We start from the raw sequence: 115,343 nt of genomic DNA, 5'->3' as shown, positions 1-115,343 counted from the left end.
CTCCAGACCATAGACGGCTCCACCCGCGACGGCCGGCAGGGCCACTTCGAAACGGCCGGAGGACAGGGCCAGCTGCCGCATCACTTCGCTGACCGCTTTGCCCATCTCGGCGGCAGCCTTCTTGCGCCCCGCCGACAGCTTGCCGGCCACCGACAGATAAGCCTGCTGCGCTGTCGCCACCTTGGCCTCCAGCGCCGCCAGATCAGCCGATTCGTCGAGTTCGGCCAGGCGCTGGCGCCAGCCAGCGAGCAGACCGGGCAGTTCCGGCGGCTGGACGCGGAATTTGCGGGCATTGGTCATCACCGCATCCATGCGGCGCTCGACTTCGGCCAGCCGGGACGGATCGAGATCGACGCGGTCGGCATAGCGGCGCAGGGTCGATACGGCTTCGGACAGCTCGGCCTGTACCGAACCGAGCAGTTCGGCCACTTCGGCCAGCGCCGGATCGTACTCGGCCAGACCGGCCAGGCGGTCGGCCACGCTGTCGATCTGCCGTTCGCACGCGGCATCGTCTTCAGCCAGCACGGCGAGCGCGTACTGCGCGCCCTCGATCAGGCTGGCGGCATGGCCCAGGCGACGGTGTTCGACATCGAGCGTCGCCCATTCGTCGTCGCCAAAGGCCAGTGCGTCGAGTTCGCCGATCTGCCATTGCAACTGCTCACGTTCGCGCTGCAGGGCCTCGACGCCCTCGCTGGCGCCGCGCAGGGCTTGTTCGGCATCGCGCCAGGTTTTCCACGCCACACCGACCTCACGCACCGTCGCCCCCAGCCCAGCGTGGGCATCGAGCAAGGCGCGCTGGGCATCGTTCCGCAGCAGCGACTGGTGGGCATGCTGGCCATGGATATCGACCAGCCATTCGCCGACTTCGCGCAACTGCTGGACGGTGGCCGGCGAACCGTTGATGTAGGCGCGCGAGCGGCCGCCGGCATCGACCACGCGGCGTAGCATCAGCTCATTGTCGGCATCGAGATCGTTGGCGGCCAGCCAGGCGGCGACCTCGGGCAAGGGGGCTACATCGAAGGTCGCCGCCACTTCGGCCCTGTCGCAGCCGGAACGGACCACGCCGGCGTCGGCCCGCTCGCCCAGAGCGAGGGCCAGTGCATCGATCAGGATCGATTTGCCGGCCCCGGTCTCCCCGGTCAATGCGCCGAAACCGTTGGAAAACTCGAGTTCCAGCCGGTCGACAATGACGAAATCCTTGATGGTCAGGTGCTGCAGCATCAGGGTCCTTTCGGCCGTTCGCTCCACTGCAGCTTCTGGCGCAGCATGGCGAAATAGCTGTAGCCCGGCGGGTGCAGGAAGCAGATGGTGTGTTCGGAGCGGCGCAGACGCACGCAATCGCCGGGCAACAGGTCGAGCGTGACCTGGCCGTCGAAGTGCACGCGCGGATCGTCGGCGGTGGCGATGCGCAGTTCGATATCGGTATTGTCGTTGACGATGATCGGCCGGTTGGTCAGCGCGTGCGGGCACAGCGGCACCAGCGCGATGCCGGTCAGCGTCGGATTGAGAATGGGGCCGCCGGCCGACATCGAATAGGCGGTCGACCCGGTCGGCGTCGACACGACCATGCCGTCCGCCCGCAGGTTGTAGATGAATTCGCCGTTGATGAACAACTCGAATTCGATCATCCGACCAATGGCGCCCTTGTCGATCACCACGTCGTTGAGCGCCATGTTGGAGGCGATTTCCTTGCCGTCGCGCGTCACCTCGGCCGCCAGCAGCATCCGGTTCTCCGGCGTGAAGCGGCCGTCGAGCAGGTCGTCCATGCAGGTCAGCATGTCATCGCGGGCAATGTCGGTCATGAAGCCGAGGCGCCCCTGGTTCACGCCGACCAGCGGCACGCAGTAGCGCGCCAGGCGGCGCGCCGCGTTGAGCATGGTGCCGTCGCCGCCAAGCACGATGGCAAGGTCGGCATGAGCGCCGATGTCGTTGAAGCCGCAGGTCACCCAGCGCGACAAATCGACTTTCTTGCCGATATTCTCGGAAGTTTCGCGTTCGATGAACACCGAGGCACCGCGCTCATAGAGGTATTCGGCCAGCCGGCGCAGCGACTCGGCAATCTCCTGGCTATGGTATTTGCCGACCAGCGCGATGGTCCGGGGAGAGCGATAGGATGTAAAGCCTCGGTTCATGGGGCTGAATTCTTGCATAAAAAACGGCTTGCAGCGCTGGCCCCGGTTTTTTGTACAATCCGGACATGCTTGATGAACGCGCCCGCACCCTGCTAAAGACACTGGTCGAACACTACATTGCCGACGGGCAACCGGTCGGTTCGCGTGCGCTGTCCAAGTTTTCCGGCCTCGATCTGTCGCCGGCCACTATCCGCAACGTGATGGCCGACCTCGAGGAGGCCGGCTTCGTGGCCAGCCCGCACACCTCGGCCGGCCGCGTGCCGACGGCCCGTGGTTACCGCTTGTTTGTCGACAGCCTGCTCACCGTGCAGCCGATGGAAGCCCGGCAGATGGGCCAGATGGAAGAGGCACTGCATGGCCGTCCGTCCAGCCAGATCATTGCCAGCGCCTCGCAACTGCTGTCCAGCCTGACGCATTTTGCCGGCGTCGTCATCGCACCGCGCCGGCCAAGCAGCCGCATCCGGCAGATCGAATTCCTCAGCCTGTCGGAAAAGCGCATTTTGCTCATCATCGTCACCGCCGACGGCGACGTGCAGAACCGCATCATTTCGACCGACAAGGCCTACACGCCGGCCGAACTGGTCAGCGCCGCCAACTACCTGACGCAGAATTTCGCCGGGCTCGATTTCGAACAGATGCGCCTGCGCCTATCGGCCGAAATCCGGCAGTTGCGCGACGACATCAAGCCGCTGATGACCCTCGCCCTCGAGGCGGGCGATGCGGCGATGACCGAAAGCGCCACGCCTTACGTCATTTCCGGCGAAAGGAACCTGCTCGATGTCGAGGAACTGTCGTCGAATATGAAACGGCTGCGCGAACTGTTCGACCTGTTCGAGCAGCGCTCCAGCCTGATGCGCCTGCTCGACGTCTCGAACAGCGCCGAAGGCGTGCAGATCTTCATCGGCGGCGAATCGGGCATCGCCCCGCTCGACGAATGCAGCGTCATCGCCGCACCCTACGCCGTCGACGGCCAGGTGGTCGGCTCGGTCGGCGTCATCGGCCCGACCCGCATGGCCTACGAGCGCGTCATCCCCATCGTCGATATCACCGCCCGCCTGCTGTCCAGCGCCCTTTCCACCAAATCGGATAACTGATGTCCCGTTTTCTTGCGGAACCGCCGCACCATCACGGCACCCCGGCGACTACCGCCGTCGTCCTCGTCAACCTCGGCACCCCGGATGCGCCGACCGCCCCGGCCCTCAAGCGCTACCTCAAGGAATTCCTATCCGATCCGCGCGTCGTCGAGATCCCCAAGCCGCTGTGGTGGCTGATCCTGAACGGCATCATCCTCAACCTGCGTCCGAAGAAATCGGCCGCCAAGTACGCCACAGTCTGGATGCCCGAAGGTTCGCCGCTGCGTGTGCATACCGAGCGCCAAGCCAAGCTGCTCAAGGGCCTGCTCGGCCAGCGCGGCCACCAACTGACCGTCACCTGGGCGATGCGCTACGGTTCGCCGTCCATTCCCGATGTCCTCGCCCACCTGAAGGCCCAGGGTGCCAGCCGCATCCTGATTGTGCCGATGTACCCGCAATACGCCGCCAGCACGACTGCAACCGTGGGCGACGCCTGTTCGGCCTGGCTGCTGCGGACCCGCAACCAGCCCGAGATGCGCTTCGTGCGTAATTTTCACGACCAGGATGGTTATCTGGCAGCGCTCGAGAAATCGGTCCGCCGGCACTGGCAGGTCATCGGCGCACTCGGCGACAACGATCGCCTGCTCATCAGTTTCCACGGCCTACCCAAGCGCAGCCTCGATCTCGGTGACCCCTACTTCTGCGAATGCCAGAAGACCGGGCGCCTGCTCGCCGAACGCCTGAACCTGAAGCCGGAACAATTCCAGATCTGCTTCCAGTCGCGGTTCGGGAAGGCTGAATGGCTGCAACCCTACACCGCGCCGACCCTGCACCAATGGGGAACGCAGGGAATTCGCCGCGTTGACGTGCTGTGCCCCGGCTTTGTTGCCGATTGCCTGGAAACGCTGGAGGAAATCGCCCAGGAAGGCCGTGACGATTTCCTGGAGGCGGGCGGCAAGGAATACCACTACATTCCGGCGCTCAACGAAGACGACGCCTGGATCAAGGCCCTGGCCGACCTGGCCGAACAGCACCTGGCCGGCTGGCCAACCCGGACGGCCGTCGATCCGCAGGCTTTGGAAACCAGCGCCGGCCAGGCCATCAAGCTCGGCGCCCGCGCTTAACCCGGCTTGAATTTCCAGGCATCGCCCATACATCAGAAAAACCTGATGCATGGAGTTTAAAATGCCTGAAAGCCTGCACGTCGTCTGCCCGCACTGTTCGGCGGTCAATCGCATTCCCTCGGCCAAGCTTGGCGATGCGCCGCAATGCGGACAATGCAAGCGGCCGCTATTCACCGGCGAACCGCTGGCACTGGGCAGCGCTCAATTCGACCGTCACATTGTGCGCAGCGACCTGCCGGTAGTCGTCGATTTCTGGGCACCGTGGTGCGGCCCGTGCCGGACGATGGCGCCGACCTTCCACCAGGCCGCCATCGACATCGAACCCTATGCCCGTCTGGTCAAGGTCGATACCGAAGCCGAACCGCAACTCGCCGCCCGTTTCAACATCCGCAGCATTCCAACCCTCGCCATATTTTTGCATGGTCGCGAAATCGCCCGCCAGAGCGGCGCAACAGACCTTGGCACGCTGAAACGCTGGCTGCAGCCGCATCTTTACAAGCCTTAACTTCCGCTCCCGGCCGCCGTTAACAATGTCTCATCAAGCATTGTGCGGAGGCCGCCATGAAAATCGTCAGTTCCTGCCTGCAAATGGCATCTTCGCATGCCAGCCTGCAGCAGCACGAAGTCCGGGAACAGCTGTCGATGTGGGCCGGGGATCGCCCCGGGCGCCGCGATCAAGCCGCGCCTCCGGCCCAGGACAGGGGGCACGACAGGGTTCACCTTTCGGACGCCGGGAAGGCTGCCGCGGCCAAAGATACCTCGGCGCCGCCCAGCGACGACGATACCGGCAAGGGCGATCCGCGGATGACACTGATCCGCTCCCTGATCGAACTGTTGACCGGGCGCCGGCTCCAGGTATTCAACGCCAGCGACATCAAAGCTGCCGACAGTGACGCACCGCCCCCCGAAGCGCCACCAGCGGCGCCAGCGCCAACGGCCACCCAAGCCCCACCGGCCGGTTGGGGAATAAGCTACGACCGCCACGAAAGCTACAGCGAAGCCGAGCAGACCACTTTCTCGGCCAGCGGCAAGGTGACCACCGCCGACGGGCGCGAGATCGATTTTTCGCTGCAACTAGCGATGTCGCGCTCCTACCACGCGGAGTCCGACGTCAGCCTGCGTCTGGGCGACGCGGCGAGGAAAACCGACCCACTGGTCCTGAATTTCTCCGGAACTGCCGCGCAACTCACCGACCAGCGCTTTTCCTTCGACCTAAATGCCGACGGGCAGGCCGAGCAGATCAATTTCGTCGCACCGGGCAGCGGCTTCTTGGTCTTCGATCGCAATGGCGATGGCAAGATCAACGACGGCAGCGAACTGTTCGGTCCGACCACCAATGATGGCTTCCAGGAACTCAGCGCGCTGGACAGCGACCGCAATGGCTGGATTGACGAAAACGACCCGGCCTTCAATCAGTTGCAGATCTGGACCCGCTCCGGGGACGGCAGCGATCAGTTGCAATCGCTTGCCGCATCCGGGGTAGGCGCCCTTTCGCTGAGCCGCGTTTCAACACCTTTTGACATAAAAAATAATGACAACCAGTTACTTGGACAAATTCGCAATTCTGGAATTTTTTTGCAGGAGAGCGGCGCGGCTGGCACAATCCAGCAAGTCGATTTAACCGCCTGATAAATAAAAGCGGTATTTGGGAGGAAATAAGGCAATGCCGCGCATCGCAGATTTGAAGATTTGGGTTCGTATCACCGCTGCCATCTGGGTCGTTCTGGCCATCATCTGGGCCGGTGCCATCGTCTGGACAACCCAGGTCAATCGGGAAACGGCCATCCGCCAGGCGAAGGATTTTTCGCAAAGCATCCATGAAATGACCATGGCCGGCCTGACCGGCATGATGATCACCGGCACCGTCGGCCAGCGCGAGGTTTTCCTCGACCAGATCAAGCAACTGTCGATCATCAAGGATCTGCACGTCGCCCGCAGCGACGCCGTCGTCAAGCTGTTCGGCCCGGACACCAAGCACAAGCGCGAACTCGATGCCGTCGAAAAGCAGGTCATGACTTCGGGCCAACCCTACGTTTCGGTGGAAAGCGCCAATGGCAGCTCCTACCTGCAGGTCATCAACCCAACCAAGGCGTCGAAGAACTATCTCGGCAAGGACTGCATCATGTGCCATCAGGTGCCCGACGGCACCGTGCTCGGCGTGGTCAGCATGAAGGTGTCGCTCGATTCCGTCGAATCCGAAGTGTCCGCCTTCCGCGTCAAGATCGCCGGGGTCGCCCTCGGCGCCCTGGGCGCCTTGCTGGTCATCATCTATCTGATCACCCACCATTTCGTGACCACCCCCCTCGACGAGTTGCGCAAGGGCCTCAGCGACATCGCCCGCGGCGAAGGCGACCTGACGCGTCGCCTGCCGGTCAAGGGGCGCGACGAAGTCGGCCAGTCGGCCATCGTTTTCAACGAAATGATGGAAAACTTCAACCAACTGGTCCGTCAGGTCCGCGACGCGGCCAGCCAGCTATCGACCCGGGTCGGCGCCCTGTCCGACAATGCCGACCGGGTGAGCCAGAGCTCGCACCAGCAGAACGAGAAATCGGGTCTGGCGGCCACGGCCGTCGAGGAACTGGTGGTGAGCATCGCCTCGATCGCCCAGAGCGCCGAGCATGTCCAGCATCAGTCGCAGGAAAGCCTGGCCCGCGCCACCGAAGGCGGCCGCAACCTGGACGTCCTGCTCGGCGAAATGACCGTCGTTGAACGGGCGGTCAAGGAAATGGCCGACTCGGTGAACAACTTCGTACACAACACCGAAGCGATCACGCAAATGACCCGCGAGGTGAAGGACATTGCCGAACAGACCAATCTGCTGGCGCTGAACGCCGCCATCGAAGCTGCCCGCGCCGGTGAACAGGGCCGCGGTTTCGCGGTGGTCGCCGACGAGGTACGCAAGCTGGCCGAGAAGTCCTCGCGCTCGGCGAGCGAAATCGACGCCATCACCGCCAAGCTGAGCGCCCAGTCGGTTTCTGTCCGGCGCAGTATCGAGGAAGGCCTGGAGCACCTCGAAAACAGCCAGTCGGCCGTCACCTCGGTGTCCAGCGTCCTGCAGGCAACCAACGGTTCGGTCGCCGAAGTCGGTCACGGCCTCGATGCCATCGCCTCGGCCACCGAACAGCAGCGCCGCCTGTCCGGCGACGTCGAAACCAGCATCGAGGCGATTGCCGGCATGGCCCGCGAAAACTCCGGTACGGTGGAGCAGACGGCAGGTGCCGCCCACGATCTCAAGCGCCTGGCCGACAGCCTGGCCGGCCTGGTCGGCCGCTTCAAGGTCTAAGCGGAACCGGCAACGAACAAACGGCCTCGCAAGAGGCCGTTTTCACATTGGCGACAGCTCGAGATCGAGCCCGCCCCCGGGCTTGGACGAGCCACCGATCTTCGATGCATTAACACTCTGCACGGCCGGCAAGCCCTGGGCGGCGGCGATCCGGTTCACTTCGCGCATCCGCTTGATCATCCGGCCGAGCAGGGCATTACGGATGCGTTCGAGCAATTCCTCGGACGACAGGGCCAGCGCGGCAGCGTTGATTTCGAGGAACAGCGTCGGCTCCAGCGTGACGGCGGTTGAACAGCGCAAATCGCTGGACGGATGCAGGAAAGCGACTTCGCCGACCGGCTCGCTGGTCCCCAGGCGACACAGCGCCTTGCCTTCGATCGATATTTCCACCGAGCCGGAAATGATCACGCCAAAGAATCTGTTGCGATCGCCCTCGCGCACCAGCGCCACGTTGGGCGACACTTCGCGCCATACGCCAACGCGCAGCACTTCCCAGATTTCGATGTTCTCGAATTCGGTGAAAAATTCCAGCTTGCGCAGGGTTTCGAAGTGCCGGGTGTCCTCGACCGTCAAATCTTCATCGACCAGCTGGTAGCGCACCGCCGACAGGTCCTTGGCCATTTCGGCCCCGTTCCGGTAGCGGTTGTAGAGATCCTTTTCCAGCGCCCGCTTCAGGATGGCATTCAGCCCTTCCGGCAGGTCGGGGCGCAGCGAGGTGACGGCCGGCGCATCGGTATTGACGATGCGGTAGATCAGCGTCGCCTGGTTGTTGGCGCGAAACGGCAGGCGGCCGGTCAGCAACTGGAAGAGCAGGACGCCGAGCGAATAGAGGTCGGTCTTCTGATTGAGCGGATAGCCCTTGACCTGCTCCGGCGACATGTAGGCCGGCGAACCGACCCCCATGATGAAGGTCGAATCCCGGTCAAGATCCTTGTTCATGTTCAGGGCCAGGCCGAAATCGGCGATCTTCGCCTCGTCGTCGGCGGCGACCATGATGTTGGCCGGCTTGATGTCGCGGTGGATAATGCCCTGCCGGTAGGCGGCATCGAGCGCCATGCAGCATTTGAAAATGATGCCGATGACCCGGTGCATCGGCAGCAGCTTGTCGATACGGGTGTGGTCCTCGAGCGAGAATCCCTTCACGTACTCCATCGCCAGATAGGCGAAATCCTGCTCGACCACCGCTTCATGGACACGGACGATATTGGGGTGATTGAGGCGCTGCGAAACCATGCCCTCGTTCTGGAACAACTTGCGCATGCGGCGCGACATTGCCCCGCCGTCCGACCCGAAACGAATCACTTTGACGGCAACCTGGCGATCCTGATCCGGGTCGTCGCAGAGATAGACCGTTGCGGTCGCCCCCTTGCCCAACTCGCGAACCACGCGGTACTTGCCGATTGTTTCCATTGTCGATAACTGAAAAACGCAGGGAATTATCCTAGCACGCCACCCGGCGGGCGACGGCAGTTTCCGGTGCAAAGAAATATCGAACAGGGGCTTGAAAACCGACGTAGCGCCCCCAGATACCGAACAGCTTTTTTGGAGAAATGCGCATGTCCAACCCCGAAAACGTCCAGGAACCCATGCTGGGCAACGAACCCGCCACCGAACAACCGGTCGCCGAACCGACTGTAGACAACGTCGACACCATCCCGAGCATCGAGGAGCAGTTCAAGGCACTCGAATTGAAGGCCGCCGAGCACTATGACGCCTGGCTGCGCGCCAAGGCCGAAGGAGAAAATATCCGCCGCCGTGCTCAGGAAGACATTTCCAAGGCCCACAAGTTCGCCGTCGAAAAATTTGCCGGCGAACTGCTGGCCGTCAAGGACAGCCTGGAAGCCGCCCTCGCCGTGCAGGAACAGACTGTCGAAAGCTTCAAGTCCGGCGTCGAGCTGACCCTCAAGCAACTGGTTTCCGCCTTCGAGAAGAATGCGCTGAACGAGGTCAATCCGGTCGGCGAGAAATTCGACCCGCACAAGCATCAGGCGATCGGCATGGTCGATTCCGAGCAGGAAGCCAATACCGTGGTCACCGTGCTGCAGAAGGGCTACACCATTGCCGAACGCACCTTGCGCCCGGCCCTGGTCATGGTCGCCAAGGGCAAATAAATCACTTGAAATCCGGGGCCCAGCCCCCAATTCACGAACATCGGCAATTCATTTTTTAGGAAATACATCATGGGCAAGATCATCGGTATCGACCTCGGCACCACCAACTCCTGCGTCGCCATCATGGAAGGCGGCCAGCCGAAGGTCATCGAAAACGCGGAAGGTGCACGCACCACCCCGTCCATCATCGGTTACACCGAAGACGGCGAAATCCTGTGCGGTGCCCCGGCCAAGCGCCAGGCCGTGACCAACCCGAAGAATACGCTGTACGCCGTCAAGCGCCTGATCGGCCGCCGTTTCGAAGAGAAGGAAGTGCAGAAGGACATCGCCCTGATGCCCTTCAAGATCGTCAAGGCCGACAACGGCGACGCCTGGGTTGAAGCCCGCGACAAGAAGATCGCGCCGCCGCAGGTTTCCGCCGAAGTGCTGCGCAAGATGAAGAAGACTGCTGAAGACTACCTCGGCGAAGAAGTCACCGAAGCCGTCATCACCGTGCCAGCCTACTTCAACGACAGCCAGCGCCAGGCCACCAAGGACGCCGGTCGCATCGCCGGCCTCGAAGTCAAGCGCATCATCAACGAGCCGACCGCCGCTGCTCTTGCTTTCGGCATGGACAAGGTCGCCGGCCACGACAAGAAGATCGCCGTTTATGACCTCGGCGGCGGTACCTTCGACATCTCCATCATCGAAATCGCCGACGTCGATGGCGAAAAGCAATTCGAAGTTCTGGCCACCAATGGTGACACCTTCCTCGGCGGTGAAGACTTCGACCAGCGCCTGATCGATTACATCATCGACGAATTCAAGAAGGAATCCGGCGTCGACCTGAAGAAGGACGTGCTGGCCCTGCAACGCCTGAAGGAAGCCGCCGAAAAGGCCAAGATCGAGCTGTCCTCCAGCCAGCAGACCGAAATCAACCTGCCCTACATCACCGCCGACGCCTCCGGCCCGAAGCACCTGGCCCTGAAGATCACCCGCGCCAAGTTCGAGTCGCTGGTCGACGAACTGATCGAGCGTACCGTCGCCCCGTGCGTCACCGCGCTGAAGGATGCCGGCTGCAAGATCAGCGACATCGACGACGTCATCCTGGTCGGCGGCCAGTCGCGCATGCCGAAGGTCCAGGAGAAGGTCAAGGAAGTGTTCGGCAAGGAGCCGCGCAAGGACGTGAACCCGGATGAAGCCGTCGCCGTCGGCGCTGCCATCCAGGGCGGCGTGCTGCAGGGCGAAGTCAAGGACGTGCTGCTGCTCGACGTCACCCCGCTGTCGCTCGGCATCGAAACCCTGGGCGGCATCATGACCAAGCTGATCCAGAAGAACACGACCATCCCGACCAAGGCCTCGCAAGTCTTTTCGACTGCCGATGACAACCAGTCGGCCGTGACCATCCATGTGCTGCAGGGCGAGCGCGAAGTCGCCACAGGCAACAAGAGCCTCGGCCAGTTCAACCTGGAAGGCATCCCGCCGGCCCCGCGCGGCACGCCGCAGATCGAGGTCATCTTCGACATCGACGCCAACGGCATCATGCACGTCACCGCCAAGGACAAGGCCACCGGCAAGGAAAACAAGATCACCATCAAGGCCAACTCCGGCCTGAGCGAAGAAGAAATCCAGCGCATGGTGAAGGACGCCGAGCTGCACGCCGAAGAGGACAAGAAGGCGCACGAGCTGGCCGATGCCCGCAACCAGGCCGACGGCATGGTGCACATGGTCAAGAAGTCGCTGACCGAGTACGGCGACAAGTTGGAAGCCTCTGAGAAGGAAGCCATCGAGAAGGCGATCAAGGATGTCGAGGAAGTCCTGCGCGACGGCGACAAGGAAGTCATCACCGCCAAGACCGAAGCCCTCTCCGCCGCTGCCCAGAAGCTGGGCGAAAAGATGTACGCCCAGCAGCAGGCTGAAGGCGCTGCCGCCGGTGCGGACGCTGCCGGTGCCCAGCCGCAGGGCGAGAAGACCGTCGAAGGCGATGTCGTCGATGCCGAATTCACGGAAGTGAACAAGGACAAGAAGTAATCCAGACGCAACGCCCCGGCGCCGAGCCTTCCGGAACCCTCCGGCGGCGCTCGGCGCCTTTGTCACATGACGGGTATAAGAAATGTCAAAACGCGATTTTTACGAAATCCTCGGCGTCAACCGCGACGCATCGGACGACGAGATCAAGAAGGCCTACCGCAAGCTGGCCATGAAGCACCATCCGGACCGCAATCCGGACAACCCGGCGGCCGAGGAGAAATTCAAGGAAGCCAAGGAAGCCTACGAAATCCTGTCGGATAGCCAGAAGCGCGCCGCCTACGACCAGTACGGCCACGCCGGCGTCGACCCGCAAGCCGGCATGGGCGGCGGTTTCGGCGGCGGTAGCGGCGGTTTCGCCGATGCCTTCGGCGGCATATTCGACGAAATTTTTGGTGGCCGCGCCGGCGGCAGTGGCGGCGGCGGCCGCTCCAACATCTATCGTGGCGCCGACCTGCGCTACAACCTGGAAATCACGCTGGAACAGGCGGCGCACGGCACGGAAACCAAGATCCGCATCCCGACCATGGAAGTCTGCGAGCCGTGCAACGGCTCCGGCGCCAAGCCGGGCACCCAGCCCAAGACCTGCCCGACCTGTAACGGTTCCGGCCAGGTCCGCCTGCAGCAGGGCTTCTTCTCGATCCAGCAGACCTGCCACAAGTGCCATGGCACCGGCCGCTTCATTGCCGATCCGTGCAAGTCCTGTGGTGGCGCCGGCCGCATCAAGCAGCACAAGACCCTGGCCGTCAAAATCCCGGCCGGCGTCGATGAAGGTGATCGTATCCGGCTCGCCGGCGAAGGCGAACATGGCGTCAATGGAGGCCCGCCGGGCGACCTGTACGTGCAGATCCACCTCAAGCAGCATGCCGTTTTCCAGCGCGACCACAACGACCTGCATTGCGAAATGCCGATCTCCTTCACCACCGCAGCGCTGGGTGGTGAAATCGAGATTCCGACCCTGGACGGTGCCGCGGCGATCAAGATTCCTTCGGAAACCCAGTCCGGCCGCGTCTTCCGCCTGCGCGGCAAGGGCATCAAGGGGGTACGCAGCCACGCGCACGGCGACCTGATGTGCCACGTCGTGGTCGAAACCCCGGTGAACCTGACCGACCGCCAGAAGGAACTGTTGCGCGAGCTTGAGGAATCGAGCAAGGACAACAGCGCCAAGCACAATCCGCGCTCCAAGTCGTGGATGGACAAGGTCAAGGAGTTTTTTGGGGATTGATCTCCTGACTATCTGATTCAATCGACAAGCGATCCGCGAGCAATCCCGGATCGCTTTATTTTTTCCGAAACGCTTGTCCGCAACATTCCAGGGCGGGAAATGTTGCATTTTTGGACTGAAATAGATCCTTCAAACACAAAACCCCCATAAAAACGTTTTTCCGAGACAACGACAGGCGTTTCCACCCCTATAATTAAAAGCTTATTCCGGCACTCGATAGCGAGAAACCCCATGAATGCGATACGCCGTATCCTGTCAGCCTGCCTGATCGGCATGACGATCTGCCACGCCGCCTTCGCCGAAACCGGCGTCACCGACACCACGATCACCCTCGGCATGTCGGTCCCGCTGACCGGACCGGCCAGCGCCCATGGGCAGGAATTGAAAAACGTCATCACCGCCTATTTCGACCAGGTGAACAAAAGCGGCGGCATCAACGGCCGCAAGCTGCAGCTGACGGTGCTCGACGATGGCTACGATCCGGAAAAGGCGGTCGCCAACACCAGGACGCTGATCGAGACCAACAAGGTCTTCGCCCTAGTCGGCTACTACGGCTCGACGGCGATGACCGAGGCCATGAACAAGGTCTTCGGCCCGGCCAAGGTGCCGCTGATTGGCGGCATCTCAGGCGCCATGCCGCTGCGCCAGCCGCCGGCCGGCAATCCGAACAATCGCTACCTGTTCATTCAGCGCGCCAGCTATGCCGACGAGGCCGAGGCCATCGGCACCCAACTGGCCACCCTGGGCCTGAAGAACATCGCCGTCTTCTACCAGAACGACGCTTTCGGCCAGGCCGGCCTCGACGGGCTGACCAATGCGCTGAAGAAGCACAACCTGACTCCATCCGCCACCGGCACTGTGGAGCGCAATTCAGACGACATCGGCAAGGCCCTGGAATCGATTGCCAAGGTCAATCCGCAGGCTGTGGTGATGGTCACCCTCCACAAACCGACGGCCGCCATGGTCAAGGCGCTGCGCAAGGCCAACCAGAGTCCGATGTTCATGACCCTGTCGCCAGTCGGCGCCGAGCAGCTGAACCAGGAACTGGCCGCCGACGCCCGCGGCATCGGCATTTCCCAGGTCATGCCCTTCCCGTGGAACGACACGCTGCCGGTCGCCCGGGAGTACCAGCACTTTGTCGGCAAGCAAGGCCCTTACTCCTACATGAGCATGGAAGGCTTCATCATTGCCAAACTGGCGGTCGAGGGCATCCGCCGCGCCGGCGGCAAGGATCTGTCGCGTGAAAAGCTGATTGCCTCGCTCGAAGGGCTGAATCAGGATTTCGGCGGCTACCGCGTCAACTTCGGCCCCAACAACCATGCCGGTTCGCAATATGTCCAGCTGACCGTGATCGGTGCCGGCGGCAAGCTGATCAAGTAAGCAACCCGGATACCTTGCAAGCAAAGGGCTGGCCCTGCGGTGCCGGCCCTTTTTTTGCCGCTCGTCGGGTCACCCACCATTCAGGCAAGCCAACCAAACCTTGTAAGCAAATTGTCAGGAAACAGGACCATTCTCCGCAAATCTAAAAAAATGCCATTACTACAAAATGCAACGGAGAAGACAATGAAATCACTACGCAAAGCGCTTTTCGCCGGAATGCTGGCACTGGGCTTGGCCCACGCCCACGCCGAGGATGGGGTGACCGACACCAGCATCACGCTCGGCATGTCGTCGCCCTTCACCGGGCCGAATGGCCTGTACGGCATGCAGATGCGCGAAGCGATGACGGCCTACTTCGATCAGATCAACAAAGGCGGCGGCATCAACGGCCGCAAGATCGAGCTGATCACCCTGGACGACGGCTACGAAACTGATCGCACGCTGGCCAATACCAAGACGCTGATCCAGGAGAAGAAGGTTTTCGCCCTGATGGGCTATTACGGCTCGTCGCCGACGACCGAAGCGATGAACAAGGTTTTCGGCCCGGCCAAGGTACCGCTGGTCGGCACCATTTCCGGCGCCGGCACGCTGCGCGAGCCCATCTCAGCCAATCCGAACAGCCGCTACATGTTCAACATCCGCGCCAGCTACGCCGACGAAGCCGACGCCATCGTCAGCCAGATTCTGTCGCTCGGCCTGAAAAACATCGCCGTTTTTTACCAGAACGACGGTTTCGGCAAATCGGGGCTGGACGGCGTCACCAACGCCCTGAAGCGGGCCAATCTGGCGCCGGTCGCCGTCGGCACCGTCGAACGCAACTCGCTCGATGTCGCCAAGGCGGTCGAGGCGATCAGCAAGGTCACGCCGCAGGCCGTGGTGATGGTCACCCTGTACAAGCCGACGGCCGCGTTTGTCAAAGCCATGAAGCAAAGCGGCCAGTTCCCGATGTTTCTGACCCTGTCGCCGGTCGGCGGCGAGGTGCTGGCCCAGGAATTGGGCAACGAAGCGCGCGGCATTGGCATTTCGCAGGTCGTTCCCTACCCGTGGAACGACACCATCGGCATCGTCCGCGACTACCAGAAGCTGCTCGGCAAGCAGAAGGAAAAGCTTTCCTACTACGGCCTGGAAGGCTACATCACTGCCCGCCTGGTCATCGAAGGGATACGTAAAATGGGCAAGGACGTCAGCCGTGAAAAGCTGGTCAGCGCCCTGGAAGGCCTGCAGAACTTCGACCTCGGCGGATTCAAGGTCAGCTATGGCCCGAACAATCGCCAGGCCTCGCATTTCGTCGAACTGACCGTAGTCGGCTCAGGCGGCAAGGTCATCAAGTAATCCGCTTTGTCCCAGCAAAAAGCCCGTCTCGCGACGGGCTTTTTTCGTTCAGGCGCGCCGCCAGGTCGTTCCCTGCGGACTGTCGTCGAGGACGATGCCGGCCGCCTTCAATTCGTCGCGAATGCGGTCGGCTTCGGCGAAGTTCCGCCCCTTCTTGGCGGCGGCACGGTCAGCGATCATCTGGTCGATGGCTGCCTCGTCCAGGCCACCGGCCCCGGCGCCGCCTTGCAGATAGGCCATCGGCTCGCGCTCGAGCAGGCCGATCACCGCGCCCAGCGCCTTGAGCAGTCCCGACAGTTCGGCGCTCTTCTGGCGATTGGCTTCGGCGGCCAGTTCGAACAGCACCGAAATGGCGCCGTGCGAATCGAAATCCTCGTTCAGGGCCGCCGCAAAGCGGGCAGCAAAATCGTTCTGCCAGTCGACGGCCACTGCGGCGGCCGGCACGTCGCGCAGCGTGAAATACAGGCTGTCCAGGCTGCGCTTGGCATCGTCGAGATGGGCGTCGGAGTAATTCAGCGGGCTGCGGTAATGGGCGCGCAGGATGAAGAAGCGGACCACCTCGGCATCGAACTGTTCGAGCACCGTCCGGATAGTGAAGAAGTTGCCGAGCGACTTCGACATCTTCTCATTGTCGACGCGGACGAAGCCGTTGTGCATCCAGTAATTGACGAAATTGCAGCAGTTGGCGCCTTCCGACTGGGCGATCTCGTTCTCGTGGTGCGGGAATTGCAAATCCTGGCCGCCGCCGTGGATGTCGAAATGTTGGCCGAGCAGCTTGGAACTCATCGCCGAGCACTCGATGTGCCAGCCCGGACGGCCCTCGCCCCACGGCGATTGCCAGGCCGGCTCGCCCGGCTTGGCGTGTTTCCACAGCACGAAGTCAAGCGGGTCCTGCTTGGCCGAATCGACCTCGACCCGCTCGCCGGCACGCAGGTCGTCGAGCGACTTGCCGGACAACTTGCCGTAGCCGGGGAACTTGCGCACCGCGTAATTCACGTCGCCGTCGGTCGCCTGGTAGGCCAGGCCGTTGGTTTGCAGCTTGCCGATCAGATCGAGCATTTCCGGCACGTAGTCGGTGGCCCGCGGCTCGTGGTCCGGACGCAGAACACCGAGCGCATCGGCATCCTCGTGCATGTAGGCGATGAAGCGGTCAGTCAGTTGCTGGATCGTCTCGCCGTTCTCGATGGCGCGCTTGATGATCTTGTCGTCGATGTCGGTAATGTTGCGGACGTAGGTCACGTCGTAACCTGAGGCCTTCAGCCAGCGGTAGACCATGTCGAAAACCACCATTACCCGGGCGTGGCCGAGGTGGCAGTAGTCGTAGACCGTCATGCCGCAGACGTACATGCGGATCTTGCCGGGTTCGATCGGAGTGAACGATTGTTTTTCGCGCTTCAGCGAGTTGTAAATCTTTAGCATGCCGGGATGTTTTCAAGGCCACGCCGGGATGCGCAAAACTATGGATTCACCGGCGTTTTTGATAGAATCGAAGGATCGTATAACCCTGAAAAGTATAGCATAGCGATGACCTCTAGCTCCCTGTCCCAGTCCCGTTTTCGGCAACTCAAGACGTTGCGTGCAGTGGCAATCGGGCTGGCCATAGGCTTTGCCGCCCCGGCCTTTGCCGACAACCTGCCGGAAGTGCAACGCCTGATCAAGCAGGGCCAGTATCCGCAGGCCATGGAAAAGGTCGATGCCTACCTGAGCAGCCGTCCCAAGGACGCCCAGGGCCGCTTCCTGAAGGGTCTGATCTACACCGAGATGAACAAGCCGGCCGACGCCATCGCCGTGTTCACCAAGCTGTCCGAGGACTATCCGGAACTGCCGGAGCCGTACAACAACCTGGCCGTGCTCTATGCCCAGCAGAAGCAGTACGACAAGGCCCGTACGGCGCTGGAAATGGCCATAAGGACTCACCCGTCCTACGCCATCGCCTATGAAAATCTCGGCGACGTCTATGCGAAGCTGGCCAGCCAGGCCTACGACAAGGCCCTGCAGCTGGACAACTCCAACTCGGCGACCCAGAACAAGCTGGCGCTGATCCGCGACCTGATCTCCACCTCCGGCAAGGGCAACGTCAAGCCGCCTCAGCCTGCTGCCATGGCTACTCCCGCTCCGGCTCCCCAGCCGGCTCCGGCTGCCCCGGTGGCCGCCAAGCCGACGCCCCCGGCTTCCGCCACCATCGTCACTGCTACGGCCGGCGCTGCCGCCACACCGGCCGCACAGACCGCCGCACCGGCTCCGGTCGCCGCCGCAGCCCCGGCACCAGCCCCTGCCAAGCCTGCTGCGGCAGCCGCCGGTAGCGACGACGTCATCAAAGCCGTCAACGCCTGGGCCGACGCCTGGTCGCGCAAGGACATGAAGGCCTACCTCGGCGCCTATGCCAGCGACTTCGACACCCCCAAGGGCATGAGCCGCAAGGCCTGGGAGCAGGAACGCGAACAGCGCATCGCCGGCAAGGGGGGCAAGATTTCCGTCTCCGTCGACGCACCGCAGGTCAGCATCAACGGCGACAAGGCCACCGCCAAGTTCCGCCAACATTACAAGGCCACCGGCCTGTCCAGCTCGACGACCAAGACCCTGGTCCTGGTTCGCTCGGGTAGCAAGTGGCTGATCAAGGAAGAAAACGCTCGGTGAGGATAAAGATCCGCTATCTCCTGCTGGCTCTGGCCGCCACCGTTACCGCGGGGGCCGTAGCCAAGCTGTCGGATAAACCAGGAGATGCCAAGCCGGCGGGCAACTCGCCGGCTGCCCATACCCCGTTGGCCCGCAGCGCAACCGACGCGCTGGCCAAGACCTCGCCCTTTTCGGCCATGGTTTCCGATTCCGGCCCGGAAGAAACGCTGGCTCGCATCTTTGCCGAAATCGAAGCCAATCGCCTGAGCAATGCCCTGCAGCTGACCGAAGCCCTGCTCCGCCAGCATCCGAATTACCGTCTGGCAAATCTGATCAAGGGCGACCTGCTGCTCGCCAAGGCCCAGCCGATCCAGACCTTCGGCGCCCTGAGCACAGCCCCGGCCGACAAGGTGGCCGACCTGCGCGCCGAGGCACTCGTTCGCCTCAAGGCCTACCGCGAGAAGCCGTCGACCGATTTCGTGCCGCGCTACCTGCTGCAGATGGAGCAGGACCAACGCTACGCCATCGTCGTCGACACCAAGCGCTCGCGCCTCTACCTGTATGAGAACGACCGCAAGAATGGCGGCCGGCCGCGTTTCGTCGCCGACTACTACGTCACGCACGGCAAGCTGGGCGCCGAAAAACTCGCCGAAGGCGACAAGAAGACGCCCATCGGCGTCTATCACGTCACCGCCAACCTGCCCAAGCAGAAGCTGGCCGATCTCTATGGCAGCGGCGCTTTCCCGCTCAACTACCCGAACGAGTGGGACAAGCGCCAAGGGCGCGGCGGCAGCGGCATTTGGCTTCACGGCACGCCGTCCGACACCTTCGCCCGTCCGCCGCGTGCGTCCGACGGCTGCGTCGTGCTGACCAACCAGGATCTCGACGTCGTCGCCAAGAACCTGCAGGTCGGCCTGACGCCGGTGATCATCAGCGATACGGTCGAATGGCTGTCGCTGGACGACTGGAACCACGAGCGCAACGAACTGACCAAGACCATCGAGGCCTGGCGCGCCGACTGGGAAAGCCGCGACACCGCGCGTTACCTGAGCCACTATTCGAAGCGCTTCAAGTCGGGCGACCAGAATTTCGACGACTTCGCCGCGCAGAAGAAACAGGTCAATGCCAGCAAGGAGTGGATCAAGGTCAAGGTCAACAACCTGTCCGTATTCCGCAATCCGGGCAAAGAAGAAGTCGTCGTCGTCGGTTTCGAGCAGGACTATCGCAGCAACAATCTGGATAACCAGATGCGCAAGCGCCAGTACTGGCTGCGCGAAGACGGCAAATGGAAAATCATTTACGAAGGAAGTGCCTGATGTTGAAGAAAGTTTCCCTGCTCGCCGCCGGCCTGCTGGCTACCGCCATCGCCTGGGCCGCACCGACCGTCGAGATGACGACCAATCTGGGCAAGTTCACGCTGGAACTGTTCCCGGACAAGGCCCCGAAAACGGTTGAAATGTTTCTCTACAACGCCAAGCACGGCTTTTACGAGGCCACCATCTTCCACCGCGTGATCGACGGCTTCATGATCCAGGGCGGCGGTTTCAATTCCTCGATGGAAGAAAAGAAGACCCTGACGCCTGCACTGCAGAACGAAGCCGCCACGGGCGGCCCGAATCTGCGCGGTACCGTCGCCATGGCGCGCACCCGCGATCCGCATTCGGCGCGCGTCCAGTTCTTCATTAATTTGAAAGACAACAGCTTCCTGAACTTCCGTGCTTCCAACGTCGACAATTTCGGCTACACCGTTTTCGGCAAGGTCACCCAGGGCATGGAAGTCGTCGACAAGATTGCCAAGGTGCCAACCGGCAACGCTGGCTATTACGAAAACGTTCCGACGACCCCGGTCGTCATCCAGGACGTCAAAATCATCTCTGAAAAGTAAGGTTTCCTCACCATGTCCCAAGTCAAACTGACCACCAACCAAGGTTCGATCACCCTCAAGCTGGACGCCGAAAAGGCCCCGAAGACGGTCGCCAACTTCATCTCCTACGTCGAAGCCGGCCACTACGACAACACCATCTTCCACCGCGTCATCAAGAACTTCATGATCCAGGGCGGCGGCATGGAGCCGGGCATGAACCAGAAGGCCTGCCAAGCTCCGATCGAGAACGAAGCGGCCAACGGCCTCAAGAACAAGCGTGGCAGCATCGCCATGGCCCGTACCAACGACCCGCACTCGGCCACCGCCCAGTTCTTCATCAACGTCGTCGATAACGACTTCCTCGACTTCAAGTCGCCGTCCGGCCAGGGCTGGGGCTACTGCGTGTTCGGGGAAGTGACCGAAGGCCTCGACGTGGTCGACAAGATCCGCGCTGTCGCCACCGGCAACAAGGGCTTCCACCAGGACGTGCCGAAGGAAGACGTGATCATCGAGAAGGCCGAGATCGTTTGATCTTCTTCGTCTCCGATTTGCACCTGTCGCCCCGGTCACCCGGGGCGACTGCTTTGTTCCTCCGCTTTTTGGCCGGCCGCGCCCGCCAGGCCGAGGCCTTGTACATCCTCGGCGACCTGTTCGAGGTCTGGGTCGGCGACGACATCGACGACCCGTATCACAACCGGATCACCGCCGCCCTGCGCGCCGCCGGCGATGCCGGACTGAAAATCTTCGTCATGCACGGCAACCGCGATTTTGCGCTGGGCGAGCAGTTCGCCGCCGCCGCCGGCATCACGCTATTGCCCGACCCCTACGACCTGACGCTGCCCGAATGGTCCTTCGTGCTGTCGCACGGCGACGCACTGTGCCTCGACGATCATGCCTACCAGGCCTATCGCGCCAAGGTGCGCGATCCGGAATGGCAGCGGAAGATGCGCGCCAAGCCGCGCGTCCTGCGCAGCCTGCTCGGCCGCTACATTCGCTGGCGCAGCGCCCGGCGCAAGCGCGACCACCGCACGGTCTATGCCGACCTGCAGCCCGCGGCCACCGACGACTTTCTGCGCGACCATGCCTACGCCACCTTCATCCACGGCCACACGCACCGCGCCGCCACCCACGACCATTTCGTGGACGGCATCCACGTCGAGCGCTGGGTGCTCGCTGACTGGCACGAAGATCGTGGCGAAGCGCTGCTCTGGGATGGCGAGACGCTGACCCGCGAAACCCTGCTGCCGGAAAGCTGACCCGTGCCGACTTATTCCAGCGCCCTGGACGTCCTGCGCGACGTCTTCGGCTACCCCGCCTTCCGCGGCGAGCAAGCCCAGATCATCGACCATGTCGCCGGCGGCGGCGACGCTCTGGTCCTGATGCCGACCGGCGGCGGCAAGAGCCTGTGCTACCAGATTCCCGCCCTGCTCCGCCCGGGCTGCGCCGTCGTCGTCTCGCCGCTGATCGCGCTGATGCAGGACCAGGTCGATGCGCTGACCCAGGCCGGCGTCAAGGCGGCCTGCCTGAACTCGACCCTCGACTGGCGCGAAGCGCAGGCCGTCGAACAGGCGATGTTCAGCGGCAACCTCGACCTCGTCTATATCGCGCCGGAACGCCTACTCCTCGACCGCACGCTGGCCATGCTCGATGCGCTGTACGAGGCCGGCAAGCTGGCGCTGTTCGCCATCGACGAAGCGCACTGCGTCTCGCAGTGGGGCCACGATTTCCGCCCGGAATATCTGCAGCTTTCCGCCTTGCACGAGCGCTACCCGGCAGTGCCGCGCATCGCGCTGACCGCCACTGCCGACCAGGCAACCCGCAACGAAATTCTCTCCCGACTCGGCCTGGGCGAAGCACGCGTCTTCCTGTCCAGCTTCGACCGCCCGAATATCCGCTACACGGTGATCGAGAAGGACAATGCCAAGAAGCAGTTGCTCGGTTTCCTGGCCGGACGCCAGGGCCAGGCCGGCATCGTCTATTGCCTGTCGCGCAAAAAGGTCGAAGAAACGGCTGAATGGCTGTCAGCCCAGGGCTATCCGGCGCTGCCTTATCATGCCGGCCTGCCGGCGCCGGAGCGCGCCGCCAACCAGCGGCGCTTCCTGCGCGAGGAAGGCCTAATCATGTGCGCCACCATCGCTTTCGGCATGGGTATCGACAAGCCGGATGTGCGTTTCGTCGCCCACCTCGACCTGCCGAAAAGCATCGAAGCCTACTATCAGGAAACCGGCCGCGCCGGTCGTGACGGCGAGCCGTCGGAAGCGTGGATGGCCTACGGCATGCAGGACGTCGCGCTGCAGCACGCGCGCATTGCCGAATCCGGTGCCGCCGAAGGCCAGAAGATACTCGAATCGCAACGCCTGACTGCCCTGCTCGCCTACTGCGAGGCGCCGCGCTGCCGGCGGCAGGTGCTGCTCAATTATTTCGGCGAGGAACGCGTACCCTGCGGCAATTGCGACGTCTGCGCCGAGCCGCCTGAATTATGGGATGGCACGCAGGCGGCGCAGAAGGCGCTGTCGGCCATTTTCCGTACCGGCATGCGTTTCGGCGTCACGCACCTGACCGACATCCTGCGCGGCAAGGCGACCGACAAGGTCAAGCAATGGAACCACGACCAGTTGCCGACCTTCGGCGTCGGCGGCGACCTCGACGACCACGCCTGGAAGAGCGTTTTCCGCCAACTGGCGGCGGCCGGACTGGTCCATGTCGACATGGCCGAACATGGCGCCCTGCAATTGACCGAAACCGCCCGCGAAGTGCTCAAGGGCCAGCGTACGGTGCAACTGCGCCGGCCGATGCGGCGCAAGGCAGCACCGGCCAAGAGCAGCCGCACCGTGGTCAGCGACCTGTCGGCTGCCGATGACGCGCTGTTCCAGCTGCTCCGTAAATGGCGCGCTGACACGGCCCGGGAACAGAGTGTTCCCGCCTACGTCATCCTGCACGACAAGACCCTGCGCGAACTGGCCGAAGTACGCCCGACCAGCCATGGCCTGCTGGCCGGCATCACCGGCATGGGCAGCGCCAAGATCGAGCACTATGGGGCGGAATTGCTCGAATTGATCCGCAACGAGGGCTGAATGGTGCGTACGTGCGCGGCCGACAGCCGGAAAGGCTGAATTCGCGCTACCGGCTACTGCCGTAAATGCTGCTCGGCCAGCGCCGCCAGGTCGGCATTGAGGCCTCCGGTGACCAGTGCCCGACGCAGCGCATCGCGGGCTTCCGGAACGCGGCTGTCGGCTTCCAGCGCCAGCCCGAGGCCCAACCACCAGCGCCCTTCGTTGGGCGCCAGCCGGGCCGCCCGCTGGTAGTGAGCAATGGCCGGCTTGTGCGCGCCGAGACGGGATTTGACATGCCCCTGGAAGCCGGCGTAATCGGCATTGCCCTCGGCATACGCCTGCGAGCGGCCCAGGGTGCGATCGGCCGCCGCCAGATCGCCTTGCTCCAGCTGCAGACGAGCCAGCGACATGGCCCAGCCGGTCTGCGCCGGCAGCAGATCTACGCCCTCGTGCAGCACGGCCATGGCCTCGTCCATCCGCCGCGTGTCGAGCAATTGGCGGAGCAGGGCCTGACGCACCGGGACATAGGACGGATCGATTTTCAGCGCCGCGCGCAGACCGTCGACCGCCTCGCCGCTGCGACCGGCAAGCAAAGCGCTTTCGGCCTTGCGGAATTCGGCATCGGCGCGGTCGCGCGCCGTGGCGGCAACCGGACTTTTCTCGATCTTGACCGGCCCGGGCGGCAACACAGGCGGAACCGGCGCCGTGGTGGCAGCTTGCGGCGCTGCCGCGGCGGGCTCGTTTTTCGGGGTGGCGGCAAGCGGAGGCGGCACGGGGTCCGGCACGCCGAGCACCGGGGCAGCCGGTGGCGGCGCGCTGGCCAGATTGGACGACAGGCGCAGATTGTCGGCCGCCTGGTCGGCGCCGGGATCACCCGCGGCCGGCGCCGGTGCGGCAACGAGCGGCGGCGGTACCGCCAAGTCAGGCGCGGCAGGTGGCGGGATCAGCTTGGCTGGCGCCTCACCCGGATAGTTGCCGAAATACCAGGCCATTGCCCCCAACGCAGTGAACACCCCGAGCGCCAGAACGATACGGATGGCCCGCCCCGCCCCGCGTTTTTCCGGCGGCAGGGAGCGGATTTCCCGCTGCAGGCTATGGCGCGCCAGATCGTCGGGGCGCTTGGCCTCGATGTTACGCAGCATGTCGTTGATCAGACTCATTTCACCACCACCCGGTCGACGCGGCGCCTTCGGTATCCGCAGCAGCCTGACGTACATGTTTGGCGCGCACCGCGTGCTTGCCTTCGCCATACACCGCCAGCAGCGCCTTATGGGCCAAGATGTTGAGCAGACGCGGCGTACCCCGGCTGGCGCGATGCAGACAGCGCACGGCGTGGCGCCCGAAGACATTCTCGCCGCGATAGCCGGCAACGCGCAGGCGATGGGCCAGGTAGTTGGCGATCTCCTCGCGGGCCAGGCCGCTCAGGCGATAGTGGAAGGCGATGCGTTGCAGCAACTGGCGTACCGACGGTTCGGCCAGCTTGCGATCCAGCTCGGGCTGACCGAACAGGACGATCTGCAGCAGTTTCCGCTTCTCGGTTTCCAGATTCGACAACAGGCGCAAGGATTCCAGCGTTTCCAGCGGCATGGCCTGCGCTTCGTCGATGCAGACGACGACCTGACGTTCGGCCGCCGCGTAGGACAGCAAGGCGTGATTGACGCTTTTCAGCAGGTGGTAATCGTCGCTGGCGGCATCGACCTCGACCGCCAGTTCTTCGGCCAAGGCCAGCAGCAAGGTGCGGGGCGCCAGAAAGGGGTTGGGCAGGTAGGCCGAAACGCTGCCCGCCGGCAGGGCCTGCAGCAGTCGACGGCAGAGCAGCGATTTTCCGGTGCCGACTTCGCCGGTGATCTTGATGAAGCCTTCTCCGCTGTTCAGGGCGACGAGCAGGGTATTCAGCGCCTCCTGATGGCTGCGCGTGACGACCGTGAAACTGGTGTCTGGCGTGATGCTGAAGGGCAGTTCGCTCAGCCCGAAATGATCGAGGTACAACGCTAACCGCCCCGGCTCACGTTACTGCCATTCGATGTGCCGCTGCTGGCGGGGATCCAGCCTCTGCAGGCGTTCCTGGGCTTCGCTGGCCGCCTCGCGCCAAGAATTCTCGCCCTTGATCACGGTGGAGCGCATCAGGATGACCAACTCGCGCTTGCGGTTCGAGATGCTCTTCTGGCCGAACAAGGCGCCCACCCCGGGCAGGCCGCTGATCCCCGGCAGGCCGTAGCGGCTGGTGTTCTGCTCCTGGCTCATCAGGCCGCCGATGGCGACGATGCTGCCGTCCTGGACGCGGACGATGCTGTCGGTTTCGTTGATCGTGCTCGACGCCAGCGGCAGCGTAAAGGTGCCGAGGTCGCCGAGATTCACGTTCTTGGTCTTCTCTTCGACCACGCTGACCTGCGGATGGACGTGCAGGATGATGTTGCCCTCGTCGTCGATCTGCGGCGTCACGTCGAGCGAGATACCGGAAAAGAAGGGCTGCAGCGTGATGTTCGGCGTCACCACGTTGCCGGCGGCGCTGGTCGTCGTATTGGTGCTGATGCCGGTGACGAAATAGTCGTCGGTGCCGACCTTGAGCACGGCCTTCTGGTTGTTGGTCGTCGCGATGCGCGGGCTGGACAGAACCTGCACGTCGCCCTGCCCTTCGAGGAAGGACAGCAGGGCAGCGAAATTGTTGGACTGGAAGGTCAGGCCGAAGAAACCGCGGCCGGTATTGCCGGTTAGCAGCGCGCCGTTGTTGCCCGGGTTGGCGGCGACCGTCGTCCCCGCCGTGACGCCGGTGGCCGAGGCTCCAATGGCGCCGGACCCGGCCAGCGTTGCGTTGGGCGCCGCGATGCCGAGCGAGAAGCGGTTGGCGATGCCGCCGAACTTGCTCCAGTTGATACCGGTCTGGTACGAGTCGCTCAGCGACACCTCGATGATCTTGGCTTCCAGCATGACCTGGCGTTCGACCACCAGTTGCGTCGCCGTGAGATACTCCTCGACCCCCCTCAGTTCGGCGGGAGAAGCCTTGACCAGCAACACGCCGGAGGTCGGGTTGATGATGACGTTGCGGCCATCCTGAGTGCCGACGATGGTATTCAGCGCCAGGCCGAGTTCCTTCCAGAAATCGTAGTCCGAGGTGGTCTGCACCCGGGCGCTGTCGGCGGCGCGCTGCTGCGATCCGCCGGTGGTGCCGCCGGGAAGAGTCGGCGCGTTACTGGTGCCGGTCGGATTATTCTGGGACGGATTCGAGGTCGTCGGCGAACTGCCGGTCACCCGCATTTCGCTGGCCCCTACCCGGCGATTGGCCAGGTAGTTGATCTTGAACATCCGGGTCTGGATGGTGTTGGGCTGCACGTAGATACGGTTGCCCTGCAGGCGATAGTCGTAGCCGTAGACATCCCGGAGGGTATCGAGCGCCTCGCGCACCGTGGTGTTCTTCAGGTTCAGGCTGACCGAACCGGTCAACTCCGGCGGAAAGAGCATGCTGTACTGGGTTCCGGAAACCAGGGCATTCAGCACCTGGCCAACGGGGGCATTATTGACGGCAAGATTGAAGCGCGGCTCAGGCTTGGCCGGCGCCGGCTGGTCGATCTGCAGCGGCGGCACCATGGCTTGCCCGATCACGTCGCCCTGCGGGCGCGTCGGCTTGTTGTTGGCCGTCGCCCCCACTTCCTGGCCGGCCCGATCGAAGACGTCGCCGCGCCGTGCGTGCTGGTTGCTGCACGCGGCAACGACCATTACCGACATGGCGGCAATCAATAACTTGCTCATGGGAGCCCCTTTACTTGCCCCGGCTTGCTGGCCTTGGGCATGACAATCATCTGTTTTTGGACATCGGGAGTCAGATAGAGATGGGTCACGCCATCCGCTCCCTGCAAAACTGCTTCGTGCTCATTCAGACGCACCAAGGTCGCCTCACCGACCTTGCCGCCCAGGACCACCGTCCTGCCGCCGATCACCGCGACCGGCTTGCTTCCCTGGCGCATCAGCACGGATTGCAGGCGCAGGCCGCCGCCATCGCCGGGCTGGGCGACGCTATCCACGGGCGACACCCAGTTGGACGGCGGGCGCGTCGGATCCGCCGACTGGGCGAATGCCGCAGAGGCCGAGAAAAGCAGGGCGAGAGCGATAAGTCTCATAGGGCCAGCCACGTCCGGTCGGGACTCAGGGTATAGACGGTCAGGGTCAGTTCGGCCCGCGGATAATCGATCACCTGGTACTTCAACGGCCCCCAGAGCAGTTTCTGCTGCAGTTTTTCCAGTTGCGACAGATAGGCCTGCAACTGCCCATAGCTGCCCTCCAGGCGGATCTCGACGCCATGGCGATACAGGTCGAAGCTGCGCTCGACCGGCTTGCCATCTCCCTCCTTGGCTTCACGTACCAGAACGCTCTGCGGTGCCACGGTCTTCAGGCCGAGCAGGCGCAGGCCGGCATGGCGCGCCAGTATGCTTTCGAGCAGGCCGTTCATTTCCTCGGGGCGAACCAGCACCGCGCTGAACTGCCTGAGCTGTTCGTCCAGACGGCCGCGCTCCGCGGTCAGCGCGGCGAGATCGGCCTTGCGCCCGGCATCGGGATCGACGGACAACTGTTGCTGCAGCGAGGCTTGTTCGGCCTGCAGGCGGGCTACGGTGCTCCCTTCGCCAGCCAGCGTATTTTCCATGGCCTTCAGGCGCGCGCTCTGTGGATCGACAAACAACGAATAGCCGATCAGCAGCGGCCCGAATACGGCGGCGAGGGCCACCAACAGCCGCTCGCGCCGGGACAAGGCCTGATAGCGATCGTTGAGGCGGGACCAGTCCTGGCGCAAACTCATTTCGCCTTCTCCGCTTCGGTGCGCAGCGCGAACTCGGTATAGCGCGGCAGCGGCGCCTTGGCCGGCGCCGGGGTGGCGCCTGCATCGTGCTTGGCGTCGGCTACCGGATCGACACCTTTCATATCGAGCGTCGCAAAGCGCCGTCCGGCAAAGGCAGGCTCCGCATTCAAACGGCCGATGTACACCGGCAGCAGGGCCGGATCGGTCAGCCGACCACGAATTTCGATGTTGTTCTGGGCAAAGCCGAAGCCGGTCAGCCATACGCCATCGACGATCTGCCGCGAAAAGCCCTGCAGCAGGCCGGAATAGGTCTGACCGGAAGACAGATTGCCTTGTGCCACGACATTCAACACTTCCTGGCGCTGCCCAACTGCCGTCCGCGCTGCCTCGATCTGTTGATCCAGTGTCGCATCCCCCTTGCGCGCGCCGAGGCGTTCGCTGAGCGATTGGATCTGCTGCTGCAGACCGGCCAATTGGGCGCGGATGGCGTTTTCGCGGGATTTCAGGCCATCGACCCGCCAGGCGTTCAGGCTGGCCAGTATGACCACCAGCAGCAAACCGGCCAGACCGGCACTGGCGACCACCGGCAGGGCCAGCCAGTCGAAGCGCGGCCGCAGTTCGGGCAACACAAGGTTGATCTGCTGGCTCACGTCCCGCTCCTCAGGGCGGCACCGATGGCGAGCAGGCTTTGCGCCTGGCGTTCGGCCGAGCGCAATTCCGGGATACTGCCGAATTCCGCCACCTGTGCCAGATCGGCCGCCTGCACCGGCAGATAGAGATTCTGCGCCAAGGCGGCCACGGTGCCGGCGCAATCGAACTCCGAGCACACCAACAGACGCGATACCGAAATGAAGCCGTACTGGCGATCGAAGTTGTCGAGCGTGCGTTGCAGTTCGAGTGCCAGGCGCTCGAGCATCTGCTGGCGGCGTTCCGCATCGGCATCGGCAAGTGCCTGCGAGGAGACTTCGATACGCCGCGACAGATACAACTCGCCCCGAAAAGTGATGGTCAGCAGGCTTTCGTCGGCATTGAGCGCCAGGAAAGCCAGTCCGCGATTCGCTTCCTCGAACAGGCTGGCCACGTTGCGCACCGCCATCTCCGGAATATCGATTGCCTCCAGCGGCACGCGGGCCTTGTGGAACACGCCCATGCGCTCGCCGACCACCGTCCGGGGTGCGACGATGGCAAATACGTTTGCCTGCCGGCTACCCTCGGTCGGAATATCGGCCACGGCAACAGCAGCCCCCTCGACGGGAAAATCGACCATATCCTTCAGGCGCCAGCGCAATGCTTGTGCACGCTCCTCCGGAGGAACCGCCGGCGATTCGAGCTGGACCATTTGATACTGGTTTTCGCCGAGCAGCGATGCGCAGCGATAACGCTTGAGGCCGACACTCTGCGCCAGCCGGGACAAGGCATCGCTTTCGCTGCCTTCAAGCCGGAACGACTCGCTGCGACGTATTTCCGGAGGCCTTCCGATAGCGTGTATGACGTGGGCAATATCGATGCGCTCACCGAGCCGGACGATAGACATCCACCCCTCCGCAAGCTTTACCCCGAAATTCGGCCACATGGTCCCAACACCTTAAGTTTTTTCAGAAGGATATCCAGCAACACATTATTTTTCAATGGTTTTTTAGTAACTTTCACGCAAATAAATCACTGGCGAACGCGGGCCACACGACCCAAAACAGGCGCGCGCAGTCGGTACCGGCAAGGCCAGCCAACTATTGCTGCCGCGCAGAATAGCTCCAGAAATATCGACGACCCCGGCATTGCCGGCTCCTGGAGCCGACAATCTGAGCGGCGCAGTGCCACTAGCGGTCGCGGTGACTGTTGCGTTCGTCTTGGTACGCAGTGTATTGGTCAAACCGGCATTGGCATTCGTGGGCACGGTGAGCGCTGTACAACTATCAAGCAAATTGGTTTCCCAGCCTGTCGCTTTCCAGTATTGGAGCCTTACCGGCACGGTGAGGGGGAGCAACTCGGAACCGTAGGCATTACTCAACCACAAACGCCCGGAGCGTACGCCAGCAGGCAAGGCGATCGTCCCATCAGTGCCGGCGACCAATGCTGCCACCGCAACGGTATCGGCATCCTCTGCGTGAACTGCAATCGCCGTCGGGGCGGACGGGAAAGTCGTGAAACCATAGGAAATCAGGGCACTCGTGGCGTTATACCGGACTTCGCCACTACCACCGACAAAACTGGCAGCAGGGATCGCGCCATTACCTCCCGCAGAGGCCCCCACATAAAGCCCCCCCACGCCGCTGCCAGCCGACAAGCTCAGGTTTATCGCGCGGGAAAAATTTTTCTGGGGATCAGCAACACCGACATAGCTGTAGTTGGTGGTAACCGCTACCGGCGAGCGGCCATTCATGGCCACCGTTTTAACCGTAAAGGGCTGGCCGGCGGCAGCATTGCCGCCATAGACGAAACCGCCGCATTGCGGCGTCACGGTGACGTCAAAATGATCCGGATAAAAGCGTCCAACCCGCGCCGAAGTCTGCACACTTTCCGCACCGCTACCGAGATAATCGCCGTCACGGATAGTCGGGGTTAGCGTAATGATGCCCACCTCATCCCAAGCCAAGGTGGTATTGCTGGCCGAGCCTGCGCTGAAGCTGCCAAATGCCGAGGCGTTGCTGATGCTCGGATTGGCCCCCAACCCTAGGCCAGCCACCAAAGCGCTACTGACAGCGACGCCTTCGGCCGTACTTTCCCGCCCATAGTTGGGTGCGATGCACGAGGTAGGTACCGAACTCAACAGCGCGTAGCTGGCAAGATTAGCCGAACAAGTCGAATTGACCGCCGTCACAGTCGCCGAGAAATTTTCCCCGGCCCGCACGAAAGCCCCGCCTGTCGCATCCGACGCCCCCGGATTGACAGTCTGGGGTGCAGCGGTGCGCTTGATATCGGTCAGCAACAGACTGTACGGCTTGACTACAAAATTCGAACCAGTCGCCCCTTTGGATACGCCATTCAGAGTGGTTCCACCTACGGCTGCAGAGGCAGTGATGGAAATCTTGCCGACATCGAGATAGGCTAACGAGCCTAGGCTGGCATTCCCGTTGGCATCAAAGGAAAGATTCACGCTGGTGCCGCCACTCGCCACAGAGTTGCCCCCAACCAAAAGTTTGCTGCCAGCCGAACAGTTCGAGGGATCAAGGCACTGATAACCCAAAGTCACCGCATGCGGGCTGGAAAATGCCGCCTCGCAGGCCTTGGTCGTCGTGTTGCTCTTGATTGCCCGCAGCCAGTAGGGACCAAAAGTATTGCCCGCCACTTGATTCCCGAAAGTTGCCTCGGTGCTATCCACCGCAGCGGAAAAAATGAAACCGGCCGTGCTGAAGGTAGTCGAGCAACTGTTTGCCGCGCTGCAACTGACGCCATCCGGACAACACTTGCGCGGGTTGTTGGCAGCCTGCATTTCACCTGACAAGTTAACTGCAGCCGTCGCACCATTCACTGCGGCAGGATACGTGAGTGATGCATTGGCTATCCCTTGCGAATCGAAGGTGATTGTCGTCGCCGACAGCGTACCGGCACTTGCCCCCAGTGTCGCCGTCTTGCCGGAAACGGCTGCTTGCCGATTGGTACACGGAGAAGTCGCATCGGCACAAGCAACCACTGTCACTGTGGTAGGCAGACAAGCCAGACTGGCTGTCGGCAAAGACATTTCGTAATGGTCCACCGTGGTTGCGCAGGCATGGGTCAGATCGGCCAGCGCCTCAATCTCAAGCGGTGCAAGCGCTCGATTGTAGATACGCACTTCGTCGATATAGCCGTTCGCACCGTTGCTCGTGTAATTGGAGAGGCTGGTTGCCACACCGCCGATTGATTTACCCAGGAACAGATCAGCCAAGGTCCCGAGCGTGGCGGCGACATTGACTGTTGACGATGCCACTGGCGAAGAATCGCCATCCAGATAGACGTATAGGCTGTCTTGCGACATGTCCCAGGTCACCGCGATGTGGTGCCACGAATTTGCCGCAAACGAATAACTCGGCGACAACGCAGTGGAATCGAGATCGCTACTGTCTTCCAAGGAAAACTGCAGTGCACCGGTACCCGTCTTGACCAGGAAAAAGCTTTTGGCCCCTGAATCACTCGACCCCGAGTTGGTTCTGGAGGCATCGAACAGCATGCGGGCCGAACCGTCGTTCCACGCTGCGCTACCGTTGTACCAGAAGGCGATGGTGCCGGCGTTGCCAATATTGTTGAGCGGTATATTCGAATCAACCCCCGCTCCTACAGCTGTGACGCGACCGGCACCGCAAGTACCTGGCGAGCCGGGAATCGCAGCCCCGGGCGGGCTTGCCGGTGGCACTCCGGTGGCGAGCGCACCGCCAACCACCGTTGCGTTGCGCGAGTTGCCACTACTGTCGGGGATCGAACCACCGACGCTCCACACCGCCTCATCCATGGCGTAGTAGGCATAAGGTGATGGCAGGATCACGAAATTATCGACGGCCGTGTTGTTGGCCGGGTTGCCGTCCCCCCCCGTACCGGAAACCGTCGCTGAATTGGTCAGCACCCCCGAAGCGCCGGCACCGACATTGACGTTGATTGTCAGGGTCGGTGCCGAAGCGCCGGCAGCTAATGCGCCTGTACGCGTGCAAGTTACCTGCCCAGCCTGCGGGCTATTGTTGATGCACGACCAGCCAGTGCCCGAAGCCGACGCGAACGTCACGTTGGACGGCAGTATATCGACGATGCTCAGGGGTCCGGGTTCCGATTTGATGCCGAGGTTAGTCACCGTCAGCGTGTAGCTGCCCGTGCCGCCTGCACTGAGCGGGCCGTTGCGCACCATGGCAAGCGACGGGTCGATTTCCGAGGGCTTGAGCGACAGGATGTTGGCGACACCGTTGTCGCTGTCGCTTGCCGCCACCGCCCGCACCGTTCCAGTCCCACCGGCTGTCGGCTGCGGAGCGGTAGACATCTGCAAGGTCGTTCCGACCGCATTGGCCGCCTGCGGCTGGCTCATGTCGAGACGTTCGGTAAAAGTCAGCGGCCCAGTCGTAGTCGGATTAGCAAAATTCGTTGCCGACAGGATGCTGATCGACGAGACAATCATCTGGCCATCGGGTCCGGGCTGGCTGCTGCCGAGGCAAGTCGTGGTCGTGATTCCTGGCGTGGTGTGCGTCACGCTGGCCGCCGTCGCAGTGGCTGCCCACTGACAGATTGGGCTGGCCGAAGTGTCGATACCCGAAAAAGCGAGAATACCGCCCACCGCGCTGCCGCCGTTACTGGGATAGGTGTTGCGGAAGCGCCAGGTATAGCTGGTCGGCTCCGAGGTGCCAACCACCTTGTAGTAGGTCAGCAACGTCATCCCCCCCGGCGAGGTCGAAGTGCCACCACTGGCCTGGTTGGTCGAGGTCATCTGTGTCCAACCGGCTGGGGGCGTCCACACCACACCGCGCGTTACCGTCCCGGAAACCTGCTGCGGCCGTGCCGCGATGGAAGCGATCAAGGCCATACCAGGTGCCACGCCGGCCGGCCGCGTAATAACCAGCGCGCCGTCGGTGCCGTCGGTCGGCAGATCTGCCCGGCCGCCGGCCGAACCGATATAGCTGATGGCAGCCTGCGCCATCCCTGCCAGGAAGAAGGCCGCCAGCAAGACACCAACGCGGGCGAGATTTTGTCGCATCATGTCCTCTTCCTCAACAATCGTAGGGCGCGGCGCTAATCGTCGCGTCCCGGCATTTCTCGACCGTCACCTCGATACGTCGCTCGATCCCCGGCGCCTTGGCACCCGTTGCGACTGCCACGGAGCCGATCCGGTAGATGCGGATCTGCTTCACCCCTTCGGTGGTATCCCAGCTTTGGCAGGTCACCGTTACCGTATGGCCGGGTATCGCTGGGGAACCGCCAACACAGTCGGGCAAGGCCGCAGCATGTGCGTTTGGGTCGAGCTGGTACATGCCCCATTCGACACCAGCCCGCGCAGCCTGATAGGCCCGCGAGCCGCCAATATCCGCCGCGAGATTGACGTGCGAGGTCGAAATGACGCTTACCATCGCTGCCGCCAGAGCAGCCATCAGCACCAACAGAAAAATGCCCGTAATGATCGACACACCCCGTTGATGAGTCCGATTTGGCTGTCGAGATGGATAGCAGCGAATCATGGCGTATTCAGGACATCGATCTGATGCAAAATTTCAACCGACTCGCCATTGCGAGTCAGCGTCAACCGCAGCACGACCAAACCGTTGCGCTGCAGGACAGCTGGCGTATAGGCGAAGGAACAGGCTGCCACATCACCTACCAGAATGGCCGAGGTGCCGCCTTGCGACCAAGGGGCAGTCGCCACCGCAGATTGAAAACCGTAGCCGGTACGGCGTATCACCGTTCCCAACTCCGGCGTTACCGCGTTCGCCGCACACTCATAGGTTACCGGCGCCCCGACGATCTGAAAGCGGTTTTGCGGTGAAGCCAGCGGAAACTGCGTACCGGCTGGCGCAAAGGTCACCGTAGACAGGCCACTGCCTGCCGTGGCCGCCCGCCTGCTGGTTCCCACCACGTACACATCCGAACCCGTTTGCCCCAAATTGAAAATAACGAGTTCATCGCCGACCGAAATGGTCACGGTAGGTCCCAGTACATCGAAACTATTGTCGGTATTGTTGGTGAAATCGAGTGGATTTCCCCCGCCGGTACTGGTGAACTCTGCACGATAGCGTCCACCATCACGAATGGGAACATATTCGAGAAAATTACCGGATTGCCGTACGCTGTTCGGCAAGGCGCCCTGTAGATCGCGGGCAATACGTCGCACCGCAGTATCCGCAGCATCAGCCAGTTCGGCGCGATTGCCGGTATCGATGTAAGCATCGATCTGGCGGCGGCCGAACATGCCAACAATACCCAGCAATATGCCACTGATGACGATGACCACGATCATCTCCAGCAGCGTAAAGCCGCGCTGGGCTTTATCGGATGGAACGTATTCAGTAGCGCGGGGCATAACGGAATCGGTAACCGGTAAGGGAAAAGCTGTCAGCACCGAACGAGACAGTCACCGTCACACTGAGGGCGGCGGTGTTGTCGGCCAAGCCAAGCGCGGTACCGGTCCGCACAATGGCGACCGAGGCCGTATAGCCCGTCATGGCATTGTTACCCGACGCATCGGTCACGTTGGCCATCGTGTAGGCCCCGTAATCATCCACATTATCGAAAGTCCCGGCCAGACGGCTTTCACCGGGCGTAAAGGTGCCTGTATTTTGGGGCAAGGCACACCCGGCATAAGATTGAGCTGTGGAGGCTGCGGGGTCATCTGGGTCGCACCAGGTAAACGGCTGGTGCATGACTTCATTGAGTAGCGCTTCGGCAATGGCCAGCATCTGCTTGGTACGCATCGGGTCGGCGCTAAAACGCACCAAAGTGTTCATTGCCGTTACCAAACCGGCCACCCCGACGCCGATGATCACAATAAATACGAGCACCTCGACCAAGGACACGCCGTGCTGCCTTCTTCGTACCCCGTCAGTGCACATAGCCGGTCTCGCTTTCGACGGTAATCGCCAGCCTAGCCGGCAGCCCGTTCACCACTACGCTGGTGCCAGCTCCGGGCCGGCCTGCGGCATCAAAGATCAACATCGGTTGCGCCGCAGAAAATGACGTCGAGCCGGTTGGTACGACACTCAAGACTGTGCCATCCGGACCGACAAGCGCGGTGCCGGCGGAACAATTCGCTGCGGGATAGGCGGCCGTCGAAATATTGAAATCGATCCTGCCCGGCGAGAAGGTAACGCACACCATCTGCCGCGCGGCGATAGCCGATTTCTGGGCATAGCGCAGGGCTGCGACGATCTGGTCACGAAGCCCACGCTCCTCGAAGCCTGAACGGCTGAGGCGCGGTAACGCAATCGCCGCCACTATGCCGACCATGACAATAACAACCACCAATTCGATCGTGGTAAAGCCGCGACAAGCAGTTCTCGATCGCAACTTGGCGGTTTCGGAAAAGACAAGAGGCCCGGCTGTAACACCAGGCCTCCAGCACACAAACATCGCTCTCAATCGACGAGGCGTTATCAGCAGCCAGTAATGGCAGTCGTATATGTCGGAGCCACACCAACACCAGACGACTGAACATAAGTCACGCTACAGTTCGTGGAGTAACCGGTGTAGTACAAGCCTCCGTTATTCCCGGCCGATGCGGCGGCGGTAGAAATTTTCGACGTATCGAGGTCCATGACCTTCTTTAGTTCGGTCACATCGGTTGCAAAGCCATTGGTAACCCCGACCGTACCGCTAATACCGGTGATAGTCAGAGACGCTGTACCGCTCAACGAACCAGCTGAGGCGGCTTTCGCATAAATCATGCTGTTCGCAGAACGCATGGAGCCTTCGACAGCCTGCACCACTGATTTTCGGGCATCGGAGCCAAGGTCAATAAATTTCGGCAATGCCGTTGCGGACAGGATGCCGAGAATGACGATCACAACGATCAGTTCGATCAGCGTAAAACCCTTTTGTACATTTTTCACTTTTGACTCCTCAAATTAAAAATCAGCATCCGGTGGTGGTCACGGCATTGACCGTTGCCGCCGTGTTGGCCGCAGTGGATTGGGTATAGGTGAAGTTGCAGGTCACCGGGGTTGTGGCCCCGACAATCCCGAACGTAGCAACACCACCGGCTACAGAATAGGTGTAGCCCTCGTCCTGCAAGTTGGCTGCCGTCGGGTTGAAAACACCGGTCAGGCCAGCCATGGACAGTATCCCGGGCGTACCGATGGCCGTTGCTTCCGGATAGCCAAAAGCCAGATTCACGAGGCCATTTTCGGTACACAGCGTACCGGTCGCTCCGGTAGCGTTCGAGGCAGTACCACCACCGGCACACGACCCGGCCACATCCGCCACGCCGTTACGCGCCAGAACCGTGGCATGAGCCAGCGCCGCAGCTGCGCCAACACTGCCTCGCGCTGCCTGCAGTTTGGCGATGCGCGCATCGCGCTGCAGATTGACGAAGCGCGGCAGGGCAATCGAAGCGAGCAGGCCGAGAATGATGATGACCACGATCAGTTCGATCAAGGTAAAACCACGCTGCGAAACCGGCCGAAGGTTCAATTTCATATCCATGCATTCATTAACGACTGTGAATTTTAGTACTTTAGACATATACGGCCCCCATCTCAAGATTTATTCATGCCGCTTATCCAGACGCTGCAAGGAAATACCAGAAATAACAATCCTTCCGTCAACATCCTTCCCTCCACGGCCCAGGCGAAACCGGGCGCGATTGCCACTGTGAAAGCAGTACACCAATTCGCCGGTCTGCCGGTCGAAATACCAGGCCGACCGGGCGTCCGGTACGGTATCGAATTCGCCCAGATAATTGGTCGGCTTGCTGGCCACCCAATCCACCGGGTTGTTGCTTTGCGGCAAATTGCCGCCAAACGCCGCACGATGCGTCAGCACCTCGACCAGACCAAGCCTCAGGTTGGCCGCTTCGGATTGCACAATGGCTTCTTCCATGTCGTCGCGAACCGAATCCAGCGCACCCAATAACAGGAGTGCCAGGGCGCCGATCAGGGTGACGACGATGGCGAATTCGTAATAGCGCCGCATCGTCGCTCATCGCTTGATCGCGACCTTGCCGAGATCCCACATCGGCAGGAAGATGCCCAACGCCAGAACCAGCACCAAAGCCCCCAGACAGACGATCAGGATGGGCTCGATCTGCTGGCCTAGCGTCTTCAGTTCGTATTCGACCTCGCGCTGGTACATCTGGCCGACCTCTTCCAGCATGTCGTCGAGCGCGCCTGACTCTTCGCCGACGGCGATCATCTGCAACACGACAGGAGAGAAGAAACCGGAGGCGATGGCCGCCCGAACCACGCTCTCACCGCGTTCCACCGTGTCGCGCATTCCCTCGATCTTGGCAGCGATGTAGCTGTTGTCCACCGTCTGCGACGAGTTGGTCAGCGCCTGCATGACCGGCACGCCGCTACGCATGCCGAGAGCAAAACTGCGCGCGAAGCGGGCCATGGCCGCCTTGCGCACGATCTTGCCGGCAATCGGAAAACGCAGGGCGATCGCTTCCCATTGCATGCGCCCGCCCGGCGTGCCGACCCAGGCGCGGAAGCCGACAATGGCGGTGATCAAACCCACCAACATGATCGGCCACCAGTTCACCATGAAATTGGAAAAGCCGAGCAGCACGCGAGTCATCAGCGGCAACTCGGCGCCGAACCCTTGGAACACCTTGGCGAAAGCTGGGATGACGAAAATATTGACGACCACGATGGCGACCGCCATGGCCAACACGACGAACATCGGATAACGCAGGGCCGATTTGACCTGTTCGCGCATGAAGCGCTCGAACTCCATGTGGTCGAACAGGCGCAGGAAGATTTCGTCGAGCAGGCCGGTTGCCTCGCCGACCCGTACCATCGAGATGTAGAAGGGGTTGAACACCTTGGGATGGCGGGCCAGCGACACCGACAGTTCGCGGCCGGCCTCCAGGCTCTCGCGCACGTCGCGGATGACTTCCTTCATCGACGGATTGGTTGCCGATTCCTGCAAGCCGGCCAAGGCGCGCATGATCGGCACGCCGGACTTGAGCAAGGTGTGAATCTGCCGCGAGAAGAGCAGGATGTCGACATGCTGGACCTTGGGCTTGAACAGGTTCAGCCCTCCCCCATCGCCCCCCGTCGCCGCCTTGGCGGAAGTCTCCTGAATGGAAACCGGCGTCACCCCCCGGCCGAGCAGCAGATCGGCGACATTGCCCGACGACGCGCCTTCCAGCACGCCTTCGACCAGCTTGCCGCCGGCATCCCGTCCCTTGTAGGCGAAATTGGCCACGCCGCCTTATTCCTCGAACTGGTTGCTGATGCGCATCGCTTCGGCCACCGACGTCCGCCCTTCCAGCACCAGGCGAACCGCGTCGCGGCGCAGCGTTTCGCCGGCCATCTGCTGGCGGGCAGCGCGCATGAACTCACCCGGATCGTCATGGTTGAGCGCTTCGACCACCTTGTCGCTCATGTCGAGAAACTCGTAGACCCCGGTCCGCCCCTGGTAGCCGGTATTGGCGCAATGCGCACAGCCACGGCCATGATGGAAGCTGTGGCTATCGACCTGGTCGGCCAGCTCGTAGCGCAGCCACTCATGTTCGTTCGGCGTCGGCGTGTAGGACTCGCGACAGTTGCTGCAAATGACGCGGACCAGGCGCTGGGCGATGACCATATGCACCGACAGCGCGACCATGTAGCGCGGCACGCCCATATCGAGCAGGCGGATCGGCGTCGACACGGCATCGTTGGTGTGCAGAGTGGACAGTACGAGGTGGCCGGTCATGGCGGCGCGCATGCCGATTTCGGCGGTTTCCTGATCGCGCATTTCGCCGATCAGCACGATATCCGGATCCTGGCGCAGCACGGTGCGCAGCACGCGCGAGAACGACAGGTCGATTTTTTCGTGCACCTGTACCTGGTTGAGGCCGCCGAGCCGGTATTCGACCGGATCCTCGACGGTGATGACCTTCTTTTCTGGGCTGTTCAGTTCGTTCAGCGCGGCGTAAAGCGTGGTCGTCTTGCCGGAGCCGGTCGGGCCGGTGACTAGGACCATGCCGCTCGGCCGTTTCAGCGCATGGCGCAGGCGGCCGAGCACGCGTTCCGGCATGCCGATTTTCTCGAGTTCGAGCAGGCCGGTGTTCTGGGCGAGCAGCCGCATCACCACCGATTCGCCGTACTGCGTCGGCAGGGTCGAGATACGCACATCGACCGGATTGGCCCGCACCTTGATGTGGAAACGGCCGTCCTGGGGCAGGCGCTTTTCGGAAATATCGAGGCCGGACATCAGTTTCAGGCGCAGCGCGACGGCCGATGACACCTTGGCGTCGGCTTCGGTCTGGATGTGCAGCACGCCGTCGATCCGGAAACGGATGCGCAGCGATTTTTCCTGCGGCTCGAAGTGGATGTCGGAGGCGCGCAGGCGCATCGCTTCCTCGAACACCGTCTGCAGCAGCTTGACGACCGGCGCGTCCTCAGCGCCCGGGTTGAGGCCAAGCAGGTCGCCGAATTCGATCGGCACGTCGCCCAGTTCGGCAGTCAGTTCCTTGGCCAGGCCGGTGATCTGCTCGCCGCGATGGTAGACGCGGTCGACCATGGCCAGCAATTCGCTCTCGGTGACCACAGCGAGGTCGATCTCGCGGCGGACCAGGCGGGTAATCTCGTCGTAGGCCTGGAGATCGGTCGGATCGGACATCCCGATCTGCAGCCGACCATCCGGCAGTTGTGCGAGAACCAGGGCGCGAAAACGGCGGGCCGGCGCCTCGGGCAGCAGCTTGATCAGCTCCGGCTTGGGCGTGAAGCTCTTGAGGTCGATGAAGGGAATCTGTAACTGCCGGGCCAGCGCCTGCGAGATGCCGGCCTCGGTGACGTAGCCGCTTTCGACAAAGACGCGCCCCAGCTTGCGCCCGGTACGCTTTTGCTCGTCGAGCGCGATTTTCAGTTGTTCATCAGTCAGCAGACCTTGCTGGATCAGCAGGTCGCCAAGCCGGATTTTTTGCGGGGGGGGCATCCCGACCTCCAAAACGCCTTAAGAATGTTCACTAACGATATGAAGTTAATGAAATACTTTCCACAGTAGACGTTTTTGGAGGTGGCGACAAGCCCGCCGCTCAAAGCGCCAGCGTAAACAACTGCAAATCAGCGGTGGCGGTTGCCGTTGTGATGCTGCGCCGGCCGGCCGGAACCCTTGCCGGCTTTCTGGGCCTGGGTTTTCGGCTGTGCCGTCCCGTGCTGCGGCTTGCGCTGACCGCGTGGCGGCTGCGGCGGGCGCGGCGTAGCGACGGCCGACTGCTCGAAGCCTTCGATTGCCACGCGCTCCAGGCTGCGCTTAATCAGCTTCTCGATATCCTTCAGCTGTGCCCGCTCATCGTGACAGACCAGCGAAATCGCCTCGCCTTCCATGCCGGCACGCCCGGTGCGGCCGATACGGTGCACGTAGTCTTCCGGCACGTTGGGCAGTTCGTAGTTGATGACATAGGGCAGCGCGTCGATGTCGATGCCGCGCGCCGCGATGTCGGTGGCGACCAGGGCCACCAGCTTGCCGTCCTTGAATTCGCTCAGGGCGCGGGTGCGGGCGCCCTGTGACTTGTCACCATGGATCGCCGCCGACTTGATGCCGGATTTTTCCAGCGTCCGGGCCAACGCGTCGGCACCGTGCTTGGTACGGGCGAAGACCAGCACCTGGTGCCAGCCACGCGTGGCAAACAGGTGGCAGAGCAGTTCCTTCTTCTTTTCGCGATCGGTTTCGATGACCTTCTGCGTCACCGTCTCTGCCGCCGTGTTGCGCGGCGCGACGTCGACCGACACCGGGTTGTGCAGCAGGCCGGCGGCCAGCTCGCGGATTTCCGGCGAGAAGGTGGCCGAGAACATCAGGTTCTGGCGTTCCTTGGGCAGCAGCGCGATGACCTTGCGGATATCGCGGATGAAGCCCATGTCGAGCATGCGGTCGGCTTCGTCGAGAACGAAAATCTCGATGCTGCCGAGATCGACGGTGCGCTGCTGGACGTGATCGAGCAGGCGGCCCGGCGTGGCGACCAGGATATCGACGCCGCGGCGCAGGTTAGCGATCTGCGGATTGATGCCGACGCCGCCGAAAACGGCCAGCGAGTTGATCGGCAGGTGCTTGCCATAGGTGCGCACGCTTTCCTCGACCTGGATGGCCAGCTCGCGCGTCGGCGTCAGGACCAATACGCGCGGCGTGCGGGCGACGCGGGTCAGGCGGTCGCTCGACCCGGAAGCCAGGCGGTGCAGGATAGGCAGCGTGAAGCCGGCCGTCTTGCCGGTGCCGGTCTGCGCCGTGGCCATCAGGTCGTGGCCGGCCAGCACGGCCGGTATCGCCTGTTGCTGGATGGGCGTCGGCGTGTCGTAGCCTTGTTCGGCGACGGCGCGCTGGATTTCGGCCTTCAGGCCGAGGTCGGAAAAATGCATGGGGAACTCCAAAGCGAAGCGCCCGGCCGGAGCCGGGCGCCGCGCATGAATCAGATCAGAGAGAAGCCGCGCTCGAGGTCGGCCTGCAGGTCTTCCACCGCTTCGAGGCCGACTGCGATGCGCAGCAGGCCTTCGTTGATGCCGGCAGCCGCCCGGGCTTCCGGGCTGATACGGCCATGCGTGGTGGAGGCGGGATGGGTGATGGTGGTCTTGGTATCGCCGAGGTTGGCGGTGATGGACAGCAGCTGGCAATGATCGACGACGGTCCACGCCTGGTCGCGCCCGCCCTTGACCTCGAAGGAGACGATGCCGCCTCCGTTCTTTTGCTGCGCCTTGGCCAGTTCGTGCTGCGGATGCGACGGCAGGCCGGGGTAGAAAACACGCGCCACTTTCGGATGCGCCTCCAGCCAGGCGGCCAGCTGCGCGGCGTTGGCAGCTTGCGCCTCGACGCGCAGCTTGAGGGTTTCCAGCCCCTTGAGCAGCACCCAGGCATTGAAGGCCGACAGGGTCGGACCAGCCGTACGCAGGTATTTGAAGACTTCCTCGGTCAGCTTCTTCGGACCGCACACGGCACCGCCGAGGACGCGACCCTGGCCGTCGATGTACTTGGTCGCCGAATGGATGACCAAGTCGGCACCCATTTCCAGCGGCTTTTGCAGGATGGGCGTGCAGAAGCAGTTATCCACCGCGACCAGGATGCCCTTGGCGTGCGCGATGGCGGCCAGGGTGCGGATGTCGGCGATTTCGGTCAGCGGGTTGGACGGCGTTTCCAGGAAGAACAGCTTTGTTTCCGGACGAATCGCCGCTTCCCAGGCGGCCGAATCGGTGTGCGACACGAAGGTCGTCGTGATGCCGGTGCGCGACAGGATGTTGTTGAACAACTGCACCGTGGCGCCGAACAGGCTGTTCGAGGCGACGATGTGATCGCCCTGCTTGAGGTGCGCCAGCACCGCCGCCATGATGGCGGCCATGCCGCTGGCCGTCGCCACGCAGTCTTCGGCACCTTCGAGGGCGGCCAGGCGCTCCTCGAACATGGTGACAGTCGGGTTGGAGAAGCGAGCGTAGACATTGCCCTCCTCCTCGCCGGAGAAGCGCTTGGCGGCCTGCGCGGCGCTCTGGAAGACGAAGCTGGAGGTCAGGTACAGCGCCTCGGCGTGCTCGCCGAACTGGCTACGCTCCTGGCCGGCCCGCACGGACAGCGTTTCCGGGCGATACCCCGAGGCAGCGTCAAACTTGGCCATTATTCCTGCCCGCCATTCGCCAGGCCGAGCACCATCTGCTCGGAAGAACGGCTGTCGCCGTCGTCGTCGCTCTTGGCCGGCTTGCCGCCGCGCTTGCCTTCGACGGCATCGAGGTAGTAGCTGTCGATGTCACCGGTGATGTAGCAGCCGTCGAAGCAGGAGGCGTCGAACACCGTCAGGTCGGAACGCAGGTTGGTGATCGACTGCTTCAGCGCCTCGATATCTTGATAGACCAGCGCGTCGGCGCCGATCTCGGCGGCGATCTGGGCATCGGTACGGCCGGTGGCGATCAGTTCGGAACGGGTCGGCATGTCGATGCCGTACACGTTCGGGAAACGCACCGGGGGAGCGGCCGAGGCGAAATAGACCTTGACCGCGCCGGCGGCCCGCGCCATCTCGACGATTTCGTGGCTGGTCGTGCCGCGCACGATGGAGTCATCGACCAGAAGCACGCGCTTGCCCTTGAACTCCTGGCCGACGGTGTTCAGCTTCTGGCGCACCGACTTCTTGCGCATGGCCTGGCCGGGCATGATGAAGGTACGGCCGACGTAGCGGTTCTTGACGAAGCCTTCGCGGAACGGGATACCAAGCGCCTGCGCTAGTTGCATGGCGGAGGGGCGGCTGGAGTCCGGAATCGGGATGACGACGTCGATTTCCTCGACCGGGATGTGCTTCTTGACCTTCTCGGCCAGCAGTTCGCCCATGGCCAGACGGGCTTCGTAAACGGACACGCCGTCGATCACGGTGTCCGGGCGGGCCAGATACACATATTCGAAGATGCACGGGGCGTACATCGGCTGCTGCGCGCACTGGCGGGCATGCAACTGGTGATTGAGATCGACGAAGATCGCTTCGCCCGGCTCGATGTCGCGCACCACCTGGAAGCCCAGGGTGTCGAGGGCGACCGATTCGGAGGACACCAGGTATTCCATGCCTTCCGGCGTTTCGTTCTGGCCATAGACCAGCGGGCGGATGCCATGCGGATCGCGGAAGGCGAGCAGGCCATAGCCGGCGATTAGCACGACCACGGCGTAGGCGCCGCGGCAGCGACGATGCACGCCGGCTACGGCCTGGAAGATACTGTCTACGTCGAGTTCATAGCCGTGCGCCGCCGACTGCAGCTCGTGCGCCAGCACGTTGAGCAGGACTTCCGAGTCGGAATTGGTATTGATGTGCCGGCGATCCATCCGGAACATCTCTTCCTTCAGCTGTTCGGCATTGGTCAGGTTGCCGTTGTGGCCGAGCACGATGCCGAACGGCGAATTGACGTAGAAGGGCTGCGCCTCGGCAAAGTTGTAGGCCGAACCGGCAGTCGGGTAGCGGACGTGGCCGATGCCCCAGTTACCCGGCAGGGCGCGCATGTTGCGGGTGCGGAAAACGTCGCGCACCAGGCCCGGCCCCTTGTGCAAGTGGAAGGTGTTCCCTTCCGCCGTTGCAATACCCGCCGCATCCTGGCCGCGGTGCTGGAGCACCATCAGACCATCGTAAAGCAGCTGGTTGACCGGCGTTGTCGCCATTACACCGAGAATCCCGCACATATTTTTTCCTGCCTAGGTAAATCGAATTCGTTTTGCCAAATCGTCCGGCAACCAGGACCTGGTCGCCAGTACGGCTGTTTCCAGAGGTGCCGACAGCGTTGCCTGCCGCCACCAGGGTTGAGTCGGCGCCGATGTCATGCCGCCGAGACCGACCAGCACCATGCACACCAGCACGCCACGCACCAGACCGAAGAGCATGCCGAGAATGCGATCGGAGATGGACAGCCCCAGGGCCTTGACCATGCTCCTGACCAGCATCCTGAACAGCGCCATCACGACCAGCACTCCCACAAAAATCGCCACACACCCCGCCACCGTCCGTAGCGCCGGATCAGACAAGCCGGCGAACACGGAGGTTCCAATCCGCGAACCGAACTCGACCGCTGCGAAGATGGCCAGAATCCAGGCCACTAGCGCGATGATCTCGCCAACCACGCCCCGCCACAAACCAAAGACCAAGGAGACGCCGACGATGCCGAGGGCAGCGTAGTCGAATCCGGTCATGACTTGGCCGCGACGACTCCGGAAACGCCGATGCGCTGCATCTTTTCCAGCGCCTTCTCGGCCGCTTCGCGATTCGGGAATGGACCGGCCCGCACCCGGGTCTTTTTGCCCTGCGGTGTATCCAGCGGCTCGCTGAAAGTCTTGATGCCCTGCTCGGACAGCTTGGCCTTCAGGGTTTTGACATTGGCTTCGTTGGAGAATGCACCGATCAGCACCAGGTATTCGCCCGCCTTGGCGGCCGGCTTGCTGTCGGTACTCTTGGCGTCGGCCGCCTGGCCGGCCAGGATGGCGGCGGCGCGCTTGGCATCGTCCTTGGGCTTGTCAGCCGGCTTTTCCGGCGCCTTGGCGGCCGGCTTCTCAGTTGTCTTTTCTGGCGCTTTTTCCGGTTTCGGGGCCGGTTTTTCGCTCGGCTTGTCGGCCGGTTTGTCTGCCGGTTTGTCTGCCGGCTTGCTGTCCTTCACCACCTCCAGCACGCGTGCGGTCGGCTTGGCTTCAGGCGCGGGGGTTGCGGCGGGCAACGGCTTGTCCGAAGGGACAGCGACCGGTTTCTCAATCGCCTTTTCGGGCGCCTTGTCGACCGGCGCAGCGGCGAACTTGGGCGCGAAGGGTTTCTCGTCCTGCCCGGGAATGCGAATCTCGACGTCCTGAACGGCCTGGCGCGGCTCGTGATCCATCACCATCGGCAAGACCACGGCGACCACCGAGACGAAGAAAATCGCCCCGACCAGACGGCGGCGGGCGCGTTTCTTGAGGGGCAACTGAGCGTCGTTGTCGTCCATGATCAGGCTTTTTTGCCGAGCGCCTCGAGTGCACCGGCTACCGTGTAGAAAGAACCAAAGGCCAAGATTCTATCACTTTCAGAGGCTTGCCCCTTGGCCGCCTGCATCGCCTCGCAGGGTGACGGGTGGCACACCACCTCGCCGCCCAGACCGGCCGCGGCGATGATCCCGGCCAGGGTTTCGGCCGGCGTACCGCGCATTCCGCCCAGCGTGGCGACATGCCAGACGTCGACCTTGCCCTTCAGCGGCGCCAGCGCCCCAGCGATATCCTTGTCGCTCAACATGCCGACCACGGCCAGCGTGCGGTCGAAGAAACCCATGCTCGACAGGTTGTCGGCCAGCACCTTGACCGCCTGCGGATTGTGTCCGACGTCCAGCACGATGGCCGGTTTGCCCGGAACGACCTGGAAGCGCCCCGCCAGTTCGGTTTCAATGAGGCCGGGACGGATGGCCTGCATGGTCACCGGCAGTTTGTCGGAAATGGCCTCCAGGGCGGCCAGCACGACTGCGGCGTTGAACAGCTGGGTGGGGCCGCGCAAGCCGGGATAAGCCAGTGCTCGTTTGATTAGTTGCTCGCCGGAACGACACCACCAGCGCCATTGCAACCGGTTCTCGTTACTATCCGCTGCCGGGCGCTCGAAGCCGAAGTCGCGTCCGATCAGGCGCAGGTCGGCGCCGATGGCCGCCGCATGATCGAGCAGGCGTTGCGGCGGATTGGGGTCGGCACAAAAAGCCGGTTTGCCGGCGCGATAAATGCCGGCCTTTTCGAAGCCGATCGACTCGCGGTCCGGACCCAGCCAGTCGGTGTGGTCGAGCGCCACCGTGGTGACGATGGAAACGTCCGGCTCGTAGGCATTCACCGCATCCAGGCGACCGCCCAGGCCGACCTCGAGAATCGCCGCTTCCACCTCGGCTTCTGCAAAGATTTCCCAGGCGGCCAGCGTGCCGAATTCGAAATAGGTCAGCGCGACCGCTTCGCCGTTGGCGCCGGCCGTCTGCCGCGCCGCCTCGACCCGGGCAAAGGCCGCACACAGGGCGTCGTCGCTCACCGGCCGGCCATTCAGACGCACCCGCTCGTTGTAGTCCAGCAGGTGCGGCGAGGTGTAGCAGCCCACCTTGTAGCCGGCCCGGTCGATGATGTTTTCCAGATAGGCGCAGGTCGAGCCCTTGCCGTTGGTGCCGCCGACGATGATCACCGGGCAGTGCTGCGTCTGCCCGAGGGCATTCTTGACGCGACGGATACGGTCCAAGCCCAGCTCGATGCCGGCCTGCCCCTTGGGGTGCAGGCTTTCGAGGTGGTGCAGCCAGTCGTTTTTAGTCATTAGTTGCCTAGTTGCCTAGGATCGAGCAAAACCGATCGCGTATCCGCCCAAGGCGGCCCACTCGATCCTCGGCAACTCGATCCTAACGGCTAGCTCAAGCTGCTGCCGGCAGTTTTTGCAGCAGGGCCAGGACGCGAGCCACCTGTTCGCGCATGTCGCGGCGGTCGACGATCATGTCGATGGCGCCCTTTTCGAGGATGAACTCGGAACGCTGGAAGCCTTCCGGCAGCTTCTCGCGCACCGTCTGCTCGATCACGCGCGGGCCGGCAAAGCCGATCAGGGCCTTGGGTTCGGCAATCACCACGTCGCCGACGAAGGCGAAGGAAGCCGAAACGCCGCCCATGGTCGGGTCGGTCAGGATGGAGATGAAGGGCAGACCGGCTTCCGACAGTTTGGTCAGAGCGGCCGTCGTCTTGGCCATCTGCATCAGGGAGAACAGGCCTTCCTGCATGCGGGCGCCGCCGGAAGCGGTGATGCAGATGAAGGGCATCTTCTGCTCGACGGCGTTCTGCACGCCACGCACGAAACGCTCACCGAGCACGGAGCCCATCGAACCGCCCATGAAATCGAACTCGAAGGCGGCGGCAACGACCGGGATGGTCTTGATGGCGCCCTGCAGGACGACCAGCGAATCGCTTTCGCCGGTCGCCACGTTGGCTTCCATCAGGCGATCCGGATATTTCTTGGAATCCTTGAATTTCAGGCTGTCCACCGGCACCACTTCGGCGCCGATTTCGAAACGGCCTTCCGTATCGAGCAGCATGTCGAGGCGCTGGCGGGAATTCAGGCGGTTGTGGTGGCCGCACTTGGGGCAGACCTGCATGTTGTTCTCGAGGTCGGTCGCATAGAGCACCGCCTCGCAGGACGGACACTTGCTCCACAGGCCTTCCGGCAGATTGCCGCGGCGCTGCGGGCCTTGCTCGCGCTTGATCTTCGGGGGCAGCAGTTTGGTCAGCCAGCTCATTTTTTCACCTCATCCACACCGCGACGGATATCCGCGACCAACGCCTTGACGTTGGCACAAGCCGTTTCTGCGGTCGATTTTTCAATTTCTTCGATAATCCGGCTGCCGACAACGACAGCATCGGCAAAGGCGGCGATCCGCGACGCCGTCGCGGCATCGCGAATGCCGAAACCGACGCCGACCGGCAAGCCGGTTTTCTCGCGAATGGCCGGCAATTTCTCGGCCACCGCATCGACGTTCAGGGCGCCGGAACCGGTCACCCCGGCCAGCGAGACGTAATAGACATAGCCGCTGGCGATCGTCGCCACGTGGGCAATGCGCTCCGGGCTGGAGGTTGGCGCGATCAGGAAGATCGGATCCAGGCCATGCGCCTTCATTGCAGCGCCAAAATTTTCGGCCTCTTCCGGCGGGTAGTCGACGACCAGCACGCCATCGACACCTGACTGGGCGGCCTTTTCAGCAAAACGTTCCAAGCCCATGGCCTCGATCGGGTTGGCGTAACCCATCAGCACCACCGGAGTCTTGTCGTCGACGGTGCGGAAGGTGGTGACCAGCTGCAGCACCTTCCGCAGCGTCATGCCACGGGCCAAAGCCCGCTCGGAAGCGCGCTGGATGGTCGGGCCGTCGGCCATCGGATCGGAGAACGGGACGCCCAACTCGATCACGTCGGCACCGGCTTCGACCAGGGCGTGCATCAGCGGCACGGTCAGGTCGGCATTGGGATCGCCGGCAGTGATGAAGGGAATCAGCGCCTTGCGGCCCTCGCCATTCAGGCGTTCGAAAGCTTTTTGAATGCGCGACATCAGAAGACGATCCCGGATTTCTCGGCCACGGTATGCATGTCCTTGTCACCCCGACCGGAGAGGTTGACCAGCAGAATCTTGTCCTTGCCCAGCGTCGGTGCCAGCTTGGCGGCATAGGCCAGGGCGTGGCTCGATTCGAGTGCCGGAATGATGCCTTCCAGGCGGCACAGGTTGTGGAAGGCAGCGAGCGCTTCGGCGTCGGTGATCGGCTGGTACTCGGCGCGGCCCATGTCCTTCAGCCAGGCGTGTTCCGGGCCGACGCCCGGGTAGTCGAGGCCGGCGGATACCGAATGCGTCTCGATGATCTGGCCGTCTTCGTCCTGCAACAGATAGGTCCGGTTGCCGTGCAGCACGCCCGGCACGCCGGCGGTCAGCGAAGCGGCGTGCAGACCGGTCTCGATACCGGAACCGGCGGCCTCGACGCCGATCAGGCGGACGCCCTCGACGTCGATGTAGGGGTAGAAGATGCCCATCGCGTTGGACCCGCCACCGACCGCGGCAATCACCGCATCCGGCTGGCGACCGGCCATTTCCGGCATCTGCTCGAGGCATTCCTCGCCGATGATTTTCTGGAAATCGCGCACCAGCATCGGATACGGGTGAGGACCGGCGACAGTACCGATGATGTAGAAGGTGTTGTGGATGTTGGTGACCCAGTCGCGCATCGCTTCGTTCAGCGCGTCCTTCAGCGTCTTCGAGCCGGACTCGACGGGTACGACGGTAGCGCCAAGCAGCTTCATGCGATAGACGTTGGCGGCCTGGCGCTTGACGTCCTCGCTGCCCATGTACACCACGCATTCCATGCCGTAGCGGGCGGCGACCGTGGCGGTGGCGACGCCGTGCTGGCCGGCGCCGGTTTCGGCGATGACGCGCGGCTTGCCCATGCGCTTGGCGAGCATGGCCTGGCCGATGCAGTTGTTCACCTTGTGGGCGCCGGTGTGGTTCAGGTCTTCCCGCTTCAGGTAGATCTGCGCGCCGCCGAGCAGGTCGGACCAGCGCTTGGCGTGATAGATCGGCGACGGACGGCCGACGAAATGCTTCAACTCGTATTCGTATTCGGCGCGGAAGGCCGGATCGGCCTGGGCGGCGACATAGGCGGCCTTCAGTTCATCGAGCGCGCCAAACAGCGTCTCGGCGACGAACACACCGCCATAGGGACCAAAATGGCCCTTGGCGTCGGGGAAGTTATATTGACTCATCGGCTTTCCGTACAGCCGCCACGAAGGCAGCGATTTTTGCGTGATCCTTGATGCCCTTGCCCATTTCCACCCCCGACGACACATCGACTGCCACCGGCCGCACGCGCCGGATGGCGTCGCCGACGTTGTCAGCGTTCAAGCCACCGGAGAGCACCAGATAACCGGGCAATCCAGACGGAATCAGCGTCCAGTCGAAGACGTGTCCGCCGCCGCCATAGCCTTCGACAAAGGCATCGAGCAGCAGACCCCGGGCATCGGGAAACGAGCGGGCGAATTCTACCAGATGGAGGCCCGGCCTCACCCGTGCTGCCCGCAGATAAGGCCTTGAAAAGCCGCGGCAATAAGCGGCATCCTCGTCACCGTGGAACTGCAGGAGGTTGATCGGCAGGGCCTCGCAGGCCGCCTGCACCACCGCCGGCGCCTCGTTGACAAAGAGGCCGATGACATCGACGAAGGGCGGAATCCGCCTGGCCAACTCGGCTGCCCGTTGCGGCGTCACATAGCGCGGACTGGGCGGATAGAGCACGAAGCCGATGGCATCGGCGCCCACCGCCACCGCCGCGTCGACATCCGCTTCGCGGGTCAGGCCGCAAATCTTGATACGGGTTCTCATGTCAGTATCCCATCGAGAAAATCGTCGGCCGGGTCCGGCAAGCCCCACTGCGGCTCATAGACCGGCCCCCGGAAATACAGCCCGTCGGGTGAAAAAGTCGGGGCCGCGAGTTTGCGGTCCTTCATGCCGAGCAATGCGTCGACCCAGCCGACGGGCTGGGCGCCTTTGCCGATATAGACCAGGGTGCCGACCAAGTTGCGCACCATGTGATGCAGGAAGGCGCTGGACTCGAAATCGAAAACCACCATGTTGCCATAGGCACGGACCGCCGCCTGCGTCATCAGCTTGACCGGCGACTTGGCTTGGCACTCGGCCGCCCGGAAAGCCGAAAAATCGTGCTCGCCGAGCAGACGGGCGGCTGCCTGCTGCATGGCGGCAACATCGAGCGGCAGATGGAACCAGCCTACCCGCCCCTGCCACAGGCCCGGCCGCTGTGTGCGATTGAGCAACAGATAGCGGTAACGCCGGCCGCGGGCACTGAACCGGGCATGGAATTCATCGCTCACCGGCATTGCCCAGCGCACGGCCACGCCGTCCGGCAAATGGGAATTGACGCCGCGCACCCAGGCAGAGAGGGGACGCTCGACATCGGTATCGAAATGAACGACCTGCTGCGTGGCGTGCACCCCAGAATCAGTACGCCCGGCGCAGAGCACCCCGACCGGCACGCCGGCAATCCGCCGCAGGGCGGACTCCAGCGCATCCTGCACCGTTCCGCCGCCAGCCTGGCTCTGCCAACCGCGAAAATCGGTGCCGTAGTATTCAACCCCCAAAGCCACTCTCACAGCACCCACACCCCCACTAATCCGACAATACAACCCAACGCCACCAAGCTGTCCCGAGGTGTCCACCGGACGACCAGCAAACTGAGGTTGGCCGGCCCCTCGGCGAAGTGCGCATGGGCCAGCAGCATATGGCGCCAGGCACCTTTTTCCTGCGGCATTTGCAAATTATCCAGCAGCAGCGACAGGCGAACGACCAGGCGATCGGCCTGGAGCCCGAAGAATCGACACGGGCGAAGCAGCCCCCACAAGCCGCTGACCAAGCCGTCCCGCCCCTGACCGGCGAACAGCCAGGCCAGCCAGAGCAGCATGACCAGCAGGCGGACCGCCTGCAAGCTGGCTTCGGCCATACCTTCGTAGGTCGGCGCCCAGGTGCTGTCCAGCCATGCTTCGCCAGGCGCGTTGTAGGCCAGGATCAGCCACAGGGTCAGCAACAGCCAACGCGCCCGGCGGACATAGCCCAGCCAGCGATGGACGCTGCGCGGCGCGAGCATCAGCGCTGCCCCTGCCAGCAGGGCCAGCCCGGCATAGCCGACAAACTGGGCACCGACGACGGCGGCCAGCCAGACGATCAAGGCGCAGGATGGATGCAAATTCTGGCTCCCAAAATGCAGAAGGCCCCTCGCGGGGCCATCTGCCATTCGCAAACCTGAATTCTACCCGCCGATACGGCCAAGTATCGTTTTGGCTTGTTCGACCAGATCGACCGGTCCTTCGCCGACCACTTCCTGCAGCAGTTCACGCGCCCCTTCCAGGTCGCCCATCTCCTCGTAGGCCTTGGCCAGATCCAGCTTGGTATTGACCTCTTCCCATTGCGCATCGCGGGCCGTGGCTTCCGCCGCCGGTTCGAACACCACTGCCGGCTCGGGTGCTGCAGCCAGTTCGGGGGCCACAGCCGGCGCAACCACCTCCCGTAGCTCTTCGACGGGTTCCGGCGGTTCGGCGGACAGGTCGAGATTGATCGAACTGATATCGAAATCCGGGGTAGCCATCGGCTCGCCGAGGAAAACCGAATCGGTCAGCTTGACATCGAATTCAAGCGAATCGGTATCGGTCACGCCGGGATTGACGACGGTACTGGTCAATCTCGCCTCATCCGGTTCGCCATCAAAATTGAGCAGATCGGCACCGCCGACGAAGGTGTCGGTGCCGGCCAGTGGATTGACCACCGTTTGCGTAAAGGGCGACGACGCATCCGCCGACGGCTCGGGACTGGCCGAGGTATCGACGGAGCCGCCCTGACCTTCGACCCCGACCCAGGTTCCCAGACCGACGTCGAAATCGTCATTGACCGAGGCCGACGGCATGACCAGCGTGCCTTCCGGCGAGAAATCCGGGGCCACGGCCGTCGCACTGTCCTGATCGAGCAAAGGTTCCTCAGCAACGTTCAAATCGAAATCGTTGGCCCCCGCCTCAGGTGCCGCGGCTTCGACCGCTTCGGAATCGATCGCCAGCGAAATTTCCGGCACAGCTGCTTCGGACTCGACCACTTCAGCAGCCAGATCGAAATCCAGGGCATCCGTTTCGATGTGTGCCACCGCCTCGTCGGCGGCCGGCTCCTGAGCTTGCGCCGCTTCCTTGAACTCGGGGGCGATGGCGCTCTCGCCAAGATCAAAATCCAGGGTCATGCCATCGTTCGCAGCATCGAGATTATCGGCCAGAGAGACCGGCTCGCTGTCGGCGACAGCCGAGAGTTCGGCCGGTTCCGCCAACAGAACCGCTGTATCCTGCTCGGTGCTGGCGAAGCCGACATCGGGCAACGGCGCCTCGGCTTGTTCAGGCGCCGCGTCGACCACGGCTTCCGGTTCGGCCGCAGCAGTCTCCGGCAGCAACAGCTGCTCGTCTGACGCTTCAGGCTCGACAACCGGGGCGGCTGAAACCGCATGCGCACCCGACGGGTTGTAGAGCGGATTGCTCGGGTCGAGGCTGGCGCCGAGAGCGGCGACTTTTTCCCAGTCCGCACCGACGCCCGCAGTCTGGGCGTACAACTCGCTGGCCAGCGTCTCAAACTGCTTCAGGCTGCGGCGGTTGGCGTAGATTTCCAGCAGCTTGGCGTGGATCGCGGTGCGCTGCGGATCCTTCTGCAGCGCTTCGAGCAGAATTTCTTCAGCCTGGGTGTCGCGGCCGTAGGCCATGTAAACATCGGCTTCGGCGACCGGATCGACCTCGTCTGTGTCGATCGTGCCGGGGCCGGTCTGGCTGAACTCGCCGGTCTGCGGCGGGGTGTTGCCGGTATCGACGCTCTGCCCGCCGGTCATGCGGAAAACGGAATTCGGTCCCAAGCTGGACGGCATAGGTGCCGCCGTGGTTTCCAGCGAAGCGCTTTGCGAACGGCGGCGCTTGAACAACAGATAGCCGGCCAGCAGGGCCAGCACACCACCACCGGCCAAGGGCAGCGGGTCTTCCATCAGCGAATCGACGATGCCTGGTTCCTCGACAGCGGGAGCTGGAGCCGGGGTCGGCGGGGTAACCGCTTTCGGCTTTTCCTCGGGTTTCGGTGCTTCGGCCTTGGGCGGTTCGGCGGGTTTCACTTCTGCAGGCTTCGGTGGCTCGACCGGCTTCGGCTCCTCGACAACCTTGGGTGCTTCGGCAACCTTAGGCGGCTCGACGGCCTTGGGTGCTTCGACGGCCTTCGGCGGCTCAACCGGCTTGGGTGCCGGTTTCGGCTCTTCCTTCTTGGGCGGCTGCTGCAATTCGGCCAACTTCTGGTTCTTCATTTCCAGAAGCTTCTGCAACTCGTTGACATTTTTCTCGAGGACCGCCATGCGCTCCTGGGCATCCTTGAGTGCCTTTTCCTTGGCCAGCTGTTCCGCCGTTTCAGCCGCCTTGGCTGCGGCGCCGCCCTTTGCGGCCGCATCGGTGCGGGCAACCTTGACCTGATCCTTGGCCTGCTCGGCCGGCGCAGCCTTTTCCTCGACTTTCGCGGTGATCTTGCCTGAACTGGACTGGGCACTGCCCTCGTCGGCCTTGGCCGGCGCCTTAGCCGTCGAGGCCGCCAGTTTCTGGCGATAGTTGTTCCAGTCGCCGGTCTGGGCGACATAAATTTTCTTGGCCTCGGCGGGAGACACCGATTCGACAGCCGACTTTTCCGGCACGTTCAGGATGGCGCCGGCCTTCAGGCGATTGACGTTTTCGCCGATGAAGGCATCGGGATTGCGCTGGAACAATCCGACCAGCATCTGTTCGAGGGAAACCCCATCATATTTCGTTTCATCGGCGATCTTGCGTAGCGTTTCGCCTTGGCGGACGACGCGGGCATTTCCCGCCTCGACCTCGGGTTTGGCCTTCGGCTCGGCCGCCACCTTCGGTTGCGGTGCCGGGCGCGGCGCAGCCTTGGCCGGAGCTGCCGGCCGCTCGTCGGCCGCACTGCCGCCGCGCACCGTTTCGACGATGCGCGCCTCAGCCACCGGCCGCGCGGTCTGTTTGGCGGCAATTTCTGGCGGATCGAGCAGGAAGGTGTATTCACGGACCAGGCGACCGGCCGGCCAGTTCAACTCGACCAGCATGTCGAGAAAGGGTTCGTTGATCGGCCTGGAGGAAGTCACCTTAACCACCGCCTGCCCACCCGGGCGTTTTTCGACCGAGAAGCGCAAATCCAGCAGCACGCTGGCGAAATCGACCCCAGCCTGCTTGAAGGCATCCTGCGGCGCGAGGCGCGCGGTCATGCCGGCCAATTCATCCTTCGCCGCGCCAATGTCGAGCTCCGCTCGCAAAGGCTGCCCCAGGCCGGACAAGACGGTCAGTTTGCCAAGTCCCGCCGCCTCCGCGAACCACGGGGCAAGCGACAGACACGAAGCGACGGCCAGCGCTACCGCCCGCTTCTTGAATTGGGTGTGTTTAGTTTCGGTCACAGCGAAACCCTGAGTGTGGAATTTGGGACTTTCAAATTAACATCATGGACTTAGCAATGCAAGCTAAACCTGCTTCTCATTCTTGCCCTTTTGGCATATCCCCAACAAATAAAAAACCGGGGTCGAAGCCCCGGTTTTTTCAGTTGGCCGACAGCCCGATCAGGCGTCGAGCAGGATGCGCAGCATGCGGCGCAGCGGCTCGGCAGCACCCCACAGCAACTGGTCGCCGCACGTGAAGGCAGCGAGGTACTCCGGACCCATCGCCATCTTGTGCAGACGGCCGACCGGCACGGTCAGCGTGCCGGTGACGGCAGCCGGAGTCAGCTCACGCTCGGAGATCTCGCGATCGTTCGGCACAACCTTGGCCCACGGGTTGGCCTTGGCCAGCATGTCGCTGATTTCGTCGAGCGGCACGTTCTTCTTCAGCTTGATGGTCAGCGCCTGGCTGTGGCAGCGCATGGCGCCGATACGCACGCACAGGCCGTCGATGGGGATCGAGCCGGCGGTCTTGAAGGCCGGACGGCCGAGGATCTTGTTGCATTCGGCGCCGCCCTTCCACTCTTCCTTGGACTGGCCGCCCTCGACCGGCACGTCGATCCACGGAATCAGCGAACCGGCGAGCGGGGTGTTGCGGAAGTTCTTCTTCGGGAAGGCATCCGAACGGATGGTCTCGGCAACCTTGCGGTCGATATCGAGAATCGCCGAAGCCGGATCGGCCAGCAGGTCGGCGACGGAGGCGTGGATAGTCCCCATCTGGGCGATCAGTTCGCGCATGTTCTGGGCACCGGCGCCGGAGGCGGCCTGGTAGGTCATCGAGGTGGCCCATTCGATCAGGTCATTCTGGAACAGGCCGCCGAGGCCCATCAGCATCAGGGAAACCGTACAGTTGCCGCCGATCCAGTTCTTGCCGCCCTTGGAGAGGGAGTCCTTGATCACGTTCATGTTGACCGGGTCGAGGATGATCACGGCGTCATCGGCCATGCGCAGTGCTGAGGCGGCATCGATCCAGTGACCGCTCCAGCCGGTGGCACGCAGCTTGGGGAAGACTTCCTTGGTGTAGTCGCCGCCCTGGCAGGTAATGATGATTTCGCATGCCTTCAGCGCATCGATGTTGGATGCGTCCTGCAGCGGCAACGAGGCTTCCTTGCCGCCGAATACCGGAGCCTTGCCACCGGCAGCCGAAGTGGAGAAATACACCGGATCGATGTGGGCGAAATCGCCCTCTTCGACCATACGTTGCATCAGCACGGAACCGACCATGCCACGCCAACCGACCAGACCAACCTTCTTCATGACTTACTCTCCGAATAGAACCTTTATTTAACGCACGAATGCGCGTTTCGGTTTACGCCAATGCAGCCAGCACAGCGTCGCCCATCTCCTTGGTGCCGACCTTGTTGGTACCGCGCTCGTAGATGTCGCCGGTACGATAGCCTTGGGCCAGAACCTTCTTGACGGCGTTTTCGACGCGCTGCGCCTGCTCTTCCAGGTTGAAGGTATAGCGCAGCATCATCGCGGCCGACAGGATGGTGGCCAGCGGATTGGCCACGCCCTTGCCGGCGATATCCGGCGCCGAACCGTGCGACGGTTCGTACATGCCCTTGTTATTGGCATCGAGCGAGGCCGACGGCAGCATGCCGATGGAGCCGGTCAGCATCGACGCCTCGTCGGACAGGATGTCGCCGAACATGTTGCCGGTCACCATCACGTCGAACTGCTTAGGTGCGCGCACCAGTTGCATGGCGGCGTTGTCGACCAGCATGTGGCTGAGTTCGACGTCCGGATAGTCCTTGCTCACTTCGATAATCACGTCGCGCCACAGTTGGGTGGTTTCCAGCACGTTCATCTTGTCCACCGAGCACAGTTTCTTGTTGCGCTTCTGCGCCGCCTGAAAGGCGACATGGCCGATGCGGCGGACTTCCGACTCGATGTACACCATGGTGTTGAAACCGACTCGCTCGCCGTTTTCTTCGCGAATGCCGCGCGGTTGGCCGAAATAGATGTCGCCGGTCAGTTCGCGGACGATCAGGATGTCCAGCCCGGCCACGACTTCCGGCTTCAGGGTCGAGGCATTGGCCAGTTCGGGATAGAGAATGGCCGGACGCAGGTTGGCGAACAGGGACAGATCCTTGCGGATGCCGAGCAGACCGCGCTCAGGGCGCAGTTCGCGGGCCAGGGTGTCCCACTTCGGGCCACCGACGGCGCCGAGCAGGATGGCGTCCGCTTCGGCCGTTAGCTTCTTGGTCGCTTCCGGATAAGGCGTACCGGTGGCGTCGACGGCACCGCCGCCGAGCAGGGCTTCTTCGAGTTCGAATTTGAGGTCCAGCGCCTTCAGAACGCGGACGGCTTCCGCCATGATCTCCGGACCGATGCCGTCACCCGGCAATACACAAATCTTCATTTTTCTTCCTTATATCAGGAGAACAGCCACGGCTGTTCGACGCGGCGCTTGGCCTCGAATTCGCGGATCTTTTCGGCATGGCGCAGGGTCAGGCCGATATCGTCCCAACCATTGAGCAGGCATTCCTTGCGGAAAGCGTCGATCTGGAACGGGATGCCATGGCCGTCGGGGCGAAGCACGGCTTGCGCGGCGAGATCGACCACCAGCTTGTAGCCGGGCGTCGCTTCGACCTGCTTGAACAGCGCTTCGATTTCGGCCGCCGGCAGCACGATGGGCAGGATGCCGTTCTTGAAGCAGTTGTTGAAGAAGATGTCGGCAAAGGACTCGGCGATGATGGCCTTGAAGCCGAAATCGAGCAGGGCCCACGGCGCGTGCTCGCGCGAACTGCCGCAACCGAAATTGGCCCGGGTGAGCAGCACCTCGGCGCCCTGGTAACGCGGCAGATTGAGCACGAAATTCGGATTCTTCGGCCGTTGCGAATTATCCTGCCCCGGCTGACCGACATCCATGTAACGCCACTCGTCGAAGGCATTCGGGCCGAAACCGGAACGCTTGATCGACTTCAGGAACTGCTTCGGAATGATCGCATCGGTATCGACGTTGCTACGGTCGAGCGGTGCCACCAGGCCTTCCAGACGAACGAATTTATCCATTACTCCACCACCTTCTGCACGGCATCGCCACCCTTCTTGATAGCACCGCCGACTGCTTCACCTGTCTTGTTCAGCGCCTCGCCAACCGCCTCGCCCCCTTTGTGCAGGGCTTCGCCGGCCTTTTCGGCACCAATCGCCACATCCTTCTTGACGCCCTGCGCGGTGTTGCAGGCGGCTGAGAGCGCCGCCAGCAGCACGACCAGGACAAAACGCGTACCGCTCATGACCTACAGGACTTCGCGCACGTCCGCAAAACGGCCGGCAATCGCCGCTGCCGCCGCCATCGCCGGGCTGAGCAGGTGCGTGCGCCCGCCGGGCCCCTGGCGACCTTCGAAATTGCGGTTCGACGTCGAGGCGCAGCGCTCACCCGGCTCCAGACGGTCGGCGTTCATGGCCAGACACATCGAGCAGCCCGGCTCGCGCCACTCGAAACCGGCGGCCACGAAGACCTTGTCCAGACCTTCGGCCTCGGCCTGGCGCTTGACCAGGCCGGAGCCCGGCACCGCCAGTGCCAGCTTGACGTTGGCCGCGACATGGCGCCCCTTGAGCACCGCAGCGGCTTCGCGCAGGTCCTCGATGCGGGAATTGGTGCACGACCCGATGAAAACCTTGTCGATGGCGATGTTCTGGATCGGCGTATTCGGATTCAGACCCATGTACTGCAGGGCGCGCTCCATACCTTCGCGCTTGACCGGATCGGCTTCCTTGGCCGGGTCCGGAACCACGGCATCGACCGGAACAACCATTTCGGGCGAGGTGCCCCAGGTCACCTGCGGACGAATATCCTCGGCCTTCAGGGTAACGACGCGGTCGAACTGGGCGCCGGCATCGGAATGCAGGGTGCGCCAGTAGGCGACCGCCTTGTCCCAGGTTTCGCCAGTCGGCGAGAAGGGGCGGCCCTTCAGGTAATTGATCGTGGTGTCATCGACGGCCACGAAGCCGAGACGGGCACCGCCCTCGATGGCCATATTGCACAGGGTCATGCGCCCTTCCATGCTCAGGCCGCGAATGGCGCTGCCGCCGAATTCGATGGCGTAGCCCGTGCCACCAGCCGTGCCGATGGTGCCGATGATGGCCAGCGCGACGTCCTTGGCGGTTACGCCCTTGCCGAGCTTGCCTTCGACGGCGACTAGCATGGTCTTCGACTTCTTCTGCAGCAGGCACTGGGTGGCCAGCACATGCTCGACTTCCGAGGTGCCGATGCCGTGCGCCATGCAGGCGAAGGCGCCGTGCGTCGAGGTATGCGAATCGCCGCAGACGACGGTCATGCCGGGCAGCGTCGCGCCGTTCTCCGGACCGACGACATGGAGGATACCCATGCGCGGATCCTTGAACGGGAAATAGGCCAGGGCACCGACTTCGCGGATGTTGGCATCCAGCGTCTCGACCTGCTGGCGCGAGATCGGGTCCTTGATGCCTTCGTCCCAGTGGTCGGTCGGCGTGTTGTGGTCCGGCGTCGACACGATGGACGAAACGCGCCACGGCTTGCGGCCGGCCAGCTTGAGGCCTTCGAATGCCTGCGGGCTGGTCACTTCGTGAACCAGGTGACGATCGATGTAGAGAAGTGCCGTACCGTCCGCTTCCTGATGGACGACATGGTTCTCCCAGAGCTTGTCGTAAAGGGTCTTCGACATGAAAGGAAAAGTGAGCCGTAAAACGTTGAATTATTGCACAGGATCGGGTTTTTTTACCCTTTCGGCAGCACGCGCCCCGGGCTCGTCGCGAACCCAGCCCCAAATCAGCAACCAACCGACCAGGGCAAACAGCGAACCCAGCGTAAAAGTCCAGCCTGAGCCCAGCCAGTCCCAGGTTCGTCCGCTGATCAGCGCCCCGAGCAGACCGCCGGCACCGAACGACAAACTCGAATAAAGCGCCTGGCCCCGCCCCTGTACCTTGCCCGGAAACCATTGATTGACCGCCGCGATGGCCGAGGCGTGGTAGGCCCCGAAGGTCAGCCCGTGCAGCAACTGGACGACGACCATGATGGCGACCGATTCGACACCCCAGCCCATCAACAGGAAACGCAGCACGGCCGCCGCGAAACAGGCGAGCAGGATGCCGCGCAGCGAGTAGCGTTTGGCCAACCGGGCCATGAACACGAAGACGACGATTTCGGCGACCACGCCGAGCGACCACAACAGACCGACCCCGGTCTTGCTATAGCCATGGGCGTCGAGATGGATGGAATAGAAGACGTAAAACGCGCCATGCGCTGCCGACATGGTAAAGCAGGCCGCCATCAGGGCCATGACCTTGGGCTGGCGCAGGATGTCGCCAATCGGCTGCCCGCCGCAGGCATGATCGACGGGCGGCGCTTCGGGCAAGGTCAGCGCATAGGCGAGGATGCCGAGCAGGATGGTCCAGCACACCCACAGTACGCCGACCGGAGGGGCGACATCGAGCAGAGAGCCGGTCGCCATGACCGCCACGATGAAGCCGACCGATCCCCACAGGCGGATGCGGCTATAGCGGCTCCCGTCGTCGCACAAGTGATCGAAGGTCAGGGTCTCGACCAGCGGCAGCGCGGCGCTCCAGAAGAAGGCCAGAACCGCCATGGCGGCCAGCATGCCGGGCAGCTTGTCGAGCCAGAAGAAGGCCGTAAAACCGGCTAGTCCGATGCAGCCAGCCAGGCGGATGATGGCCAGGCGGTGGCCGAAATGGTCAGCCAGCCAGCCCCACAGGTTGGGGCCGAACAGGCGCATCAACTGCATCTGCGACATCAGCAGGCCAATGTCCCATGCAGAAAAATTCAGCGATTTGAGATAGAGCCCGAAATAGGGCGAAAAGGCGCCAATGAAGGCGAAATAGAAAAAGTAATAGCCCGAGAGGCGCCAGTAAGGCAGAGGATGCATCCGGCAATTCTACCGGATGCGTAGCGGGCAACGGCCGGATCAGGCCTTGGCGTATTGCTGGCCGGCGCGGAAGGCGAGCAGCATGTGGTAAAGCTCGTCCTTCAATTTGACGCGCTGCTTCTTCATGTCTTCCATGGTGAAGTCGGCGACCGGCATGTCGTGCTCTTCCAGATCCTCGACCTTGCCGGTCAGGCGGCTGTAGGTGGCGAACAAGCGGGCGAAATGCGCATTGCCCACCTTCAGCACATGAATCGCCTCATTGAATTCCGGAAAGTCCTGATGGAGATCGTGGTGATCGACTTGCATATTTCCTCCCGTAACGACAACCCGCCCAACGAGCGGCCAAGTGCGACAAATATTACGCGATTTTCCCCGGAATGCGCGGCGTCTGGCAGACGACGTCGCCACACTGGGCGCGATGGCGCAAGGCATGATCGACCAGGACCAGGGCCAGCATCGCTTCGGCAATCGGCGTCGCGCGGATGCCCACGCACGGATCATGACGCCCATGCGTCGCCACCGTGATGGGATTGCCGTGCGTATCGACCGAGCGACGCTCCTGGGCGATCGACGAGGTCGGCTTGATCGCCATGCTCACGACGATTTCCTGGCCGGTGGAAATGCCGCCCAGGACGCCGCCCGCATGATTGCTGGCAAAGCCCTGCGGGGTCATTTCGTCGCCGTGCTCGCTGCCCTTTTGCGCCACCGAGGCGAACCCGGCGCCGATCTCGACGCCCTTGACCGCATTGATGCCCATCATGGCGTAGGCAATTTCGGCGTCGAGCCGGTCATACACCGGCTCGCCCCAGCCCGGCGGCACGCCGGTGGCGGTCACGGTGATCTTGGCACCGACGGAATCCAGCGACTTGCGCAGGTTGTCCATGTAGCTTTCCAGCTGCGGTACGATCGCGGCATTGGGAGCAAAGAAGGCATTGCCGTCGATGTCGTCGGCGGACACGAAGGGAATCTCGATCTCGCCGAGGGCCGACATCCAGCCGCGTATCGTCACGCCATAACGCTCGTTGAGCCACTTGCGGGCAATCGCCCCGGCCGCGACGCGGACTGCCGTCTCGCGGGCCGACGAACGGCCGCCACCGCGATAGTCGCGGAAGCCGTATTTTTGCGTATATGTGTAATCGGCGTGCCCCGGACGGAAAGTCGCGGCAATGTTGCCGTAGTCCTTGCTGCGCTGATCCTGGTTACGGATCAACAGGCCGATCGGCGTACCCGTCGTCTTGCCCTCGAAGACACCGGACAGGATCTCGACGGTATCCGGCTCGCGTCGCTGCGTCACATGGCGCGACGTTCCCGGTTTGCGCTTGTCCAGTTCGGCCTGGATATCCGCCTCGCACAAGGCCAGCCCCGGCGGACAGCCATCGACCACGCAGCCAATGGCCGGGCCATGCGACTCTCCGAACGAGGTAACGGTAAACGAGGTGCCAAAAGTATTGCCGGACATGGGGAGACTTGGATGCTTTGGAAACGAGGCAGTTTATCACGCCTGCAACATCTCCGTTTTTGCCGCCCCATAAAGGACAAGGGCGGCCAAGGCCGCCCTTCGTAAAGCGTGAAGCGCTCAGGCCGCAGGCGTTCCTTCCGGCCAGTTCTTGATATAGCTCTTCAGCATCTTGTTTTCGAAACTCTGTTCCTCAAGTACGGCCTTGGCCACATCGAGGAAGGAAATGACCCCCATCAGGGTGCCGCCATCGACCACCGGCAGGTAGCGCGAGCGCTTTTCGATCATCAGGCCGCGCAGCTCATTCACTTCCATCGCCGGATAGACGGTGACCGGGTCCTTGACCATCACGTCGCCGACCGTCAGGCCGTCCGGACTGGAACCATGCTGACGGAGCGCCATGAGCACTTCGCGGAAGGTCAGCATACCGACCATCTTGCCGCCATCCATGACAACCAGCGAGCCGACGTCGAGATCCGCCATGGAGTCGATGGCAACTGCCAGCGCCTGCTGCGGCGTGACCGTATACAGCGCCCCGCCCTTGACGCGAAGGATTTCCCGAACCTGCATGTTGCTCTCCAGACTTGACGAATGATTGATGCGAACGATCTTAGAACATCCCTGCAAATTCTGAAAGAACGCCCCTCCCGCCGCGGTGTCTTATGAGTACAACAAATCTCATCTGGCATCAAAAAAACTATCGGCGTATTTAACAAATTTAATCAATTTCGAACTTGCATAACGTCATAGTCATATATATACTTAGCCATATTACCTAAGTCATACTGCGCTACGATGCTTGGGTAAGCCAATTACGTTAGCGTATGGAGAATGGATATGAGCACTGTCAAGACAATCGAAAAAATCGACGCCCGCGAAATCCGTCGCAAGCTTGGTCTGAACCAGCAACAATTCTGGTCCACGCTGGGCGTGACGCAGAGCGGCGGTTCCCGCTACGAAAGCGGCCGCAACATGCCGAAGCCGGTTCGCGAGCTGCTGCGCCTGGTGCACGTCGAACAAGTCGACATCAAGAGCATCAAGCGTGACGACTGGGAAGTGGTCGAGTACCTGAAGTCTCAGGAACCGGAACTGTTCAAGTCCCTGAAGAAGTCGGCACGTAGCCACGCCAAAAAAGCGGCCTGATTTTGCCCCGGCAACAGGGCAAGGCCAGCATCAGCGGGCATCACGGGGTAACAATGACCCGGATGCCCGTTTCTTTTTCGATCTGACGCCCGAAGGCGGTCAGCTCATCCGGCGTCACCGCAGCGAGGCGGGGCGCAGCGGGTTGTTGTGACGGCCGGGCCAGGCCGTAGAGATGCACTCCCTGCAACTTGCCGGACACCTGGCGCAGCAAATCGCAATAGGCTTGCCGCGACTCATCCGACGGCACCTTGCCATCCAGACTGAACCAGCAGGTCTGCACCCAGGTCGGCGCCAAATCGGCGCATAGCTGCAGGTTTTTCAGAACTTTGTCCTGGCTGCCGGGAACGCCGTTGATTTCGGCCACCTCGGCATCGAGCGCCCGATCCACCTTGAACCAGACTTCGCCGCCGCACTCGGCCAGCAGCCGGATGCCAGCCTGCACCTGCGGACGATGCAGCAAACTGCCATTGGTAATCAGCCGAACCGGCAATTTTCCCCGCAAGCCGCAATGCTCGAGTACGTCAGCCACAGCAGCTATCGCTTCAGGGAACTCGGCTGCGCTCGTCGGCTCGCCATTGCCGGAAAACGCCACGTCCATCAGGCGGCGCGCCTCCGGCGGCACGTGGCGGGTCATGAAATCGCCGTGCAGCACATCGCGCAGGAAAGTCTCCAGTTCCCGCTCCAGACGCGGCAGATCGAGCGGCGGCGGCCCGCCGCGCGTCAGATTGTCGACCTGGCAATACAGGCAGGCCCAGTTGCAGGCGTTATTGGGGTTGAGATTGATGCCGATCGACACCCCCCCGGCGCGGCGCGACACAACGGGATACACATAGAGCAGGCCGGCACTGTCCCGGCTGTGATCATCGGTGGTAAGCATGGCGCATTGTATAATCCGCGACCGCCTTGTCGAGCAATACACCATGTTGATTACCCGCCGCCTCGAATTCGATGCCGGGCACCGCATCCCCGATCATAAGAGCCAGTGCCGCCACCTGCACGGGCACCGTTACGTTATCGAGATCACCCTCGCCGGCGACATCATCAACAAGGCGGGCGACGCCGCCAACGGGATGGTGATGGATTTTTCGCAGGTCAAGGACTTGGCCAAGCAGCACCTGGTCGACGCCTGGGATCACGCCTTCCTCGCCTTCGTTGGTGACAAGGCCGTCGTCGATTTCCTGGCTACCCTGCCCGAGCACAAGACGGTCCTGCTTGACTGCATCCCGACCGCCGAAAACCTGGCCCGCCTAGCCTTTGAGCGCCTCGACGCGGTCTATCGCGACACCTACGGCAATCACCTGCACTTGCAACAGGTCAGGCTCTACGAAACGCCCAACTGCTGGGCCGACGCGCTGCGCCCGGCTGCCGATTGAGTCAACACGGCACCCCCTCTATACTGCGGTAAAACAGCACCTGCCTGATCAGGTGCTCCGGAGGGGACATGCGGAATAAGACCAGCAAGAACCGCACAGAAAAACTCGACTTGCCGAAAGGCCAGCCGAGATGAATTCAACGCCGGACGCCAAGCGCAAGACTGCCCTCGTCCTGACCGGCGGCGGCGCCCGGGCCGCCTATCAGGTCGGCGTGCTGCTCGCCGTCGCCAAACTGTCCAGCAACCGGCGGCACAACCCCTTCCCCATCCTGTGCGGCACTTCGGCCGGGGCCATCAACGTCACCAGCATCGCCTGCCTGGCCGACAACTTCAGCAAAGCGGTTTCCGTGCTCGCCACGTTCTGGCGCAACATGCACGCCGACCATATATACCGGGCCGACCCGGTCGGCATCGGTCTTTCCGCCACCCACTGGCTGTCGGCCCTGACCATGGGTTGGCTCTTTCACAACCCGCCGCGCTCGCTGCTCGATAACGCGCCGCTGCGTCAGTTGTTGAGTCAGCACCTCGATTTCCGCGGCATCGCCCAATCGATTGCCAAAGGCGCCCTGCATGCGGTCAGCGTATCCGCCTCCGGCTACGAATCCGGCGACAACATCAATTTCTTCCAAGGCCACTCCAGCGCCGAACCGTGGCGCCGGGTGCAACGCATCGGCATCCGCGCCCAGATCACCGTCGACCACCTGCTCGCATCCAGCGCCATCCCCTTCATTTTTCCGGCAACCAAAATCCACCGCGAGTACTTCGGCGACGGATCGATGCGCCAGCTGGCGCCCATTTCGCCGGCCATACACCTGGGCGCCGAACGCATCCTGATCGTCGGCGCCGGGCGCCGGAACGAACACCAGGACCGGCGACGTGTCGATAGCCATCCGTCGCTCGCCCAGATCGCCGGCCACGCCTTGTCCACCATCTTCCTCGACAGCCTTGCCGTGGACATCGAGCGCATGCAGCGCATCAATCGGACACTCGACGCCATCCCGCCGGACATCCGCAGCCATAGCGACATCCCGCTGCGTCCGATCCGTTCGCTGATCATTTCGCCGTCCGAGCGCCTCGAGCGCATTGCCGTCGAGCACGCCCATACCTTGCCCTGGGCAATGAAAATGATGCTTGGCGGTATCGGGGGAATGAGCCGGCGCAACGGGACGCTGACCAGCTATTTGCTGTTCGAGAAGCCCTACACCCAGGCCCTGATCGACCTGGGATACGCCGACACGATGGCGCGTTCGACTGAAGTCGGGGATTTTCTCGATCTCTGAGAGAGAATTTGGCGGGTCCGGTGAGATTCGAACTCACGATGCTTTTCAGCACGCCGGTTTTCAAGACCGGTGCATTCAACCGCTCTGCCACAGACCCGGCGGCGCGCATGATAGCACAGTCACGGCGCCGCGTATTTCGCGCCGGGCGCGGCCGGGCGGAGCGTTGAAACTTCTCGTCCACTCCGTTAGTCTTATCCTTTGATGAAATAACTGAAGGAGATGTCCTGCATGAACACCAATTTCGAGATGGCCCGCCAGAATTCCTCGGAAATCGCGCTGGAGCAGAATCGCGTCCTGCGCAACACCTATATGCTGCTCGGCCTGTCGATGATTCCGACAGTCCTCGGCGCATTGGCCGGCATCCAGATGGGGTTCAGCTTCTTGGCCGGCAGCCCGATGATGTCCTTCCTGCTCTTCCTCGGCATTGCGTGGGGCTTCATGTGGGGCATCGAGAAGAACAAGAATAGCGGCCTGGGCGTTGCCCTGCTGCTCGGCTTCACGTTCTTCATGGGCTTGATGCTGTCGCGTATCCTGCAAGTGGCGCTAGGCTTTTCCAATGGCGGATCGATGATCGCCCTGGCCGCTGGCGGCACGGGCGCCATCTTCTTCACGCTGTCGTCGATTGCCGCAGTTAGCAAGCGGGATTTCACCGGCATGGGCAAGTTCCTGTTTGCCGGCATGATCCTCATCCTGCTCGCCGCCGTCGCTAATATCTTCTTCCAGATCCCTGCGCTGTCGCTGACCATCGCCGTTGCCGCCGTCGGCATCTTCTCGGCCTACATCCTGTACGACATCAGCCGTATCGTTCAGGGTGGCGAAACCAACTACGTCAGCGCGACGCTGGCGGTCTATCTCGATATCTACAATGTTTTCGTCAGCCTGCTGCAGTTGATCATGGCCTTCACCGGCGAGCGCGACTGAGCAAGTCCTATCGGAAACTTCAAGGGCGGCCGAGGCCGCCCTTGACGTTTCCGGCAATCCTGTTTCAGTCTCGCTCGAATACGGCAATCGACTCGACGTGAGCCGTATGCGGGAACATGTTGATCGCCCCCGCCGCAACGAAGCGATAGCCCTTGAGCGAAACCAGAACGGCGGCATCGCGGGCCAGCGTCGCCGGGTTGCACGACACATAGACGATGCGCCGGGGCGAATTCGCCCCCAGTGCCTTGACCAGTTCGATCGCCCCTTCGCGTGGCGGATCGATCAGCATCTTGTCGAAATGCCCCAGCTTGCCCATCGACTCTTCGGTGCAGTCGAACAGGTTGGCGACGCCGAATTCGACGCGGTCGCCCAGGCCGTTGGCCAGCGCACTCTCCCGCCCCCGCTTGACCAGGGCGGGACTTCCTTCCACGCCGAGCGCTGTCGCCCCGGAGCGGGCAATCGGCAAGGTGAAGTTGCCCAAACCGCAGAACATGTCGGCAATCCTCTCGCCCGGCTGCGGCTCGAGCAGCCCCAAGGCGCGACGCACCAGGATGCGATTGACGGCATGGTTGACCTGGGTAAAGTCGGTCGGCCGGAAATCGAGTTCCAGCCCGAATTCCGGCAAGGTGTACGACAGCCGCGGCCCATCGACCGGGTAGAAACGATAGGCCGAATCAGGCCCCTTGGGCTGCAGGTAGAAAATGACCTGGTAGCGATCGGCAAAAGCGCGCAGTAGCTTTTCATCGGCCGCCGTCAGCGCCTGTAGGATGCGCAGTACCAGCGCCGTGCAATGCTCGCCGACCGCCAGTTCCAGTTGCGGCATGCGCTCGGCAATCGACAGGGCGGCGATCAGTTCGCGCAAGGGCACCAGCATGGCTGAAACGTGCGGCGGCAGGATGGCGCAGGTTTTCATATCGGCGATATAGCTGCTGCGCTTTTCGTGGAAGCCGATCAGCATGCCGCCCTTGCGCTCCACCTTGCGCACGGCAAAACGTGCCCGATGACGATAGCCCCAAGGCTCGCCGTGGATGGGAGGCAGCATGGTCTGCGGCCGGACCCGGCCGATGTGCCACAGACTGTCTTCGAGGACGCGCTGCTTGGCGGCAACCTGGGCCGACGGTTCCATATGCTGCATGGCGCAGCCGCCGCAGATGCCGAAATGCGGACAACGCGGCTGGACGCGCACGGTCGACGGTTTCAGCACGCCGACCAGATGCGCCAGTTCATAGTTGGGCTTGCGCCGGAAGCTGGCGTAGTCAACCGTTTCGCCGGGCAGCGCACCATCGACGAAGATGGCCTTGCCTTCCTGGCGGGTGATGCCTCTCGCCTCGTGGTCCAGCGATTCGATAATCCCGATGGGCACGGTCGACTCCGAAAAAGCGCGAATTCTATCAATCGGTTACACTAAGCGCCATGGCTCGCGAACTGATTACATCCTGGATGGACTATCAGACGGCAATTGACCGTTTGCTGGCCATCGCCAGCCAAAAGATCTGGATTTATGACGAAGATCTAGTCACCCTGAAACTGGACGACGCGCCCCGCCTCGCCCATCTCAAACGGCTGCTGTCCGCCGCCCACTCTGACGTTCTGCGCATTGCGCTGCGCAACGGCTCGCCGCTGCGCCAGCAGCACCCGTTGCTGCAAAACCTGCTCACCACCTACGGCCACGTCGCCGCTGCCCAGGAAACCCCGGCCCAACTGGCCCACCTGCGTGACAGCATGATTATTGTTGACGATAAATACGGTCTGATTCGCTTCGAACGCGACATGGCGCGCAGCAAACTATTGATCGACGAAGCCGACGAATTGCGCCCCTATTTGCTGAAATTCCGCGAAATATGGGCCGAAGGCGGCGAACGCATCACCAGTTCGACGGTAGGACTCTGATACTCGCCTGCCATTCTGCAGCGCAACAAACGCCGCCTCAGCTCATAAAATATTGTTATAATCGTGTGCTGATCGGGTAGCTCCTGATCTCCGATAAATTAAGATTTTGTTGGTTCTTGTCGATAAGGAAATCCCATGACTAAGTCTATTCTCGTTGCTGCCCTGCTGGCTGTTGCCCTGACCGCTTGTGGTAAGAAGGAAGAAGCTGCTCCGGCCGCCGCTCCGGCTCCGGCTGCTGCCCCGGCTCCGGCTGCTGCCGCTCCGGCCGCCCCGGCTGAAGCTGCCAAGCCGGCTGAAGCCGCTGCTCCGGCTGCTGCCCCGGCCGCTCCGGCTGATGCCAAGCCGGCTGAAGCCGCTCCGGCTGCCCCGGCCGCTGCTGACAAGAAGTAATTCTTCCAGCACAGCAACAACAAAAAACGGGGCCTTGGCCCCGTTTTTTGTTGCCTGAAGGTTTTTATCGACCTAGCTCAGGCAGCACCAATCAAATCCCTGTTCCTGCGAGGCCACCAAAATGTTTCCGGGTAGGCCGCCGGGCAGCGCATCGAGAATACTTTGCACCAGTTCCGGCTGATTGTTGCGTTCGCTCAGGTGGGCCGCCACCAGATGCTGCAGCCGGGAACAGTCGATGCGACCCAGCAAGGCCGCCGCAACCTCGTTTTCCAGATGCCCGAGACGCCCGGCAATCCGCCGCTTTAGCGAGAGCGGATAGGCCGAACGGGCCAGTTGTCCGGCATCGTGATTGAATTCAAGAACCAGCCCGTCACAGCCGGAAAGCATCGCGCAGACATGCGCTGTCGGCTCACCAATGTCGGTCAGCACGCCCAGACGCCGCTCGCCGGCACAAAACACGTATTGCACCGGTTCGCGCGCATCGTGCGGCACCGGAAAGGGATGAATGTTGAAATCGCCGACGGCAAAAGGCAGATGGCTGTCGATGATGCGCAGATCGAGCCCGGCCCGCTCCTGCCGGCAGCCGATCCAGGTGCCATGGGTTATCCAGACTGGCAACCCATGTTTGCGCGCCAGACGGAATACCCCGCCGACGTGATCGCCATGCTCATGGGTGACCACGATTCCAGCCAAGTCAGCGGGTTGCTTGCCGAGGCGCAGCATGCGGGCCGCGGTTTCCCGCAACCCGAAGCCGCAATCGAGCATCAGGCAGGTCGCCCCGGACTCGACGAGTAGCGCGTTGCCCGCGCTACCGCTGCCGAGCGAGGCAAAACGTATCACTGCAACTGCTGGAGGAGCAGCGCGAGAATCTTCTTCGAGGTTTCCGACTTGTCGGTACCGCCTTCGGCCGACAGTACCTTGACGACGCTCTGCTGGCTGTCTTCGCTCACGTGGATGCGGTACTGGGCGTTGGTATTGACCGGCGCATCGCTCTTCCAGAAAGCCAGCTTGGACAACAGACCGGTGTCCTTCTTGCTGCGGTTGTCGGCATCCGGATCGACGTAACGGACGAAATACAGGCCGCGCGAACGATCGCGGTCCTCGACGGTAAAGCCGACGCGGTCCAGGGCCAGACCGACGCGACGCCAGGCGCGGTCGAAGCGTTCGTACACCTCTAGGGTGCCGGCACCGTCATCCGACTTGGCCAGCTTGGCCTTCGGCTCGGCCTTGACGGAAGCCAGCGAAGCTTCGGCCCGCTTTTCCTCGGAACCGAGGCGGACCATCAAGCGGCGCAGCATTTCGGCTTCCAGCTCGGGATCGGCAGCGCGCGGCTGCCAGCGGGTATCGTCCTTGGCCGACGAGGTATAGACCTCTTCCATGGCGCGATGGCTGATGAAGATGTCGGTGGTGCCCGGCGTGGCACCCGGCTCGAAGCGGGTGCGGAACTTGTCGCGCTCGCCGGTCGAATACAGCGAATCGAGCAGGCGGCCGAGGGTGTTGCGGAGGAAATCCTGGCCGATCTTGGCGCGGTTTTCCGCCCAGTCGGTTTCCATCACGCCCGCTTCCGGACGCTCGACGTTGATGATAAAGCCGGTTTCCTGCCAGAAATCCTTGACCGTATCCCACAGCTTGTCGGCCGGCGCGGCAACGACCAGCCAGCGCTGGTTGCCGGAACGCTCGACGCGCACCTTGTCGACTTCGGGCAGGACGACGGAGTTTTGCGCCTGGGCCTGTGGCGTGCGGTCTGCACTGTAGGCCGAGAAGGTGGCGCTGCCCTTGCCGGCGGCATCGGGCACCAGGTACTTGTCGTCGCGGGCGATCTGCGACAGATCGGGCGGAATTTCCAGCGTCGGCGCCTTGCCGGCGGACTTGTATTCGATCTTGCGCGAATCGGGAAGCATACTGCACCCGGCCAGCGCCACGGCGAGCAGGGATAGGGAGAGGCCGGAAAGCCGACGATTCATGTTTCTTGTACTCCGGGGTCAGGCGATCAGACCGGCCTGGCGCAGTGCAGCCAGAACGCGAGGCTGGCTGGCCTCGGACAGGGTGGTCAGGGGCAGGCGGATGCCGTTGGGCATCAGGCCGAGCTTGTGTACTGCCCACTTGACCGGAATCGGGTTGGCTTCGCAGAACAGGTCGCGGTGCAGGCCGACCAGCTTGAAGTGGATCTCGCGGGCCTTGGCCATGTCGCCATTGCGGGCAGCGACGCACATCTCGTGCATCAGGCGCGGCGCGACGTTGGCGGTCACCGAGATGTCGCCATGGAAGCCGAGGGCAATGGTCGCCACGGCCGTCATGTCGTCGCCGGTGTACAGCGCGAAATCCTTGGGCGCGCGGGCGATCAGGTCGCAGGCACGATCCAGGTTACCGGTGGCGTCCTTGACGCCGACGATGCCCGGAACCTCGGCCAGACGCAGGATGGTGTCGTTGGCCATGTCGGCCACGGTACGGCCCGGCACGTTGTAGAGCAGGATCGGCAGTTCGACGGCTTCGGCAATCGCCTTGAAATGGCGATACATGCCTTCCTGGGTCGGCCGGTTGTAATACGGCACGACGGACAGCGACATGTCGGCGCCCGCCTTCTTGGCGAACTCGGTCAGCTCAATGGCTTCCGAGGTCGAATTGCCGCCGGTGCCGGCGATGACCGGGATACGGCCGGCGATGTGATTTACCGCAACCTTGATCAGCTCGCAATGCTCCTCGACATTGACCGTCGGCGATTCACCGGTCGTGCCGACGACCACGACGGCATCGGTGCCTTCCTGCACGTGGAAATCGAGCAGATTGCGGAAGGAGTTCAAATCGAGGCTGCCATCCTCATGCATGGGCGTAACGATGGCGACAATGGATCCGGTAATCATGGCCTGTATATGAAAAAAATAATTCTTTGATTGTAACTGAAGCCCATTCGCCGCGGAAAGGCGCTTGGTAACAGTTTGTTTATTTTCCAGGCACCCAATGGAGCCGGCCACCCGCGACCTGCATTTTGCCGTCCGGCAGCTGCAGTTCCGGATGGCGATCGGGGGCTGCAGAGTGCAGTTGGCGGGCGAATTCGTCCAGACGGGAAGCGACGGGAACCTGCCAGCCCAGGCAACGCAGGCGATAACGCAACAGATTCTTGAGGCGAGGCACAGTCAGGCGGCGCAACCCGGCCATGGCTGCTGAGGCTCCGTCACCGACCTGCTGCCAGTCGAGTTCGGCCAGTTCGTCGAGCAGCGCTGCCGCCTCGGCGAAATTGGCAGCGGCCTGTGCCAGCGACGCCTCGGCGGCCGGAAAGCGCCGGCTCAGGCCGACCAGCGCTTCATGGCGCAGGTAGTTGCGCGTCAATGCCGTATCGGCATTGCTTTCGTCGGTGATCCAGTCCAGCCCGGAGGCCTCGGCGTAGGCTTCAATGTCGCGGCGCGGGATGTCGAGCAGAGGCCGCAGCAGGCGCAGTCCGCCTCGGGTCCGTTCGACGGGAATGCCGGCCGCCCCGGTCACCCCGGCGCCGCGCAACAGATTAAAGAGTACGGTTTCCGCCTGGTCGCCGCGATGGTGGGCGAGCAGCAGGCTGCCTGGCGCGGCGTCGGCGAAAACGGCGTAGCGGGCCCGGCGGGCGGCCGCTTCGAGGCCAAGCCCCGTTGCGCGGTCTATCGTGACCTCATGAATGGAGAGCGGCACCCCCAGGCGGCGGCAGTAATCACTGCAGAAGGCCGCCCAGGCGTCGGCATTGGGCGACAGGCCGTGATGGACGTGGATGGCCTGCAGTTGCCCGACCCGCTGCAGCCCGGCCAGGATATGGAGCAGCACCACCGAATCGCAGCCGCCGGACAATCCGACTGCCAGCGGCGCATCCGGCGCGAGGCGGGCGGCGAGAAAAGCGCCGACCCGCTGCGGCAGATCAACTGACGGGCTGTTCCTTGAAGCGGCCATAGCTCATCAGCCGCTCGTAGCGGGCCTCCAGCAGTTCGCCGGTGGACAGCCCGGAAAGCTGCTTCAGCGCGTCCTGCAGGGCCTTCTTGAGGTTTTGCGCCATGGCGGCATGGTCGCGATGGGCGCCGCCGAGCGGCTCGTTGACCACCCTATCAACCAAGCCCAGCGTCTTCAGGCGCTGTGCGGTGATGCCCATGGTTTCGGCCGCTTCAGGCGCTTTTTCGGCGCTCTTCCACAGGATGGAAGCGCAACCTTCCGGCGAAATGACTGAATAGGTCGAATACTGCAGCATCTGCACGGTATCGCCGACGGCGATGGCCAGCGCGCCGCCGGACCCCCCCTCGCCGATGATGGTGACGATGACCGGCACCTTCAGTTCGGCCATCACGTACAGGTTGCGGCCGATCGCCTCGGACTGGCCGCGCTCCTCGGCGTCGATGCCGGGATAGGCGCCTGGCGTGTCGACGAAGGTCATCACCGGAATGCCGAATTTCTCGGCCAGCTTCATCAGGCGAAGGGCCTTGCGATAGCCTTCCGGACGCGGCATGCCGAAGTTGCGGTAGATCTTTTCCTTGGTATCGCGCCCCTTCTGGTGGCCGATGACCATCACCGGCTGCCCGTTGAAGCGGGCCAGACCGCCGACGATGGCATGATCGTCGGCAAAGGCGCGGTCGCCATGCATCTCTTCGAAATCGGTGAAGATCAGCGACAGGTAATCCAGGGTGTAGGGGCGCTGCGGATGGCGCGCCACCTGGGAAATCTGCCACGGCGACAGCTTGGCGTAGATATCCTTGGTCAGCTGGCCACTCTTCTTTTCCAGGCGGTCGATTTCTTCGGAGATATCGACGGCCGAATCGTCCTGCACGAAGCGCAGCTCTTCGATCTTGGCTTCAAGGTCGGCAATGGATTGCTCGAAGTCGAGGAAACTTGTTTTCATGGACTGCTCGGTTGCTAAGTTGGGCCGCATTTTACCCCAAAGCAGGAGAGGTATTGTTTCAGTACTCGACCGGCACCGGATCGAGGCTGCGCCACAGATACCAGGTGGCTACCGAACGCCACGGCCGCCAGCGTTCGCCGAATTCGGCCAGAACACGCCGCGGCTGCTTTTCGCCCTGGAAATAGCGCACGAAGACGGCACGTTGCAAACCAATGTCGTCGAGCGGAAAGACATCCGGGCGCATCAGGTTGAAGATCAGGAACATCTCCGCCGTCCACCGGCCGATGCCGCGCACGGCGCTCAATTCGGCAATGATCGCGTCGTCGTCCAGGCTCGCCCAAACCGCCGGGTCGAGCTGGCCGCAGAGGAAATGCTGAGCCAGATCGTTCACGTACTCGATCTTGCGTTTCGACAGGCCGCAGCCGGCCAGTCCGCTTTCGCCCAGTTCGCCGACCCGGGCTGGCGTCACTTCGCCAAGTTGCGCGACGAAGCGGGTCCACACAGCATCTGCTGCCTTGACGGATATCTGCTGTCCGACGATGGACCGCGCCAGCGTACAGAACGGATCGCCGCGCGAAGCGAGCGACGCGCCCTGATAGCGCTGCACCAGTTCCGCCATGTGCGGATCACCTGCCGACAGCTCGGTGGAGGCTAGTATCCAGTAATCGGGAATCATCGTCGGATTATACGAGCAGGCAATTTTTGACGTTCATATGACACATTCGAGGGACGCCGAACCCGCAAGTTTGTTAGCATTACCCAAAAAATTTACGCCGAGAACACACCATGACCGCCTTAGCCTACGTCTTCGTTCACCCCATGCTGGGTCCGGACGACGCCTGGTCAGCCTTCAAAGCAGAACTGCCCGCCGGCACGCGCAGCCCGCAACTGCTGTCGGCTTTGGCGAAGTCGCCGCAATTCGACGAGTTCGATCATCGCCTGCCCTGGTTTTTCCCGGCGGAAAGCAATTGCGGCAGCCTGCAGGAGATGGGCGAGCGCTCGGTCATCGTCTTTCAGGCCGAAATCCCGGCTGACGACAAGGAAGCGCAAGCAGCCCAGGAAAGCGAGCTGCGGCAGGCCAACCAGAAACTTGCGCTGGCCACCAGCCCCGGCGTCAAGCTGCCGGCGAGCGGCACCTGGGATTACCTGCTGTTCGGCGCCAGCCATGCGCGGAGCCTGCCTCCCTATACCCTGCTCGGCATGGCCAGCCGCAGCATCGTCGGCCTCACCGACCTGAGCACTCAGAACGACCGCGACTGGTCGTTGGCCAATGCCTGCACTCTGTCCACCAGCGAACACCTGCTGGTCCGCGCCACCCCCCAGAACAAGGCGGACATGACGCGGCTCAAGCTGCTCAAGCTGCTGACCATGATCGACGGGGATGCCAATACCGGCGACCTGGAGCAGATATTCCGCGAAGAATCGAAGCTGTCCTACAGCCTGCTCCGCCTGGTCAATTCGGCGGCCATGGCGCCGCGCAGCCCGATCACCAGCTTCGGCCAGGCCATCAACCTGCTCGGACGCCGACAACTGCAGCGCTGGCTGCAACTGCTGGTCTATTCCGATCCGAACAACGGCCAGCACCCGACGCCGCTGCTTCAGAAAGCGGCGGCCCGCGGCCGCCTTCTCGAATTGCTCATGCCGCACCTCGGGCTTGATCCGGACATGGAAAATGCCGGCGACCTGGCCTTCATGATCGGCACCTTCTCCCTGCTCGACGTGCTGCTCAACATGTCGATGACCGACATCCTGCACCAGCTGCCGCTGCTGGAAGTCGCTCAACAGGCGCTGGGCACGCACAGCGGCTCGTTCGGGCGGGTGCTGGGAGCAATCGATGCCGCCGAGAGACGCCAGCTGGATGCCGCCGCCCGGCAACTCGACCTGTTGGGCATCGACGCCGCAACCTACCTCGATGCGCAGCTGTCGGCTATCAGCTGGGCAGCAAAGATCCGCACCAGCTGATCAGCCGAAGCGCCCGGACAGGAAGGGGTTGTACTGGCGCTCCTCGCCAAAAGTGGACATCGGGCCATGGCCGGGGATGAAATCGACGTCGTCGCCGAGCGGGAATAGCTGGTCCTTGATCGAACGAATCAGCGTGTCGTAGTCACCGCGCGGGAAATCGGTACGCCCGATCGAGCCCTGGAACAGCACGTCGCCGACCTGCGCCAGACGGCTTGGGGCATGGAAGAAGACGACGTGGCCGGGGGTGTGGCCGGGGCAATGCAGGACATCGAGTTCAACCTCGCCGAACTGCACCTTGTCGCCCCCCCGCAGCCAACGGGTCGGCTCGAAGCTGCGCACATTGGGAAAGCCGAACATCTTGCTCTGCTGCGGCATGCCGTCGATCCAGAAGCGATCTTCCTCATGCGGCCCTTCGACCGGCACACCGGTCCGTTCGAGCAAGGCGGCGACGCCGCCGGCATGGTCGATATGGCCATGGGTGACGAGGACCTTGGCCAGGGTCAGCTTTTCGTCTTCCAGCGCGCCGAGAATACGCTCGACGTCGCCGCCCGGGTCGATCACCGCCGCCTGACGGGTCTTTTCGCACCAGAAAATGGTGCAGTTCTGCTCGAAGGGAGTGACCGGAACGATTTGATAGCGCATGGCGATTCGGAATATGGTTGATTGCCGCCGATTATCGCACGGCACGGCCTTGCCCGCCGGCGTCGCCCCCCTTACACTCCCCCTGCCTGACCCGAAACACTCTTCGAAAGCCGAAAGACATGCTCGACCACGCATTGCCCGACATCGATTCCTGGACCCTGATGTTCAGCAACAACGGGCTGCCCATCCTGCGCGTGACCAAGCGACGGCTGGAAGAAATGCGGGCCGACCTCGACCGGGTCGATGCACGCGAGCTGGCCCGCCTGATCCTGCAGGACCCGATCATGACGGTGCGCGTCCTCGCCTACATCCAGCCGATGCGCGGCCGCTCGCTGCAGCACGACATCACGACCATCGCCAGCGCCGTGATGATGGCCGGCATCGAACCCTTCTTCAATCGTTTCAGCGAACTGTTCACCATCGAGGATCAGGTCAAGGAAGCCGGCCCGCAGGCGCTGCTCGGCATCCTGCAAATCATCCGCCGGGCTCAGCGGGCGGCCGATTATGCCCAGGAGTGGGCCATCTGGCGCCACGACATCAACATGGAGGAAGTGCGCATCGCCGCACTGCTCCACGACCTGGCCGAGATGCTGGTGTGGTGCACGGCGCCCAAACTGGGGCTCGCCATCCAGGACATGCAGAAGACCCACCCCGGCATGCGCAGCGCCGACGCCCAGAAGATGATGCTCGGTTTCACCTTCCACGACATCCAGAGCGAACTGTGTCGCGTCTGGCACCTGCCCGAACTGCTGCGCACCCTTATGGACGACGACAACGCCAAGCAGCCGCGGGTCAAGAACGTCACGCTGGCCGTGCAACTGGCCCGTCATTCCTCGCACGGCTGGGATGACCCCGCCCTGCCCGACGATTACGTCGAAATCGGCCACCTGCTCAACATCACGCCGGAAGCCGTGCGCCAGCGCCTGGGACTGGAACCCATGCCGGCCCGCGAAGCGGACGGCCAGGATATCGGCTGACCTTAACCAGGCGGCGGACCATCGCCAAGCCGGCCGTCCGGCAAAAATCTCTAGCCTTGGCCGCCGCCCCGGGCTTCCAGCGACTCCCAGCGTTCCAGCAGCTCCATCAGCTCGTCGTCGATCTGCGCCAGGCGTTCGGCCGCCTTCTGCGCCGCCTGCGGATCGGTCTGGTAGATGGCCGGATCCTCGAGACGCTTGCTCAGCTCGGCCTGCTCGCCTTCCAGCGCGGCGATCTTGTCGGGCAGCGCTTCGAGTTCCCGTTGTTCCTTCCAGGACAGCTTGTCGCCCTTCGGCTTGGCGGGTTCGGCCGCCTTGGCCGCTGGTTTCACCTCGGCCTTCGCCTTGCTCGCCTCCTTGGCGACGCCGGCCTTGTACGACGCCCAGTCGCTGTAGCCGCCGGCATATTCGTGCCACCGGCCTTCGCCTTCGGCCGCGATGGTCTGCGTCACCACGTTGTCGAGGAAGGTCCGGTCGTGGCTGACCAGGAACAGTGTGCCGTCGTAGTTCTGCAGTAGTTCTTCAAGCAGTTCCAGGGTTTCTATGTCGAGGTCGTTGGTCGGTTCGTCGAGGACCAGCACGTTGGCCGGCTTGGCGAACAGGCGGGCCAGCAGCAGGCGGTTGCGTTCGCCGCCGGACAACGAACTGACCGGCGACCGCGCCCGTTCCGGCGCGAACAGGAAGTCCTCAAGGTAGCCAATGACATGCTTTTTGGCGCCGCCGATCTCGACCCAGTCAGAGCCCGGCGAAATGACGTCGGCCAGCGTCGAGTCCGGATTGAGCTGGGTGCGGAACTGGTCGAAGTAGGCGATTTCCATCTTGGTGCCCTGGCGGACGATGCCGGAATCCGGTTGCAACTCGCCGAGGATCAGGCGCAACAGCGTGGTCTTGCCGGCGCCGTTGGGACCGATCAGGCCGATCTTGTCGCCGCGCTGGATGCGCGACGAAAAATCGCGGACGATCTGCCGCGGGCCGAAAGCCTTGTTGACGTGCTCCAGCTCGGCCACCAGCTTGCCGCTCTTGTCGCCGGCATCGAGCTGCAGATTGACCTTGCCCATCCGGTCGCGCCGCGCCTGGCGTTCGGCCCGCAACTTGTCGAGACGCTGGACGCGGAAGACTGCGCGCGTCCGCCGGGCTTCGACCCCCTTGCGAATCCACACCTCTTCCTCCTTGAGCAGCTTGTCGGCGCGGGCGTTGGCCAGCGACTCCTCGTGCAGCATGGCTTCCTTGCGCTGCTGGTACTGCGTGAAGCTGCCGGGAAAGCTGGCCAGTTTGCCGCGATCGAGTTCGACGATGCGCGTGCACACGCGATCGAGGAAGGAGCGGTCGTGGGTGATGAAGAACAGGCTGACGCCGCTTTCGATCAGCAGATTTTCCAGCCATTCGATGGCGGCGATATCGAGGTGGTTGGTCGGCTCGTCGAGAAGCAGCACTTCCGGCGCCACGGCCAGGGCCTGGGCCAGGGCCAGGCGCTTCTTCTGGCCGCCGGACAGGGAACCGACGCTGGCTTCCGGATCGAGCCCGAAGCGGTCGATGACGCGCTCGGCCTGCGCCTCGTAGGCCCAGGCGCCGCGTGCTTCGAGTTCGTGCTGCAGCGTATCCATGCGGGCGAGCAGCGCCTCGTGGTCGCCCTGCCCTTCGGCCAGATGGTGCGACACGTCGTGGTATTCGGCAAGCAGGGCCGAGGTTTCGCCCATGCCGGAGACCACCGCCTGGAAAACGTTCATCGCCGGATCGAAAGGCGGCTCCTGCGGCACATAGCCGACACGGATACCGGGCTGCACCCAGACCTCGCCGTCGTCGAGGCGGCCCTTGCCGGAGCCGGCCGCCATCGCCGCCAGCAGGGAGGATTTACCGGTGCCGTTGCGGCCGATCAGGGCGACCCGTTCGCCCGGGTCGAGCTGGAAATCGGCATGATCGAGAAGCGGCACGTGGCCGTAGGCAAGGCAGGCGTCGGATAGTTTGAGGTAGGGCATCGGTCGTAATGAAAACGGCGCCCCGCCGGGCGCCGTGTTGGGAAGACCCCGATTTTACAACCTGCCGGGCAATCAGGTGCTAAAGCGCGACAACTGCGCCTGCAGTTCCTCGGCCAGGCGCAGCAGGTTCTGCGCCCGCTCGCTGTTGCGGATGGCCCGCTGATTGCTGCCTTCGGCAGCCTGGGCGATTTTTTCGACCAGGTTGGCGATCTCCTGGCTGGCGGCGCTCTGCTCGCGCGTGCTGCCGGCGATGTCGTGAACGACCGCCACGGTTTCCTGCGCCCGCTGGTCGATAAGCTCCAGTGAATCGCCAGCCTGGCGTGCCATGTCGACGCTGCCGCCCATGTTGCTGCTGACTGCCTGCATGCGCTGGACGGCGCGGCTTGTCTCTTCCAGGATGGCGGACACGGTAGTCGCGATCTCCTGGGTCGATAGCGACGTGCGCTCGGCCAGCTTGCGCACCTCGTCGGCGACCACGGCAAAACCGCGCCCCTGCTCGCCGGCCCGGGCCGCTTCGATTGCCGCATTGAGCGCCAGCAGGTTGGTCTGGTCGGCAATTTCGCGGATCACGCCGACCACGCTGGAAATCTGCTTTGAGCGTTCGCCCAGCGACTCGATGAGAGCTGCCGATTCGGTGATGTCGCCGGCCACGCGCTCCAGTTCGCTCATCGCCTGATAGACCACTTCGCGCCCGGAGGTCGTCACCTCCTTGGCTTCGCTGGAAATTTGCGCCGCGTGGTTGGCGCTGTCCGCCACATGCGTGATGCTGACCGACAATTCCTCGACCGAGGCGGCGATGCCCAAGGCCGAAGTGGACGCCTGCTCCGACGAAGCGCGCCCCGTCATGGCCGCCTCGCCCAGTTCCTTTGCCGCCACGCCGAGTTGGGCGGAGGAGTCCGACACCCCGCGCACCAGCTGCCGCATGCTATTGGCCATGTCGTTGAAGGCTTGCGCGATGATATGCACCTCGTTGCGGCTGCCCGCTTCGCCGCCCGGAATCACGGTGCGCAAATCGCCGCCGGCAATGCGCTCGGCACCCTGCACCATCTGGGTCAGCGAACGCAGGCGGAAGCTGACCAACAAGTAGACCAAAGTGGCCAGCAACAGGGCGGCGGCGACGCTGATGACGACCACCAGATTGCGCAGTGCATGGCTTTCCTCAAGATATTCGTCTAGCCAGCTGCCGGTGCCCACGGTCCACCCCCAGGCGGACGAAGTTGCCGCGAAAATAATCTTGTCGCGTGCCGAACCGTTGGCATCGTTCATCTGATAGCGGAACAGGCCGCTCTTGCGCTCCAGAACCTGGCGCAGCACCGTGCGCGCCGAATCCGGCACATCGACTTCACCGATCTGCTTGCCTTCGAACTTGGGATGCATGACGAACTCGCCGATGCCCTTTTCGTCGGTCGGTCGGACGATATAGACGTATCCGGTCTTGCCCGCCACCAGGCTGCCGAACTGGTCGCGCACCCGCTTCAGTTCGCTGTCCAGTGAAATCCGCAGCGAATAGGCCAGCCACGGCTTGCCGTCGGCGTTCTTGACCAGCTTGACGGTGCTGAAGTTGTACTTGCCACCGCGGATGGCCAGCCCTTGGTAGTCCTGCCCGGCGAGCAGCGCCTTGGCAACCGGATCGCCATCAGGAAGCGACGTGCCGTGCATGGCCTTGCCGTCCTTGTCCTTGAGCAGGGTGGCCAGGCGATAGACCTTGTTGTCGTGGATGAGCAGAAATGCTGCCTCGCTAGTGGTCAGTTCACGGAAGGATTTGAGCAGGCGGTCGTTACCGTTGAGCACCTCGCCACCCAGGCGGACCACCGGCAAATCCACGTCGCCGGTCTTCACCAGACCGGCCGCCGGCTCGGGCTGGTTGCCGATGTATTTGCGGAAAAACTGCGCCCCGTCTTCGCCCCGCGACTTGACCGACTCGAAGATCGAATCGAGCGTGCTGGCGATCAAGCGGGCTTCGTGTTCGAGATTGCGTTCGGTCACCGCGAGCGCCGCGCTATCCGCCTTGTTCTGCACGATCAGGGCCAATACCGCGAATACAATGACGAGCGCCGCAATGGTCACCAAAATTAATTGCTGGGCAATCGGGCGCCGCGAAAAACTGGCAAACATGTCCCCATCCTTTTCTGTTTTATATTGCCCGGGGAAATCTATCACAATGCCTGGAGCCTCGGTACAATGCGCACCTCCAGCGCGCCTCCATAGTTAAATGGATATAACACGCCCCTCCTAAGGGCGAATTGGTGGTTCGATTCCACCTGGGGGCGCCAGGCTGCCACCGGTAAAAATCCCGGCGGAATTTCCTCCGGGGAATCTCCGGCCAGCCAGACCTTGGCGCGCGGATAGCCCCCCTCCCCTTCCACCCGGTAACCCAGCCCCTGGCAGATGCGCCGGGCGACGGAATGCCCGGTAGCCAGATGGACCTCGACTACCCCCTGCCGCCAGGCCAGCGCCAATGCAGCCCTGAACAAGCGGCGTGCCACGCCGCACGCACGTTCTTCGAGCGCGACGCTGGCGCCCAATTCGGCGACCCGGCCCTGAACGGCCAGATGGATGAACCCGGCGAGCCGGCGATCATCTCCCTGCATGCCGAAACAGAGATCGCGGGCAAAGTCGATCCGTGCCACATAGGCCGCAATGCCATGATCCTTGATGGGCATGGCAAAGCGGCTGTAGCGGTCGTCGGCGTCGAGACTGAGCAGATGCCCCAGGACGGCTGGCCGCCAGGAAGCATCCAGCCGACGAAGCGGCGACCCGCTCAATCCCACGTCAGTGCCCCGCCCGTCTGGTACTCGGTTACCCGCGTTTCGAAGAAGTTTTTCTCCTTGCGCAGGTTGGCCTGCTCGTCGAGCCAGGGCAGGACGTTCTCGGCGCCCGGGAAAGGTTCTTCGACCCCCACCTGCCGCGCCCGCCGGTTGGCGATGAAGCGGAACTGCTGGACGTGCAGTTCGGCGTTGTAGCCGAGGATGGGTTCGCGCAGGATGTAGCTAGCGTAGGCCCGCTCGGCCGCCTCGGCCTCGTCCCACAGTTCGCGCAGGGCCTGCGGGTCGAGTTCCATGCCCTCTTCCCTGAGCAATTCGCGGATGACGCGGATGCCGAAGGCGCAGTGCAGCACCTCGTCACGCATGATGTACTGCAACTGCTCGGCAGCGCCCTTCATCAACCCGCGTCGCTGCAGCGCGAAGACCGGCGTGAAGCCGTTGTAGAACCAGCAGCCTTCGAAAATGACTGCGAAGAAGAAGTAGGACAGCGCGAATTCATGCAGATTGGCGCGGTTTTCGAGATCGAAGTCGGAGCGCAGCACCTTCTCCAGCCGCCGGTTGGCGAGCGCGATCTTGCCGTGGATTTCCGGCACGACGCGGTAGCGGTTGTAGATTTCCTGCTGGTCGAGGCCCAGGCTTTCGATGCAATGCTGGTAGGTCCAGGTGTGCAGCGCTTCCTCGTAGACCTGGCGGGCCTGGTAGATCTGCAATTCCGGCGCGCTCATCTTCTCCATGACGGCGAGGCCAATGTTGCGCATGGCCAGGATGTCGGAGGTGGTCAGGTAGGCCAGCACGTTTCCGAAGACGTGGCGCTCGGCAGCGGACAGCTTGTGCTGGTAGTCGTGCACGTCCTGCGCCATGCCGATTTCGAGCGGCGTCCAGTGGTTGCGGTTGGCCTTGAGGAAGAACTCCCAGGCCCACGGATACTTGAAGGGCGCCAGCTGGTTGATGTCGGCCTTGCCATTGACGATGCGCTTGTCAGCGGCGTTGATCGGGGCCAGGACCGGTCGCGGCACGGCCTCCGGTGGCAAGGTGACTCCGGGTGCGGAATCCGGCCGAGCGGCGGGTTCTGGCATGGTAGAGGGGGATGCAGTGTCCCAGTCGGCGAAGCGGAAGGCGGTCATTGGCAGGCCTCGCAATCCGGATTGTCGATGGAGCAGAATTTCGCCTCCTCTGGCGCCGGCGCATCGTCGCGGCCGCCGGCCTTTTCCGCCTGGCTGGCGCCGAGGGTGCGCAGGTAGTAGGTGGTCTTCAGGCCGCGCTTCCAGGCCAGCTTGTACAGTTCGTCGAGTTTCTTGCCGGAAGGCAGCGCAAGGTAGAGGTTGAGCGACTGCCCCTGGTCTATCCATTTCTGGCGGCGGGCGGCGGCTTCGATCAGCCACACCGGGTCGACCTCGAAGGCCGTGGCGTAGCGGGCCTTGAGTTCGTCCGGCACGCGGTCGATGCGTGCCAGCGAGCCGTCGAAATATTTGAGATCGGCGACCATCACTTCGTCCCACAGATCGAGCGCCTTCAGATCGCGGACCAGGGCGGCGTTGACCACGGTGAATTCGCCGGACAGGTTGGATTTGACGTAGAGGTTTTGGTAGGTCGGCTCGATGCAGGCCGAGACGCCGACGATGTTGGAAATGGTCGCCGTCGGCGCGATGGCGACGCAGTTGGAATTGCGCATGCCGTGGGTGGCGATACGCAAACGCAGGGCGGCCCAGTCGAGACTGGCGCTGCGCTCGACCTCGACCGGCTCGCCCCGCCCGGCTTCCAGCAGGCGGAGCGAATCGAGCGGCAGGATGCCCTGCTCCCACAGGCTGCCGGCAAAGCTGGAATAGCGACCGCGTTCGGCGGCCAGCTCGGTCGACGCCCAGTAGGCGTGGTAGCACACCATTTCCATGCTGCGGTCAGCGAATTCGACCGCTGCCGGCGACGCGTAGGCGATGCCGAGGCCGACCAGGCAATCGGCGAAGCCCATGATGCCGAGGCCGACCGGGCGATGGCGCAGGTTGGCGTTGCGCGCCTTGGGCGTGGCGTAGAAGTTGATGTCGACCACGTTGTCGAGCATGCGCATGGCGGTCTGGATGGTACGGGCCAGCTTGGCCTGGTCGAGGGCGCCGTCCTTGAGGTGGGCTAGCAGGTTAACCGAGCCGAGGTTGCACACCGCGGTTTCGCTGTCCGAGGTGTTCAGGGTGATCTCTGTGCATAAGTTGGAGCTATGCACGACGCCGACGTGCTGCTGCGGCGAGCGCAGGTTACAGGCATCCTTGAAGGTGACCCACGGGTGCCCGGTCTCGAACAGCATGGTCAGCATCTTGCGCCACAGCTGCACGGCCGGAATCTTCTTGTGCAGTTTGAGCTGGCCGGCGGCGGCCTTCGCCTCGTAGGCAACGTAGGCCGTCTCGAAGGCGGCACCGAACTTGTCGTGCAGGTCGGGCACATCGACCGGCGAGAACAGGGTCCATTCGGCGTTGGCGTGGACGCGCTTCATGAACAGGTCGGGAATCCAGTTGGCGGTATTCATGTCGTGCGTGCGGCGGCGCTCGTCGCCGGTGTTCTTGCGCAATTCGAGGAATTCCTCGATGTCGAGATGCCAGGTTTCGAGATAGGCGCAGACGGCCCCCTTGCGCTTGCCGCCCTGGTTCACCGCCACCGCCGTGTCATTGACCACCTTGAGGAAGGGAATCACCCCCTGGCTCTGGCCGTTGGTGCCCTTGATGCGGCTGCCCAGGGCGCGCACCGGCGTCCAGTCGTTGCCGAGGCCGCCGGCGTATTTCTGCAGCAGGGCGTTTTCCTTGATCGACTGGTAGATGCCATCGAGATCGTCGGCCACCGTGGTCAGGTAGCACGACGACAGCTGCGAGTGCAGCGTGCCGCTGTTGAACAGGGTCGGCGTCGAGCACATGAAATCGAAGCTGGAAATCAGGTCGTAGAACTCGATGGCACGGGCTTCACGGTCGATTTCGTTGAGCGTCAGGCCCATCGCGACGCGCATGAAGAAAATCTGCGGCAGCTCGATGCGGCGGCCGTCGATGTGCAGGAAGTAGCGGTCGTACAGCGTCTGCAGGCCGAGGTAGCCGAACAGCTGGTCGCGCTCGGGCTTCAAGGCGGCGGCCAGGCGCGCCAGGTCGAAGTCCTGCAGGCGCGGGGTGAGCAGTTCGGCGGCGACGCCCTGGCCGATGAAAATCGGCAGATAGTCGCGGTAGGCCGCTACCGTATCCTCCGGCGCCACCGGTCGGCCGACAGCCTCCTCGACCAGACTGGCCAGCAGCAGGCGGGCGGTGGCGTAGTTGTAGCCCGGCTCGCGTTCGATCAGGGTACGGGCGGCAAGAATCAGCGCCTGTCCCACCTCGGCCTGCGCCACGCCGTCGTAGAGATTCTTCAGCGCATGGTCGACGATGGCGGGCGCCGAAACGCCCTCGCCCAGCCCGGCGCAGGCCGCTTCGCAGATTTTGAGCACGGCGGCGACATCAAGCGGGCGGCGCTCGCCGGCGACCATCACATGCAGGGGCGGGATGCCCTGCGCTTCCGCCTGTGCGGCACGCTCGGCCGCCCGGCGTTCGCGGTAGAGCACGTAGGCCCGCGCCACATCGTGCTCGCCGGAACGCATCAGGGCCAGTTCGACCTGGTCCTGGATGTCCTCGATATGCACCGTGCCGCCATCCGGCAGGCGGCGGGTCAGCGAGCGGACGACGGTATCGGTCAGCCGGGCGACGACCTCACGCACCCGCGACGAGACGGCGCTCTGGCTGCCTTCGACGGCCAGGAAGGCCTTGGTCAGGGCGACTGAAATCTTTTCGGGATGGAAGGCGACGACGGCGCCGTTACGGCGTATGACCTGCAGGGCGGCAAGGGCCGATTCGCTGGTCGAATGATCAGAAAGGCGCGCTAGGACGTTCGAGGACAAGACGATTCTCCGAATTGGGGGGCGGAGAACCGAAAGAGCGTGCCGGACGCCGGACGAACACCAGCGTGGGCCAGGCCCAAGACGGCAAACGACACGCGAACGAAAACGAACAGCAACACGCAAAAACCTTTCGCCAGGGACACCCCGCCCCATCGTTGGTTGGAAGGACGTTGCGGCAGGTCTCCTGGCTCTCGGTTCAACGCATTTCGTCTGCCTTCCCGGTCAAAAACCAGTGGTCAGATTGACGAAACGCTCGCCGACGACAGTTGCGGGGGCAGCTCCGGATTTCAGGCCATAGGCCCGGCACCGGATTCCCTTTTAATCCCTGGGAGGGAACCATCAACGGTGTCCACTGTAATGGCATGTGCATGACACAGTCAAGCCAAAACACTACCGGTAGTGCATGAACCATCCACAGCCACTAGATGCAGTACTTTTGGCGACACTTCGGATTCCATGGATCGGCGCCCGCCATCTTGCCGGCAACACGGGCAGCGCCGACTTCAGCCGGGATGGGCAGGGGAAACGGGTGCTATCCTTCGCTCCGCTCAAGCCTGAAGTCCTTTTTCCATTGGCGACAGGAAGTTCGCCTCCCTTCATCTCCCGGTCGGTACCGCATGCGAAACACCAGAAAAGCCCCTAAACACGCCATCGATATCAGCGAAGACGAGGGTGTCCGCTACCTGCATTTCGGTTCGGACTGGGTCCAGGGCGCTATGCGCATTGCCCGCCCGTGGTCGCTGGAACTGGCCTATACCCGGGAAATGATGGCCGGCCTACTGTTGCGCCCGGCTGCCAGCTGGCCGCGCTCGGCGCTGCTCGTCGGCCTGGGCGCCGGTTCGCTCGCCAAGTTCATCTATCGCAACCTGCCGGAGTGCCGGACTACGGCGGTGGAAATCAATCCGCAGGTCGAATTCGTCGCCCGCCAGTTCTTCAAGCTGCCCGACGATGCGCAGCGCCTCGATGTCGTGACCGGCTGCGGTGCCGATTACATGCTGGGCGGCACGCGCACTTTCGACTACATCCTGGTCGATGGCTTCGATCCGGAAGCGCGTACCGGCCCGCTCGACACGATTCCTTTCTACCAGGCCTGCCGGGCGCGCCTGAGCGAGAACGGCCTGCTCGCCATCAACCTGCTCGGCCGCGACCGCAGCTTCCCGGCCAGCGTCGAGCGCCTGCATCAGGCCTTCGACGGGCGCCTGGCGGTTTTCCCATCGTGCGACAGCGGCAACACCATCGCCTTTGCCACCGGCGGCGATCCGGTCGATGTATCGCTGGACGACATGCGGGCGCGCGCCACCCAGCTCAAGAAGGACACCCGTCTCGACCTGTTGCCGACCATCACCCGGCTGCAGATCGCCAATCCTTTGCCGGAAGGGCGACTGCGCATTTGACCCGGCTTTTTTTCTTGATTTTGAAAATCATTGGGCTAAAAATAGAGGAGGCCCTCCACCGATACCAATTACAAGGCGGCTCATAAAAATAACAAGCAGGCTTGCAACCTGACTTTTTATTCCCTTATGAAGGAGGAATGCCTATGTTGTCCATTCAGGACGTGTTGGATTATTGCGATCTCGATCGTGGCGAGATCGAGGCCATTGCCGAGCATGAACATATCCCCATCACGCTGGCCGCAGAAATGAGTGAGTCCCTTCTGTGCTCCCCGGAAGGGGTGTGTCGGCTGCATGTGATGTTTCAGGAAAACATGCAACGTGCCCGCGCCCGCGGCAATTTCGAACATGTGAAGACGCTCGCCAAAGCGTACGAGCATCTGCAGCGGTCGCATCCGCTGCCCGGTCACCATCACTAGCCGGACGAAGCCTTTGCTTCGCCCTGGGTACGACGAGATGCTTGCCTAGCGTCCCCCGTAGCCGTTTTCGACGGCATAGAGCGCAACCTGGACGCGGCTGCTCATATTCAGCTTCTTGAAGATGTTCTGAACGTGAATCTTGACCGTACTCTCGGCCAGATCGAGCTTGCGAGCGATTTCCTTGTTGCTCTCGCCTTGGGCGAGGGAGGCAAGGATGTCGCGCTCGCGCGGTGAGAAGCGATCGCGTTCGATGGCCACGGATTCCTGCTTGGGCGGGTTACGTACGCCCTGGATCAGCTTGGCCGTCATCTGCTGGGAGACGATGGATTCGCCCTGTGCCGCCTTGCGGATGGCGTCGACCAGCATGTCGGTCTCGATGTTCTTGAGCAGGTAGCCGCTGGCCCCGGCGCGCAGGGCTTCCATCAGGTCCTGTGCGTCTTCGGACACGGTCAGCATCAGGACGTTCACGTCGGGCATTTCCTCGCTGATCACCTTGACCGCCTCGAGGCCGGAGATTCCCGGCATGTGCAGGTCGAGCAGCGCGACATCGGGCTTCAGCGAGCGCACGCGCTTGATGCCTTCCAGGCCATCGCCCGCTTCGCCGACGACCTCGAAATCGTCGTTGCGTTGCAGCAGCGACTTGATGCCGCTGCGGAACAAGGTGTGGTCGTCGACCAGCAATACGCGGATTTTCTCGCTCATTTCAGACAGTCTCCCTATTTTCTTTTGGCAGGTTCAGGGTCACACAGGCCCCTTTCCCCGGTTGCGATGTTATCCGACATTCGGCCCCGATGCGGTGTGCGCGCTCGCGCATGATTTTCAGGCCGACATGGCGGTCGGAGTGGCAGTTGGGATTGGATGACGGATCGAAACCGACCCCGTCGTCCTCGATGCTGATCCGGCTGAGCGCCTTTTCCTGCTCGACGACGACGCGTGCATGGCTGGCCTTGGCGTGCTTGCGGATATTGGACAAGGACTCCTGCACGATATGCATGATCTGGATTTCGTCGCTGGGCGCCATCGGAACCATCGCGCCGCGGCGCTCGTAGTCAGTCTTGATGCCGGTCTGCCCCTCGAATTTCTCCAGTGCGGCATGGATAGCCGAATCGAGGTCGGCCTGGTGCAGGCGGGTGCGGAAATGGACGAGCAGTTCGCGCACATCGTCGTAGCTTTCCTGGACGCCTTCCTGCAGCTGGCCGGCCGTCTGCATCGCCTCCTCGGTGCGCCCCTTGCGCAGCGAATCCTGCAGCAACTGGACCTGGATATTCAGGAAGGCCAGGCCCTGGGCAATGGAATCGTGCAGCTCCTGGGCCAGCAGGTTGCGCTCCTCGGATACTGCCAGTTCCTTTTCCCGCGATTTCAGGCGCTGGTTCTCGATGGCCACGCCGAGATGGTGGCCGAGCGTTTCGAGCAGGTGGATTTCCTGATCGGACAGCGCCTGCGGCCGGCGGAAATAGAGGTTGTACACCCCGATGCGCTGCTTGTCGCACAGGATGCTGAAGGCGGTGGCCGTGGCGAAACCCTCGCGGATGCAGGTGCGCAGGCGCATGCCCTCCGGCGGGTTGGCAGTGGCGAAAGCGGCCGGCCGGGAGGTCTGGAAAACGTTGCCGCACAGACAGTCAGCACAATTGATCTGCCCTTCATTGGCGATGAAGTCGTCAGACAGGCCGTCGTAGGTCATCATGTACAGCTGCTCGGTTTGCGGCACGTACAGGCGCACCGCTCCGGCATCGGCGCCCAGCGTGGTCTTGATTCGTTCGAGGAAGCCTTCGCACAAGGCCTCCAGCGGGGCCGGCTCGGTCAGGAAGGTGGTCATGCCGTAGAGGATGCCCAGCTCGCGATTGCGCGCGGCCAGGCGACGCGTTTCCGCTTCGACGCGGTGTTCCAGCGTGCCGTGTACGGTCTCCAGATGCTCGGCCATTTTATTGAAGCCGTCCGCCAGGCCGCCGAGTTCGTCGTCGGTCGCCACCGGCACGCGGACGCCGAGGTCGTTGGCGATCATCCGCTGCATGCCGGTGTGCAGCACACCGACCGGCCGGATGACCAGGCGGTCGAAATAGCGGATCAGGATGACGGTCCCGAAAATGGCCAGCATGACCAGGGCGACCTGCAGCGTGCGCAACAGGTTGGTGTCGGCGGCGTAGCTGCGCTCCATGGCCAGCACCAGCTCGTTGATGCGGCTGACGAAAGGCTCCAGTTCGGTATCGAAGCGGTCGGTGACGCGTTCCCGTTCATCCCGGGCGCCGACCAGATAGCCGGCGACCAGCGGCCGCACCTTGGCCTGCCAGACCTTGCCGACTTCGGACAGCCGATCCTGAACTTCGTAATTGCGGGGCGGTGACAACGGCCGCGCCGGATCGCCCAATTGCAGGTCGCGCAACATCTTGTCGAAGCGGGCCAGTTCGTCGGCGAGCGCGGGGCCGAACGAATCTTCCGGGGTCTTGGCTTCCAGGCCGCGCGCCATCAGGTGGCCCATGCGATAGGTGCGCATGCGCTGGCTGCCGGCGTCGTTGATAGCCGCGGCGACGCCTTCCAGTTGCCAGGAAGTGAGCAGGGTCAAACCGATGGCCGCGGTGGCGACGGCGAAAAACACCACCAGCATGCCGACGATTTTGCGCGATAGCCTGCCTTTGTTGGCCAGCATCCTTGAAAGTCCATTAGTAAACGTGCGAACCATAGCGCCGAGCCACCAAATTGCAAAGGACCTGCATCAAGAAAAAATGCCCACCGTCTGACGACGGCGGGCAAAAAGTCGCTATGGAGAGAGAGCAGCGACGATGGAACTGACAGACAGAATTGCTTATGCAGCCTCTTTCTCGACGTGGGCCTGTTTTTCGTACAGGAACTCGAGCACCGCGGCGCGGTAGCCGATGTAGGCCGGATCGTGGGCCATGGTCAGGCGCTCGCGCGGGCGCGGCAGCTTGACTTCGAGCACCTCGCCGATGGTCGCCGCCGGGCCGTTGGTCATCATGACGATCTTGTCGGAGAGCAGCACCGCCTCGTCGACGTCGTGGGTGACCATGACCACCGTGGCCTTGGTCTTCTCGCAGATCTTCATCAGCTCGTCCTGCAGCTTGGCGCGGGTCAGCGCGTCGAGGGCGCCGAAGGGCTCGTCCATCAGCAGCACCTTGGGCTCCATGGACAGGGCGCGGGCGATACCGACGCGCTGCTTCATGCCGCCCGAGATTTCATGCGGATACTTGTGCGCGGCATGCGCCAGGCCGACCAGCTCGATGGCCGCCTGGGTGCGGGCCTTGAGCTTGGGCTTGCCCTCCTTGGCGCTGAACACGCGCTCGACGGCGAGGTAGATGTTCTCGAAGCAGGTCAGCCAGGGCAGCAGGCTGTGGTTCTGGAAAACCACGGCGCGCTCCGGGCCGGGGCCGGCGATCTCGCGGCCATCGCACAGCAGCACGCCGGTGGTCGGCTTGGTCAGGCCGGCGATCAGGTTGAGCAGTGTCGATTTGCCGCAGCCGGAGTGGCCGATCAGGGCGATAAACTCGCCTTGGGCGATGGTCAGGTCGATATCGCGCAGGGCGACGAACTTGCCTTTCTTGGTGTCGAAAGTCTGGCCGACACGCTCGATTTGGACGAACTTTTCCATGATGAGGCTCCTTACGACGCTTCTTTGGTGAGTTTCTTTGCCAGCAGGATCAGCGCCTGTTCGAGGATCAAGCCGACGATGCCGATGACGAAGATGGCGATGATGATGTGCTCGACCTTCAGGTTGTTCCACTCGTCCCACACCCAGAAGCCGATGCCGACGCCGCCAGTGAGCATTTCGGCGGCGACGATGACCAGCCAGGCGGTGCCGATGGACAGGCGGATGCCGGTCAGCATGTAGGGCAGCACGGCCGGGAACAGGATCTTGGTGACCACCTTCCACTCGGACAGCGCCAGCACGCGGGCGACGTTCAGGTAGTCCTGCGGCACGCGCTGCACGCCCTGGGCGGTGTTCATGATCATCGGCCAGATCGAGCAGATGAAGATGGTGTAGGTCGCCGCCGGGTCGGCCTTCTTGAACACCAGTAGGCCGATGGGCAGCCAGGCGAGCGGCGACACCGGACGGAGCAGGCTGATGATCGGATTGACCATGGCCGACAGGAAAGCCGAGCGACCGAGGATGAAGCCGAGCGGAATGCCGACCAGCGCCGCGAAGCCGAAGCCGATGGCGACGCGCTGCAGCGAGGACAGCACGTTCCAGCCTATGCCCTGGTCGTTCGGGCCGTTGCGGTAGAACGGGTCGGAGAACAACGCCACGGCGGCATCCCAGACCTGGGCCGGCCCTGGAATGCTGCCGCCCTTGTGGGTGGCGACGTGCCAGATGCCGATCAGCACCATCAGGCCGAGAACCGGCGGCAGCACGGCGCGCAGCAGGGCACTGAATTTTTCGCCGAGCGGCACGCCGGCCGGCAGGGTTGCGGTTTGTTCCATTTTCTTTTCCTTGGCCGGCTCTGCGACTACCGCCGCGACCGGCTTGCTGGTTGTGGCGGGATCGGCCGGTTTTTCGACACCGAAATCGCTTGTCATCGTCATTGCGCTCATGGTTTTCTCCTAAGCATTCATTTCTGTCGCCATCCCCAGCCGCGCCGGGAATGGCGAATCAGGGTGTCAAGCCTTGACCTTGAAACCATCCGCGTACTTGGCCGGATCCTTGCCGTCCCAAGTCATGCCGTCGATGAACTTGCTCGAGCGCATCTCGCTCTTGGGCAGGGCGACGCCGGCGGCAGTAGCACCCTGCTTGTAGATGTCGATGCGGTTGACCTGCTTGGCGACGGCCAGGTAATCCGGGTGGCTCTTGAGCAGACCCCAGCGCTTGTGCTGGGTCATGAACCACATGCCGTCGGACAGGTAGGGGAAGTTCACCGCACCGTCGTTGAAGAACTTCATGCAGTTCTTGTCGTCCCAGCTCTTGCCCAGGCCGTTCTGATAGCGGCCGAGCATGCGGGCGACGATGACGTCGGTATCGGTATTGACGTAGGACTTCTGGGCGATGGTTTCGGCCGTCTTCTGCTTGTTGGCGATCGAGGCATCGATCCACTTGCCGGCGTCGAGGATGGCGGCGACCACGGCGCGGGCGGTGTTCGGGTTCTGCTTGACCCAGTCGGCGGTGGTGCCGAGCACCTTCTCCGGATGGTCGGTCCAGATGTCCTGCGTCGTCGTCGCCGTGAAGCCGATGTTGTCCATGATGGCGCGGTTGTTCCACGGTTCGCCGACGCAGTAGCCGTCCATGTTGCCGACGCGCATGTTGGCGACCATCTGCGGCGGAGGCACGGTGATGGTCTTGACGTCCTTGAGCGGGTCGATGCCCTGCGCCGCCAGCCAGTAGTACAGCCACATGGCGTGGGTGCCGGTCGGGAAGGTCTGGGCGAAGGTGTATTCGCGTTCCTTCTTGGCGATCAGCTTGGCCAGGCTGGGGCCGTCGATGGCGCCCTTGTCCTTCATCTGGTTCGACAGCGTGATGGCCTGGCCGTTGGTGTTCAGGGTCATCAGCACGTTCATGTCCTTCTTCGGACCGCCGACGCCCATCTGCACGCCGTAGACCAGGCCGTACAGCACGTGGGCGCAGTCCAGCTCGCCATTGACCAGCTTGTCGCGCACCGACGCCCAGGAAGCTTCCTTGGACGGGATGATCTTGATGCCGTACTTCTCGTCGAACTTGTTGACCGCGGCCATCACGACCGAGGCGCAATCGGTGAGCGGGATGAAGCCGATACGGACTTCCTTCTTTTCGGGGGCGTCGGAACCAGCGGCCCAGGCACCGCTGCGGACGCCGGGAGAGACCATGGCCATCAGAGAGGCTCCCAGGGCAGTTGAAACGAAATCACGACGTGACAGGGACGGTTTGCCGGCGGCAGCTTCCGGCAGGGCCAGTTTCTTGTCTTCCATTGCTTGCTCCTTGATTGCTCGAATCGAAAAACAAAACGGGCGTCACATCCGAGCTGCCGGTTGGCAACGCGGATGGACGCCCTTGTCCAGTGTGAGTCGGCTGGTGCTCGACTCTCGCCCGGCCGCCTTTGACCGTGCGCTTTGACTGGACTATTGCAATGGCCGTGCCAGCACTAGTTCTTTGGTACTAGTTATAAATAACTAGTTTATTTTCAAACACTTGGAGATTTGTTTTTCGGCGGGGGGCGCCGAAAGGGCATGCACTATTGCAGTGCAACACGCCCGCCAGCCGCACAGCTTTAGAGCAACACGCGGGCCATGTCGATGACGTCCTTCGCCACTTTGGACATGGTCTGGCCGCGTTCCATCGCCAGTTTGCGCATGGCGTGGTAGGCCGCATCCTCGTCGAGGCCGCGGGCTTTCATCAGCACGCCCTTGGCCTTGTCGACCAGTTTGCGGTCGGACAGCTTTTGCGAAATCTCGTCCAGTTCGCGGCGCAGGGCCTGGGTGTCCTCGAAGCGTGCCCGCGCCACCTCGACGATGGGCTTGATGCGCTTCGGGTCGAGGCCGTCGACGATATAGGCGGAAACGCCTGCCTTGACGGCATCACGGATGGTTTCCTGGCCGTCTTCCTGGGTAAAGATCACCACCGGGCGCGGCATGTCCTTGTTCATGGCGGCCAGGTTTTCCAGCGTGTCGCGGCTGGGTGAGTCGGTGTCGATCAGGATGACGTCGGGCTGGAGTTTTTCGACTTCGGCCGTCAGGCTGTCGGCGCCGGCCAGGATGGCGGCCACCTGGTAGCCGGCGAGCGCCAGCCCGGCGCAGATTTCGCCGGCCCTGGCCTTGGATTCGTCAATTACGAGTACGGTAAGCATGGCGCTTGTCCAGCAAATTACAGGCCAGCCAAGGTCAGCGCGGTCTCCGCCATGGCCTGCATGACCGGCGGCTGGACGCCGATCGGGCCGGTCAGCACGAAATCGACTGCCGGGTAGTCGTGGCGCAGCGCTTCGACAATTTCCGGCAGTTCGCGCTTCAGATGCCCGCCCTGTGCGATGAACATGGGGACGATACAGATTTTGGTGGCCCCCCTCTGCACCCGCTCGGCCACGCATTCGGCCAGCGTCGGCTGCATGAACTCGAGAAAGGCCAGTTCGACCTCGGTACCGGTCTGCCGTCCCTGGAGCAGGGACTGGATATGGCGCATCGGCTGCGCCCATTCCGGGTCGCGGGCGCCATGGGCAAAAAGAATCAGGGCTGTACTCATCTATGCAATCTCGGGGCAAGTCAGTCGATTATGCGGTGCTCGCCCTTTTCTGACCAGCCTGTCAGCCCAAAGTGCCCGTCTCGCCGGCGAAATCGGCATTTTTCGCTCAAGCTCAAGGCGCGGCTAACCATTAAAAATCGCAAATTAAGCATTTGTGGCATAATCCCAATGGCCTACCGATTTGGTAGGTAGTAGGATCAACGAAGGTCGGACCTCACCGGCCTCGGCAACGCAAGAACGAGACTACGATGAACAAGGACCAGGAAATCCTCGCCGTCAGCCGGCTGGTTTTCGAACTGACCACCATGGGTCAGGCCGAGACTGATCTAGACGGCCTCTTGGCTAAGCTGCACGGCCTGCTCGTCACCCTGCCCGGCATTCATGTCCTGCCGCACAGCGCGATCCTGCTTTACAACCCGCGCCGGCACCTGATCCAGATCGCCCAGTTCGGTCTGCCGGCGGCCTGGGAAAACCCGGTGCAGCGCGGAAATTCGCGGCCGGAAGCCGAGCTGCATGCCGACATCGCCTACGTAGCGACGCCGGCCACCCATCATCCGGCCCTGTCCGTATCCGGCATCGACGATCAGGCGCCCTGTTTCGTCCTGCCGCTCGCCGACGACGGACGCCAGCTCGGCGAAGCCCTGCTTTTCATCGCCCCCGAATGGCGCCCCGATGCGATCGAGGTCGAATTCATGACCGACCTGTCGCGCGCCCTGTCCATGCTCGTCTCGCGCCGGCTGATGAACGAGACGCTGCGCGTGCGCGAAGTCGAACTCGAGGATGCCCGTACCGACGCCATCCGCCGTCTCGGCGCCGCCTCCGAATACCGGGACAACGAGACCGGCATGCACGTCATGCGCATGACCCACTTCGCCACGGCGATTGCCAAGGCGATGGATCTGCCACTCGAAATGCGCGAAATGCTCGCCATCTGCGCGCCGATGCACGACGTCGGCAAGATCGGCATCGCCGATGCCATCCTGCTCAAGCCCGGACGGCTGACGCCCGACGAATACGAGGTGATGAAGACCCACACCGAAATCGGCGAACGCCTGCTCGGCGGCAACGACGCGCTGATCGCCGCCGCCCGCGACATTGCCGCCTACCACCACGAACGCTGGGATGGCACCGGCTATCCCTACGGCCTGCGCGGCGAGGCCATCCCGGTGCTGGCGCGCATCTGCGCCCTGGCCGACGTCTTCGACGCGCTGACCTCGATCCGCCCGTACAAGCGGCCGTGGCCCATGGAAGACGCCATCGCCTACCTGCACAAGGAATCGGGCACCTATTTCGATCCGGCGGTGGTCGCCGCCTTCGACCGTGCCCTGCCGGAAATCTCCCGTATCCGCGAACTGTATCGCGACGACATTATCGATCCGAACCAGGCGGTGTCACTGCCGGCCAGCGCCTACCGTGCGGACGGATGGGTCGCCTGGGATGCCTCGCTGAGCATCGGCATCGACGCCATCGACGAACATCATCGCTACCTGTTCGACCTGACCAACGACCTGTTCGACGTCGTCCAGGAGAAACGCGGCGCACGCGAGGTGGCGCGGGTGCTCAAAGCCCTCGACCAATACACGCAGGTCCATTTCCGGGCCGAAGAACGCATGATGGACCACTACGGCTACACCGAGCAGACCCGGCAGCACGACCAGCACCGGTCTTTCGAGGAAAAGCTCGAAGAGTTCTATGCCGAACTGCACGACAACCCGCTAACGGCCCCATTCGACACCCTACTTTACCTGCGCGGGTGGCTGATCCACCACATCAAGGTCGAAGACGCCAAACTGGCGGTGCTGCGCGATGCCGCCTGAGGCGCCCGTCAAGCGCGCCGCCTAGCGCATCAGCAAAAGCCAGAGCACCAGATTCAGGGCCAGCGAAATGCCGGCCGTGACTTTCCAGAATTTGAGTGGATTGCGCTGCAGCAGCGGCTGCCGGGCCGGCGCCGCAATTGGCCGGGCGGCGCCCCGTTCGAGGGCGAGGATGAATTCCTCCGCCGTCTCGAAACGGTCCTTCCCTTCCAGTGCCACCGCCTTCAGCAAAACGTTTTCCAGCCAGCCGGGAATTTCCGGCCGCCAGCGGGTGGGCCGGGCCGGCTCGCCGAACTTGGGCGTCTGGAAGGGCTCTATTTCGCCGTAGGGGTATTTGCGGGTCAGCAGGTGGTAGAGGGTGACGCCAGCCGCGTAGAGATCGTGGCCGAATTCCGGCTCGGGATTTTCGAACAGTTCCGGCGCCATGTAGGACGGCGTGCCGGCCTGGCCGATCGGATCGCCGACCTTGCGCTCGGCCAAGCTGACCGCGACACCGAGGTCGAGGATGCGCAGGACGCCGTCCTGGCCGAGGTGGATGTTGTCGGTCTTGATGTCGCGATGCACGATGTCGAGGCGATGCAGCGCGGAAATCGCCTTGAGCAGCGCGACGCCGAGGCGCACCACCTCGCCGACCGGAAAATGTTGATCGCCGTCCAGGCGCTCCTGCAAAGTCGCCCCGGCATGCCAGGTCATCAGGTAGTACAGGCCGCTGCGATGGTCAGCCGGGATGACCTGCGGGAAGAACGGCGACACGACGCGCCGGGCCCGCCATTCCTCCATCAGCAGCGCGGCCGTGGCACTGGCGTCGCCCGCCATGCCCGGTTGCAGCGTCTTGAGCACCAGTTGCTGGCCGTTGCGCGGATTGCTGACCCGGTAGAGCAGCGTTTCGCGCGAGTCGTGCAGCACCTCCTCGATCACCAGGCCATCGAGTTCATGGGCCGGCCGGAGTTTGGGTGGCAATGGAAGGTTGGCGGCACCTTCCATGCTGTCGCGCAGATTGGCCGGTGGCAGCGCCAGCACGTCGACCACCACGGCCGAGGCGTTGTCGTGCCCGCCGTGGGCCAGCGCCAGGCTGGTCAGCGCCGCGGCAGCGCCCTGCGGCTCGGGATGGTCGAGCAGCACGTCGGTCATCAGGGCGTCGGGCAGCACACCCCACACCCCGTCGGAAACGAGCAGGAAACGGTCGTCCACCGCCAGTTCGCCGTCGGCAAAATCCATCAGCACCCGCGGATCGAGGCCGATGGCCCGCGACAGCACATTGTTCAGCTCCGGGTGTTCCCAGGTGTGATCGACCGTCAGCCGCTGCAAGCGGCCGCCCTGCAGCCGGTAGATGCGCGAATCGCCGATGTGCGCCGTGTAGAAGCGCCGGCCGCGCAGCACAACCGCCGACAGCGTGGTGGCCATGCCGGCGAGGTCCGCATTGCGGCTGCCTTCGGCGATCACCCAGCGGTTGAGCGCGGTGCTCACCGTCTCGATGGCGCGCGGGACGCTCCACGTATCGGGGGTGGCGAAGTAATCGGCAAGCAGCCCGCGCACCGTGTATTCGGCCGCCTCGCGCCCGCCCTTGTGGCCGCCGATGCCATCGGCAACGGCGGCGATGATGCCCTTGTTCTCGAGCTCCTGGCCGTCCGGCGTGGCGATGCCGCAGAAGTCCTCATTGCGCTCGCGCGGCCCGGTCAGCGAAGAATGTCCAACGGCTACGTTCAATGGCATGGTGGTGAGGAGCGAGGAGTTTGAAATGAAAAATCGAGGGGGCCGGCTGTACGCGCCCCCTCGATCCTAACAGCTAGCGACTGGCCGTTAAATCTTGGCGGCCGTCAGGTGGCTGGCACCCCAGGTGGTCCGCCAGCGGGTCTTGACGCCGGTCAGGCCGACCAGGGCAAGCACGGCGAGGCCGGCGAAGATCAGGAAACCAGCCTGATAGCTGCCGGTCATCTGCTTCGAGTAACCGAGGCTGGAAGCCAGGTAGAAACCACCGACACCGCCGGCCATGCCGACCAGGCCGGTCATGACGCCGATTTCCTTCTTGAAGCGCTGCGGCACCAGCTGGAACACCGCACCGTTGCCCATGCCCAGCGAGAGCATGGCGCAGACGAAGACGATCAGCGCCATCCAGGCTTCCGGCAGGCCGAAGCTGACGATACCGAGGAAGATGGCGGCGAAGATGTACATCACGGTCAGCGACTTGACGCCACCGATGCGGTCGGCCACGTTGCCGCCGATCGGGCGGACCAGCGAACCGGCAAACACGCAGCCGGCGGTGAAGAAGCCGGCCGTCTTCGGGTCCAGTCCATACTGGGTGTTGAAGTAGATGACCAGCGAGGAAGCCAGGCCGACGAAGCCACCAAAGGTCACCGAGTAGAAGAACATGAACCACCAGGCGTCCTTGTCCTTAAGCACCTTCAGGTATTCGGCGAAGGTCTTGGGCGGCGGCGCATCCGGCGCATCCTTGGCCATGAAGACGAAGGCGATCAGCACGATGACCAGCGGGATCAGCACGATGCCGAAGACGTTGGTCCAGCCATAGATGGCAGCCAGGCCCGGCGCGAACAACGCGGCGAGCGCGGTACCCGAGTTGCCGGCCCCGGCGATGCCCATCGCGGTACCCTGGTGTTCAGCCGGATACCAGCGCGATGCCAGCGGCAGCGCGGCGGCGAAGGAAGAACCGGCAACGCCGAGGAAGACACCGAGCACCAGCACTTCGGAGTAGGAATGGACGCCGACCAGCCAGGCATAGACCATGGCGCCGATGACGATAATCTGGCCGATGATCGCCGCTTTCTTGGGCGACAGGCGGTCGACCAGGATACCCATGGCGATGCGCAGCAGCGCGCCGGCCAGCACCGGGGTGGCGACCATCAGACCCTTTTCGGCGTGCGACAGGCCGAGATCCTTGGCGATGCCGACGCCGAGCGGGCCGAGCAGGACCCAGACCATGAAGGCGAGGTCGAAGTAGAGGAAGGCGGCCAGCAAGGTGGGGGTGTGGCCGGCCTGCAGGAATGATTTCTTGTCCATGATGCGAGCTCTCTGTAGTAGACCGCGAGCGGTCGATGGGGACGGGAATGATCAGCGCATGAAGTCGTTATCACGTTCCCGCCGCCGTTGACGAGTAGATCGCTGTGCTGCCCTCAGTAACGCAAGCCGCGTGCCACGCCATTAGCCTTATGATTTATCAGGGTTTTACTCGCCCACGCCCCGACCATACGCACCAAAAGCGCGCATGCCTCTCCATTGCGGTGCAGCATTTTGGGGGATCGATTACCGGTTATGCGCCGGGATAACGGCAACCGGGGATAGACCCCGGTTACCTCTGGTCGCGACCAGTCGCGGTCTATTCCCTATCGCTTGCAGCGCATCGGCCGGAACGATGCTCCGCCCGGCACGCTGACGCTTCCCCGTTCTGCCGGGTACCTGCCAACGGCTCAGTAGGCGGGCAAATAGAGCGGGTAGAGGGAATCTTCCTCATTGCGGATGCGCTGGACCAGCACCTCGCCGACGCTGCTGAGCTCGCCGGCAAAGCTGGCGGCCAGCGCCGGGTTCTTGGCAAGGTCGGCGTACTTACCAAGGAAGGCAAGAACCGCCTTGCCGATGCCATCCATTTCGTGGCGGAACTGGTGCACCAGCGTGTGGCTGGCCGTGTCCCCAGCCAGCGCGTGTTCAAGGTAGATGTAGAAGCGGACGTTTTCCTTGAGCAAATGCGCCAACAGGCAGCCGCGAAAATGCTCCAACTCCCGACAAGTGGCCGCCAGATCGCCGCCCTCGAAGGCCTGGCCAATCGCATTGAAGCAGTCGAGCACCAGTTCGTCGACCAGCTGAGGGTGGTAGGCAATGTGTGTCCCCAGCGCCACGGCACCAGGCGCAGCCTGGGCAGGCGCCGCGGGTTCGCCCGCGGCGGGTGCGGGTACCGATTTTTTCTTGCCAAACAGAAAATCCAGGAACATCGCTACACCTCGTTCACGTTCGCGAAGGAAAAGGCATACTGCGCCTGATCCAGCGGCTTGGGCATTGATGCGAGTTAAACAATCCGTACCCGACAGTTGGCGGCAATTTGAATCAACGCTGGAGGCATCCGATGGGCGTCAGCAACATTGGGAACGATAGGGGCACACCATGGCTTTAAGCCCCCCTTCCGCCCCCCCTCATCACGATTCATCTCGTCTAAAGGAGTACACGCCATGAAGCCACGCATCACCATTATCACCCTCGGCGTTGACGATCTGGAACGCGCGGTTGGCTTCTACCGCGACGGCCTTGGCCTAAAGACCGAGGGCATCATCGGCACCGAGTTCGAACACGGTGCGGTGGCTTTTTTCGACCTGCAAGCCGGTTTGAAACTGGCCGTCTGGCCACGCACCAGCCTCGCGCATGATTCGGGTCTGCCGCTGGCCGAGCGCAGCGCGACCGAATTCACGCTCGGGCACAACGTGGTTTCAAAAGCCGAGGTCGATGCCGTCATGCAACAGGCGCAGGCTGCCGGAGCCGTTGTCGTCAAACCCGCGCAGGAGACCTTCTGGGGCGGTTACGCGGGTTATTTCCAGGACCCGGATGGACATTTGTGGGAGGTCGTATGGAACCCGCATCTGCTGCCGCAGGACCACGCGTAGAAAGCGATATGAGCCAAAGGGGTCAGTTTCGCTGTTTTCCCCGCATGCCAGAATCCGCTTTGAACCAGACCTCTTTCATTCTTCCCGGGAGACTCCTGTGGCAATTCGTGTCGTCAGGCTAGGCAGTCCGCGCCTCGAAGGCGAAGGGACGCGCATTGGAACGGTTCGCCGCCCACCGCGGGGCGTGCCCAAAACCGAGTTTGCTGCGCAAAACTGGTACGACGTGTGGTTTCCGACCCTCGCTCCAAGCCCCGAAACCATGAAACTGGGCCAGCAGGCCGAGACGCCCGCACAGTGGGCAGCATTCATCAAAAAGTACCGGAGCGAAATGTCGTCGCCCGAAGCCAGTCATGCCCTGGCGCTGCTCGCCACCCTATCCCACAGCAGCGATTTCTCGGTCGGCTGCTATTGCGAGAACGAGGCGCATTGCCACCGCTCGGCCCTGCGCACGCTATTGGCCGAGAAAGGGGCGAAATTTGGGTAGCGGCGCGACGAACGACATGGCGCTCGCCCAGCAAACCGCCTAGCTGCTGAATCGGCCCGCCCCAAGGTGACGTTGAACGCCTGCCCAACGAGGGAAAATCAAGCGTTATTGACCGGGGCACGCTGGGCATTCTCCCTTTGCGTTTCGGGCAAATTGCCCTTACTCCTTCTTCGGCCCGCTTCCTAAGATGCAATCAGGCTGCTGCTTGGAGCGATCAACGACAGCGCCTTTCCTGCATATCCAATTCAAGGAGGAAGACCCGATGAAATTTCGCGTAGCCCTTGTAGCGACAGCCCTTTCCCTGGCCTGGGCCGGCAACGCACTGGCCGAACGGCCGCTGCTCAAGGTCGAGGAACGTATCCAGGTGGCAGCCTCACCGGCCAAGGTGTGGGCCGTCGTCGGCCAGTTCGGCGACCTCGGCTGGCACCCGGTCATCGCCAGCACGGAGATCACCAAGGGCAAGGACGGCCGCAAGGGTGCGGAGCGCACGCTGACCGCCAAGGACGGAGCCAAGTTCGTCGAGGAACTGCTGGCGCGCAGCGACGGCGCGCTGTCGCTCAAATACCGCATTGTTTCCGCGCCGCTACCGGTCAGCGACTATGTGTCCACGCTGAAGGTCAGCTCGGCCAAGGATGGCGGCAGCATTATCGCCTGGTCGTCGCAGTTCCGGCGCAAGGACGAAAAGCCGGTCGAGGGCGCCGACGACACTGGGGTCCGCAAGATCGTCAGCGGCATCTACACCAGCGGTCTGGACAACCTGAAGAAACAACTCGAAGCAGGAAAGCCGGGTTAAGGCGGAAAAGCCGCCCCGCGCCCGCATCCAAGGGGGTGCGAGGTTCCGGCTAAGATACGGAGCCAATCAGACCGGGTGACAGCCCGGTCCATACCAAAAGGAGACAAGCCATGCCCCGTTCCATTGCCCCCCGCCCCCGCAGCACCATGCCCAACCCGCGCCGCCGCTTCCTGCAGGCCCTGGCCGCCCTGCCGCTCGCCTCGGCCTTGCCGGCCTTGGCCGACGAGCAGATGGACGCCATCCACCAGCGTCGCCGGCTGATCATCGCGGTCTACAACAACTTCGCCCCCTACTCGGACGCCGGCCAGGGAATCGACGCGGACATCGGCAAGGCGCTGGCGACCAAGCTCGGACTGACGCCTGACATCCTCGGCTTCAAGGCCGGCGAGGACATGGGCGATGATCTGCGCAACATGGTGTGGAAGGGGCACTACCTGCGTGGCGAGCCGGCCGATGTGATGATGCATGTGCCGGTCGATCCCGTCCTCGCCAAGGAGAATGACAAGGTGCACATTTTCGGCCAGTACCACGTCGAAACCATGGCCATGGCGCGTATTCCCTCGCTGGTTTCGGCGCCGGTCGGCTCGGCGGCGACGGCCCTGGAAGTGTTCACCCGCGAGAAAATCGGCGTCGAAGGCGAAACGCTGGCCGATGCCTACCTGCTGAGCACCATGAATGGGCGCCTGCGGGACAACGTCGTGCACTTCCAGTCGATCACCGAGGCGGGTGCTGCGCTGCGCAACGGCAGCATCGCGGCCATCATGGCGCCGCGCGGCGAACTGGAAGGCGCCCTGCACGGCGAGACGCGCTTCGCCATCGACGAAACCAAGATCGGCGGCATGATGTCGACACGCTGGCCGCTCGGCATGGCGGTCAAGGCCGAGGCGACCGACCTCGCCGCCGCCCTGACGAGTGCCCTGGCCGAACTGGAGCGGGACGGCACGCTGGCCGCCATCTTCAAGCGCCACGCGGTCACCCAGCAGAAAGCCTGAGCCGTATGAACGGGCCGCCCGCGTGGCGGCTCAGTGAAAACGCCCGACGCTGAGCGCGATCACCATCAGCAGCAGCACGAAGGACACACTCTTCCAGAAGACAACCGGGTTGCGGTCGATCAGCGGCGGGCGGGTTTTGTTCAGGAACTCCGCATTCGGGTGGTGCAGGTCGAAAACGAATTCGGAGAGTTCCTCGTAGCGGGCGAAGGGATCGGGCTCGACCGCCTTACGGATGGCGTCGTCGACCCAGGCCGGGATTTCGCGCTCTTCGTTCAGCACCGATTGGTAGGCGAGCTTCTTCTGCGCCGCCTTGGTCCGCGATTTGGCGACTTCGACACCGTAGGGCAGCTTGCCGGAGAGCATCTGGTAGGCGATGACGCCGAGCGAATAGATGTCGGAGCGCGACGAACCGTTTTCGCCGAGGAAGTATTCCGGGGCGGCGTAGGCGGCCGAGCCGAGCAGGTTGATCTGTTCGATGGGGGTGGCGATTTCCATGATCCCGGCTACCCGCGTGGCGCCGAAATCGAGGATTTTCACCGTGCCATTGCCGTCGATCATGATGTTGTCGGGCTTCAGGTCCTGATGCACCATTTCGAGGCGATGGAAGGCCTGCAGCCCCTTGGCCACCTGTTCGACGATGCCGCGCACGCTTGCCAGGTCGGGCTTGGGATTGTCGATCATCCACTGGGCCAGGGTCTGGCCTTCGATGTATTCGGTGACGACGTAGATGTAGTTGCGCTGGCGCGTTTGCGAGCACGGCTTGAGGACGTGCGGGCTGTTGATGCGCCTGGCGATCCACTCTTCCATCAGGAAGCGTTCGAGATAGGCCTGGTTGGCCTGCTGGTCGACCGACGGCGTCTTGATGACCACCCGTTCGCCGCTTTCGTTGTCCACCGCCAGGTAGATGTGGCTGCGGGCGCTGCCCTTGATTTCGCGGACGATCTGGTAGCCGTCGAAATTCATTCGCGCATCGAGCAGCGGCGGGAAAGGCAGTTCGGCGATCTGCCGGTACATTTCGTTGGATTCGGGGCTGGGCAGTTGGTCGATACGGACGATCTGCACCGTCAGGTTGTCGCTGCTGCCGCGCTGCAGGGCTTCGTCGACGATGGCCTGGGCTGCCCGGTCGAGGTCGCCGCCGCAAGCTTCGATGGCCGCCGCGACACAAGCGGCATCGGTGTATTCATAGACACCGTCGGTGGCCAGCAGGAGCAACTCGCCCTCCTCCAGCGCCAGCGCCTGGTAATCGACCTCGACCTTGCGGTCCATGCCCATGGCGCGCGCCAGGTAGCTCTGCACCGACGAGACGCGGACACGGTGGTCCTCGGTCAGCTGTTCCAGCGCGTTGCCGCGCAGGCGGTAGATGCGAGCGTCGCCGACGTGGAACAGGTGGGCCGTCCGCGACTTGATGATCAGGCCGCTGAAGGTGCATACGTAACCGCGTTCCCGGTCGTAGCGGTGCTGGCTTTGCTGGGTCTGCGAATGCAGCCAGGAATTGGTGGCGACCAGCACATGCTCGCCCGAGGTCTTCACCGACCAGGCATCGGAGGTGCAGTAATAGTCTTCGAGAAAGGTCGTGACGGCGGCCTGGGCGGCTTCCTGGCTGACGTCGCTGCTGCTGATGCCGTCGGCCAGCGCGATGGCGATGCCCTTGCTGCTCAGCTGCGGTTCCTTGGGCACATAGATGCCGTGAAAATCCTGGTTGCTTTCCTTGCGGCCCTTATCCGAATACTGCCCGACGGTGATTTTTAGCTGGCGGCTCATGAGATTCCGGAAGATCGAAATAGAAAAGCCCCTGTCCCGGTCGGGCAGGGGCTTCGACTGTACACCAGCAGGCTTAGCCGGCGTGACGCTTCGGCGCGGTACGGACGTGGGTCGAGTACAGGGTCAAGCCGACGAAGGTGATACCGCCGACCACATTGCCGAGCACGGTCGGAATTTCGTTCCACACCATGTAGTCGTAGATCGAGAAGTTACCGCCCAGCATCAGGCCCGACGGGAACAGGTACATGTTCACGATGGAGTGTTCGAAGCCCATGTAGAAGAAGAGCATGATCGGCATCCACATGGCGACGACCTTGCCGGTGACGTTGGTGGACACCATGGCGCCGACGACGCCGGTGGACACCATCCAGTTGCACAGCACGCCACGGATGAACAGGGTCAGCATGCCGGCGGCGCCGTGAGCGGCGTAGCCGACGGTCCGCCCTTCGCCGATGGTGCCGATCTTCTGGCCGACGATGTTGGGGGCTTCGGTGAAGCCGAACGTGAAGATGATGGACATCATCAGGGCGACGGTCAGGGCGCCGGCGAAATTACCGACAAAGACCAGGCTCCAGTTGCGCAGCACGCCGCCCAGCGTGACGCCCGGGCGCTTGTCGATGAGGGCCAGCGGGCACAGCGTGAATACGCCGGTCAGCAGATCGAAGCCGAGGAGATAGAGAATGCAGAAGCCGACCGGGAACAGGATGGCGCCGGCCAGCGGCTGGCCGGTCTGCACGTTGATGGTGATGGCAAACGCCGCGGCAATGGCCAGGATGGCGCCGGCCATGTAGGCGCGGATCAGGGTGTCGCGGTTGGACATGAAGATTTTGGATTCACCGGCATCGATCATTTTGGTGACGAATTCGGTAGGCGCCAGATAGGCCATGATTTTTCCTTTTCGGATTAAATAGTTATTCGCAGCCCCGGCCCGCTCTCAAGACCGGGGACGCGTACCCTCGTAGATACTTCGGGACGGCGTGCCGGCCGCCCCGTTACTGCCCGACCTCAAACGGAGAGGAAAACCTCGCCGTTTTCCACTTTCACTTCGAACTTGCTGCACGAACCGACGTCCGGCGCCACGGCATGCCCGTCTTCCAGGCCGATGTTCCAGCCGTGCAGCGGGCAGGTCACCTTGCGGCCATGCACGATGCCTTGCGACAGCGGACCGCTCTTGTGCGGGCACTTGTCGTGCAGCGCGAAGACCTCGTCCTCGGCGTTGCGGAAGATGGCGATGTCGCCGCCGCTTTGGCGCTGAACGACGCGCGACCCCAGTTGCGGAATGTCGTCCAGCTTGCAGATCAGTTTCCAGTTGCTCATTTTTTATGTCCTCGGTTCGATAATCAGGCTTCGAGCTTGATCGGAATGAATTGCTTGATCGGCTGTTCCTCGCGGCTGGTTTCCCACGGATCCTTGGCGTCCTTCAGGGCGTCGAGCAGGCGGGCGTAGTACGCCTTGCGACCTTCCTCGTCTTCGAGAATCTTGCCCTTGATGTAGTCGAGGCCGACGCGGTCCATATAGTGGCAGGTGCGCTCCAGGTACCAGCCTTCCTCGCGGTAGAGCTGCAGGAAGGCGCCGGAATATTCCATGACCTCCTCGTCGCTCGTCACCTTGCACAGGAACTGGGCGACCTCGGTCTTGATGCCGCCGTTGCCGCCGATGTACAGCTCGTAGCCGGAATCGACGCCGATCACGCCGACGTCCTTGATGCCAGCCTCGGCACAGTTGCGCGGGCAGCCGGAGACGGCCAGCTTGACCTTGTGCGGGGCGTACATGTCGAACAGCATCTTTTCCAGCTTGACGCCCATCGACATCGCCAGTTGCGTGCCGAACCGGCAGTGCTCGGCGCCGACGCAGGTCTTCACGGTGCGGATCGACTTGCCGTAGGCGTGGCCGGAAACCATACCGGCAGCGTTGAGGTCGGCCCACATCTTCGGCAGGTCTTCCTTCTTGACGCCGAGCAGGTCGATACGCTGACCGCCTGTCACCTTGACGGTCGGCACGTTGTATTTCTCGGCCGCATCGGCAATGGCGCGCAGTTCGGCCGGCGTCGTCAGGCCGCCCCACATGCGGGGCACGACCGAGTAGGTGCCATCCTTCTGGATGTTGGCGTGGGCGCGCTCGTTGATGAAGCGCGACTGCGGATCATCCTTGGCCTCATGCGGCCAGCTCGAGATCAGGTAGTAGTTCACCGCCGGGCGGCACTTGTCGCAGCCGTTCGGAGTTTTCCACTCCAGCGCCTTGAAGACGGCTTCCTTGCTGGTCAGGTGCTGGCCGAAGATGGCTTCGCGCACTTTCTTGTGCGAATGATCGGTACAGCCGCAGACCGGCTTGCTATCGACTGCCGCCGGCGTATAGGCGCCGCCGATGGTCGAGGCCAGGATCTGTTCGACCAGGCCGGCGCAGGAGCCGCAGGACGAAGCCGCCTTGGTGTGCTTCTTGACCTCGTCCAGCGTGAACAAGCCCTTGGCCTTGATCGCCTGGACGATGGTGCCCTTGGTCACGCCGTTACAGCCGCAAACCTCGGCGTTGTCGGCCATTTCGGCCGCCTTGCTCTTGCCGGCATGGCCGACGTCGCCGACCAGGGACTGGCCGAAGATCAGCGAGTCGCGGATGTCGTGGATGTCGCGTTGATCCTTGAGCAGCTGGAAGTACCACGGGCCGTCGGCCGTATCGCCGTACATGACGCCGCCGACCAGCTTGTTGTCCTTGATCACCAGCTTCTTGTAGACGCCGCCGTGCGGGTCGTTGAGGACGATTTCCTCGGTGTCCTTGCCGCCCATGTAGTCGCCGGCCGAGAACAGGTCGATGCCGGTGACCTTGAGCTTGGTCGAGGTCACCGAGCCGGTGTAGCGGCCGATGCCGTAGCCGGCCAGATGGTTGGCGGCGACCTTGGCCTGCTCGAACAGCGGGGCGACCAGGCCGTAGGCGATGCCGCGGTGGCTGACGCATTCGCCGACGGCGTACACCTTCGGATCGTAGGTCTGCATGGTGTCGTTCACCACGATGCCGCGGTTGCAGTAGATGCCGGACTTCTCGGCCAGCGAGTAGTTCGGGCGGATACCGGCGGCCATCACGACGATGTCGGCCGGAATCTGCATGCCACCCTTGAAGCGGATCGCCGCGACGCGACCGGATTCGCCCTGGATCAGCGCTTCGGTCTGGGTTGCGAGCAGGAACTTGAGGCCCTTGTCCTCGAGCGACTTCTGCAGCATCTTGCCGGCAACTTCGTCGAGCTGGCGCTCGAGCAGCCACGGGCCGAGGTGCACCACGGTGACGTCCATGCCGCGCAGCTTCAGGCCGTTGGCCGCTTCCAGGCCGAGCAGGCCGCCGCCGATGACGACCGCGTGCTTGTGCTTGGTCGCCGCGTCGATCATCTCGTCGGTGTCCTTGATGTCGCGGTAGCCGATGACGCCCGGCAGGTCGTTGCCCGGAACCGGCAGCATGAAGGGGGTCGAGCCGGTAGCGATCAGCAGGCGGTCGTAGGCGACCTCGGTACCGTCGTCGGCGATGACCTTGCGCTTGACGCGGTCGATGGTGCTGATCTGCTTGCCGGTATGCAGGGTGATCTTGTTTTCCGCGTACCAGTCCAGCTCGTTGAGGATGATGTCCTTGACGCCCATTTCGCCGGCCAGCACCGGCGAGAGCAGGATGCGGTTGTAGTTGGGGTGCGGTTCGGCACCGAAGATGGTGATGTCGTAGTGATCCGGTTTGATCTTCAGCAGTTCTTCGACGGTGCGGACACCGGCCATGCCGTTACCGATCAGGACGAGACGGGGTTTGCTCATGTTTGGGCTCCAACGTTGCGCGCACCTTGCGGTGCAAATATTTTTCAGCGCATGACGTCGTTGCCATCGGACCGCCCCCGTTGGCGGTTGATTCGCTGCTTCGGGCTATTCTTCGCAATCAGCGTGCCAGGTGGCTATCTAACTGATTTTTAAGACTATACCCAGCAAACCCCTAGAAGCAGCGCACCGTGGTGGTGCATTTCATTCCACCACGGTGCGGGAACACACTTAATTGCCACCGACCAGCAGCCCAGTGGCCTCGACGGCGACGATGGCCTTGGCCTGGTTGAGATCGTCGGCGTAGCCGCTGGCGAACAGCAGGCAGGCCAACTGGTTGGCGATGGGCTTGGGCAGCGGAATCTGCTTGTCGAGCACGCGCCGTATCCAGCGCGCCGTGCTCGCCGCATCGGTCGCCTCGGGCAGGTTGGGCAAGGCGCGCAGGCTTTCGTGCTCGGCCTCGAAAAGAACGTCGGTCACGCCATCGTGCAAATGCTCGAGACGCGGCCGGCGCTTGGCATTGGCGTACGGCTCGCCTTCCGTGCCGCGCAGCAGCAGGCCGCGCTGCCCGCGAACCAGCATGATGTTGCGCATCAACTCGATGAAGTCCGGATGGGTGGCCGGCGCCACCAACACCGCTTCGCCACGGAAGGGGTCGATCAATTTGACCAGGCTGTGCGCACTGTTGCGCACGCCCATGCGCGAACGCAGGGACAACAGGTTGTGGATACCCGGGCACAGCGCACTCAAGGGCATGAAAGCGAGGCCCTTTTCGTCCAGCGCAGCCTGGGCCTGGTTCGTCGACGCCGCCGGCATGACACCCAGCTCGCGGAAGACATGAGCCGACGTGACGCGGCCGAAGCCTTCGATCAGGCCATGGACCAGCACCGGCACGCCGAAGCGCTGCAGCAGCAGGGCCAGCAGCGGCGTCAGGTTGGCTTCCTTGCGCGCCCCGTTATAGGTCGGCAGGACCACCGGCCGACCGCGCCCATGCGGCAGGTCGAGGTGGTGGGTGCGCTCGTCGGTGGCTTCGAGAAAGCCCAGCATTTCGTCGAGCGACTCGCCCTTGACGCGCAGGCCGAGGATGATGGCGCCCAGTTCGAGGTCGGGCACGCCGCCGTCGAGCATGGCGGCGTAGAGTTGATGCGCATCTTCGCGCGACAGATCGCGGGCGCCGTGGGCGCCCCGTCCGATTTCCTTGATGTATTGTCCGTAGCTCACCATTTCCTCCTTTGGGGTCTCAGGCAGCCGCCGCCTCTGTGGGCGCGTGTTCCGCCACCATGCGCCGGATTTCCGGCACGCAGGAGCCACAGAATGTGCCACAACGCAGCTTTTCCTGCAGCTTCGGCATATCGGCTCCGCCGGCCAGTTCCTGGCGAATCTGTACGTCGGTCACGTCGGCGCACTTGCAGATGATGTTGCGCGGCGCCACGCCAACCGGCGGCTTGCCCAGCGGCGCCAGGGCGAAGCGGATCAGGCTGGCGTCCAGTTCGTCTTCGGCCATCGCCTGGCGCAGCCAGGACACCGCCTGCGTTTCGCCGCACAGACGAACGGCCCGCAGCCGTCCGTCCTCGGCAACCGCCTTCTTGGCGATGCGCTTCTTGGCGTCGGCATAGACGATGGCGCCGGCGCTGCCGTCGATGCCGAACAGGCGGTCGAGCGCGTCAATGGCGGCATCGTCCACCGCCTCGGCAGCGGCGGCGCGCAGCACGACGAGCGGGCTCTGCCGGCCATACAGGCCGACCGTCGCGTAACGGTAGTCGGCCAGCGCCGAACGGGCGCTTTGCAGCAGCGTCAGGGCTTCGGCCTGATGGGCGCAGCGGCGCACAACGGCCAGCGCGTAGGGCAGATCGACCTTCTCGATCTGCACCGCGGCGTGCTTCAGTTCCGGCTGCTTGGAATAGGGATCGGTGGCGTCGCAGGCCACGGCATTGACGCCGGGCGTGTTCATGAACTGGCTGCCCCAGTGCATCGGCATCCACGCCCGGCCCTTTTTCAGGCCCGGACGCTCCTCGACGCGGACGATGGACGCACCGCGCGCATTGGTCACGCGCACCAGGTCGCCGCTCGACAGGCCGCGATGGCGCATGTCGCAGGGGTGCATGGCGAGTACCGGTTCGTCTTCGAGATTGAACAGGCGCGGCACCGTGCCGGTCCGGCTCATGCCGTGCCAATGGTCGCGCATGCGGCCGGAGAGCAGGCTGATCGGATATTCGGCATCCGGCGTCTCGGCGGTGGCCAGATGCTTGACCGGAACGAAGCGGGCCTTGCCGTCGGCGGTCGGGAAGACGCCATCCTCGTACAGGCGCCCCTTGCCGCTGATCGCCCCTTGCGGGCATGGCCACTGCTGCGGCCCGGCGGCGTCGAGCCACGCGTAGCTCAAACCGGTGATGTCGAGATCACGGCCACGGGTACTTTCGCGGTGCTCGTTGAAAATGGATTCGGCGTCGGCGTAGGGGAACAGGCGTTCACCGTCAGTGCCCAACAGGCGGCCGAGACGGCGGGCGAAATCGACCACGATATCCCAGTCGTGGCGCGCCTCACCGGGCGCCGGCACCGCCGAATTCACGTGCGTGATGCGCCGTTCCGAATTGGTCACCGTGCCGTGCTTCTCGCCCCAGCCGCTGGCCGGCAGCAGCAGGTCGGCGTAGGCCGCGGTGTCCGTGTTGGCGTAGGCTTCCTGGAGGACCACGTATTCCGCGGTCTGCAGGGCTTCGCGCACCGCCGCCTGGTTGGGCAGGGACTGCGCCGGATTGGTGCAGGCGATCCACACCGCCTTGATCTCGCCGCTCTTCAGCGCCGCGAACATATCGATGGCCGACTTGCCCGGCTTGTCCGGTACGCTGGGCACGCCCCACAGGGCGGCCACTTCGGCGCGGTGCTGCGGGTTGGCCAGATCGCGGTGCGCCGACAGCAGGTTGGACAGACCGCCCACCTCGCGACCACCCATCGCGTTCGGCTGGCCGGTCAGCGAGAAGGGGCCTGCGCCCGGCTTGCCGATCAGACCGGTCGCCAGGTGCAGATGGATGATGCCGGCGTTATTGTGCGTACCGTGCACCGACTGGTTGAGACCCTGGCAGTACATCGACAGCGCGGCACCGCTTTGCCCGAACCAGCGGGCCGCCTGGACGATGTCCTGGGCCGGAATGCCGCACACCTCGGCCACCGCCTCCGGCGTGTAGCGGCGGACGATCTCTGCCAGTGCGTCGAAACCGGTGGTATGGCGGGCGACATAGTCGTCGTCGACCAGGCCGTCGCGGATCAGCACATGCAACATGCCGTTGAACAGCGCAATGTCGGTGCCCGGCTTGATCGGCAGATGGAGGTCGGCGATCTCGGCGCTTTCCGAACGCCGCGGGTCGGCGACGATGATTTTCAGGTCGGGATTGGCGGCCCGCGCATCCTCCACGTAGCGGAAGACGATGGGATGCGCTACGGCCGGGTTGGCGCCGGCGATGAAAATGACTTTGGCCTGCAGGATGTCCTCATAGCTGCATGGCGGCGCATCGACGCCCAGCGTCTGCTTGTAGCCGGCCACCGCCGACGACATGCAGAGACGGGAATTGGTATCGACGTTGTTGGTGCCGATCAGGCCCTTGGCCAGCTTGTTGAAGACGTAATAGTCCTCGGTCATCAGTTGGCCGGAAATGTAGAAGGCCACCGAGTCGGGTCCATGCTGGCGGATGGTGGCCGCAAAGCGTTCGGCCGCTTCGTCGAGCGCCTGATCCCACGTCGTGCGCACGGTGCTTTCGCCACGTTGCGCACGACGCTCCGGGTAATGCAGGCGATAGCTAGGGTTGGCGGTCAGATTGAGCGTCGCGCCCTTGGTGCACAAACGCCCGCGATTGGCCGGGTGTTCCGGGTCGCCCCGGACGCCAACGATGCGCTCGCCTTCCGTCTCGATCAGCACGCCGCAGCCGACGCCGCAGTAACAACAGGTGGATTTGACTTCAGTTTTCATGATTTTCCTTCCGGCTGCCAATGAGCAACAGACATGCCACCTATAAAAATCATGGACTTGAAATGAAAAAAGGGAAATCCCACTGTGGAATCTCCCTTTTTTGGTGCATCGGACCAGACAACCGTCCCTATTTGATGCGCCGCAACCCGGGGCGCCCCTCATCGGGGCGTGGTGGCTCCGGTGGCGGCTCATCGGAGGGCGGTTCAACCATGCTCGGTTCGACCACGGTTTCGATACCGAATTCCTCGTCCGCCATCTCGCGGTCGCCATCGACCTCGAAAGCCATGCCGGCACCGTTCTCGCGCGCATAAATGGCCGACACGCGATCGACCGGCACGGACAGCTGGCGCGCCACGCCATTGAAGCGGGCCTGGAACTCGACGTACTCGTTGCCGATCTGCAACTTGTTGGTCGCGCTCGGCCCGAGGTTGAGGACGATCTGGCCGGAGCGCACGAATTCGCGCGGCACCTGCGTCCGTTCGTCAACCTCGACTGCGATATGCGGCGTGAAGCCGTTATCGCAGCACCATTCCCAGATGGCGCGCAGCAGGTACGGCTTGGTGGAAGGCAGTTCCATGCTTACTTGCGCATCGCCTTTTCGGATGGCGTCAACGCGTCGATGAAACCCTGGCGGCTGAAAATGCGCTCAGCGTACTTCATCAGCGGCGCGGCGGCCTTGCCGAGGTCGATGCCGTAGTGGTCGAGACGCCACAGCAACGGGGCGATGGCCACGTCGAGCATGGAGAATTCGTCACCGAGCATGAACTTCTGCTTGTTGAAGATCGGCACGATTTCGGTCAGGCGGGCGCGGATTTCCTGGCGCGCCTTGTCGGCCGTCTTGCCGTTCTTTTCGATCACTTCCATGAACGAGAAGATTTCGCGTTCCATGCCGACCAGCAGCTGGCGGGCGCGGGCACGCATGATCGGGTCGGCCGGCATCAGTTGCGGGTGCGGGAAGCGCTCGTCGATGTATTCGTTGATGATGTTCGGCTCGAACAGGACCAGGTCGCGCTCGACCAGCACCGGCACGCGGTTGTGCGGGTTGATCGCGGCCATTTCTTCCGGCTTGTTGAACATGTCGACATCAATCACCTGGAAATCCATGCCCTTTTCGAACAGGACAATGCGGCAACGATGGCTGAATGGGCAGGTCGTGCCCGAATAGAGGTTCATCATTTAGGTCACCTTCAAAAAGCGATTCGGCATCGGGGGCTGGCCGAAGCCAAACCCGCGATGCCGTTAA

105 protein-coding genes, 2 tRNA genes and 1 riboswitch (1 of these 108 cut by a window edge) are annotated in these 115,343 nt (G+C 63.0%); of the genes, 32 read left to right on the top strand and 75 right to left on the bottom strand.

Features of this window, described 5'->3' with window-relative positions; genetic code table 11:
- Positions 1-1,221, bottom strand: partial view of a DNA repair protein RecN gene (recN, locus tag LZ012_RS07275; protein WP_275709097.1) — the 5' portion only. Its footprint begins 444 nt before the window's first position; 1,221 of the gene's 1,665 nt are visible here — the first part of the coding sequence; the start codon lies at positions 1,219-1,221; its stop codon lies off the left edge, out of view.
- Positions 1,221-2,150, bottom strand: coding sequence for an NAD kinase (locus LZ012_RS07270; RefSeq protein WP_275709095.1), 930 nt, complete (start codon positions 2,148-2,150; stop codon positions 1,221-1,223). The genes recN and LZ012_RS07270 overlap by 1 nt, the downstream gene beginning before the upstream one ends.
- Positions 2,151-2,197: 47 nt before the next feature.
- Between LZ012_RS07270 and hrcA the strand changes: the two genes are divergently transcribed.
- The 5 genes from hrcA (at position 2,198) to LZ012_RS07245 (ending at position 7,612) form a co-directional block, all read left to right on the top strand.
- Positions 2,198-3,226: a heat-inducible transcriptional repressor HrcA gene (hrcA, locus tag LZ012_RS07265; protein ID WP_275709093.1), complete on the top strand. Its 1,029-nt coding sequence runs from the start codon at positions 2,198-2,200 to the stop codon at positions 3,224-3,226.
- Complete coding sequence (hemH, locus tag LZ012_RS07260; protein WP_275709091.1) at positions 3,226-4,329, top strand: ferrochelatase; 1,104 nt, start codon at positions 3,226-3,228, stop codon at positions 4,327-4,329. The genes hrcA and hemH overlap by 1 nt, the downstream gene beginning before the upstream one ends.
- A 61-nt stretch (positions 4,330-4,390) precedes the next feature.
- Entirely contained in the window at positions 4,391-4,834 is a 444-nt protein-coding gene (trxC, locus tag LZ012_RS07255; protein ID WP_275709088.1) for a thioredoxin TrxC, read from the top strand.
- Between the two features lie 56 nt (positions 4,835-4,890).
- Positions 4,891-5,958, top strand: coding sequence for a VCBS repeat-containing protein (locus LZ012_RS07250; protein ID WP_275709086.1), 1,068 nt, complete (start codon positions 4,891-4,893; stop codon positions 5,956-5,958).
- 34 nt (positions 5,959-5,992) lie between these two features.
- Positions 5,993-7,612: a methyl-accepting chemotaxis protein gene (locus LZ012_RS07245; RefSeq protein WP_275709083.1), complete on the top strand. Its 1,620-nt coding sequence runs from the start codon at positions 5,993-5,995 to the stop codon at positions 7,610-7,612.
- 42 nt (positions 7,613-7,654) lie between these two features.
- Here the strand turns inward: LZ012_RS07245 and LZ012_RS07240 are convergent, their stop codons facing one another.
- Entirely contained in the window at positions 7,655-9,022 is a 1,368-nt protein-coding gene (locus tag LZ012_RS07240; protein ID WP_275709081.1) for a protein kinase domain-containing protein, read from the bottom strand.
- A gap of 146 nt (positions 9,023-9,168) precedes the next feature.
- Between LZ012_RS07240 and grpE the strand changes: the two genes are divergently transcribed.
- The 5 genes from grpE (at position 9,169) to LZ012_RS07215 (ending at position 15,667) form a co-directional block, all read left to right on the top strand.
- Positions 9,169-9,723 carry a nucleotide exchange factor GrpE gene (gene grpE / locus LZ012_RS07235; RefSeq protein ID WP_420839485.1) on the top strand — a complete coding sequence of 185 codons (555 nt, stop codon included), beginning with the start codon at positions 9,169-9,171 and terminating at the stop codon, positions 9,721-9,723.
- A gap of 69 nt (positions 9,724-9,792) precedes the next feature.
- Complete coding sequence (gene dnaK / locus LZ012_RS07230; RefSeq protein WP_275709079.1) at positions 9,793-11,733, top strand: molecular chaperone DnaK; 1,941 nt, start codon at positions 9,793-9,795, stop codon at positions 11,731-11,733.
- An 82-nt stretch (positions 11,734-11,815) separates the two neighbouring features.
- The gene (dnaJ, locus tag LZ012_RS07225) at positions 11,816-12,955 is read left to right on the top strand and encodes a molecular chaperone DnaJ (RefSeq protein WP_275709077.1); all 1,140 of its coding nucleotides are present in this window, start codon (positions 11,816-11,818) and stop codon (positions 12,953-12,955) included.
- A gap of 231 nt (positions 12,956-13,186) precedes the next feature.
- Positions 13,187-14,335 (top strand): ABC transporter substrate-binding protein, encoded by a 1,149-nt coding sequence (locus LZ012_RS07220; protein WP_275709075.1) that lies wholly within the window; start codon positions 13,187-13,189, stop codon positions 14,333-14,335.
- 183 nt (positions 14,336-14,518) lie between these two features.
- Complete coding sequence (locus LZ012_RS07215; protein WP_275709073.1) at positions 14,519-15,667, top strand: ABC transporter substrate-binding protein; 1,149 nt, start codon at positions 14,519-14,521, stop codon at positions 15,665-15,667.
- 48 nt (positions 15,668-15,715) lie between these two features.
- On the opposite strand, the gene cysS is transcribed toward LZ012_RS07215, so the two are convergent.
- Entirely contained in the window at positions 15,716-17,086 is a 1,371-nt protein-coding gene (gene cysS / locus LZ012_RS07210; protein WP_275709071.1) for a cysteine--tRNA ligase, read from the bottom strand.
- A 105-nt stretch (positions 17,087-17,191) separates the two neighbouring features.
- Between cysS and LZ012_RS07205 the strand changes: the two genes are divergently transcribed.
- Genes LZ012_RS07205 through recQ form a run of 6 tightly spaced genes read left to right on the top strand, consistent with a single transcriptional unit; the run spans position 17,192 to position 23,221 of the window.
- Complete coding sequence (locus LZ012_RS07205) at positions 17,192-18,304, top strand: nuclear transport factor 2 family protein (protein WP_275709069.1); 1,113 nt, start codon at positions 17,192-17,194, stop codon at positions 18,302-18,304.
- The gene (locus LZ012_RS07200; protein ID WP_275709067.1) at positions 18,301-19,599 is read left to right on the top strand and encodes a L,D-transpeptidase family protein; all 1,299 of its coding nucleotides are present in this window, start codon (positions 18,301-18,303) and stop codon (positions 19,597-19,599) included. Before LZ012_RS07205 ends, LZ012_RS07200 begins: the two co-directional genes overlap by 4 nt.
- Positions 19,599-20,168: a peptidylprolyl isomerase gene (locus tag LZ012_RS07195; RefSeq protein WP_275709065.1), complete on the top strand. Its 570-nt coding sequence runs from the start codon at positions 19,599-19,601 to the stop codon at positions 20,166-20,168. Before LZ012_RS07200 ends, LZ012_RS07195 begins: the two co-directional genes overlap by 1 nt.
- A 12-nt stretch (positions 20,169-20,180) precedes the next feature.
- Positions 20,181-20,678 (top strand): peptidylprolyl isomerase, encoded by a 498-nt coding sequence (locus LZ012_RS07190; RefSeq protein ID WP_275709063.1) that lies wholly within the window; start codon positions 20,181-20,183, stop codon positions 20,676-20,678.
- Positions 20,675-21,403: a UDP-2,3-diacylglucosamine diphosphatase gene (locus LZ012_RS07185; protein WP_275709061.1), complete on the top strand. Its 729-nt coding sequence runs from the start codon at positions 20,675-20,677 to the stop codon at positions 21,401-21,403. The genes LZ012_RS07190 and LZ012_RS07185 overlap by 4 nt, the downstream gene beginning before the upstream one ends.
- 3 nt (positions 21,404-21,406) lie before the next feature.
- The gene (gene recQ, locus LZ012_RS07180; RefSeq protein WP_275709059.1) at positions 21,407-23,221 is read left to right on the top strand and encodes a DNA helicase RecQ; all 1,815 of its coding nucleotides are present in this window, start codon (positions 21,407-21,409) and stop codon (positions 23,219-23,221) included.
- Between the two features lie 53 nt (positions 23,222-23,274).
- Here recQ and LZ012_RS07175 read toward each other — a convergent pair whose 3' ends face one another.
- The 39 genes from LZ012_RS07175 to LZ012_RS06985 all read right to left on the bottom strand — a co-directional run bounded on the left by LZ012_RS07175 (position 23,275) and on the right by LZ012_RS06985 (position 63,460).
- A complete protein-coding gene (locus tag LZ012_RS07175; RefSeq protein WP_275709057.1) occupies positions 23,275-24,360 on the bottom strand; it encodes a tetratricopeptide repeat protein in 1,086 nt (361 codons plus the stop codon).
- A 1-nt stretch (position 24,361) separates the two neighbouring features.
- Positions 24,362-25,189: an ExeA family protein gene (locus tag LZ012_RS07170; RefSeq protein ID WP_275709053.1), complete on the bottom strand. Its 828-nt coding sequence runs from the start codon at positions 25,187-25,189 to the stop codon at positions 24,362-24,364.
- A gap of 21 nt (positions 25,190-25,210) precedes the next feature.
- Positions 25,211-26,947, bottom strand: coding sequence for a pilus (MSHA type) biogenesis protein MshL (gene mshL, locus LZ012_RS07165; protein ID WP_275709050.1), 1,737 nt, complete (start codon positions 26,945-26,947; stop codon positions 25,211-25,213).
- Positions 26,944-27,315, bottom strand: a complete 372-nt coding sequence (locus tag LZ012_RS07160; RefSeq protein WP_275709048.1) for a hypothetical protein — start codon at positions 27,313-27,315, stop codon at positions 26,944-26,946. Before LZ012_RS07160 ends, mshL begins: the two co-directional genes overlap by 4 nt.
- On the bottom strand, positions 27,312-27,989 hold the full coding sequence (gspM, locus tag LZ012_RS07155) for a type II secretion system protein GspM (protein ID WP_275709046.1): 678 nt from the start codon (positions 27,987-27,989) through the stop codon (positions 27,312-27,314). Before gspM ends, LZ012_RS07160 begins: the two co-directional genes overlap by 4 nt.
- Positions 27,986-28,639: a PilN domain-containing protein gene (locus LZ012_RS07150; protein WP_275709043.1), complete on the bottom strand. Its 654-nt coding sequence runs from the start codon at positions 28,637-28,639 to the stop codon at positions 27,986-27,988. The genes gspM and LZ012_RS07150 overlap by 4 nt, the downstream gene beginning before the upstream one ends.
- A complete protein-coding gene (locus LZ012_RS07145) occupies positions 28,636-29,523 on the bottom strand; it encodes a hypothetical protein (protein ID WP_275709040.1) in 888 nt (295 codons plus the stop codon). Before LZ012_RS07145 ends, LZ012_RS07150 begins: the two co-directional genes overlap by 4 nt.
- Positions 29,524-29,625: 102 nt before the next feature.
- On the bottom strand, positions 29,626-33,642 hold the full coding sequence (locus LZ012_RS07140; RefSeq protein ID WP_275709038.1) for a DUF6701 domain-containing protein: 4,017 nt from the start codon (positions 33,640-33,642) through the stop codon (positions 29,626-29,628).
- A 10-nt stretch (positions 33,643-33,652) separates the two neighbouring features.
- Positions 33,653-34,066: a hypothetical protein gene (locus LZ012_RS07135; RefSeq protein WP_275709036.1), complete on the bottom strand. Its 414-nt coding sequence runs from the start codon at positions 34,064-34,066 to the stop codon at positions 33,653-33,655.
- 47 nt (positions 34,067-34,113) lie between these two features.
- Positions 34,114-34,956 carry a PulJ/GspJ family protein gene (locus LZ012_RS07130; RefSeq protein WP_275709034.1) on the bottom strand — a complete coding sequence of 281 codons (843 nt, stop codon included), beginning with the start codon at positions 34,954-34,956 and terminating at the stop codon, positions 34,114-34,116.
- Positions 34,940-35,485 (bottom strand): type IV pilus modification PilV family protein, encoded by a 546-nt coding sequence (locus LZ012_RS07125; protein WP_275709032.1) that lies wholly within the window; start codon positions 35,483-35,485, stop codon positions 34,940-34,942. Before LZ012_RS07125 ends, LZ012_RS07130 begins: the two co-directional genes overlap by 17 nt.
- Positions 35,475-36,002 carry a pilus assembly FimT family protein gene (locus tag LZ012_RS07120; RefSeq protein WP_275709030.1) on the bottom strand — a complete coding sequence of 176 codons (528 nt, stop codon included), beginning with the start codon at positions 36,000-36,002 and terminating at the stop codon, positions 35,475-35,477. The genes LZ012_RS07125 and LZ012_RS07120 overlap by 11 nt, the downstream gene beginning before the upstream one ends.
- 23 nt (positions 36,003-36,025) lie before the next feature.
- Positions 36,026-36,481: a type II secretion system protein gene (locus LZ012_RS07115; RefSeq protein WP_275709029.1), complete on the bottom strand. Its 456-nt coding sequence runs from the start codon at positions 36,479-36,481 to the stop codon at positions 36,026-36,028.
- A gap of 22 nt (positions 36,482-36,503) precedes the next feature.
- A complete protein-coding gene (locus tag LZ012_RS07110; protein ID WP_275709028.1) occupies positions 36,504-37,112 on the bottom strand; it encodes a prepilin-type N-terminal cleavage/methylation domain-containing protein in 609 nt (202 codons plus the stop codon).
- Between the two features lie 21 nt (positions 37,113-37,133).
- Positions 37,134-37,562 carry a hypothetical protein gene (locus LZ012_RS07105; protein ID WP_275709027.1) on the bottom strand — a complete coding sequence of 143 codons (429 nt, stop codon included), beginning with the start codon at positions 37,560-37,562 and terminating at the stop codon, positions 37,134-37,136.
- A 6-nt stretch (positions 37,563-37,568) separates the two neighbouring features.
- Positions 37,569-38,798 carry a type II secretion system F family protein gene (locus LZ012_RS07100; protein WP_275709026.1) on the bottom strand — a complete coding sequence of 410 codons (1,230 nt, stop codon included), beginning with the start codon at positions 38,796-38,798 and terminating at the stop codon, positions 37,569-37,571.
- Between the two features lie 6 nt (positions 38,799-38,804).
- On the bottom strand, positions 38,805-40,514 hold the full coding sequence (locus LZ012_RS07095; RefSeq protein ID WP_275709025.1) for a GspE/PulE family protein: 1,710 nt from the start codon (positions 40,512-40,514) through the stop codon (positions 38,805-38,807).
- 128 nt (positions 40,515-40,642) lie between these two features.
- On the bottom strand, positions 40,643-41,932 hold the full coding sequence (locus LZ012_RS07090; protein ID WP_275709024.1) for a DEAD/DEAH box helicase: 1,290 nt from the start codon (positions 41,930-41,932) through the stop codon (positions 40,643-40,645).
- A gap of 50 nt (positions 41,933-41,982) precedes the next feature.
- Positions 41,983-43,173: an O-succinylhomoserine sulfhydrylase gene (locus LZ012_RS07085; RefSeq protein WP_275709023.1), complete on the bottom strand. Its 1,191-nt coding sequence runs from the start codon at positions 43,171-43,173 to the stop codon at positions 41,983-41,985.
- On the bottom strand, positions 43,173-44,711 hold the full coding sequence (gene purF, locus LZ012_RS07080; protein ID WP_275709022.1) for an amidophosphoribosyltransferase: 1,539 nt from the start codon (positions 44,709-44,711) through the stop codon (positions 43,173-43,175). Before purF ends, LZ012_RS07085 begins: the two co-directional genes overlap by 1 nt.
- 12 nt (positions 44,712-44,723) lie before the next feature.
- Positions 44,724-45,215, bottom strand: coding sequence for a CvpA family protein (locus LZ012_RS07075; RefSeq protein ID WP_275709021.1), 492 nt, complete (start codon positions 45,213-45,215; stop codon positions 44,724-44,726).
- The gene (locus LZ012_RS07070) at positions 45,212-45,994 is read right to left on the bottom strand and encodes an SPOR domain-containing protein (RefSeq protein WP_275709020.1); all 783 of its coding nucleotides are present in this window, start codon (positions 45,992-45,994) and stop codon (positions 45,212-45,214) included. The genes LZ012_RS07075 and LZ012_RS07070 overlap by 4 nt, the downstream gene beginning before the upstream one ends.
- A gap of 2 nt (positions 45,995-45,996) precedes the next feature.
- Entirely contained in the window at positions 45,997-47,316 is a 1,320-nt protein-coding gene (folC, locus tag LZ012_RS07065; RefSeq protein ID WP_275709019.1) for a bifunctional tetrahydrofolate synthase/dihydrofolate synthase, read from the bottom strand.
- Between the two features lie 94 nt (positions 47,317-47,410).
- Positions 47,411-48,280, bottom strand: a complete 870-nt coding sequence (accD, locus tag LZ012_RS07060) for an acetyl-CoA carboxylase, carboxyltransferase subunit beta (protein WP_275709017.1) — start codon at positions 48,278-48,280, stop codon at positions 47,411-47,413.
- Positions 48,277-49,083, bottom strand: coding sequence for a tryptophan synthase subunit alpha (gene trpA / locus LZ012_RS07055; protein WP_275709016.1), 807 nt, complete (start codon positions 49,081-49,083; stop codon positions 48,277-48,279). Before trpA ends, accD begins: the two co-directional genes overlap by 4 nt.
- Positions 49,083-50,282, bottom strand: coding sequence for a tryptophan synthase subunit beta (trpB, locus tag LZ012_RS07050; RefSeq protein WP_275709014.1), 1,200 nt, complete (start codon positions 50,280-50,282; stop codon positions 49,083-49,085). Before trpB ends, trpA begins: the two co-directional genes overlap by 1 nt.
- Complete coding sequence (locus LZ012_RS07045; RefSeq protein ID WP_275709012.1) at positions 50,269-50,895, bottom strand: phosphoribosylanthranilate isomerase; 627 nt, start codon at positions 50,893-50,895, stop codon at positions 50,269-50,271. Before LZ012_RS07045 ends, trpB begins: the two co-directional genes overlap by 14 nt.
- Complete coding sequence (gene truA, locus LZ012_RS07040) at positions 50,892-51,680, bottom strand: tRNA pseudouridine(38-40) synthase TruA (protein ID WP_275709645.1); 789 nt, start codon at positions 51,678-51,680, stop codon at positions 50,892-50,894. Before truA ends, LZ012_RS07045 begins: the two co-directional genes overlap by 4 nt.
- On the bottom strand, positions 51,677-52,270 hold the full coding sequence (locus tag LZ012_RS07035) for a hypothetical protein (RefSeq protein ID WP_275709010.1): 594 nt from the start codon (positions 52,268-52,270) through the stop codon (positions 51,677-51,679). Before LZ012_RS07035 ends, truA begins: the two co-directional genes overlap by 4 nt.
- 63 nt (positions 52,271-52,333) lie before the next feature.
- Entirely contained in the window at positions 52,334-55,528 is a 3,195-nt protein-coding gene (locus LZ012_RS07030) for a motility hub landmark protein FimV (RefSeq protein WP_275709009.1), read from the bottom strand.
- Positions 55,529-55,687: 159 nt separating this feature from the next.
- Complete coding sequence (gene asd, locus LZ012_RS07025; protein WP_275709008.1) at positions 55,688-56,821, bottom strand: aspartate-semialdehyde dehydrogenase; 1,134 nt, start codon at positions 56,819-56,821, stop codon at positions 55,688-55,690.
- Positions 56,822-56,873: 52 nt separating this feature from the next.
- Positions 56,874-57,929, bottom strand: coding sequence for a 3-isopropylmalate dehydrogenase (leuB, locus tag LZ012_RS07020; RefSeq protein WP_275709007.1), 1,056 nt, complete (start codon positions 57,927-57,929; stop codon positions 56,874-56,876).
- 14 nt (positions 57,930-57,943) lie between these two features.
- The gene (gene leuD / locus LZ012_RS07015; protein WP_275709006.1) at positions 57,944-58,582 is read right to left on the bottom strand and encodes a 3-isopropylmalate dehydratase small subunit; all 639 of its coding nucleotides are present in this window, start codon (positions 58,580-58,582) and stop codon (positions 57,944-57,946) included.
- Positions 58,582-58,806 (bottom strand): entericidin EcnAB, encoded by a 225-nt coding sequence (locus LZ012_RS07010; protein ID WP_275709005.1) that lies wholly within the window; start codon positions 58,804-58,806, stop codon positions 58,582-58,584. Before LZ012_RS07010 ends, leuD begins: the two co-directional genes overlap by 1 nt.
- Before the next feature lie 3 nt (positions 58,807-58,809).
- Positions 58,810-60,216, bottom strand: coding sequence for a 3-isopropylmalate dehydratase large subunit (gene leuC / locus LZ012_RS07005; protein ID WP_275709004.1), 1,407 nt, complete (start codon positions 60,214-60,216; stop codon positions 58,810-58,812).
- A gap of 30 nt (positions 60,217-60,246) precedes the next feature.
- Positions 60,247-61,434 carry an MFS transporter gene (locus LZ012_RS07000; protein ID WP_275709003.1) on the bottom strand — a complete coding sequence of 396 codons (1,188 nt, stop codon included), beginning with the start codon at positions 61,432-61,434 and terminating at the stop codon, positions 60,247-60,249.
- A gap of 39 nt (positions 61,435-61,473) precedes the next feature.
- Complete coding sequence (locus tag LZ012_RS06995; RefSeq protein ID WP_275709002.1) at positions 61,474-61,740, bottom strand: HP1242/YdcH family protein; 267 nt, start codon at positions 61,738-61,740, stop codon at positions 61,474-61,476.
- Positions 61,741-61,792: 52 nt separating this feature from the next.
- Positions 61,793-62,893 (bottom strand): chorismate synthase, encoded by a 1,101-nt coding sequence (gene aroC / locus LZ012_RS06990; protein ID WP_275709001.1) that lies wholly within the window; start codon positions 62,891-62,893, stop codon positions 61,793-61,795.
- Positions 62,894-63,010: 117 nt separating this feature from the next.
- Positions 63,011-63,460, bottom strand: a complete 450-nt coding sequence (locus tag LZ012_RS06985; RefSeq protein WP_275708999.1) for a CBS domain-containing protein — start codon at positions 63,458-63,460, stop codon at positions 63,011-63,013.
- Between the two features lie 267 nt (positions 63,461-63,727).
- On the opposite strand from LZ012_RS06985, the gene LZ012_RS06980 reads away from it, so the two are divergent.
- Positions 63,728-64,033 carry a helix-turn-helix domain-containing protein gene (locus LZ012_RS06980; protein WP_275708997.1) on the top strand — a complete coding sequence of 102 codons (306 nt, stop codon included), beginning with the start codon at positions 63,728-63,730 and terminating at the stop codon, positions 64,031-64,033.
- A gap of 40 nt (positions 64,034-64,073) precedes the next feature.
- Here the strand turns inward: LZ012_RS06980 and LZ012_RS06975 are convergent, their stop codons facing one another.
- Positions 64,074-64,910 (bottom strand): radical SAM protein, encoded by an 837-nt coding sequence (locus LZ012_RS06975; protein WP_275708995.1) that lies wholly within the window; start codon positions 64,908-64,910, stop codon positions 64,074-64,076.
- Positions 64,911-64,953: 43 nt separating this feature from the next.
- On the opposite strand from LZ012_RS06975, the gene queD reads away from it, so the two are divergent.
- Positions 64,954-65,406, top strand: coding sequence for a 6-carboxytetrahydropterin synthase QueD (gene queD, locus LZ012_RS06970; RefSeq protein ID WP_275709643.1), 453 nt, complete (start codon positions 64,954-64,956; stop codon positions 65,404-65,406).
- Positions 65,407-65,536: 130 nt separating this feature from the next.
- Positions 65,537-66,685, top strand: a complete 1,149-nt coding sequence (locus LZ012_RS06965; protein WP_275708993.1) for a patatin-like phospholipase family protein — start codon at positions 65,537-65,539, stop codon at positions 66,683-66,685.
- Between the two features lie 9 nt (positions 66,686-66,694).
- Here the strand turns inward: LZ012_RS06965 and LZ012_RS06960 are convergent.
- Positions 66,695-66,782 (bottom strand) — tRNA-Ser (locus tag LZ012_RS06960).
- Between the two features lie 131 nt (positions 66,783-66,913).
- On the opposite strand from LZ012_RS06960, the gene LZ012_RS06955 reads away from it, so the two are divergent.
- On the top strand, positions 66,914-67,606 hold the full coding sequence (locus LZ012_RS06955) for a Bax inhibitor-1/YccA family protein (RefSeq protein WP_275708991.1): 693 nt from the start codon (positions 66,914-66,916) through the stop codon (positions 67,604-67,606).
- A 64-nt stretch (positions 67,607-67,670) separates the two neighbouring features.
- Here LZ012_RS06955 and rlmD read toward each other — a convergent pair whose 3' ends face one another.
- Complete coding sequence (rlmD, locus tag LZ012_RS06950) at positions 67,671-68,969, bottom strand: 23S rRNA (uracil(1939)-C(5))-methyltransferase RlmD (protein WP_275708989.1); 1,299 nt, start codon at positions 68,967-68,969, stop codon at positions 67,671-67,673.
- Between the two features lie 50 nt (positions 68,970-69,019).
- On the opposite strand from rlmD, the gene LZ012_RS06945 reads away from it, so the two are divergent.
- Together LZ012_RS06945 and LZ012_RS06940 are read left to right on the top strand one after the other, a co-directional pair.
- A complete protein-coding gene (locus LZ012_RS06945; RefSeq protein ID WP_275708987.1) occupies positions 69,020-69,496 on the top strand; it encodes a DUF7931 domain-containing protein in 477 nt (158 codons plus the stop codon).
- A gap of 135 nt (positions 69,497-69,631) precedes the next feature.
- On the top strand, positions 69,632-69,886 hold the full coding sequence (locus LZ012_RS06940) for a hypothetical protein (protein ID WP_275708985.1): 255 nt from the start codon (positions 69,632-69,634) through the stop codon (positions 69,884-69,886).
- Positions 69,887-69,958: 72 nt separating this feature from the next.
- On the opposite strand, the gene LZ012_RS06935 is transcribed toward LZ012_RS06940, so the two are convergent.
- The 6 genes from LZ012_RS06935 to LZ012_RS06910 form a co-directional block, all read right to left on the bottom strand.
- The gene (locus LZ012_RS06935) at positions 69,959-70,726 is read right to left on the bottom strand and encodes an MBL fold metallo-hydrolase (protein ID WP_275708983.1); all 768 of its coding nucleotides are present in this window, start codon (positions 70,724-70,726) and stop codon (positions 69,959-69,961) included.
- Positions 70,723-71,850: an outer membrane protein assembly factor BamC gene (gene bamC / locus LZ012_RS06930; RefSeq protein ID WP_275708981.1), complete on the bottom strand. Its 1,128-nt coding sequence runs from the start codon at positions 71,848-71,850 to the stop codon at positions 70,723-70,725. Before bamC ends, LZ012_RS06935 begins: the two co-directional genes overlap by 4 nt.
- An 18-nt stretch (positions 71,851-71,868) precedes the next feature.
- Positions 71,869-72,747 carry a 4-hydroxy-tetrahydrodipicolinate synthase gene (gene dapA, locus LZ012_RS06925; protein ID WP_275708979.1) on the bottom strand — a complete coding sequence of 293 codons (879 nt, stop codon included), beginning with the start codon at positions 72,745-72,747 and terminating at the stop codon, positions 71,869-71,871.
- A gap of 79 nt (positions 72,748-72,826) precedes the next feature.
- Positions 72,827-73,798, bottom strand: coding sequence for a tRNA lysidine(34) synthetase TilS (gene tilS / locus LZ012_RS06920; RefSeq protein ID WP_275708977.1), 972 nt, complete (start codon positions 73,796-73,798; stop codon positions 72,827-72,829).
- Positions 73,767-74,735 carry an acetyl-CoA carboxylase carboxyltransferase subunit alpha gene (locus LZ012_RS06915; RefSeq protein WP_275708974.1) on the bottom strand — a complete coding sequence of 323 codons (969 nt, stop codon included), beginning with the start codon at positions 74,733-74,735 and terminating at the stop codon, positions 73,767-73,769. Before LZ012_RS06915 ends, tilS begins: the two co-directional genes overlap by 32 nt.
- Positions 74,736-74,793: 58 nt before the next feature.
- Positions 74,794-75,411 carry a DNA-3-methyladenine glycosylase family protein gene (locus LZ012_RS06910; protein ID WP_275708972.1) on the bottom strand — a complete coding sequence of 206 codons (618 nt, stop codon included), beginning with the start codon at positions 75,409-75,411 and terminating at the stop codon, positions 74,794-74,796.
- 110 nt (positions 75,412-75,521) lie between these two features.
- Between LZ012_RS06910 and LZ012_RS06905 the strand changes: the two genes are divergently transcribed.
- Positions 75,522-76,697, top strand: coding sequence for an EAL and HDOD domain-containing protein (locus tag LZ012_RS06905; protein WP_275708970.1), 1,176 nt, complete (start codon positions 75,522-75,524; stop codon positions 76,695-76,697).
- Here the strand turns inward: LZ012_RS06905 and LZ012_RS06900 are convergent, their stop codons facing one another.
- The gene (locus LZ012_RS06900; RefSeq protein WP_275708967.1) at positions 76,698-77,339 is read right to left on the bottom strand and encodes an MBL fold metallo-hydrolase; all 642 of its coding nucleotides are present in this window, start codon (positions 77,337-77,339) and stop codon (positions 76,698-76,700) included. It lies immediately after the preceding gene.
- 119 nt (positions 77,340-77,458) lie between these two features.
- On the opposite strand from LZ012_RS06900, the gene LZ012_RS06895 reads away from it, so the two are divergent.
- Positions 77,459-78,316 carry an HDOD domain-containing protein gene (locus tag LZ012_RS06895; RefSeq protein ID WP_275708965.1) on the top strand — a complete coding sequence of 286 codons (858 nt, stop codon included), beginning with the start codon at positions 77,459-77,461 and terminating at the stop codon, positions 78,314-78,316.
- A 50-nt stretch (positions 78,317-78,366) separates the two neighbouring features.
- Here LZ012_RS06895 and LZ012_RS06890 read toward each other — a convergent pair whose 3' ends face one another.
- Together LZ012_RS06890 and LZ012_RS06885 are read right to left on the bottom strand one after the other, a co-directional pair.
- On the bottom strand, positions 78,367-80,289 hold the full coding sequence (locus tag LZ012_RS06890; protein ID WP_275708963.1) for an ATP-binding cassette domain-containing protein: 1,923 nt from the start codon (positions 80,287-80,289) through the stop codon (positions 78,367-78,369).
- Positions 80,290-80,361: 72 nt separating this feature from the next.
- Entirely contained in the window at positions 80,362-82,404 is a 2,043-nt protein-coding gene (locus LZ012_RS06885; protein ID WP_275708961.1) for a methyl-accepting chemotaxis protein, read from the bottom strand.
- A gap of 83 nt (positions 82,405-82,487) precedes the next feature.
- Here LZ012_RS06885 and LZ012_RS06880 point away from each other — a divergent pair.
- Positions 82,488-82,562: transfer RNA gene (locus LZ012_RS06880), tRNA-Arg, on the top strand.
- A gap of 488 nt (positions 82,563-83,050) precedes the next feature.
- On the opposite strand, the gene LZ012_RS06875 is transcribed toward LZ012_RS06880, so the two are convergent.
- Together LZ012_RS06875 and LZ012_RS06870 are read right to left on the bottom strand one after the other, a co-directional pair.
- Positions 83,051-84,070: a ribonucleotide-diphosphate reductase subunit beta gene (locus LZ012_RS06875; protein ID WP_275708959.1), complete on the bottom strand. Its 1,020-nt coding sequence runs from the start codon at positions 84,068-84,070 to the stop codon at positions 83,051-83,053.
- Between the two features lie 104 nt (positions 84,071-84,174).
- On the bottom strand, positions 84,175-86,949 hold the full coding sequence (locus tag LZ012_RS06870) for a ribonucleoside-diphosphate reductase subunit alpha (RefSeq protein WP_275708957.1): 2,775 nt from the start codon (positions 86,947-86,949) through the stop codon (positions 84,175-84,177).
- 157 nt (positions 86,950-87,106) lie between these two features.
- Positions 87,107-87,306: riboswitch (cobalamin riboswitch) on the bottom strand.
- Between the two features lie 260 nt (positions 87,307-87,566).
- Here LZ012_RS06870 and LZ012_RS06865 point away from each other — a divergent pair.
- Entirely contained in the window at positions 87,567-88,343 is a 777-nt protein-coding gene (locus LZ012_RS06865) for a spermine/spermidine synthase domain-containing protein (RefSeq protein ID WP_275708955.1), read from the top strand.
- 143 nt (positions 88,344-88,486) lie between these two features.
- Positions 88,487-88,759 (top strand): hypothetical protein, encoded by a 273-nt coding sequence (locus LZ012_RS06860; RefSeq protein WP_275708953.1) that lies wholly within the window; start codon positions 88,487-88,489, stop codon positions 88,757-88,759.
- A gap of 45 nt (positions 88,760-88,804) precedes the next feature.
- Here LZ012_RS06860 and LZ012_RS06855 read toward each other — a convergent pair whose 3' ends face one another.
- The 7 genes from LZ012_RS06855 to LZ012_RS06825 all read right to left on the bottom strand — a co-directional run bounded on the left by LZ012_RS06855 (position 88,805) and on the right by LZ012_RS06825 (position 95,909).
- Positions 88,805-89,461 (bottom strand): response regulator, encoded by a 657-nt coding sequence (locus LZ012_RS06855; RefSeq protein ID WP_275708951.1) that lies wholly within the window; start codon positions 89,459-89,461, stop codon positions 88,805-88,807.
- A gap of 1 nt (position 89,462) precedes the next feature.
- Positions 89,463-91,403, bottom strand: a complete 1,941-nt coding sequence (locus LZ012_RS06850; RefSeq protein ID WP_275708949.1) for a type IV pili methyl-accepting chemotaxis transducer N-terminal domain-containing protein — start codon at positions 91,401-91,403, stop codon at positions 89,463-89,465.
- Positions 91,404-91,559: 156 nt separating this feature from the next.
- Entirely contained in the window at positions 91,560-92,360 is an 801-nt protein-coding gene (locus LZ012_RS06845) for an ABC transporter ATP-binding protein (RefSeq protein ID WP_275708947.1), read from the bottom strand.
- Between the two features lie 11 nt (positions 92,361-92,371).
- Positions 92,372-93,301, bottom strand: a complete 930-nt coding sequence (gene ntrB / locus LZ012_RS06840) for a nitrate ABC transporter permease (protein ID WP_275708945.1) — start codon at positions 93,299-93,301, stop codon at positions 92,372-92,374.
- Positions 93,302-93,367: 66 nt separating this feature from the next.
- A complete protein-coding gene (locus tag LZ012_RS06835) occupies positions 93,368-94,645 on the bottom strand; it encodes a CmpA/NrtA family ABC transporter substrate-binding protein (RefSeq protein WP_420839481.1) in 1,278 nt (425 codons plus the stop codon).
- Positions 94,646-94,944: 299 nt separating this feature from the next.
- Positions 94,945-95,520, bottom strand: coding sequence for an ANTAR domain-containing response regulator (locus LZ012_RS06830; RefSeq protein WP_275708943.1), 576 nt, complete (start codon positions 95,518-95,520; stop codon positions 94,945-94,947).
- A 17-nt stretch (positions 95,521-95,537) separates the two neighbouring features.
- Entirely contained in the window at positions 95,538-95,909 is a 372-nt protein-coding gene (locus LZ012_RS06825; protein ID WP_275708941.1) for a sirohydrochlorin chelatase, read from the bottom strand.
- A 248-nt stretch (positions 95,910-96,157) separates the two neighbouring features.
- Here LZ012_RS06825 and LZ012_RS06820 point away from each other — a divergent pair, with 248 nt between their 5' ends.
- Entirely contained in the window at positions 96,158-97,726 is a 1,569-nt protein-coding gene (locus LZ012_RS06820) for a bacteriohemerythrin (RefSeq protein ID WP_275708939.1), read from the top strand.
- Positions 97,727-97,747: 21 nt separating this feature from the next.
- On the opposite strand, the gene LZ012_RS06815 is transcribed toward LZ012_RS06820, so the two are convergent.
- The 3 genes from LZ012_RS06815 to LZ012_RS06805 form a co-directional block, all read right to left on the bottom strand.
- On the bottom strand, positions 97,748-99,436 hold the full coding sequence (locus tag LZ012_RS06815) for a bifunctional protein-serine/threonine kinase/phosphatase (protein ID WP_275708937.1): 1,689 nt from the start codon (positions 99,434-99,436) through the stop codon (positions 97,748-97,750).
- A gap of 87 nt (positions 99,437-99,523) precedes the next feature.
- Complete coding sequence (locus LZ012_RS06810; protein WP_275708935.1) at positions 99,524-100,738, bottom strand: nitrate/nitrite transporter; 1,215 nt, start codon at positions 100,736-100,738, stop codon at positions 99,524-99,526.
- A 407-nt stretch (positions 100,739-101,145) separates the two neighbouring features.
- On the bottom strand, positions 101,146-101,664 hold the full coding sequence (locus tag LZ012_RS06805; protein ID WP_275708933.1) for a hemerythrin domain-containing protein: 519 nt from the start codon (positions 101,662-101,664) through the stop codon (positions 101,146-101,148).
- Between the two features lie 234 nt (positions 101,665-101,898).
- Between LZ012_RS06805 and LZ012_RS06800 the strand changes: the two genes are divergently transcribed.
- From LZ012_RS06800 to LZ012_RS06785, 4 genes are all read left to right on the top strand, one after another.
- Positions 101,899-102,327: a VOC family protein gene (locus LZ012_RS06800; protein ID WP_275708931.1), complete on the top strand. Its 429-nt coding sequence runs from the start codon at positions 101,899-101,901 to the stop codon at positions 102,325-102,327.
- A gap of 97 nt (positions 102,328-102,424) precedes the next feature.
- Complete coding sequence (locus tag LZ012_RS06795) at positions 102,425-102,811, top strand: DUF488 domain-containing protein (RefSeq protein WP_275708929.1); 387 nt, start codon at positions 102,425-102,427, stop codon at positions 102,809-102,811.
- A gap of 262 nt (positions 102,812-103,073) precedes the next feature.
- Positions 103,074-103,604 (top strand): SRPBCC family protein, encoded by a 531-nt coding sequence (locus LZ012_RS06790; protein ID WP_275708927.1) that lies wholly within the window; start codon positions 103,074-103,076, stop codon positions 103,602-103,604.
- Positions 103,605-103,714: 110 nt separating this feature from the next.
- On the top strand, positions 103,715-104,596 hold the full coding sequence (locus LZ012_RS06785) for a substrate-binding periplasmic protein (RefSeq protein ID WP_275708925.1): 882 nt from the start codon (positions 103,715-103,717) through the stop codon (positions 104,594-104,596).
- A gap of 30 nt (positions 104,597-104,626) precedes the next feature.
- Here LZ012_RS06785 and LZ012_RS06780 read toward each other — a convergent pair whose 3' ends face one another.
- The 8 genes from LZ012_RS06780 to LZ012_RS06745 form a co-directional block, all read right to left on the bottom strand.
- Positions 104,627-106,357, bottom strand: coding sequence for a bifunctional protein-serine/threonine kinase/phosphatase (locus tag LZ012_RS06780; RefSeq protein ID WP_275708923.1), 1,731 nt, complete (start codon positions 106,355-106,357; stop codon positions 104,627-104,629).
- 73 nt (positions 106,358-106,430) lie between these two features.
- Entirely contained in the window at positions 106,431-107,243 is an 813-nt protein-coding gene (locus LZ012_RS06775; protein WP_275708921.1) for a formate/nitrite transporter family protein, read from the bottom strand.
- Positions 107,244-107,362: 119 nt separating this feature from the next.
- Positions 107,363-107,674: a nitrite reductase small subunit NirD gene (gene nirD, locus LZ012_RS06770; RefSeq protein WP_275708919.1), complete on the bottom strand. Its 312-nt coding sequence runs from the start codon at positions 107,672-107,674 to the stop codon at positions 107,363-107,365.
- A 23-nt stretch (positions 107,675-107,697) separates the two neighbouring features.
- Positions 107,698-110,142 (bottom strand): nitrite reductase large subunit NirB, encoded by a 2,445-nt coding sequence (nirB, locus tag LZ012_RS06765; protein ID WP_275708917.1) that lies wholly within the window; start codon positions 110,140-110,142, stop codon positions 107,698-107,700.
- Between the two features lie 228 nt (positions 110,143-110,370).
- Positions 110,371-111,363, bottom strand: coding sequence for a DNA-binding protein YbiB (ybiB, locus tag LZ012_RS06760; RefSeq protein WP_275708915.1), 993 nt, complete (start codon positions 111,361-111,363; stop codon positions 110,371-110,373).
- A 16-nt stretch (positions 111,364-111,379) separates the two neighbouring features.
- Positions 111,380-114,100, bottom strand: coding sequence for a nitrate reductase (locus LZ012_RS06755; RefSeq protein WP_275708913.1), 2,721 nt, complete (start codon positions 114,098-114,100; stop codon positions 111,380-111,382).
- A 127-nt stretch (positions 114,101-114,227) separates the two neighbouring features.
- Positions 114,228-114,677: a ClpXP protease specificity-enhancing factor gene (locus LZ012_RS06750; RefSeq protein ID WP_275708911.1), complete on the bottom strand. Its 450-nt coding sequence runs from the start codon at positions 114,675-114,677 to the stop codon at positions 114,228-114,230.
- A gap of 2 nt (positions 114,678-114,679) precedes the next feature.
- Complete coding sequence (locus LZ012_RS06745; RefSeq protein ID WP_150427397.1) at positions 114,680-115,276, bottom strand: glutathione S-transferase N-terminal domain-containing protein; 597 nt, start codon at positions 115,274-115,276, stop codon at positions 114,680-114,682.
- Positions 115,277-115,343 lie beyond the last annotated feature (67 nt).

The sequence above is a fragment of the Dechloromonas hankyongensis genome, from assembly GCF_022012295.1.
In the GTDB taxonomy this organism is placed as follows: Bacteria; Pseudomonadota; Gammaproteobacteria; order Burkholderiales; family Rhodocyclaceae; genus Azonexus; species Azonexus hankyongensis.
This window is presented reverse-complemented; position numbering and strand designations above follow the sequence as displayed.

Bases quoted from the DNA above. Each gene is read 5' to 3' on its own strand.
- accD (WP_275709017.1), bottom strand. From the start codon at position 48,280: ATGAGCTGGCTGACCAAACTGCTGCCCCCGAAGATCAAGCGCGAGCAA.
- LZ012_RS07195 (WP_275709065.1), top strand. From the start codon at position 19,599: ATGTTGAAGAAAGTTTCCCTGCTCGCCGCCGGCCTGCTGGCTACCGCC.
- LZ012_RS07245 (WP_275709083.1), top strand. From the start codon at position 5,993: ATGCCGCGCATCGCAGATTTGAAGATTTGGGTTCGTATCACCGCTGCC.
- nirD (WP_275708919.1), bottom strand. From the start codon at position 107,674: ATGAGCAACTGGAAACTGATCTGCAAGCTGGACGACATTCCGCAACTG.
- LZ012_RS07110 (WP_275709028.1), bottom strand. From the start codon at position 37,112: ATGTCTAAAGTACTAAAATTCACAGTCGTTAATGAATGCATGGATATG.
- purF (WP_275709022.1), bottom strand. From the start codon at position 44,711: ATGTGCGGGATTCTCGGTGTAATGGCGACAACGCCGGTCAACCAGCTG.
- LZ012_RS06885 (WP_275708961.1), bottom strand. From the start codon at position 82,404: ATGTTTGCCAGTTTTTCGCGGCGCCCGATTGCCCAGCAATTAATTTTG.
- LZ012_RS06855 (WP_275708951.1), bottom strand. From the start codon at position 89,461: ATGAGCGAGAAAATCCGCGTATTGCTGGTCGACGACCACACCTTGTTC.
- LZ012_RS07140 (WP_275709038.1), bottom strand. From the start codon at position 33,642: ATGATGCGACAAAATCTCGCCCGCGTTGGTGTCTTGCTGGCGGCCTTC.
- LZ012_RS06800 (WP_275708931.1), top strand. From the start codon at position 101,899: ATGAAGCCACGCATCACCATTATCACCCTCGGCGTTGACGATCTGGAA.
- tilS (WP_275708977.1), bottom strand. From the start codon at position 73,798: ATGGCCGCTTCAAGGAACAGCCCGTCAGTTGATCTGCCGCAGCGGGTC.
- bamC (WP_275708981.1), bottom strand. From the start codon at position 71,850: ATGAATCGTCGGCTTTCCGGCCTCTCCCTATCCCTGCTCGCCGTGGCG.
- mshL (WP_275709050.1), bottom strand. From the start codon at position 26,947: ATGAGCAAGTTATTGATTGCCGCCATGTCGGTAATGGTCGTTGCCGCG.
- LZ012_RS06900 (WP_275708967.1), bottom strand. From the start codon at position 77,339: ATGCGCTATCAAATCGTTCCGGTCACTCCCTTCGAGCAGAACTGCACC.
- trpB (WP_275709014.1), bottom strand. From the start codon at position 50,282: ATGAGTCAATATAACTTCCCCGACGCCAAGGGCCATTTTGGTCCCTAT.
- LZ012_RS07075 (WP_275709021.1), bottom strand. From the start codon at position 45,215: ATGACCGGATTCGACTACGCTGCCCTCGGCATCGTCGGCGTCTCCTTG.
- dnaK (WP_275709079.1), top strand. From the start codon at position 9,793: ATGGGCAAGATCATCGGTATCGACCTCGGCACCACCAACTCCTGCGTC.
- LZ012_RS06890 (WP_275708963.1), bottom strand. From the start codon at position 80,289: ATGCCCTACCTCAAACTATCCGACGCCTGCCTTGCCTACGGCCACGTG.
- LZ012_RS07175 (WP_275709057.1), bottom strand. From the start codon at position 24,360: ATGAGTCTGATCAACGACATGCTGCGTAACATCGAGGCCAAGCGCCCC.
- LZ012_RS06820 (WP_275708939.1), top strand. From the start codon at position 96,158: ATGAACAAGGACCAGGAAATCCTCGCCGTCAGCCGGCTGGTTTTCGAA.
- LZ012_RS07070 (WP_275709020.1), bottom strand. From the start codon at position 45,994: ATGGACGACAACGACGCTCAGTTGCCCCTCAAGAAACGCGCCCGCCGC.
- LZ012_RS07145 (WP_275709040.1), bottom strand. From the start codon at position 29,523: ATGTCTATCGTCCGGCTCGGTGAGCGCATCGATATTGCCCACGTCATA.
- LZ012_RS06995 (WP_275709002.1), bottom strand. From the start codon at position 61,740: ATGCAAGTCGATCACCACGATCTCCATCAGGACTTTCCGGAATTCAAT.
- LZ012_RS07240 (WP_275709081.1), bottom strand. From the start codon at position 9,022: ATGGAAACAATCGGCAAGTACCGCGTGGTTCGCGAGTTGGGCAAGGGG.
- LZ012_RS06940 (WP_275708985.1), top strand. From the start codon at position 69,632: ATGACTAAGTCTATTCTCGTTGCTGCCCTGCTGGCTGTTGCCCTGACC.
- LZ012_RS06825 (WP_275708941.1), bottom strand. From the start codon at position 95,909: ATGAGTACAGCCCTGATTCTTTTTGCCCATGGCGCCCGCGACCCGGAA.
- LZ012_RS06980 (WP_275708997.1), top strand. From the start codon at position 63,728: ATGAGCACTGTCAAGACAATCGAAAAAATCGACGCCCGCGAAATCCGT.
- LZ012_RS06955 (WP_275708991.1), top strand. From the start codon at position 66,914: ATGAACACCAATTTCGAGATGGCCCGCCAGAATTCCTCGGAAATCGCG.
- LZ012_RS06775 (WP_275708921.1), bottom strand. From the start codon at position 107,243: ATGGCCTATCTGGCGCCTACCGAATTCGTCACCAAAATGATCGATGCC.
- LZ012_RS06905 (WP_275708970.1), top strand. From the start codon at position 75,522: ATGACCGCCTTAGCCTACGTCTTCGTTCACCCCATGCTGGGTCCGGAC.
- hemH (WP_275709091.1), top strand. From the start codon at position 3,226: ATGTCCCGTTTTCTTGCGGAACCGCCGCACCATCACGGCACCCCGGCG.
- LZ012_RS07095 (WP_275709025.1), bottom strand. From the start codon at position 40,514: ATGCCCCCCCCGCAAAAAATCCGGCTTGGCGACCTGCTGATCCAGCAA.
- LZ012_RS07250 (WP_275709086.1), top strand. From the start codon at position 4,891: ATGAAAATCGTCAGTTCCTGCCTGCAAATGGCATCTTCGCATGCCAGC.
- gspM (WP_275709046.1), bottom strand. From the start codon at position 27,989: ATGAGTTTGCGCCAGGACTGGTCCCGCCTCAACGATCGCTATCAGGCC.
- LZ012_RS07190 (WP_275709063.1), top strand. From the start codon at position 20,181: ATGTCCCAAGTCAAACTGACCACCAACCAAGGTTCGATCACCCTCAAG.
- LZ012_RS07215 (WP_275709073.1), top strand. From the start codon at position 14,519: ATGAAATCACTACGCAAAGCGCTTTTCGCCGGAATGCTGGCACTGGGC.
- LZ012_RS06865 (WP_275708955.1), top strand. From the start codon at position 87,567: ATGCGAAACACCAGAAAAGCCCCTAAACACGCCATCGATATCAGCGAA.
- LZ012_RS06985 (WP_275708999.1), bottom strand. From the start codon at position 63,460: ATGCAGGTTCGGGAAATCCTTCGCGTCAAGGGCGGGGCGCTGTATACG.
- LZ012_RS07120 (WP_275709030.1), bottom strand. From the start codon at position 36,002: ATGTTTGTGTGCTGGAGGCCTGGTGTTACAGCCGGGCCTCTTGTCTTT.
- LZ012_RS07160 (WP_275709048.1), bottom strand. From the start codon at position 27,315: ATGAGACTTATCGCTCTCGCCCTGCTTTTCTCGGCCTCTGCGGCATTC.
- LZ012_RS06805 (WP_275708933.1), bottom strand. From the start codon at position 101,664: ATGTTCCTGGATTTTCTGTTTGGCAAGAAAAAATCGGTACCCGCACCC.
- LZ012_RS06745 (WP_150427397.1), bottom strand. From the start codon at position 115,276: ATGATGAACCTCTATTCGGGCACGACCTGCCCATTCAGCCATCGTTGC.
- dapA (WP_275708979.1), bottom strand. From the start codon at position 72,747: ATGATTACCGGATCCATTGTCGCCATCGTTACGCCCATGCATGAGGAT.
- LZ012_RS06965 (WP_275708993.1), top strand. From the start codon at position 65,537: ATGAATTCAACGCCGGACGCCAAGCGCAAGACTGCCCTCGTCCTGACC.
- LZ012_RS06780 (WP_275708923.1), bottom strand. From the start codon at position 106,357: ATGAGCCGCCAGCTAAAAATCACCGTCGGGCAGTATTCGGATAAGGGC.
- LZ012_RS06845 (WP_275708947.1), bottom strand. From the start codon at position 92,360: ATGGAAAAGTTCGTCCAAATCGAGCGTGTCGGCCAGACTTTCGACACC.
- LZ012_RS06910 (WP_275708972.1), bottom strand. From the start codon at position 75,411: ATGATTCCCGATTACTGGATACTAGCCTCCACCGAGCTGTCGGCAGGT.
- LZ012_RS06810 (WP_275708935.1), bottom strand. From the start codon at position 100,738: ATGGACAAGAAATCATTCCTGCAGGCCGGCCACACCCCCACCTTGCTG.
- LZ012_RS06895 (WP_275708965.1), top strand. From the start codon at position 77,459: ATGCTCGACCACGCATTGCCCGACATCGATTCCTGGACCCTGATGTTC.
- LZ012_RS07000 (WP_275709003.1), bottom strand. From the start codon at position 61,434: ATGCATCCTCTGCCTTACTGGCGCCTCTCGGGCTATTACTTTTTCTAT.
- LZ012_RS06785 (WP_275708925.1), top strand. From the start codon at position 103,715: ATGCCCCGTTCCATTGCCCCCCGCCCCCGCAGCACCATGCCCAACCCG.
- LZ012_RS06815 (WP_275708937.1), bottom strand. From the start codon at position 99,436: ATGCCATTGAACGTAGCCGTTGGACATTCTTCGCTGACCGGGCCGCGC.
- ntrB (WP_275708945.1), bottom strand. From the start codon at position 93,301: ATGAGCGCAATGACGATGACAAGCGATTTCGGTGTCGAAAAACCGGCC.
- LZ012_RS06915 (WP_275708974.1), bottom strand. From the start codon at position 74,735: ATGAAAACAAGTTTCCTCGACTTCGAGCAATCCATTGCCGACCTTGAA.
- LZ012_RS06860 (WP_275708953.1), top strand. From the start codon at position 88,487: ATGTTGTCCATTCAGGACGTGTTGGATTATTGCGATCTCGATCGTGGC.
- dnaJ (WP_275709077.1), top strand. From the start codon at position 11,816: ATGTCAAAACGCGATTTTTACGAAATCCTCGGCGTCAACCGCGACGCA.
- LZ012_RS07105 (WP_275709027.1), bottom strand. From the start codon at position 37,562: ATGCGGCGCTATTACGAATTCGCCATCGTCGTCACCCTGATCGGCGCC.
- cysS (WP_275709071.1), bottom strand. From the start codon at position 17,086: ATGCTAAAGATTTACAACTCGCTGAAGCGCGAAAAACAATCGTTCACT.
- LZ012_RS06750 (WP_275708911.1), bottom strand. From the start codon at position 114,677: ATGGAACTGCCTTCCACCAAGCCGTACCTGCTGCGCGCCATCTGGGAA.
- leuD (WP_275709006.1), bottom strand. From the start codon at position 58,582: ATGGATAAATTCGTTCGTCTGGAAGGCCTGGTGGCACCGCTCGACCGT.
- folC (WP_275709019.1), bottom strand. From the start codon at position 47,316: ATGACTAAAAACGACTGGCTGCACCACCTCGAAAGCCTGCACCCCAAG.
- LZ012_RS06945 (WP_275708987.1), top strand. From the start codon at position 69,020: ATGGCTCGCGAACTGATTACATCCTGGATGGACTATCAGACGGCAATT.
- LZ012_RS07130 (WP_275709034.1), bottom strand. From the start codon at position 34,956: ATGCCCCGCGCTACTGAATACGTTCCATCCGATAAAGCCCAGCGCGGC.
- trpA (WP_275709016.1), bottom strand. From the start codon at position 49,083: ATGTCGCGCATTCAAAAAGCTTTCGAACGCCTGAATGGCGAGGGCCGC.
- asd (WP_275709008.1), bottom strand. From the start codon at position 56,821: ATGAAGAAGGTTGGTCTGGTCGGTTGGCGTGGCATGGTCGGTTCCGTG.
- LZ012_RS06850 (WP_275708949.1), bottom strand. From the start codon at position 91,403: ATGCTGGCCAACAAAGGCAGGCTATCGCGCAAAATCGTCGGCATGCTG.
- ybiB (WP_275708915.1), bottom strand. From the start codon at position 111,363: ATGGTGAGCTACGGACAATACATCAAGGAAATCGGACGGGGCGCCCAC.
- aroC (WP_275709001.1), bottom strand. From the start codon at position 62,893: ATGTCCGGCAATACTTTTGGCACCTCGTTTACCGTTACCTCGTTCGGA.
- queD (WP_275709643.1), top strand. From the start codon at position 64,954: ATGTTGATTACCCGCCGCCTCGAATTCGATGCCGGGCACCGCATCCCC.
- LZ012_RS07270 (WP_275709095.1), bottom strand. From the start codon at position 2,150: ATGCAAGAATTCAGCCCCATGAACCGAGGCTTTACATCCTATCGCTCT.
- grpE (WP_420839485.1), top strand. From the start codon at position 9,169: ATGTCCAACCCCGAAAACGTCCAGGAACCCATGCTGGGCAACGAACCC.
- LZ012_RS06790 (WP_275708927.1), top strand. From the start codon at position 103,074: ATGAAATTTCGCGTAGCCCTTGTAGCGACAGCCCTTTCCCTGGCCTGG.
- LZ012_RS06975 (WP_275708995.1), bottom strand. From the start codon at position 64,910: ATGCTTACCACCGATGATCACAGCCGGGACAGTGCCGGCCTGCTCTAT.
- LZ012_RS07090 (WP_275709024.1), bottom strand. From the start codon at position 41,932: ATGCATTTTTCCGACCTCGGCCTGAAGGCCGAAATCCAGCGCGCCGTC.
- hrcA (WP_275709093.1), top strand. From the start codon at position 2,198: ATGCTTGATGAACGCGCCCGCACCCTGCTAAAGACACTGGTCGAACAC.
- LZ012_RS07010 (WP_275709005.1), bottom strand. From the start codon at position 58,806: ATGAGCGGTACGCGTTTTGTCCTGGTCGTGCTGCTGGCGGCGCTCTCA.
- LZ012_RS07220 (WP_275709075.1), top strand. From the start codon at position 13,187: ATGAATGCGATACGCCGTATCCTGTCAGCCTGCCTGATCGGCATGACG.
- trxC (WP_275709088.1), top strand. From the start codon at position 4,391: ATGCCTGAAAGCCTGCACGTCGTCTGCCCGCACTGTTCGGCGGTCAAT.
- LZ012_RS06830 (WP_275708943.1), bottom strand. From the start codon at position 95,520: ATGCTTACCGTACTCGTAATTGACGAATCCAAGGCCAGGGCCGGCGAA.
- leuC (WP_275709004.1), bottom strand. From the start codon at position 60,216: ATGTCGAAGACCCTTTACGACAAGCTCTGGGAGAACCATGTCGTCCAT.
- LZ012_RS06755 (WP_275708913.1), bottom strand. From the start codon at position 114,100: ATGAAAACTGAAGTCAAATCCACCTGTTGTTACTGCGGCGTCGGCTGC.
- LZ012_RS07085 (WP_275709023.1), bottom strand. From the start codon at position 43,173: ATGGCCAAGTTTGACGCTGCCTCGGGGTATCGCCCGGAAACGCTGTCC.
- LZ012_RS07045 (WP_275709012.1), bottom strand. From the start codon at position 50,895: ATGAGAACCCGTATCAAGATTTGCGGCCTGACCCGCGAAGCGGATGTC.
- LZ012_RS06835 (WP_420839481.1), bottom strand. From the start codon at position 94,645: ATGGAAGACAAGAAACTGGCCCTGCCGGAAGCTGCCGCCGGCAAACCG.
- nirB (WP_275708917.1), bottom strand. From the start codon at position 110,142: ATGAGCAAACCCCGTCTCGTCCTGATCGGTAACGGCATGGCCGGTGTC.
- leuB (WP_275709007.1), bottom strand. From the start codon at position 57,929: ATGAAGATTTGTGTATTGCCGGGTGACGGCATCGGTCCGGAGATCATG.
- LZ012_RS07125 (WP_275709032.1), bottom strand. From the start codon at position 35,485: ATGTGCACTGACGGGGTACGAAGAAGGCAGCACGGCGTGTCCTTGGTC.
- LZ012_RS07205 (WP_275709069.1), top strand. From the start codon at position 17,192: ATGACCTCTAGCTCCCTGTCCCAGTCCCGTTTTCGGCAACTCAAGACG.